The sequence below is a fragment of the Membranihabitans marinus genome, assembly GCF_021729155.1.
Taxonomy (GTDB): Bacteria; Bacteroidota; Bacteroidia; order Chitinophagales; family Saprospiraceae; genus Membranihabitans; species Membranihabitans marinus.
Map to the genome: position 1 here is coordinate 1 of NZ_JAJQYA010000017.1, position 95,224 is coordinate 95,224.

Genomic DNA, 95,224 nt, shown 5'->3' on the forward strand with positions numbered 1-95,224 from the left:
CCGTAAATCTTCAGGTATTTAGCCACTGTGCTCCGGCGTGACTGCAACATAAATCGATAGGTTTTTAGCCACTGGCTCCGGTTCACTCATCCAATTGATATTTAATCAATTGTGTTGCACTTCATGCAACTGCATTCAGTTACCCCGCCAGCGAATGATATTATTGAAAATGACATCCAAGTAGCTCTTCCTAAAAAAATAAAGATGAAATATAAGGTAGGGGCAAAAAAAAAGAGTTGTTGAAAAATCAACAACTCTTAATCAATGTGGGCGATGAGAGACTCGAACTCCCGACCCCCTGGGTGTAAACCAGGTGCTCTGAACCAACTGAGCTAATCGCCCGAACTATGCTTAATTTATGTTTTATTTCTTTCGAATATCAACCGCAAACTGTATTGCTCTTAAGCGGTTGCAAATATAGTTCTTATCTCAATAAATGCAAATTTTTTCGCCAAAAAAATCTATAAATTTTAAAAAAAATTGAGCCATTCGTATTCGCTTATTTTAAGCATTTGATTGTCAATGGACTATCACCCGGACACTATTTCAATAAAATTTCCTTTAAAAATAATTGGCATCGAATCGGTAGAGGGTAGCCGTTACTACTCTTCCCACCGCTTTTATAACATCCTTGTCAATGACATCCATATTATCATTTTCAGTATGCCAATGCGGCCCAAAAGCAGAATTACTCGGTTTGTTGATAATATCAATGGTAGGAATACCTATAATTTGATTTATAAATAAATGATCATCCACCACCCCATTGGAAAGAGTTTTATTCACAAAATATTGACCGTAGCCCATACTATTGGCCAATTGCCATACCGTATGAACCAATTCCGGCGCATAGGTCAATGAAACTCCTTCTTTTAAAAACTTGGCCCCTTTTGCTCCGACCATATCTAACAATATCCCATAGTCGGCTCGATATCCCTTTATATGTGGGTTTCTCGCCCAGTATTGAGCACCCAAACACCAACTTTTTCCATCGGCATCGTTACTCTTTCCCTGGTCTTCGAGATCGGTAAACAAAATATCCACTCCTACGTCAATCCCCGCACTTCTTATCATCCTAGCCATTTCTATTAAAACCCCTACTCCACTAGCTCCATCATCGGCCCCCATTACTCCATCATTTACTTTGGTTTTATCCTGAGCGTGATCGGCAATAAATCTTGAATCCCAATGGGCCAACAATAACAACCTCCGATCTGAATCCGGATTAATCGATCCAATGATATTAAATCCTTGTAAGGATACTCCATCGTAGCGTTTGGCAGTAAAAGATTGTTCCACTACTCGATCGCAATATTTTTCTAACTTATCCACTAAATAGTCCTTAGTTTGCACATGGGCTTCAGTATTCGGAATTCTTTTCCCAAATTTTACTTGATCTGCTATATATTGATAGGCTGAATCCGCAATAAACTGAGGTATAGTCAGCGGCTTTCGTTCCAACTTCGGTGCTTCTTTTACCGCAGTAGATTGATTGGAATTCGAGCTACAAGCAAAAAATAAAAAAACGAGTAAAATAGATGTAAATCTCATAGATAAAATTTATTGAGCACAAAATTCAAACGTCGTCGATATTGGATTGTGATCAGAATAATGAACTTTTTTTATATTGGTATTATAGATACAAAAGTTAGAATCTACAAAAATATGATCAATTTTAAGGGGAACCAACAGTCCATTATAGGTTTGGGCAAATCCCAATCCTCTTTTTACAAAAGAATCATCCACCATGGTTGACAATCTCTTATACACTACCGAATAGGGAGTATCATTGGCGTCGCCGGCTACGATAACTGGATGGGGTGAATCGACAATATAAGAATGTATATTTTCTATTTCTTTAATTCTCAGTTCGCTATTATCCCCATATGATTTAATCATAGCGATCAACTTCTTCAGCCCCTTGGCATTGGAAATGGATTCGGCTGAAAAACGTTCAGCACGCAGGGTTACCCCATTGGAGTGGAGATGAAGGTTGATTACTCTTATCGATTTATTTGGAAATTTTACATCCATTATCATGGCCATTGGATTGCCCTCTTGGTTTTGTAGCACGGCAACCTTTTCAATGGCGTATTTACTTAAAATTCCCAAGGAATATTCATTGTCTTTAAAGTCAGATGACGAATAGTTATAATTTAAAGACTTTTTTACTTCATTGAGCTTACCCTTGGATATTTCTTGAAATAAAAAAATGTCTGGTTTTTCTTTTTGATAATCATCAATGAAATCCTTGAATTGATTCTTTTTTAAATGGTAAAAATTATTTTTCACATTAAATGAAGTAATTGAGAAGAGTTCTTTGTCCTCAGGTAGATTAGGTGAAAAGTGAAATCCCATTTGACGCACCGTCGTTCCCGATGTCATGACCAATACTACAACGGCAGCCCAAGTATATTTAGACCCCAATGCAAGCAATAATATTCCAGTAATAAAAACAGCGAATACCGAATATGGATAGATCAGTGAAAAAATAGCGAAAATGGAATAATAACTAGGTGAAAAAAATTGTCCCGCAAATCCCAACAATAAAGAGGAGATGAAAACAAAATTTATCACAACCAATATCCATTTAATTATTTTTTTCACTCCTTACTTTTTACTGACTTCAAAGAGAAAGTCTTTTTCTTCCTGACTTAATTTTTCATAGCCTTCTTCTTTTATTTTCTCCAACACAGCATCTATTCTCTGTTGCTCGGTCAGGCTGCGCTCCTTGGTTTTCTTCAGATCCATCATTTTTTCTTTATTGACCATGACCTTAAAACTTGGGCGCTTTTTAACCTTGGGTTTCCATTTGATATCTCCCAAATCGATTCCATTGTACAACAACTTTATATATAGAAATCCCATAAAGGCGCCTCCTAAGTGAGCTACATGACCTCCAGAATTACTCATTGAAGGAATCATAATTAAATCGAGTAAAACCAGGGCCAATACCAAAAATTTTAATTTGACATTGCCTATAAACAACAATCTCATCTCGTGATCGGGTACCATAGTAGCAGCAGCTACCGCTATCCCCATTACCGCTGCAGAAGCACCAAAAGCAAAAACTTCTCCAGTGTAAAGCAATTTGGAAAATCCAAAAAAGAACAAGGCTCCGCACAGGCCTGCTATTATATAAATATTGATAATTTTTCTAGGTCCTAAAAGATTTTCAAGGATTCTACCAAACCACATTAGGTATAGCATATTAAACAGAATGTGGAGTAAGCCCAAATGCATAAACATATGAGTAATCCAAGTCCAAGGACGCAATATAATATACCTCCATTCATTGGAAAGTGAAAGTCCATCGACAATGGTATAGTAAAATCCTGGCAATTCACCAGCATTACCTATAAACAGAACCAATCGAAACAACATTATGGCCAAGAAAAACCCAATGTTTATCAGAATTAGTTTTATCGTCATCCCCCCGTATTGATACTGGAAGATCAAATCTTTTTTAATAGAGTCAAACATAGCGATTCGTTTTACGCCAATATAATACCAATAATATCCCAAATACCAATCCTCCGATATGTGCTAAATGGGCTACTCCGGTATTAAAATTACCAATTCCCAAGAATATTTCCAACATAGCGTAGATGGCTACAAAATATTTGGCCTTGATCGGAATGGGAGGAAACAATAACATTAACTCCGCATTGGGGTAAAGCATTCCAAATCCAGCCAAAACTCCAAAAACCGCTCCCGATGCACCAATAACTCTAAAAGGCGTATTTAAAAAATATTGTTGTTCTATTGGAGACATATTCATAAAGCCCACTTGCCAACTAATAATTTGAAAAATAGCTCCTCCTAGTCCTGCAAAAAAATAAAAGATAAGAAATCGTTTCTGTCCCCATCTACTTTCCAATGCACTACCAAACATATACAAGGCGAACATGTTAAAAAACAAATGGCTCAAATTACCGTGTAAAAACATATGGGTAATCAATTGATACCAAGAAAAATATTTGGATCCTGGATAGTACAGGGCCCCTTCATCTTGAAATCTTCTTAAGAAGTCAAAAACCGCATTATCGGCAGGTAATCCAGGCAAAATAAATGCTCCCGCAACAAATACAATAACGTTTATAATTAATAGGTGCTTTACCGTTTCAGTTAGTCTAATCATTAGGCGAATAGTTTTTCTAGGTCTTCAGATTTTAGAGTTACAAAACACTTTTTACCAGACGGACTTACCGTGGGATCCAAACTAGCAAACAATTGATTGATAATTTGCTGCATTTCTGGTTGTTTAAGTAATTGATTGCGTTTTACACAAAGATTTTTTGCCAATTTTTGAGCCATAATTTCATTTATGTCCATTTTCGAAGTGGTATAATCGGCAAATTCATCGATTAATTGTCGAATAATGGACACTTGTTCACTATTGTTAATCAATAGAATCTCAGGACTCCCTTGAATAATAAATGTTCTAACTCCAAAAGGTTCTATTACAAAACCAAAAGCCTTTAAAGTTGGCAGTAAATTTTCCAATATCTCAGTTTCCACTGCATTGAGCTTTATCACTTCTGGAAATAAAGCTGTTTGAGTATTTTTACTGATCTTATCTCTTTCGTGTAATAATTTTTCAAATAATATTCTCTCGTGGGCATTCTGTTGATCGACCAAGAGTATTCCCGATTTAATGGAACTTAAAATATATGATTTTTTTATTTGTATGGGTTCAAAATGAGTAAAAGTAGATTCCTCCTTAAACTCAATTTCACCGGTTTTGTCATCGGCTAAATTTTGCTCTACCTCTTGACTGGTTTGTTTAACATCGTTGTAAAATCCTGACCAATCTTGTTCTTTTTTGTGTGGAGAATACCTTTCCTCTGTCGGCCTACTTTGTTTGACACTTGTCTGCCCCAATCCTTTTGAAAACTTGGTGTCGATAGAGTTGGACTGGGCTTTAAATTGGAATCCAGGATTTTGATCGAAGTCTATTACGGGCACACTGTGTTGCACCAATGCGTGTTTAACGGCGGCACGAATTAAGTTAAAAATAAACTTTTCGTCTTCAAATTTAATTTCGTGTTTGGCTGGGTGAACATTCACATCGATTTTATCGGGATCTATTTGTAAAAAAACACAAAAGAACGGATAGGTCTTTTCAGCCAAAATGGAACCATATGCCTGATATACAGCGTGATTGAGATAATGACTCTTAATAAATCGATTGTTGACAAATACAAACTGCTCCCCTCTCGATTTTTTGGCGTTTTCTGGTTTCCCAATAAAACCATTGACGTGGAGATACTCGGTTTGTTCTTGAAGGTGAATCAGTTTATTTTCATAGTGATTCCCAAATATTTGTACGATTCGCTGTTTCAGTGGACCAGGATATAACTGGTGATACAGCCTATCATTGTGATGTAAGGAAAAATAGACTTCTGGATTGGCCAAAGCCATATGTTGAAATTCATCCAATATATGCTTAAATTCAACCGTATCTGATTTTAAAAATTTACGACGAGCCGGTGTATTATAAAACAATTGTTGCACGGTAATCGTCGTCCCCGGTGTAGCCTGACAATAATCTTGTTGTGTAATTTTCGATCCCTCCACTTTGACCACATATCCCAACTCTTCTTCGTGCAGTCTGGTCTCTATTTTGGTCTGGCTAATAGAGGCTATAGAAGGCAGGGCCTCACCTCTGAACCCAAGGGTATAAATATGGGAAAGGTCATCGCCAGTTTTTATTTTAGAAGTAGCGTGACGTTCAACACACATTCGAGCGTCCATTTCACTCATACCGGAACCGTTGTCCTTGATTTGAATCAAGGTTTTGCCCGCATCCTTAATCACCACTTCTATCTTTGTTGCACCGGCATCAATCGCATTTTCTAATAATTCTTTTACTACAGAGGACGGTCTTTCGACCACTTCACCTGCAGCAATCTGGTTGGCCACCTTGTCCGGCAGCATTTTTATCACTCCTTCCATACCACTTACTCCACCATTTTTATTAATCCCTCTACGTTAAAATTTAAAATTGCATAAGCCAAACCGGCCAATATTAAAACAATAACAATTACTCTGATATTGGATTGTTTATGACTTTTTCTAGAATAATTTGTCGATATACCTCTAGTCCGAAAGGCATTATTGATCCTAATTTTCGCATTTTCAATACTTTGGTCGTCTTCAGCAGAATTAATTAATCCAGCCTCGGCCTTAGCCCTGCGAATGATGGCATCACGCTCATCTTTTTTGGGATCATAATAACGTGGTACATAGTTAAATTCTCTGTACTTTGGCAATTTTGTAAATTTGAACAAACTCATATCTCCGATTGTATTATTACAAATTTAACCAATAATATCAATTCATTGTTTATTCTCTAAATTATAGATTAAATTTGCATTGATTTAAAACAGATCCATGAGTGAGTTAATTAAGCACGAATGTGGAATAGCGATGATACGATTGCTAAAACCACTAGAATTCTACCAAGAGAAATACGGCAATTCTTTATACGGATTGACCAAACTGCAGATATTATTGCAAAAAATGAGAAATCGTGGGCAAGATGGAGCAGGTCTAGCCACGATTAAACTAGATCCTAAACCAGGATCTAGGTATATCTCGAGATATAGGACCAATAGTAAGAATTATATTTCTGATCTATTCCAACACGTATATCGTCATTTCAACGACTTGCCGCCCGAAATGATGAACGATGTTGAATGGTTAAAAGAAAATAAACCATATACAGGGGAATTGCTCATGGGGCATTTACGCTATGGTACTCATGGTTCCAATAGTATAGAAACCTGCCATCCCTTTCTTCGACAAAACAATTGGATCTCGAGAAATTTAGTAGTCGCTGGAAATTTCAATCTGACCAATGTCGATGAATTATTCGACGAATTGGTTGAATTGGGACAACATCCCAAAGAAAAATCCGATACTGTTACCGTATTGGAAAAAATCGGACATTTTCTCGACGATGAAGTCCAACGATTATTTACCTGGTTTAAGCCCGATGGATTTAACAACGAAGAAATCACTAAAAAGATCATCGACCACCTCGATTTGCAACGCCTATTGCGTAGAGCGAGCAAAAAATGGGACGGTGGCTATGTTATGGGAGGTCTAATTGGTCATGGCGATGCCTTTATCATGCGTGACCCCAACGGCATTAGACCAGCCTACTACTACCACGACGACGAAATAGCTGTAGCAGCCAGCGAACGTCCTGCCATACAAACGGCATTTGACATTCGTTTTAGACATATAAAAGAATTACAACCCGGACATGCCTTAATCTTTAAAAAAGATGGTCTAGTTGAGGAATTGCCTTTTACTGAACCCATGGAAAACAAAGCCTGTAGCTTTGAACGAATTTATTTCTCTAGGGGAACTGATAGAGATATATACTTAGAGAGAAAGCAACTCGGCAAACACCTCGTCAACCAAGTGTTAGAAGAAATTGACTACGATTTCGAAAACACTGTTCTGTCTTTTGTCCCCAATACGGCTGAGACTGCATTTTTGGGTTTGGTTGAAGGAATGGAAGAAGCCGCCGATAAAGTGCGAATGGAAAAAATTCTCGAACTTGGCCGCACTCCTACCAAGGAGGATTTACTCGAACTTAAGAAAATAAGGGCTCGAGTGGAGAAAATCGTAGTAAAGGATGCCAAAATGAGAACCTTTATCGCCGATAATGAGATCAGAGGACAAATGGTTTCTCACATCTACGATGTTACCTACGGCATAGTTCAGAACCACGTAGACACATTGGTACTGGTAGACGACAGTATAGTTAGGGGAACTACCTTGCGCGATAGCATTATTAAAATGGTCGATCGCCTACACCCAAAGAAAATTATTTTTGTTTCTTCAGCTCCTCAAATTCGATTTCCGGATTGCTATGGAATTGATATGTCTGAATTAGGTAAATTTATTGCATTTCAAGCTGCCATCCAACTTATAGAAGAAAATGGAATGGAAGACTTGCTCGATAATATATACCAAAAATGTGTGGCTCAATTAAGTCTTCCCAAAGAGGAAGTGGTCAATTATGTAAAAGAAGTGTTCGAACCTTTTACCTATGAGCAGGTGTCCAACAAAATTGCTGAAATTTTAACTCCTCCTGGCATTGATGCAGAAGTTAAAATTATATACCAAACAATCGATGGTTTACATAGGGCTTGCCCGAACAATAAAGGAGATTGGTACTTTAGTGGAAATTATCCCACCCCTGGAGGAAATAAAGTAGTAAATAAATCCTTTATAAATTATATGGATCGTGTGGAAGCTCGGGCGTATTAATACTAAATTTAGTATTTAAACTTATATATGATGTTTAATCTTGGATCAATCTATTTAGGAAAATACTTCGGCATACCAGTTAAGGTTCATTGGAGTTTTGGTTTATTGTTTTTCTATGTGATATACACTGGACAGCAATTTGGAATGCCAGTAAAGGGCATATTGAATTTTGCCCTATTTACCTTACTGATATTTCTATGCGTAGTATTACATGAATTTGGACACTCGCTTTCCGCTCGAAAGTATGGCGTCAATACTCAAGATATACTCATCACCCCTATCGGCGGTCTTGCAAGATTGGAAAGATTGCCAGAAAATCCCTTCCATGAAATGGTAGTAGCCATTGCAGGTCCAGCTGTAAATCTGGTCATTGCTGGTATATTGGCCTTTTTCCTTTGGATTACAGATTATGGTTTTGGCATTATCGGAGACAATGAATCACAGGTCTTCAATTACTACAGTAATTTCCCCGTATTGTTGATGTTTTTGAATCTTGCCTTATTGGTATTTAACCTTATTCCAGCATTTCCCATGGATGGTGGACGCATATTGCGGGCTGGCATTTCCATATTTAAGGGACGTGAAAAAGGCACTTTAATAGCATCATGGGTCGGCAGAGTGCTGGCCGTTATGTTTATGATATACGGTGTGTACTTCAATCAATGGGGCCTAATATTTATTGGAGTATTTATTTTCTTTGCCGCTAGATCTGAATACCGCAGTGTAGCCATTGAAGAGCGACTTAAATCTGGTAGAGTAGCCGACATTTTATCCAATGCTGTCCACATTTTTGAAGAAAATGATTTAATGCAAGATGTTTTCAAGCAAGATGATGACAACTATTGTGATGCCTATCTAGTGAAAAATGAATCAGAAAAAATTATTGGCATTATCAATCGCGAAGTCATCAATCAAGCGCGAACCGATGGCGACATTTTCACCCCGCTATACCGCTATATGAGTGACCATTTCGAACCAGTAACCCCGGAATTGCCTATCAGACAATTATTCTACTTGTTTAGTACTAAAACTTATCAAATCCTCCCTGTATTTGGCAACGGCGGCTTTATGGGTATAGTTTCTAGGTCTGACTTACAAGATTTTCTAACTCTTAAACAGAAATAACAACTAGGCAGAGGAATTTAGCCTCCCTTGTTTTACCACTTACCTTATACCAATTACGTTATATAATTAATGGCATATATCCAATTGCGAACTATGCATTGGATATTTCGCAAAATACAACCAATCGGGTCGTTTACTTGTGAGTAATTCGTATAAGTCTCTCTCACTATTCTGTATCGCTATCCAGTCCGCGGTGACCTACAATAGCAATATCCAAGCCCAACATACACCACTAACTTTCAATTCAATCCAAGGGCATCATTAAACTATTCAATATTCATATCCCTGAACAAAAACCATACACATCCTACTGGTATATAGAAGAATATGGCTAGATTTTTACAGAAAAATATTCTAGAATAATATAATTCCTTCATCCAAATGGTAATAAGTCTACCGTATTATTTTTTTATTACATAGTCAAGACTGTTTTTCAAAATAGTTTTATAAGCATCTAGACCATGGGCTCTGTCATCGTGACCTAGGGTATTGGCAACGATACGTGCATTGGGGTGTTTGACCGTCCAAACAACGGGAAATTCTTCACCGGACTCCAGACCACGGCCAATAGCCAGTACTTCAATTTCACTGCCCTGAGGATCGGCTTTCCACCGGTACAATTCATCAATTATTCTAAACTTCGCTGGAACATTTTTCATAATAGGATGATTGGGCTGAACCACTTCCACCTCAAATTCCCCTAACTTTTCATGAGAACTAGATCCTCCCCCAACCCATTCGAGATTATAATCAGGCCAATCTTTCCAATTATACCAAGTGCTGGGATGATAGATCAATGCATTCATTTCACCGGACTTGATACGAGACATCAATAAATTTTTAGTTTCACGGTCAAAGGGTTTATTATTTGATAAAAACAATACGTCCGTCGTTCTCAACCACTCCCTTAATTGTTGTCCATCTTCAGTATAATATACATTGTTATTTCCATTGTCGCTCAATACTTTACCATCAGCTTCACCAAAGTATTTTAAAAAATTATGAGAACCTCCTCCTCCCATTATAGATATTTGGATAGCCTCTGTTCTAGATGAGATATAACTCCCTGGTGCATCTACGACTATCACACCTTGCATCATTCGCCAATGACCGGGGAATGTACACAAAAATGGATAGATACCGGGAATATCCGGCAGTTTGAATGTTATCGATTCCGACTCCCCCGGAGCCAACATTCCTGTGGCCGAAATCACGTATTTGGACCCAGGGACGTAGCCCATTTTTTCCGCCTCTGGATTTTTCATAAATTCATCGACCATCACTCCAAAAGCTTCAGTACTACCGGGCTCTATAACTACTAGATTATGAGACATTTCATCTTCGTTGTTTAATACCAACTCTACTACTTGTCCGGCCGATGCCTTTAGCACTGTTTTATCATACGCCATTTTTTGGCTAACGGTATTAAGGTGAAAAACTACATCGGCTTTTAATTTCCCTACCTTGCCAATGCCTAGATCGATATACCTATTCCCACCTTTGTCGTGACAGTATACCGCTATTGTATTTTTGCCTTTTTTAAATAGATCCATTTTATCTGAATCCAATTTGTGATATTTATAGCTAGATTGCACACTTCCACTAGACAATAACAAGGAACCATTAACATAGACTTCAAAATTGTTGTCGTGTATATACTTTAAAACCAAATCAAGGTCGACATCATCCAAATAAAAATCGGTACGCATCCATATATCTGTACCCGTCCAAGTGGTTTGTTTATCGACATCGTCACCACCACCAAATACAGCCTTCCCAGATTTCCAACTGCCATCGTTGAATCCCTCTTCCTGCCAGTTATCTGCGGGTTGGGTAAAAGTATACTTCCAGTTAAAGCTTCCCTCCTCGGCACTTGGCATCAACATGACGACGGATTGGGGATCGACATCTTCGGTATTCATCGTGCGGTGATATACTTTTCGAGCAGCCGGCATCCATTTATCTTCTTCTTCACTTGCCAAATCCATACCTTGTAAACTCTGGAACAATTCCACAGTCTCGGGCAAATCTCCGGCCTTCAACAAAGCCTTTAATCTAATCCTTAAATCCTCACTTTGCAAACACTGGGATTCTGCCAACATTTGGCTACCTTCCATTGATATGGGCAGTAAGTCAATAGCGGCTACCACCACGGCATAACTATCATTACTCAAACTCTTCTTTAGAAGATTCATAGCCTCGGCATTGGTTTCCTCGAGGGCATTTAACCCATCGAGACTATACAAGGCGTGTAGAGCCGATGGATTGAATCCAGTCTTGTCTATATCATCCTCATTCCCCGCAATAGTCATCAAATCAGGGATTAAGTCCGTAAGTTGATTTTCAACAATTAGACGTTGAGCTGTTGTTCTCCAAAACATATTGTCGCTATGCAATGCATTTAACAATTCTTCACCGTCATTGGGACTTAGTGATTTTATCTTTTGTTTCTTCCCTCGTTTTGGTTTTAAAACATAGATACGACCATGTCTTTTGTCTCTCAAGTTATTGATATGAGCATTCCCTTCTCCTTTGATATCGTTCCATATTTGATTATCCATTCCCCGTCGATCCGGATTGTGTTGAATGACGGGATTATACCAATCGGCCACCCAAATATTGCCATCGGGTCCAGTTTCTGAAAACACAGGGGCAGTCCATGCATCGGTACTGGCAAAAATATTCCCTCCATCTTCTTCGACATAACCGGCACCAGATTGAACAATCTTAGCCAAATGAACTACATGACCAGTGGGTTCATTCACCAGCATTTGATTCCAATATTCTTCAGGAAAATTCCTGGCCGTATAAAAATTGGCCCCTGCAGCTGCGGTAAATCCGCCCCGCACATCTACTTGCTGTAGCGGTATAGTATCAACGGTTGTAATTTCGTAATGACCTTGGATAAAGTCGGCATTCAATGCCCATTTAGGCAGTTTATCTAAATATTGATAATGTTTTAATGGTATTCCCACATAACAAGCGTGATTATTGTTGGCTGTAGATCCAAATATTTCAAAATTTTCACTAAAACCCAATCCCCATGTATTATTATTGAACTGTCCAACAGGCTCAAAAAACCTTCCGTCTTTAGAAAATCGATAGACGCCCATTTTAAAAGTAATATCACGATCAATAAATTTGCCTTCAAAACCAGAATAACCGACAGCACCCCACAACATATTATCCAATCCATATCTCAAACTCGAAGGCCCAGCGTGAGTATCCCAGGTTCCAAATCCATCAAATAAAACAGTAGAGTGATCCATCTTGTCATCCCCATCCCTGTCTTCTAAAAAAACCATATTCGGGGCTTGACTTACTATAATCCCACCTTTAACTACGGTAATTCCAGTTGTTAAACTCTGCTCGGTTGCAAAATCTGTAAACTTATCTGCCTTCCCATCTCCGTCTGTATCTTCGCATATTGTAATTCGATCTCCACCTACTTCATTGGCCAATTCATGGGGGTAATCTTGAGATTGCACAACGTAGAGCCGTCCTCTCTCATCCCATGTAAAGGCGATGGGATTGATAATATTGGGCTCGGCAGCGAACAACTCTACTTCAAACCCTTCGGGAACCTGAATATGTAATCGAGAATCTTCTGGACTTAAAGGATCCTGTACCCTAGGCTCTGTTCCTGAATAAGTCAATGGAGGCAAAGGCTGATCTGTTGATTGACAACCTAAAAAGACCGTGAATACAGTACTGAAGACGAATAATTGGAAGATAATAGATTTCATATGTTCAATCAATTTTTAACTAAAAAGAAAGGATCTAGGCCTTTATGACCATTAAATAGTAGACACATTATTTCTATAAGAATTATAGGGAGGATCTCGGCTAACATCGATAGTACCTGCCTCCCAACCCTGGCTTGGAGATAGAACCGCTAAAAACACCAAGTCAGTATCCCCGACATTGAAGGTGGCGTGAACCACATCGGGGTCTAAATAAATAGAATCCCCAGGCCTTAAAATCTGTTTTTCATCTTCAATCCACTGCTCGGCTTTTCCTTCTAAAAAGTAAAGGATTTCATTCATCCCAGGGTGCTTGTGAAAATCATGGCCCTTACCCACGGGAATGGTAACTTTGACCATATAGGTTTGACCCAATTCCATGATTTGAGGATGATAATGCCAATGGTGAATTCGTCCCTCAACTATTTCATGGAAAACATCATCGTTTTTAACAAATTTCCACAGTTTGTCCATTTTCCTCATTTTAAAGTCAGCGACTTAAATGATTTAGTCAGATTAGTCAACGACTCTTCTACTCCCATTCGCTCAAGTGATGAAGCGCCAACAAATCCATGGGCAGTCGTATGATCTAAGATATACCTTACATCATCAGGGGTATTAATAGGACCTCCATGAGCCAAGAAAAAAGTATCTGGATGACTTCGATGGACGGCGTCTATTATTTTCTGTGTTCGCTCGACCGCTTCATCCATTGAACAAGTAGCTCCACTTACACCGATAGACCCTCCGACCGTAGTACCCACATGGGCAATGATGGCATCGGCTCCTACATCGGCCATTTGAACGGCTTCCTCAGGGCGGCCCACATAAACGATGGTAAACAAATCCATCCTATTGGCCAAGGAGATCATATCTACCTCTTTCTTAAAACTCATCCCTGTCTCTTCAAGAACATTTCTAAAATGACCATCTATAATTGAATGAGTGGGAAAATTATTGACCCCGGAAAAACCCATATCCTTCACCTGACCTAAAAAGTGCCACATTCTTCTGCGCGGATCACTGCCATGGACACCGCAGACCACTGGAATTTCTTCTACTACGGGCAGAACTTCAAACTCTCCAATTTCCATAGCTACGGCATTGGCATCTCCGTACGCCATCATTCCAGCAGTTGAACCATGACCAGACATCCTAAATCTCCCCGAATTGTATATGATAATAAGGTCTGCTCCACCTTTTTCAATAAATTTGGCACTAATTCCCGTACCGGCACCGGCAGCGATTATGGCCTTGTTTTGATCTAGAGTTTGTTTTAATCGATCCCTTACTTCCTGCTTACTATATGGGTTTCCGACACCCGTCCATGGATTTGGCATATTTTATATTTTAAATTTCAGTCATGCGACTATAAATATTTTCAAGAACCACTTATCTCCCCATCAATAATAGAGAAAATAATAGAGGCACAATATAAAAAAAATTGGCAATCACCATTACATCAATTATTTCAAGTTATATAAACAATCAAACTTTTTATTTGGATAAAAACTGAGCTACATTATCTTCAACAATTCTTCTACAGCCAGATTAGCAAATTCTACGGTATTGACATTCATGGGAATTTCGAGTACAGACACTGTTGAATTTAAATTTTGTTTCAGGGTATCAAAGAGAACTCTATCAACCATGGGTTGATAAAATGGCTGTCCAGGCCCACTGACAATTGACAGTCCTTCGGAGGGCAAAAGAACTACCACTGGCGCCATGGACTGATTTATTTTGCGAGCCATGGATTGACCTATAATCTGATTTTCCTCCTTATTGGTTCTCATCAGGGTCACATCAGGAGCCCAAGAAAAAAGTTGGCGATTGGCATAAGGTTCGGGCACAGTTTCCATTGGTCCAAAATTGACCATATCCATACAGCCAGGAACCACTACTTGAGGTAAGCCCATTGTTGCAGCAGCGGTTAATCGATCGGGCCCGGCGCTACATATACCTCCGCAAAGTTCATCGACCAATTCCGTCGTGGTTATATCGAGTACTGCATCAAAAAAACCATCCAAAATCAATGACTCCATGGTTTTTCCTCCCACACCTACAGCGTGAAAAGTATATACGTCGTAATCCAATGCCCTCAGTAATGCAGAACAGTGATTGACACAGAGAGTAGTATTTCCAAAAACACTAATGGCTATATTGCCCTTATTGGAAGGAAGGGGTAAATCTGGCGCATTCACCATGCCCACAACTGCTCCTGCACCATGAAGCATCACTTGTTTACTTATTTGATTGAGTCCGGCCACATCGACAATGGATGGCATCAATACAATATCTTTTCCCCCTATAATATTTGACAGATCTTTGGAGGCTAATGTACTTATACACAACTTCGGAATGCCAAAGGGAATAGACAACATGGCATTTAATGCAACGTAAGTACCACCACCTCCGCCCATACCGATGACAGCCAATACTTTGCCTTCATCCGACATCTGCTTTAAAACCAACCTACTTCCTCGCCCCATGACTTCTAAACCATACTGACGATCTGCCCCATCTACCAAGTTATCCAGTTTTTCACCAGCGGCCTCAGCTACATCACGATTGGATATATGAACAGGAAAAAGATCTGTACTGCCTAAAATCCCGAGATTTACTGTGATAATAGGAAGATTATAATATTGTAAACAAGTGTAGAGATAGTGAAAGTCTTCCGCCTTTGTATCAAAACAGCCCACCATTACGATAGAAGGTTTAATATTTACAGCCCGATCAACATTATTCATTTGGAAAAACGTTTTTCTTATATAATAAAAAACTAAACTAACTCAATTTATTAACATTTTACAAATGAATTTACCCAAACAAACAACATAAATGTCAATTAATACAAAGACAGTAACACATTCTCGATGTTGACAAATAGATTAAATATAAAATCCTGAATAACTTTTAGTCATTAAAATACCCTACATTGAATACCGATAGATGAATACGACTAACGGAGGAAAAGTCTAATATGGATATGAGTTTTTGAATTTAAATAATGAAGCCATTCCTCTCTCTTCACAATTCACAAAGAACTTATTATTTTACTTAAACAACAAAAGTAAAGCGCCTAGCGCGGTGAGAATTAAGATCATTTTACGATAAAAGTCATCTTTAATCAATTCGACGATTCTCACCCCTACGAATAGGCCAATTAACATACCTGGCAATAATTTAACATTGAGCATTAGGGACTGATAGGTAATGGTATCCCAATAAAATACATGAAAGGGTACTTTAAAAGAATTCACTATTAAAAACAACCAAGCTGCCGTACCTATAAATTGATTCTTAGGCAATCTCATGGCCAAGAAATATATATTAGAAAAGGCTCCAGCCAGATTGCCAATCATTGTAGTGATACCGGCCAAACTCCCAATCATACCTGCAAAAGCCCAATGACTGGGTACTTTTTTAGACTTTTTCCGATCCCACCAATACATCATAGCTACGGTTAATAAAATAATGGCGGCCATCGTCCATCGAAAAATATTGGGAGGTAGATCTTTCCCTATAACCGTCCCAATTAAAACACCGAGAATCATCCAGGGCAATATCCTAATGATGTGGCTCCACTGAGCATGTCGATTGTAGTATATAACCGCAAAAATATCACCAACCACCAACAACGGCAACAATACCCCTGTCGAAGCTTTCGCCCCAAAGGCAAGGGCCATTAAGGTGACAATAATGATTGAGATTCCTTTTAGTCCAGATTTTGAAATACCCAAGATAAATGAAGCCAACAAAGCGAGAATCCAACCTGAGGGAGATGCCGTCAAAGCGGTAATATAAGTCATATAAGTAGAAATTATAAAATACTAGGGCAATAGAAATTAATGTAAAGCGGGTAAGGGAAATTGAATATTCACTCTTGTATTCATTCTACCTTCACAGAAGCTATAATAGACCAATGATTACCAGAAGTACTATCTTCATCGAACAATAATCATTACATACTAATAATATCTGCGCTAATTAGGCCGTCATAAATAGCACCAAAAGGTCGATAATAAGTAAGAATCAAATAATAGTTTTCTGTTTCATTAGAATTGCCTTCTAAGGTATCAAAATCCAATTGCCTGCCATCTTCATCAGCTACTACGTACAAGTAATCATATCTTCCTTGTTTCATTAACAAGGTACCTTTATACAAACCACTATCTCTGTCGTAATTCAATTGATACTTAGGATCCATTTCATAATTGGTAAATCCCCCAGCCACATAAATCTTCGATCCACTGCCCATATTCCCCGGATCAAACTTGAAATCAACTTCGGCGTATTCACTGGACGTTTCAGGATTTTGTGAAAAATTATTTTGATTCTGAATTAAGAAAGAACCATTTTGATCTTTCTCCAAAAAGTAAGTTCTACCCTTTCTTGTTTCTTCCACTTCTTTGGTAACTACAAAACCATCTTGATACTCAGTCACATCTGCTACCCCAAAAGAACGGTAATCTAAACTTCGAATATCAATATATCTAAAATCTTTACCTCCGGGAAAAATAGAATGTGCTCGCCAATCAAATTCAACGATTTCTCCAAATACATTGCGAGGCTTTATCCCCGATTTAGCTTTTGCCCAGATACCATTGGGCAATATGGTAACCGAAATATCTTGTAATGGGTTAGATAATTGAAAATCCTTAAAATTTATTGAAAAATCGATAGCTTGATGGGTTCTCAACTCACTCACCTTAGGCGAACGTTTAAAGCTTGCACTGGTAAAAACTTTTTTGTCGACAACTAAAAATTTTCTCACTAAGACCACTTCATCGGTCTCTTCATCGTAAATGGTAATTAAATAATTCCCACTTATTTTAAGTCTGGTATTCTTATTGGGAAAATCCACGTAATAATAAACATAATTGACATGAGTCTGATTGGAAAAATAAAAATCATTAATCAATTGATCGTTTAACCCCTCTATATATTCAAAATCCTCCATGGCTGTCGGATTCCAATTTTGATCACAATGCTGTAATTTATAGCGATAATATTTGGCATCATTGGACAAATCGTCGAAAGACAAACGAAGACTGGTAGACTCTCCCAGTGTAAGGATGGGTAAACTATACAATGCTCCAGAAGTACCAAAATTTACGGTATAAATGGATGGCGCTGTCATCTCCTGCCCTATAGAGGACTGAATTACATGAATAAAAATTATGAAAAAAAATAATTTTCGAATATGCATTTGATTTATCATATCGAAATATAAAACTAGATTTTTACATATTAAAACATTATATAAAAATTATACTGCTTTACCTGCGTTGATAATTAGGTGATTCTTTGGTAATTACTATATCGTGAGGATGACTTTCGGTAATACCACTGCTGGAAATAGATACAAACTGTGCATTCTGAAGTTCTTCCACTTTATTGGCACCGCAATATCCCATTCCCGCACGCAATCCACCGATGTATTGAACCATGACTTCCGCTAAATATCCCTTATATGGTGTCCTACCTTCAATGCCCTCCGGCACCAATTTTTTGACGTCGTCTTCAACATCTTGAAAATATCGATCCTTAGACCCCAACTCCATAGCACCTAGAGATCCCATTCCCCTATAGGTTTTAAATTTGCGGCCTTCATATATTATGGTTTCCCCAGGGGCTTCATCTACACCTGCAAAAAGAGAACCTGCCATTATAGTATCGGCACCTGCCACTAGTGCTTTGACAATATCGCCGGTAAATCGAATTCCTCCATCGCCAATGACGGGAACTCCGCTGGAGCGAATGGCGGATTTGGCAGAATATATTGCACTGAGTTGAGGGACCCCGACTCCAGCGATCACTCTAGTCGTACAGATACTCCCCGGTCCTACTCCCACCTTTACTCCATCAGCACCTGCTTCAACCAAACTCAAAGCAGCCTCACCTGTGGCCACATTCCCAGCTATCAATTGCAAGTCAGGAAATTTATTCTTTAGGGCTTTAATCATATCCAATACTCCTTTGGAATGTCCATGAGCTGTATCGATACCTATGACATCGACATCGACATCTAATAAGGCCTGAACTCTATCAAAAGTATCAGATGTCACTCCTACTGCAGCACCAACTCTCAATCGACCATAATCGTCCTTGCAGGCATTGGGGTAATCCTTAACCTTTAATAAATCCTTGTAGGTAATCAAACCAATCACTCGATAATCTTTATCGACTACGGGAAGTTTTTCAATTTTATTGACTTGTAAGACGGCTTGTGCCTCTACAAGATCGGTACCAGCGGTGACGGTAAACAAATTTTCTTTAGTCATAAGATCTCTTACCAATTTTCTGGTATTGGTCTCAAATCTCAAATCTCGATTGGTTAAGATCCCAACCAATTTGCCATCGGCTTCGGTGATGGGAATACCTCCAATCTTAAAATTTTTCATTATTTTTTGGGCTTCACCAATGGTGGCATCGGGAGACAGGGTAACGGGATCCTTTATCATACCACTTTCACTCCGTTTAACAGAACGCACCTGATCGGCCTGGTCTTCGATACTCATGTTTTTGTGAATAAAACCCAGTCCTCCCTGACGGGCAATAGCTATGGCCAATCGCTTTTCGGTGACAGTATCCATGGCTGCACTCACTATGGGGACATTAATCCTAATATCCCTAGTCAATTGGGCACTAATATCAACTTCTCTCGGTAAAACATCTGAAAATCGAGGAACAATTAGGACGTCATCGAAGGTGAGTCCCTGTGTAATTACTTTTTCTTTTGAAGATTGGTTAATTTCCATGTGCAAAGATATTGTTTATTCTATAAATTGCAAACCAAAAAAATCAAAATCTCGACTGTGATGACCAAATTAGACCAACATTTTATGAAGCAGGCTCTCATTCAGGCTGAGATGGCCTATGATATAAATGAAATCCCCATAGGGGCTGTAGTGACCTACCAGGATCGCATAGTGGCTAGAGCCTATAATCAAGTAGAGATGCTCAATGATGTTACAGCACACGCTGAAATCTTGGCCATCACCACTGCAGCCAATACATTGGGTAGTAAATATCTAGTGGATTGTAGTCTTTATGTGACTTTAGAACCCTGTTTTATGTGTGCAGGAGCTTTACACTGGAGTCGAGCTTCAAGAATTATCGTAGGAGCTTCCGACCCCAAAAAGGGATTTTCACTATACAATCCACCCATCCTCTACGACACGATAGAGGTAACTTATGGGATTTTGGAATCTGAATGCAGCGAATTATTGCAAAGTTTCTTTAAAAATAAGCGATAACTAGGTTCTACCCTTTTGAGAGATCTCAGCTAAATCAACTTCACTCCTAGTATTCAAAATAAAAAAAGACTATTATTTTTATCTTGTTAAAACACCGTAACATTAGTCTTATTTAAAGGAGATTTTTCGTTAATTTCTATTTAAAATACCATCTCAAAGTAACATTAGGCCTTAAAATAACCTCTATAATAGAAAAAACGCCATGATAAAATACATAGCCATTATCCTAACCGCATCAACAGTGTTGGTATCATGTAGTCCAAGATTGGAACCCATAACTGAAGATCTTATTGAAGAATACAATTTTGACGACAGGGCTCTGAAAAATATCCAATATTACCTCTCTTCTGACATTGTCCTTTATAGATCCTTGTCCGATGGGGAATCTATTATTGAAAATGGAAGAGTAACCCTGAAAAATGGAAAAAAAGTAGAAGAAATTGTATTTAGAGCAGGAACACCTGGCGTCTATGTATTCAGTCCCAAGGACAATACATTGGCTATATCATTTGAAGAAGGTAAGGGAAAATATTTAATCTTTGGCCCCATCAAAGATCGACGGGGACATTATCGATTATTGGCCAAACAATGGAATAAAAACTATGGAATCGTCAATTATGACGGTCAAGCCTACCGAACACCAGCAGCCTCAGCATATGCAGAATTGGTTATTGACCTAAAAGCACAAAATCAGGTAGTAAGAAAGAAAAAAGAAGTCTCTGGACGAACAGTTAATTAATATTAGCGCTGAACTCCTTTGAGCATAGGAACAAACTGAAAATAGTCGAGTTTTTCCATTTCAAAACTGCCATTGACCTTGGTCACTCGTACCATTTGTTGGGTCTTTCCAGTTTCGCCTATCGGAGTGACTAGGATACCATTATTGTCCAATTGATCGAGTAACGCTCCAGGAATGCCTTCTGGTGCTGCGGTTAATAAAATCTTGTCAAATGGCGCAAATCGTTGCAAACCTGCAAATCCATCACCGAGAAAAGTTCTTATTCGACCGTAGCCCAATCTCTTTAGAAGTGCCTCTGTTCGAACGAAGAGTTTTTCTTGTCGTTCTATAGTATATACTTTTGCACCCATATCAAATAATACAGCAGCTTGATATCCGCTTCCCGTACCTATCTCCAAAATGCGATCTTTGGGCTGAATCTCCAACAGTTGGGTTTGATAAGCTACGGTGTAGGGTTGTGATATGGTTTGCTCTTCTCCTATGGGAAAGGCCACATCCTTGTATGCCCAATCTTCAAACCCCCTATCCATAAAAAAATGACGTGGAATTTTTGACATTACTTCCAAAACCTTAGGATGATGAATACCTTTCCGTTCTATTTCAGCGATTAATCGCTTCCGCATACCTTGATGTCTATAATTATCTTGCATAATCTAATAATGTAATCTAATAATTTCCACACATTGCATCCAATGATAAAACCACAATATCGACATTTGCGTGGAGAATAAAGGACTGTTGTCACAGAATGCACAAATATATTAAAATAAATAATACATTATAAAATATTCATTAATATGACAAAACATCGGGTTAGAGTGAAAAATCAAAGAGAAACAACCTAAGCGAAGCAACTTAGTGTATTCAAAAATCAGGCCTCATTGTACTATTTTTAAGAAAAAATCAGCCATCATAATACTTTAATCATATTGTTAAACAAATCTGAGTAATAACTCGTTCCCCAATCCGGGCTTCTTGTCATCGATAAGGGAAATAAGTAATAAGTTTTTACATTGGCTTCAATATTTTTATTACTTTAGGCATGAGATATTTTCAATATTTAACGGTAAAAAAAAGTATACATGCAGATCAAATTTGGCACAGATGGATGGCGCGCAATTATAGCCCAAGAATATACAGTAGACAATGTAAGAAGAGTAGCGGAAGGTACGGCTATATACATGAAAAAACAAAATATGAGTTTGGCAGTCATCGGGTACGATTGTCGATTTGGTGGAGAAATGTTCAACAATGTAGTTGCTGGAGTATTGGCTTCCTTTGGGATCAAAGTCATTTTGAGTAATCAAGGTTTCTCGTCTACTCCCATGGTGTCATTGGCCGTAAAAGAATACAAAGCCGACTTGGGTATTGTCATTACCGCCTCTCATAATCCGCCGAGCTACAATGGATATAAACTAAAATCGAGTTATGGCGGCCCCAGTGTGCCTGCTGAGATTACTGCGGTGGAAGATTTAATTCCCGCACAGGCAAGTATCCCTGTAATGACGATTGACAAAATGGAAGCAGAAGGACTGGTCTCCTATCAAGGCTTGGAAGATCTCTATCTTCAAAAAATTGAGGCTGCATTTGATTTGGATTTAATCCGCAATTCGGGATTAGGTATAGCCTATGATGCCATGTACGGTGCCGGACAAAACATCATCAAAAAGCTATTTCCCAAAGCCACACTCCTACACTGTAGCTTTAATCCATCCTTTTTGGGAAGGGCCCCAGAACCCATAGATAGAAATTTGACAGAACTGAAAGATGAAATTAAAAACAACCCGGGCAAATACGATGTAGGCTTGGCCAACGACGGGGATGCAGATAGAATTGGGATGTTTGACGAGCACGGTGAATTTGTCGATTCCCACCACTTACTCCTCTTATTGCTTCAGTATATGGTTGAGTATAAAAAAGTGAAGGAAAAAGTCATCATTACCTTCTCTGTAACCGACAAAATGAAGGCTTTAGCAGAATCCTACGGCCTCGATGTCGAAATCACCAAAATAGGGTTCAAGTACATAGCCCAGCGGATGCAAGAAGTAGACATCGTTGTAGCAGGGGAAGAATCTGGAGGCATTGCCATTTCTGGACATATCCCAGAGAGGGACGGAATCTGGATCGGTTTGGTCATCTTCGAATTTATGGCCAAAACCGGTAAATCTTTGACACAACTCATTAAGGATTTATATAAAAAAGTAGGTTCTTTTAATTGTGATCGCGATGATTTACACTTAAGCGAAGAGAAAAAAACAAAAATTTTAAATTTTCTCGAAAACGATGCTCCTACCTCATTTGGTAAAAATGTGGTTGCCAAGTACGAGACTATGGATGGATTCAAATTTACATTTAACAATGGAGATTGGACGATGATTAGACCATCTGGAACCGAACCGGTATTGAGAGTCTATGCCCAATCTGAGAATAAGGATAAAGTGAGAAGTTTATTGGAATCAGTTCACCAAACCTTACAATCCGTATAAGGTATATAGTCAATGAGATTAAAAATCGCTGTAATAGGTCTGGCATCAATGGCTTTATTCTATTGTCAACCCAATGAAAAATTATCTTCAGGTAAAGAGATTTACAAAAAATATTGTGTTTCTTGCCATGGAATTGACGGTAAATTATTAACCAATGGTGCTTTAGACCTTAGTCTATCAAGAATTAGTTTGGACGAAAGGAAAAAAATCATTACTCATGGCAGAGTAAATATGGTGGGTTTTGAAAATGTACTATCCTCTGCTCAAATTGATTCCGTCGCTACATTCACTCAAACACTGATTATAGACCAAGGAGAATGATGGAAAAGAACGCAGCTATATTTGTAACGGGAGGTACTGGGTTTCTCGGCACCTATCTATTGCATTTACTTGTGCATAGAGGTTACCATAATATCACCGCATTGTGCAGAGCCAATAGTCAACGAGAGTTGATCAAAGATATCGAAGGTCAAATACAATGGGTAGAGGGAGACTTGTCCGATCATCAAACATTATACGATGTAATAGAAAATCAACAAGTCGTCATTCACGCCGCGGGATTGGTATCATTTAACCCCAGAGAAGAGCACAAGCTTTACAAGGTAAATACCGATGGTACGGCCAATGTAGTCAATGCCTGTATCAATCACCAAACGGAAAAACTAATACATATATCTTCGATTGCAGCCATTAGTAAGGATGAGAAACTATCTCTGCTCAATGAAGATGTAGAGTGGCAAGAGAGTAAATACACATCGATCTATGCCAAATCCAAATTTCATGGAGAATTGGAAATATGGCGGGGAATAGCAGAAGGGCTTAATGCCACTATCCTCAATCCCTCCATCATCCTCGGTGCAGGATATTGGGAACAAACCTCTTGTAAAATGTTTACAGAAGTTTATGGAGGGTTAAAATTTTATACTCCTGGAAAAACAGGATTTGTCGATGTGAGAGATGTAGTTAGATCCATAGTATATTTTATGGAAAATGACCATAACGGTCAACGTTATATTATCAATGAAGATAATTATTTTTTTAAAGATATTTTTGAACAAATTGCCAATCATTTAGAAGTAAAACCACCGTCTAAATGTGCTCCCAAATGGCTGGCTTCTACCATAGCCAAATTCGAGGAGACGAAAGCCTTGATTACTGGGATTCGCCCCATCGTTACGACAGAAAGCATCCGAAATGCCTATAAGGATTTTTCTTATGATGCCAGCAAAGTAAAGAATACATCAAATCTCAGCTTTATACCGATTGCCCAGACTATTGAAGAAACCGCACAGTTATTGAAGACTTCTTCCAATGGACCTGCACTTTTGGCATTTCCAGAGGATTATTACAAATACTAAGACAATGAAAATAGGTTTTGACGCTAAGCGCGCATTTCAGAACAAAACTGGACTCGGTAATTATTCGCGAAATTTACTCCATCACTTAGCCCAATACCATCCCGACTCCTCTTATACTCTTTACGCACCAAAAATCACTGAAGATTTTCAACATCTTGCACAAAAGTTTAAGGTCATCACCCCTGAATCCAAAAATCCACTCTGGAGAAGTTTTAATATTAAAAAAGATATTGCTAAAGAATCCATCGACATTTTCCACGGTTTATCCAATGAATTGCCCTTTGGAATTTCTAAATTATCCACGGCATCTATTGTCACTATTCACGATATAATTTTTGATAGAATTCCTGAAGATTTTGGATATTTTGACCGACAAGTATTTAGCCTAAAAACCAAAAGCTGCCTGCGGGAATCAGACAAAATAATAGCCATAAGTCAAGCTACCAAAAACGACATCTTGGATCGATACGAGGTGGATGAAGAAAAGATTTCTGTCATATACCAACCCCATGACCCAATATTCACCAAAGAACCACTGCCTTCAGAAATTCGAGCTGCTAAACAAAAGGAATTAGATCTTCCTTCAGAATTCATCCTCTATGTTGGCTCCATTATGAAACGCAAAAACACATTGAGATTAATCCGTGCATGGGAACAATTACCAGAAAAGCCTAATCTCATTATTTACGGAAACGGCAATTATTTTAGAAAAGATATCCAAAAATATATCAGGGATCGCCATCTCAGTCCGAGAGTTCAATTGCGCCAACCAGTAGCCTTTCATGACCTACCCGATCTCTACAAGATGGCCAGTTCTGTGATCTATCCTTCCCTGTTGGAAGGATTTGGACTACCTGTACTCGAAGCTTTGGCTTGTGGAGCAAAGGTAGTGACCTCCAATATTAGTTCAATGCCAGAAGCCGGAGGCGACCATTGCACCTATGTAGATCCCTATGATGTGGAAGCCATTGCACAAGGAATGAAAGAAAGTTTATTTCACTTTCATCACGACGAAGTCAAACTACAGCAACACCTCGATACTTTTCATCCGGAAAGACTTACAAATCAAGTATATAAAGAGTATCAAAATATTATAATAAAGTAATATCTTTGCTATTATTTTATTTGACAAACAAAAAGTTATATGTCCGTAGATACAAAACTAAAATACAAAGTTAAAGACATCCAACTATCCGATTGGGGCAGAAAAGAAATTGAATTAGCGGAAGCAGAAATGCCCGGATTGATGGCATTGCGTGAAAGATTTGGGGAATCCAAACCGCTTTCTGGAGCTCGTATAGCAGGTTGTCTTCACATGACTATCCAAACCGCTGTACTAATTGAGACTTTGGTATCGTTGGGAGCAGAAGTATCATGGTCATCTTGTAACATCTTTAGTACCCAAGACCACGCAGCAGCAGCTATTGCATCTTCTGGAGTACCAGTATATGCATGGAAAGGTGAAACGGAAGAAGAATACAACTGGTGTATAGAGCAAACACTATTTGCTTTTAAAGACAACCAACCATTAAATATGATATTAGATGATGGAGGTGATTTAACTGCCTTGATTTTTGACAAATATCCAGAATTGATCGACGGTATTCGCGGGGTAAGTGAAGAAACGACTACTGGAGTATTGCGATTGTATGAAAGAGAGAAAAAAGGAACATTGCCTATTCCTGCTATTAATGTAAATGACTCTGTTACCAAATCAAAATTTGACAATAAATACGGTTGTAGAGAATCATGTGTAGATGCCATTAGAAGAGCTACCGATATTATGTTGGCTGGTAAAGTAGCTGTAGTAGCGGGATATGGAGATGTAGGTAAAGGTTCTACAGCATCACTTCAAGGTGCTGGTTGTAGAGTTATCGTTACCGAAATCGATCCTATTTGTGCACTGCAAGCCGCTATGGAAGGTTTTGAAGTTAAAAAAATGGTAGATGCCATCAAAGAAGCCGACATCGTAGTAACTGCAACAGGAAATAAGGATGTAATTACCGCAGAACACTTCCCTCTCCTCAAAGACAAAGCCATTGTATGTAACATCGGTCACTTTGACAACGAAATAGATATGGCGTGGTTGAACAAAAACCACGGCGACTCTAAGGTAGAGATCAAACCTCAGGTGGACAAATACACCATCAATGGAAGTGATATCATTATCTTGGCAGAAGGTAGATTGGTTAACCTAGGCTGTGCCACAGGTCATCCATCCTTTGTAATGTCAAATTCGTTTACAAATCAGACTTTGGCTCAAATGGAATTGTGGTCAAACAACAGCCAATATGAAAACAAAGTATATACCCTACCCAAACACTTGGATGAGGAGGTAGCCCGCTTACACCTATCCAAAATTGGTGTAGAATTGGATACTTTGACAGAAGATCAAGCCCAATACATTGGAGTCCCCAATGAAGGGCCGTATAAACCGGAATATTACAGATATTAAAAATATCAAAAGCTGGCTCTGTTCGAGTCAGCTTTTTTTTTGATATTGCAGAAGTTAAAAAAACTATTTCACTCAAGCAGAGTTTTACCAATATGTTGTTATTGTACTATTTATTGGCAATGTGGATACATCCGATTCACATATCAAAAACGTCAATTGATTATAAGGCCGAAACTCAAACTATTGAAATCACGAGTCATATTTTCATAGACGACTTTGAATTGGCAGTTACTCAATTCAATAATCAACCTGTCTATGCCACTACCACAAAGGAAGTTGCCAATGCCGACAGTTTAATTATGAATTATATGAATACTGCCTTGCAATTGACGATCGACGGTCAAACTAAAAATCTGACATTAATTGGCAAAGAGAGAACTAGAGATTATTCTGCCATCTGGCTTTATTTTGAAATTACAGAGGTAGCTTCCATTGAAAATATCACGGTATCTAATACCATTTTAATGGATTTGTTTAAAGACCAGAAAAATATTGTAAAAATGTCCACCGGCAAATCTAGTCAACCTCAATACCTGATTTTAGATCGCAACAAAAAAGTAATAAGTGTGAAATCAGACTCATGATTAAAAAAATATTTATACTCCCCATTCGGTTTTACCAAATTTTTATATCTCCAATGCTGGGAAAAAATTGTCGATTCCAACCCACATGCTCACGTTATATGATCGAGGCCATTGAAGAATGGGGTCCATTGAAGGGAATCTACCTAGGCCTGAGACGTATTAGTAAATGTCATCCTTGGGGACCACATGGCCACGACCCTGTCCCCAAAAAACAGGATAATCCATAAGCTTCAAATAACATCTTTAAAGTAAATTCTAGATTTTTCTATAAACCTCCTGACCATATTCAAGGTATACTTTTATTATCCGAAAATATATCGACAATTAAGTTGTTAAAAAGCAAGCCATACTAATTGAATATAATTATTTTTGCTTTAAATAACTTTAAATGGAAATACGACCTAGGAGAAATCGAAGCAGCGAAACCATACGATCATTGATTAGAGAAAATCAAGTGACTTTATCCGACCTTGTCTATCCCATGTTTGTCAAGGACGGAAAAAATATAAAAGAAGAAATCCCCACATTAAAAGGAAATTATAGATTTTCCATCGATGAATTACTTCAAGAAATAGAATCTTGTGTAGACCTAGGTTTAAGAACTTTCATGCTATTCCCTGCTGTAGAAGAGTCTTTAAAAGATAGTTTTGCCAGCTATAGTTATCACAGTGACAATTTTTATTTAAAAGCGGCCACAGCTATTAAAAAAGCTTTTCCAGAGGTCTGTCTTATCAGTGATGTGGCCATGGATCCCTACAGTACTGATGGTCACGATGGATTGGTAAAGGATGGTCGCATACTCAATGATGAGACCCTACCCATCCTCGCTCAAATGTCTGTGGCCCAAGCCAGAGCCGGCTTTGATATTATCGGCCCATCGGACATGATGGATGGTAGAATCCTATATATTCGAAAAGCTCTAGATGAGGCTGGTTTCACCGACACTGGAATCATGTCCTATACGGTAAAATATGCCAGTGCTTTCTACGGTCCATTTAGAGATGCGCTCAATTCCGCTCCTAAATTTGGAGATAAAAAGACTTATCAAATGGATCCTGCCAACAGTCGAGAAGCTTTCCGAGAAGCACAGTTGGATGCCGACGAAGGAGCTGATTTTCTAATGGTCAAACCGGCTGTCCATTATCTAGATGTCATACAAACTTTAAAACAAAACTTCGATCTTCCAATAGCAGCATACCACGTATCTGGTGAATATGCTCTCCTTAAGTCGGGAGCTGAACAAGGTTTATTGGATTTGGAAACAGCGGTTAAAGAAACTCTTATCTGTTTAAAAAGAGCGGGATGTGATATCATCATCACTTATTTTGCCAAACAATATGCACAATGGGGAAAAAATAATTTAGGATGAATAAGCAATACATAATATTTTTTTTCATCTTATTTATGGCATCGCTGTCTTCGTCGGTATATGGACAGAATCCATTTGAGATTAAGTCACGCAAAAATATAAATTCGACTAAAGACTCAGTTTCACCAGTGGATCGCCCTTCTGCAGACACAATTATTCTAAAAAATTCCACCGACAATGAAACTCCAGAATTGGAAGTTATACCAGAGTCGGAAGTTAATCAGATACCAAGACCATCTATAAATGAGAAGGATAAAAATGCATTTAATATTAATCCGCCTTCAGACAGTGGTACAGCATTGCCTGAAATAGAAGAAAATATCCCTCCACTTGACCATGATTCAGTTACGGAATCCATCATAGCGTCCCCGGCAAAGGATACGGAGGATGAGGAATCTCTTCTAAATAAAATACTCCCTCAAGATACGAGTGAAAACCAAGAAGAATCTATCACCCATGTCGAATATTGGGCCTTTATCCTTGACCTACTTCTCCTTTTACTTACTACGGGCTTGTTTTTGTATGATAGAGAAATTTTTAACAACATAAGAAAGGCCAGTGTACAAGAAAATTTGTTGCGCTATATATATAGAGACATGTATATTCGCAAACCGTATCCATTTTATTACTTAAATATTATTTACCTCCTTGGCTTTAGTTATTTCATATACAAAGTTGGAGTGGCCTATAAATTCGATCCATCATTCATTAATTATCTAATAATTCTAGCCTGTCTCACCCTTTTATTTTTTATAAAACACATACTTCTTCATATACTTTCTAATATTTCGGATAATTCCTTTGAAATTAAATTTTATCAATATTGGTTAATTTTATTTTCAGGACTTATGGGAATAATTATCATTCCCGTAATACTAATGTTATCTGTATTTAATACCGCACTAATCAAAAATACCATAATAATATTAGGAATTTTAGTCATTTTGCTATATTTATACAGACTAGCTAAAAGTGTAATCCATGGAAGATTCTATATAACAAAACATGTTTTTCATTTTTTTCTGTATTTTTGTGCCGTCGAAATAATACCACTCTGTTTGGTATATCGATTTCTGACACCTTTTTAAAAGCTAAAAAAAATAGTATTTTAGCATGGCGACAAAAACACAGATAGAAACAAATTCAAGTTCTTTGGCCGTAAAATCTATTCTGGTCTCGCAACCAAAACCAGAGAGATCTCCCTATTACAAATTGGAAGAAAAATACGGTATTAAGATTGACTGGAGGCCCTTTATTCACGTGGAACCAGTATCTGAGAAAGAATTTAGAAAGACCAGGATCAAGCCTGATGAATTCACAGCAATCATTTTCACTAGTCGGAATTCCATAGATCACTTCTTTGGGCTTTGCGAGGAAATGAGGATTAAGATGTCAGCAGATACCAAGTATTTTTGTATTTCTGCTACATTGGCTAATTACTTGCAAAAATTCATTGTCTATCGAAAGAGAAAAGTCTTTGTAGGCAAGCGATTAATCAGTGATTTAGAGCCTTATTTCAAAAAGCATAAATCTGAGAAATATCTTCTACCCACTTCCAATTTGGGAAGTCAACCCGTGCAGGATTTCCTCAGTTCTATGTCTATCAACTATAAGGAGGCCATGATGTACCGAACGGTGAGCAGTGATCTTTCTGATTTGGCTGATATCACCTATGACATATTGGTGTTTTTCAGTCCTTTGGGAATTCAATCTCTCTATGACAATTTCCCTGATTTCAAGCAAAACAATACCAGATTGGCTGTATTTGGAAACAGTACGAGCCAAGCCGTATTGGAAAAGGGATTAGAGATAAACATTAAAGCTCCTTCCACTGAAGCTCCTTCAATGTCAATGGCGCTTGAAAATTACATAAAAGAAATAAACGGAGAAGAGTAATTATAAATTATTACGATATACAGTCTTTATTTAAAGATGACGGAAAAATTCGCCTAGTAGGTCATAGTGACCTAGGCGAATTTTCTCGTTATTATAATCAACATTCCACAGCAGTTGATATATCCGCCCAACCCGCTAGTGTGGTTTTACTTATTCACCAAGCGAAAAATATCCCTCAGATCAGTTTTATAGTGAGAGCAAGTCATCCCAATGACGAATTTCATGGTGGACAGATGGCCTTTCCAGGTGGGAAACAAGAAATAGGGGAATCTTTAGAAGACTGTGCAAAAAGGGAAATGGCTGAAGAAATAGGGATACAACTCAGTGAACATCACCCACTCTACCCTCTGACCCCACTTTATATTGCTGTGAGTAATTTTATAGTTCACCCCTATGTAGCTTTTTTAGATATTGAACCAAAATTCAATATGGACAGTAGTGAAATAGCAGAAATAATAACTATACCCCTAACCAAACTTTCTTCGAATTTTAAAATAGAACACAAGGATTGGGTAGCTAGAAAACGTCACTTTAAAAACATTCCTTATTACGATATCCAAGGTCATACCTTGTGGGGAGCTACCGCAATTATCTTTACCGAATTTTTGTCCATATTGCGAAAGGGTTTACCATTGAGCTCTCGTAATTCATAATTATTCAATCCTATCTTATATTCTTAGTCATTTCGTATATTTAGCTATAATACGATTTACATTTTATGATGACGGAAAAGATTTTGAAAATATTTGGAGTTAGACGAGGCTACGACTGAATGAAGCTCACGACCGAATGTAGTTCGAAGAACCGTAGACCTTAAATAGGTCTACGATGAGGGAGCCACGACCGCTGTGTCGTGGGTGGGTAGGGAAAGACCGTAAATCGGTCAATGATGAAGGAGCCAAAACCTCCGTGTTTTGGGAGGGATTGCCAGCATAGCCGTAGCTACGGCGTGATTGAGTAAAGTTGCCACAATGGCAACCAAAGGTCGTAAATCGACCTTTGACGAAGATGACCGAATGTAGTTGCTCTTTAGAGCAACTCGATGGACTAAATGTCCATCGGATGAGGGAACCGGAGCCACTGCGCTCCGGGTGGGTTCGCCACTGTGCCGAGGCGTGATTGCCCTGGAATTCCTTGTTAAGATACTACTACCAGTATAGCATTACGTCTTAATCCACAATATTTAAGCCTCAATGCATTGCGGCTCTACAATAAATCGAAAGATTTCCGTTAATTATAAATGTAATTCGTTTAAATACCAAGTGAAATTCACTATTTGTGATGTAAAGGAAAAAATAAAAACTTTATCACTATGACAACTCAATCATTGATGACATCGCTTTCTACCTTAAGTCCTCATCGCGAAAATCGACTTCAATTGACGCAACAAGTTATTGAAAACGGTGATATTGAGAACTTATTCGCGATTTGTTTAAAAGTAGAATCCCCATATCATACAAAAGCTTGGTGGATTTTGGAATGGGTATTGGCATCGGATCGCGAATATCTATTAACATACGGACCTCTTATTGTTCGGAAAATGACTTTAATAAAAGAAGAATCAGCTTTGCGTCCAATGGTAAAAATCCTGTGTTCATGGACAAAGTCTCAAATAAAAAACGATGCCATAGCTATCCCACAACAAGATATGGATACTATGATCGAATCTGGTTTTGACTGGCTAATAACCGATGTTCAAGTAGCCATTAAGGTCCATGCCATGGAAATGTTAAGCCTCATAATGAAATGGAATGACTGGATCATTCATCCTCTAGCTGATGTATTGAGTAAGGGCATTCAAGAACACAGTCCCGCCTATAAAGCTAGAGCATCTAAAATTTTAAAAAAAATAAAAAAACAGATTTAAAGCTGATGCTTTACCACTCGGACTACTTCTATTTTTTTCTCGTCCACTTTCTCGAGGGTAAAAGTAAAACCTGCTAATTCAACCACTTCTTTTTCTTCGGGAATATCCCCTAAAGTCATGACCAAATATCCTGACAAGGTAGAATACTCTCCTTCTGGTATTTGCAGTATAGGATATTTTTCATTGATATCATCCACCTTCATTCGACCGGAAAAAATATATTCGTATTCAGATATCTTTTGATCCATAACCAAATCATCTTCATCGTGCTCATCTTCGATATCCCCAAATATTTCTTCGACGATGTCCTCTAGAGAAATCAAACCAGATACAGATCCAAATTCATCGACAACGCAAGCAATATTTTGATTATTCAGGATAAAATTATTTAAAGCTGTGGTCACCATCATGGTCTCTGGAATAAAGGGAACATCGAGAATTAAAGGCTTAATTTTATCGGGATGATGTAATAATTGCAAATGGTGGACATAGCCCAGAATGTTTTCTATATCTTGATCGTATATCAATATTCTCGACAACTTGGATTCATTGAACATTTGTCTCAATTCGTCGACGCTAGCCTCTACATCGAGGGCTATAATTTCCGTCCTGGGAATCATGCATGATTTAATCTTGATATTACTTAGATTCAATGCATTTTTGAATAAATCAGTATCTATTTCATATTCTATATCAGATTGGACATTGCTATTGACTAGATTTTCCAAATCGACCTTGGAGAAAGTGCGATCATCGGTCTCAATAGAATCCTTTACAAACAATCGAATCAACAAGGTAGAACCTCCCATCATGATTTTCGAAGGTATTGAAAATAAATACTGAAAGAACAACAGTGGATAGACAAACAATTCTACAAATTCATTGGCATATAGCCTTCCCATAGTTTTGGGTAAAAATTCTCCAAATAACAATACCACGATGGTGGTCAAAACAGTGACTACTAGCAATAGTGTAAGTCCACTGCCCAAAAATGGTGAAAGCACGGGATCAAAAAGCTTAGATACCGCGTAGGTAAATATAACTAGAGCAATATTGTTTCCCACCAATAAAGTAGACAATACCGTCTGCGGTTTATCGTAAAACCGAGCCAATATTTTCGCACGACGGCTATCTTCCTTTCTCTGGATTTCTACCTTCAGTTTATTGGCCGAGATAAATGCCATCTCCATTCCACTAAAGAAGGCTGAAAGCAATAAAAAGATTATAATAATTACATAGCTCATCATCTCTATTTTAACACACCTTCCAATTGAGGAATTGGTGTTTTGCCTGTTGTCTTCTCAAAACTTATTTCCGTAAAATCTTGGTTGGCCTTAAATCCATATCCGTATATAATCTCGTTGGGCCTTGTTAGCTTAGCAAAACGATCGGTATATATTATACTCTTGCGTTCGTTCCAATTTAGCTCACTAGTCTCTAGTTTTTCCCCCAAGGTATTTTGAAAGACTACATTGTCGGTTGCCGTAACTATATATTGGTCGGGTACGCGCTCGGCATAATCTGCTGTCAACTTGGCATATTTCTCCTCTCCTTCCTGATAAAAGTCGACTATGATTCCTTTGGGGAAGACATCCTTACTAGGATTTCCTTGATACCTTTTAAGTTCCGGTGCCGATAAGGTCATTAGTTTTTGACCACCATCAGTATAATTCATTTCTATTTCGTAGCCTATCTCAGCACCATCATCCAGATCATCATACTGATTGGAATCTATATTTGTTGGATCGCATCCACAAATTAAACTTATAATTACCCAAGCAAAAATACTTCTTTTCATAATCTAGTTCAAAAGTACAATTTCTCCGGAAATTAATTTAGTAACTCCATCCAAATACATTATTTCTGCGGTATAGACATAAACACCAGGCATAAGGTGTTCCCCGTTTGCCAAACCATTCCACCCCAAAGTATAGTCATTGGGCAGAAAGGAGGCTTTGGTGAACAATAGATTCCCCCACCGATCAAACACATTAAACTCCAACACTTGCGACACGTGAGGGCCAGCATAAACGGTTACACTGCCATTGGGACCATCTCTAGAAGGAATTAATACATTGGGAATACCGACATCTCTTATAGGATATACCTTGAACCCAAGTTCATCTCTAGCCTCACAACCATTTTCATCTGTTCCTATCAATACAAATGATGAGTTGGAGTAGGGTTGAGCAATTACTTCCTGACAATCTTCACAATCCACTTGATCGGCAGGCTGCCATTGCCAAGTTAGCATTCTATCATCGGGAATGGATTCTGCTTGAAGGAAGACCGTCTGACCCAAATTGAGGACAGAATCACCCACTATATTTACAAATAATTCATCGGGTTGACTTAATCCCACATTAATGGAATCTTGACAATTATTTTCATCGGATAAATAGATCACGTATTCACCCGCCGATAATCCTTGAAAATCGGGTCCACCTGAACCATTTCCAGAAATGGAATAAGTATAATCTCCACTGCCGCCCATTCCATCAACGATTATAAATCCATCGCGATCGCCATAACATAGTAAATCCATCTTATCGATAAGATCAAGGGTTAATAATGGAGGTTCTTCAATACTATAATTTCTAATAATACTACAGCCGCTTATATCAGATACTTCAACCCAAAAGTTCCCTGGTCTCAATCCCTCTACATCTAAAGACATACTTCCAGTATTCCACATAGCAGAATAGCCTGGCCTTCCACCAGCAACCTCGATATCAATACTTCCATCGGTTAATCCATAACAAGATATGTTGGTCACTTCTGCCTCTAAGGACAAGGAATCGGGTTGGGTCAGAGTAGTATCGACAAAACCGTGACAATCGTCCTGATCTCGTATTCGAATCACATAATCTCCTGCTGGCAGATTGGACAAAATATTATTACTGGTATACACACCATTCAATTGGTAATCAAATTCGTAAGCCGGCCTCCCTCCTTCTACTAGAATCTCAATCATCCCATTGGATTGTCCGTAACAAATAGGTTCAGTCAGGACAGAATTTCCTATGGTAAAATTAATTTCATTGAGATAGTAAGAAGTATCTAAGCTACACCCCATATCATCCATGATGGTGACTTCATAGATGCCAGAAACTAAACCATTTCTCTCATCCATATTTGTAAATCCCATACCATCGTTGAAATCGTATTGAAAGGGCGGAAAATTCCCATTGGCTACAATGCGAATCCCACCATCCATTCCCCCTCCACAGGAAGCATTACTTATAATGCTATTAATCTCCAGTGGATCCGGCTCTACAATGGTATAACTTTGAGAAATCACACATCCCGTCTGATTTCTAATGGTAACTTCGTAATCTCCAGGAGACAAACTGTCCCGTAAAAACTCACTAGCTCCATCGTCCCAAGCTACTAGTTCTATCGGACTAGGAGAATCTATACTAATATCAATCATCCCGTCATCGTATCCGTTACAACTTATTTGATCCACTACATCAGTTATTTCCATGATATCTTCTACGATAATAAAAGTATCGATGGGTGATATACAACCAATATCGCTTTCCAGTGACAGAACGAAAGGTTTATTTCCACCACTGTTGAAACTGATTTCATGGGGTCCTGGACCTTGAAGATCCTCAGAGGAAGCACCTGGTCCAAAACTCCAGTTGTATTCGATGATGGCCCCACTTGCACTGCGGTCAACAGCGTAGAATTCAATGGGCTCATTGGGACAGTAAATGGGTTTAGTGTCCAAAAAAACTATTTCTGCATCTGGTGTAGAAAACTCACCACTGCCCCCCCATTCCAATCTAAAACCCGCTCCTGATGCACTAAAATTATTGACGACTAAGGCGTATGATTTCCCTGTTTCCATTTGCAATGGAGCCAAAAAATTGTCATCCCCATTGTCACATCCTCGCCATTCCAAATCATCTGTACTACCTGTTCTCAATCCTGTAGGTCCGGTACAGGGTTCCCAAACGGAAAAATCAGCACCGACCACTTCACCAGATGCCATACATCGAAGAATATTCTTATCACTACAATTGTCTATACCATTGGGCAATTCGTAAACCGCAAAATCGAGATCATCAGTAGGATTGATGGGATCTAGGATAAAAGTTAAATCACCATCATTTCTAGCCACCCATTTAAACCAAACACTGGACACTTCAGAATTTCCATCATCACTATTGGTGGTCGGATCTATATCCAAACAACTGTTATCCGCCTCGTCTCTGATATCGCCAGAACCAGCTAATTGGTTGACGATTAGCGTTGATTTATCACACAGAACGGTTGCAGTCGGACAATCGGAATCGTATTCGGGAGTAAATTGAAAATTACTTACGCAAAGTTGGAAGGTACCTATGTCGTTGGATCGAGATCCAACTCTTAGATAATATTCCCCACCCAACTCAAGGTCCCCAATGGTCAATTCTACTAAATTCTGTCCTCTGGCATCGGAATTACAGCCCTTCAATTCAAATCCGTCGCAGGAACCTTGATAAATTGCTATCTGAGGATCGTTTAGACTTCCTCCTTTCCCCAATCCCACATTACCGCGCACGATAATATTTATATTTTCAAAATTATTTACAAATTTAAACCACACATCTCTATCGTTGGTATCCATAGGGTAACAACTCGGATTCTCCACCGTAGAATTAGAATAATTAGCCAAATCATAAAAGCCTTCTGGAGAACAATAATTGATAATGGTATCCAATACTATAGGATTTGAACATAGATCTCCGTCTACTTGGGCATTCACCTTTGAATAAATAAAAACCTGCAACACCAATAGGATAATCCATTGACTACGATAAGAATAAATTTTTTTATCTAAATTCAAATGTCATATATTTTTAATTGCTGCAACTAAATCAGCGTCCTTATTCTATATTGAACGATTTACAATGGACTATTTCAAGCCTGTCTGCCTATTTTTTCATTTTTATAACACAAAAAAATAATGCATTTACTTTGTATTCTACAAACATTCTAAAAGAATAAAAATCCATTGCCTAATCAAAAGACGTAGATTAATTTCAAAAATGAAGATAATAAAGTAATTATTTTCAAAGCTTTATTTAAAAAATATTTAAACTCATCTTATCATCCTTAAGATCCTTGACTTACTTTTACTATCCATGTTCTAGTGTTATTGATGAATTAAAACCAAGTATCCACTTATATTTACTGGGTATTGAAAAAAATCCTTTTCTTTGCTTGGTCACAAAAGACAGATTTTTATTAAAATCTCAACAAAATATGGTCAACATACCTAATATTTTAACTTTACTTAACTTAATAGCTGGATCCATTGCCATTTATTGCACCTTAATCAATAACTATACTGCAGTTATAGTTTTATTTCTTGCTGCACTTCTCTTTGATTTCTTAGATGGATTTATGGCCAGATTATTAAATCAGACAAGTGAAATAGGTAAACAACTCGATTCTTTGGCCGATTTAATATCCTTTGGCCTACTGCCTACCTTTTTGTTATTAGACCTAATAGAAAGAACCGTATACATCCCCGAGCAACCCTATTTCCTTGCAATTTTCATTTTGCCAGCAGCTGCTGCCTTTCGATTGGGAAAATTCAATATTACCCCTTCAGACGTACAGGGATTTAGTGGAATGCCAACACCGGCTATGGCATGGATAGTCATGGGCCTATGGTTGTTCGCCACTCCGCAAAATGCATATATTTTCCCCTTTCTAACTCAGCCATATTTGATTTTAATTATCTCCTGTATATTGGCCATACTAATGAATGTCAACCTTGCATTTTTAAAATTTACCATTAGTCCACTCAAAAGTCCCAGCACTATTAAAAGTCTTATACTAATTTTACTCAGTGTAATTATAGCGTTTGTTGACTGGCGAATGATCGGAATCGTTTCTGGATTAGCCTATATTTTACTGTCTTTCTTAGGATTAAAAACAATTAAAAAATAGAAAAATTTAAGCGGTGATACATAGTCACTCGCCTCCGGTCATTGATTTTAATAACCTATAAATTATTCGCCTAAACATTTTCTGTAAAAACGGAAATGGTCTTATTATCTCAACCATGATTGGACTCAATATATAATAGAGTGATACCAACTGCCTACCCCAAAAATAGGTTAACAATTGTTGATCGCGAAATCGAATAGCTGTATAATATTCAGAAGAAAAACGATTAAATGCAAAGGATACTACAAAACACCGCTGATCGTCTGGACTAAGTGGAGCAGACAATGTGTTCATAAATGAGAGCGAAGGGACACTGGTAGGCAATAAAATCTTATCCTCCTTGTGAACTTGAGAAAGGTGATCCTCTAAAAAATAACAGGCTATCTCCACCGAAGCACCGTTAAAAATAACCCCTGAGCTAAAATAGTTTTTTACCCACTGAACGGCATTGTACTGTTTGTTGTTCTGGGTCAACAATATGGGTAAATCTATAAACACATGGGCATTTTTGCCACTGATGTTTTCCAACTCCAGAACGACTTTGGTCAATGGTTCTGCAATGGACTCAATATGTTCATCTACCTCAACTTCAATAACCGATAGTCTAAAAACATCATCATTCTTATTTTCTGTGCTCCCATCAATATCGTACAGCCATTCATCGTCGATTTGATAAGTATTGTATACTGCATCTTTTAAAACCTGCCAATCCCAGTAAAATACCTGAGTTTTCTTACACAATTCTATAGCGGGTTGAGTAAAAGAAGAAGTTGTAACGATCATTATTTGATGACCTCCATAATATTTGGCAGCTCCAAGAACTTGATTGATATCTTGAACTCCTACTTTGTGATCCTCGTGATAGCGTTTAATTTGGACTACTGTTTTAACACCGTCTTTATCGAGGATAAGATCAGCCCCAAAATCACCAGAATAGTTGGTATTCTCAACTTTGTAGCCATTGTCTAAGAACAACTTTCCTATAAAATCCTCAAAATCATAGGGACTGATTCCTTGAAATCTAACTTTTATGGCGGCCTTTAAAAACTTTTTAAGATCAACTTGACTAAAATCCATACATTAAGTGGGTAAAGGCTGCTATATCTGACAACGGGAATCGTTATCAGGAAAAAAACATGTTATTTTACTTTTGACCAGATTTCATAGATTGGACTACCTTTAGAGCTTTTGCCACTGTGATGCCAGTTACCATCGATGACTTCTCCATTAAATTCGAGTTTCATACCGACTCTTGAATTGTCACGAGAAAAGAACTCGATGTGTTCGGTATACTTTCCATTCTTATAAGTATATCTTCCTCCACCGGTTCCAAAAAATTCTCCAGTTTCAGTATTCATAGCGATCCATTGAAATCTCTCATCGGACAAAACCTTCAGAGTTTGTCTCGCTCTTTTGGGTATAGATTGAATCTCATCGTTTACTTTTCTACCTGATATTCGCCAAATTCCGGCCAATCCTTGAGAAGATTCATCCTGTTTTATCCACTTTTGTTCAAACCCATCAGGCCGATCTACTGTCAAGGTTTTCCCATCGTATACCATGGGTATAGCAAAATATTCACCAACTAAACTAGCATCAGCGGAATGAAAATCTATTTCGACATTGAGTTCGGATCCCTGTGTCTCGTAATGACCGCCAAGGGTATAGATAAAATTGGAAGGTTCGGATGAAAACGAAGTCACGGAAAAATAGCCATCCTGCATGACCAATATATTATCGGCGTTGGATGCATCCTTATAGACACCTTGTAAATCCGTAGCTGAATTTTGAGCAACCGACAATGTAGCCCATCCTATTTGGGTCAATAACAACAAAACAACGAAATGTAATCGAGCCATAATTTTTGCTATTAAATTACAATAATTATTAGAAAACCAAAACAGAGTAAAGAATTATTTTCCAGCTTGTTCCATTAACCAAGCTTTCAAGAAGCCATCTATATTCCCGTCCAAAACATTATCCGGATTTCTAGTCTCAAATCCCGTTCTGTGATCTTTAACTCTTCGATCATCAAGCACATAACTGCGAATCTGTGATCCCCACTCGTTTTTCTGTTTACCAGACTCTATTTCATCCTTTTGAGCGCGCTGCTTTTCCAATTCCAATTCATACAATCTAGATTTTAATACCTGCAAGGCTTTCTCTCGATTCATATGTTGGGATCGTTCTTGCTGACATTCTGCCACCAAACCTGAAGGTAAATGGCGAACTCTTACGGCTGATTCTGTTTTGTTTACGTGTTGTCCACCAGCACCAGATGCTCTAAAGGTGTCCCATTCTAGATCAGCGGGATTGATTTCGATTTCTATATCATTGTCTACCATAGGATGAACAAAAACAGAGGCAAATGAAGTCATTCTTTTACCCTGAGAATTAAAAGGACTGACACGCACCAATCTATGCACACCGTTTTCCCCCTTTAACATCCCAAAGGCATAGTCTCCACTGATTTCTAGACTAACGGATTTAACACCAGCAATATCGCCGTCTTGTCGAGATAATTCCACTACTTTAAAACCACTTTTCTCCCCCCACATAATGTACATCCGCATCAACATATCGGCCCAATCACAGGCTTCTGTTCCACCAGCACCGGCGTTGATATCTAAAATACTATTTAGGGCATCCTCGGGTTGATTCAAGGTGGTTCGAAACTCTACATCTTCAAAAACAGCTAAAGCTTTAGAATAGGAAGTATCTAATTCTTCTTCAGATACTTCCTCTTCTTTATAAAATTCATAGAGCACTTCTACATCTTCAAATGCAGTCTGAGCACTCTGATACATTTCAACCCAAAATTTTAATCCCTTAATTTCTTTCAAAATGGATTCGGCCTTATCTGGCTGATCCCAAAATGAAGGATCTAAGGTCGCTTGTTGTTTTTCTTCTATTTGAATACTGCGATTAGCAACGTCAAAGATATTGTTTTAGCAGTGACAAACGATTTTTCAAATCCTGTAGTTGATCACTAGTCATATTAACTTATTTTAAAACTTCTATATAAAATACTAAGTTTGAATTAGGCGGTATTGCTTGACCAGAACCAGTCTCGCCATATCCCAATTCAGAAGGGATAAACAACAATGATTTACTACCTTCTTTCAATTTGGCCACGCCTTCGTCCCATCCTGGGATAACCATACCAGCACCTACATTAAAGGAAAAAGGAGTACCTCTTTTAAATGAATTATCGAATTCGCTACCATCGGATTCCAATACTCCGTAATAATGAACCTTAGCATTTCCATTTCCCAAGGCCTCACCGATACCTTCTTCAATGTTATAGATTTGAAGGCCGGATTCCAATTTCTCTAAAGAACCATCCAATTCACCTTTTTTGTATTTGCCCAATAAATCTTCGATAGTTGTTGCTACCTCACCTTCTTTGGCTTGAGATTCTTTCATCATTTTCATCGCTTCTTCCTTCTCCTTAGCAATATCGTCTAAATATTGATCTTCATCTACGATATCTTCAACGATGAAATAGTTGTTAACAAATTTGTTGTTGGGGAATTGCATTTTTGCTTGAGGAATAGAATCCAATTCAATATATACATTGGCCGAATCACCTGGTACCATTCTAGATAATACGTCAATAACAGGATTGGGAGTAACCATTAAAGCCGAATCCGTAGGGACCAACATTCTGATCACTTCACTCTTTGGCTGCAAATTCATAGTATCATCTAACAATACAGCAGAGGTAAAATAAATATATTTTCCCGGCTCAGTTATTTGATCACTTTTGGTCGAGGAATAGATATTAAATTTGAAACCGTCGGCGGTTACACCTTCGTAGCTCGGTTTGTCGCCCATTTGCTCACTCGAACAAGACCACAGACCTAAGACTAATAATAGAAGAGATAAAATTCTCATTAATTAATTGTTTTATATTTATTAAAAAATTCTGGCAAATGCTCTTTAAACAACGTAATAGCTGATTTCAGTCCTTTAAAATGACTGCCCCCAGATGCATTTTTATGACCACCGCCATTAAAATAATTTTTAGCGATTTCTTCTACATTGTAGTCGCCCAAAGAACGAAATGATATCTTGGTAATTGTGGGTTGCTGGGTAAACAAAACCGCAATATCAATATTATTGATCTTTAAAATGTAATTGACAATACCCTCTGCATCTCCGCGTTGAATATTAAATTTTTCAAAATCTGACTTGGTTAAAAATATAATACCCGCTCTGTATTCAGGAATTATTTCCAATCTATGATAGAGACAATATCCCAATAACCGAAGATTTTTTTCCGGTAATGCGTTATTGATTTTGTTTTGTATCTCTATATGATTAAATGGCGCCAACATTAACCTAGACAACTTTTCAAAAAGTTTTGGAGAGGTATTATAAGAGAAAGTCCCTGTATCTGTCAAAATTCCGGTGTATAGACAAGTAGCAATGTCAATATTTTCAATATACTTCTTTTGCTCCCACTCTGTCAATACATCGAAGACCAAATCACATGCCGAACTCTCACCTGGAAAAGCATAATAATATAGACTTGTCAAATCAGGATCTAAATGATGATCGACTAAAAACAAAGGTGTTTCGTATTTTTGCATCTCCAAGCCCATTTTATCTATTCGCGACAAATTATTGGCGTCTACAAAGATAAACAATTCGGCATTAGCAATACATTTATTTATTTCTTCGGATTGTCGATCGTATATTAAGATTTTATCTGAACCAGGCATCCAACTGTATATCGGAGGAAACTCAGATGGAAATGCCATAGATACCTCATGTCCATTTTGAGACAGATAGTGATAAAAAGCCAAGGTAGACCCCAATGCATCCCCATCGGGATTCCGATGAGAAGCTAAAAAGATCTTTCTTGGCTTTTCCAAAAATATTTTTAATTCCAGTATCCCTTTTTCTGGCATGCTTATTAATGCATTTCCGTTTGTGCAAAATGGAATGCCGCTTCTATGGCCGCATTTTCATCTGAATCTGATCCGTGAACCGCATTTTCACCAATACTAGTAGCATATTTAGCTCGAATAGTACCCTCAGCTGCTTCTGCGGGATTGGTGGCTCCAATTAGCGTTCTAAAATCTGCAACTGCATTGTCTTTCTCCAATACAGCGGCCACTATAGGTCCTGAAGACATAAATTCTACCAATTCACCATAAAACGGTCGCTCTTTGTGTACTGCATAAAACTCCCCAGCCTTCTCAGCTGATAGTTTTGTGTATTTCATCGCAACAATTCTAAATCCGCCCGCATTGATCTGAGCCAAAATGGCACCAATGTGTCCGTTCTTTACTGCATCTGGTTTAATCATTGTAAAAGTGATATTCCCTGCCATAATTTAACTTTTGATTTATTGGTCTTTTGTTTACAAAAAACCAGTTAGATTTAATTTTTGGTTTTAAAATTGCAAGATTACTGCCATTATTTGGAATATCAAAATACATAATCATTAAGCTTTCAACAAAACAGCTGTTTTTCCTTCTCTAAGCTAATATAAATTTAATAATTGTCGAATTATAGTCTTGAATTTCGTCCGACAATCCATTATATTGCCTTAATGTTTCTTTAGATACTAAAATTCAATTACATATTTCTACACTTAATATTTATAACTATTATGGTTATTTCCCGATGTTCCTGCATATAAATCGAACCACTTGTATCGAATTTATTCTACAAGACTGAAGAATTACTACAAAGTTAAGTCGTAACAAATATTTACATTTACTATTGAAATCTATACAAGAGACGCATACCTCGTTCGTTTCGGTATTAATATTATTAATCGCCGCTCGTATAATAGTATGTAGTTACTTAACCCAGATTAACCCATCATTGGTGAGTAAAAAATTTTAAAGAGACAATCTAACACCCCACGGTTGTCTCTTTATTATTGAATTTTTTTACATTCCCCATTGTTTTCCCCAAAAGAAATGTTTAGGTCGGCCAGTGATAAGGTCTATCGCGACCTTATCACATTGGCTGCCAAATCACACAATTGAAGTCTTCATATAACACCCCACCTACGACATAGGAATTTTTTATCGAATTCGATTTCCCCTCTAGCCTCCGAAGGAATAACAAGACAATCATGTCATAAAATATATAAATGGGAATAGAATTTACAACTCTTTATATTCGATATTTACAGGAAAATACAAACCTCCTTCTTTGTAATAAGACAACTTTTTCATCAAAAATGAAAATCCTTTTTGAAATTATAAATTTCAATATCAAAATCAAACACAAACATTTGTCTTACAATATATTGACAAATTCTAAAATTTAACAATGGTAACCCCATCCCCCCCCTTATTGGGTTCGGGATGACTAATTTCCTTAATGGCCTTAAATTCTTGCAAAATATCTCTGACCAATCGCTTTAATACACCGCTACCCTTACCGTGAAGTATACGCAATTCGTGTGCATTTGAAACAAGAGCATCATCCATAAATTGAAACAATTCCTTCTGTGCTTCGGCCACAGAATATCCTCTGATATCAATCTTGGTTTCCATAGACTCTTTTGATTGGTTCAACTTCAATGCAACTGAAGTCGTTCTTTTTATATTGAGGGGTTCACGCCCCGGACGCAAATCAGCCTTGGCTACCGTCAATCTTATTATACCAGACTGTAATACAACCTTATTTTTTTGAATGGACATGACTTCCCCTGATGTTTCGCCATCTTTGAGTTTGACAAAGTCGCCCACCTTAATATTCTTAAAGAAGTCTTTGGGTATTTTCTCATGTTTTACCACTGATGCCGACAAATCTTTTATCTCTTCCTTTAATTGTCCTTGTTCTTCTTTGATATCGGCTTCCATTGCTTTTGCTATCTCAATATTATCTTTGGATTGCAACTCCTTTAACTTTTGCTTTAAAGCCTTTCTCGCCAATTCGGTTTCATTGTAAACCTCCTTCTTGCGATCTATCTTCCATTTTTTCTTTTGATAGGTCAATTCATTAGCTAGAGATTGATTGCTCTTAAGTAGTTTGTCAATCTTTTTCTTTTCTTCCGCTAACTCCTTTTCTTTTTTGGCAAGAACCGTCTTTTCATTTTCCAAATTAACCAACATCTCCTCAATAGCCCATTTGTTTTTACCAGACTTTTTCTTGGCGTACTCTATTATTCCATTATCTAAGCCCGTCTTTTTGGCAATTTCAAAGGCAAAAGAACTCCCCGGCTGTCCCAAAACAAAACGATAGGTAGGCTCCAAATGCTTTTTATCAAAACTCATCGCAGCATTGATAATGCCTTTTTGTTGATCGGCATACATTTTCAAATTAAAATAATGGGTGGTAACTATACCCCATACCCGCTTTTTGTTCAATTTATTTAAGACTGCTTCCGATATAGCTCCTCCATACTGGGGATCTGTACCACTTCCCATCTCATCGATAAACACGAGAGACTTCGAGTCTGATAAATCAACAAAATTTTTCATATTCTTTAAATGCGAACTATAGGTACTCAAATCCTCTTCCAAAGACTGTTGATCTCCTATGTCAGCAAACATTCGACTAAAAATCCCACAGGTAGAACGCGGATCGACAGGAATCAAAAAACCACATTGAATCATCATTTGATTCAGGGCTACCGCTTTCAACAATATCGACTTCCCTCCAGCATTGGGACCAGATAACAATACCATTTTATTGGGGGGTTGCATATTGAGCTCAAATGGTATGGTTTTTTTATTTACCGCATTATTTTTAAGTAACAACAGTGGATGATAAGCTTGAAACCATTGTATAAATGGACTAGATTTTAACTGAGGTAAGGAAGCTTGCATTTTTAAAGCCAGTTCGGCTTTTCCACACCAAATATCCACAAAGGTGAGGATATTATAGCCTTCCTTTAAATAAAATAATAGCGATCGAATACTGGCACATATTTGACGGATGATCTTATTGACTTCCTGTCTAATATCACTTCGCAAATTAAATGAATCTTGATACAGAGATATCATTTCTTCTGGTTCTATATAGACGGTCTTCCCAGAAGCCGACTCATCTTGAATTATCCCTCTAACCCTTCTCTTATTTTCGATGGCTACGCAGAGAACTCTTCTTCCATTCTTATAACTTTCAAAAGGCTCACTCAACAAATCGCCCCCTTTGTATTTGCCCAATACCTGCTGAAACACACTGTGTATGGTCTTTTCCATTTTGTCCAATTGCTGGTATAATTTCTCAAGAGTTGGACTGGCTTTCCGGTGTATAGACCCATCGGGCTCAAAAATCTTGTTCAATTGGTCGAGCAGTGGAAATAGAGGAGGTGGAATATGAGCCACATTATCTTTAAACACTGAAGTTGATTTAACCGTTGAATTTTTGCCCCAATCCCTAAGCGAACTGATGACCATTAGAAACTGACGAATTTCAAGAACTTCTTCCACAGACAAGGAATAATTCTCAATCTCAAGTCGGCTGAAATAATCCTCCAATTCGGCGTATTCACCGATATTCAATTGGAACCCATTCAGCATAATCGACTTCATTTCTTCAACATAGTTCAATTCTTGAACCCAGAGATCATAATTTTGATAGGGTTGAGTCGCTTTTATATGTTCTTTAGCCCTGCCCCCCTGTACCAAATTGGCCGTCAATGTCAAAATTTGATCGAACTCGATGTCTTCGGAAAATGTTTCTGGATATATAATCATAGTGGCAATTATAGGACAAAATTAAAAAACCAATGAATTAAATTTAAACAACGGCAAATATAAAACTTCCCAACAAATCAATTTTAAACCCAAATCAAGCTTTTAATACAACCACTTTTATAATTCAACCTGGACTATTCTATACGATACCATTGCCATATTGGTCTTAAATAAATAAAATTTACCTAATTTTGGTTTTCAAATTTTCGATACCTATTAATAATATCTATGAGTGGAAATAGTTTTGGAAAAATTTTTAGAATTTCAACATTCGGAGAATCGCATGGCAAAGGGCTTGGCGTTATTATAGATGGCTGTCCTTCAGGCATTAAAATCAATATAGAAGATATCCAACGCGATTTGGATCGCCGCAGACCTGGACAATCTAAGATTGTAACTCAACGAAAAGAGAAAGATCAAATCGATATTTTGTCTGGAATCTTTGAAGGAGTAACTACAGGAACACCCATTGGCATGGTTATTCTCAACCAAGATCAAAAATCCAAAGATTACAACCACATCAAAGATACTTTCCGACCTTCTCATGCAGATTATACCTATAATGAAAAGTACGGATTTAGAGATTACCGAGGTGGGGGTCGATCATCGGCCAGAGAAACAGCCATGCGTGTAGCAGCTGGAAGTGTGGCCAAAGCCATATTGGCACAAATGAATGTGACCATCCACAGTTACGTATCTCAAGTGGGAAATATCAAACTCGACACTCCTATTGATCAGATTGATACCAGTCTTATAGAATCCAATATCGTCCGCTGTCCAGATGCGGATACTGCCCTAAAAATGGAAGAATTGATTCTGGAAACCCGTAAAAATGGTGACACCATAGGAGGTGTAGTTACTTGTATCATCAATAACTATCCCGCTGGAATGGGCGAACCTGTGTTTGACAAACTCCATGCTGAGTTGGGTAAGGCCATGTTGAGCATAAATGCCTGTAAAGGATTTGAAATTGGAAGTGGATTTTCATCAGTATCTATGAATGGATCTCAACACAACGATTTATTCTACGTTGACAGTGATGGAAACATGAGAACGAAAACCAACTACTCCGGGGGCATCCAAGGAGGCATTTCTAATGGTATGCCTATATATTTTAATGCAGCTTTCAAACCGGTGGCTACTATTATTCAACGACAAAAGTCGATCAATACCCAGGGAGAAGAAGTGGATTTGGATGGCAAGGGAAGACACGACCCTTGTGTAGTTCCTAGAGCGGTCCCCATTGTAGACGCCATGGCTGCTATAACCTTGGTAGATGCATTTCTTCTACAACAACGCATGGCTTTTAATACAATCTAAGTATAAACGAATAACTAAAGTGATTCCTCTTTCGCAATATATACCATGATGGTTGGGTGAACCGTCAATGGAAAAAGAATGTATGAGTTAAGATAGAAGGCATCCATCTTCTCAAGAAGATAGATAGTATACAGAAAATGTTTTACAATTCGGATTTCGATCTCGAACCAAAAATAAAATTATAGAAACTGTCAAATTCCTTCCTATAGCTAAGACCGACACCGAATTTGGCATTTTTCTCAGTTCGATATGGTTCTGTTCTTTGATATAGATTGGCCTTTAGGCGATGATCCTCAGTGATGGCGTATTCTATTACAAAATCATGAGTAATCAAAGTATTGGCATTAAAAGCCGATCCCGTTAAAAGATTGGCTTCTGTTCGGATTCGCAGTCGATTGTCCAAAAATCCAAACTCTGGTTGTAAAATAATTTCATTACCCGTTTTCACCCCGGTGTTGACGTCACGTTCATAGGAATTTCGATATACATTATAACCTACATTGAGTTCTATATCGGAAATAAAGGCTACATCATCCAGTGACGACTGCAGATATTCCGTAATAAAGAAAGACAATTGATTGGTCAGCACTTCAGACACCGTATTCACAACCGTCCCATCAATATTTACCACCGATGATACACTGGGGATAAAAGATCGCGCTATCAACAAACCGAATACTTGTTTATTGATTTCATTCTGATCATCTTTTAATACCCTCATTCGATCTTCCACGTAATTTTTGATTTGACCTGACAATTCAGGGAATTCAATGTTGAAATTGATCTCGGGTGAAAACAAGTCACCACTGAGATGAAGAAACAAATCGACTGGCGTTGCATTCTGCGCCAACTCTTGCAATCGATCATCACTTACGTTTAGGTATTCGATAATAAAATTGTAAGGTGGAGTACGCACTGAATACGAAGCATCAAGGTCAATTTTGGCATCGAGAGGATCCCCATTCCAAGTAATGGTCCCTCCCCTATTTATTTTAAACGATTTTCGCGTAAAGTTCAATTGTGCAAATAAATATTGCCCAGAAATCACTTCATAGGTTCCCTGCATGGTAAAATTGCCGGAACGACTCATCTCCATATGCAGTTCACTAAAACCTCGAGATCTTAGAATATCTCCGGAAGATTCGTCGAGAATAATGGAAACTTCACAATCTTCCGTAAGGGTTAAATCTAGATTTAGTTTTAGTCCTTCTATCTTAAATCGTCCGTTGTCTACTTTGATATTGTCGTATTCTTCAAAAGTATTATTGCTAATAAAATTAATAAAGAAATCTTCATTTCGATCCACCGATATCGTCGATGATATAGGGATAGAGATATGTGATGTAGGTCCTGTTCGAGCTTGAACATCCATATTCAGTTGAGTAAACGGGCCAGAAATGTGAAGTGATGCCTTGCCCAGGCCTCGTCCATAAAATAAAGCTCCTTCGGTGTTCTGAGTATTTAACAGCAAAAATTTATCGGAAGACACCCTAGTATCCATCCTAAAATTGGTCAAATGATCATGTCTTATCCCTCCGGAAACATCAGCTAAGTTCCCCTCTGAATCCACCATATTGATATCGTCAAAATCAATTAAATCATTGGACAAATCCACTCCTGAATTAATAAACTTGTATTCTGTACCCAACAATGGTATCGTGGTTTTACCGTTGATCAAGGCACGTCCCCCAATATCCGCCTGTTGACCATCACTTTCCAAAGTGACAGAAGCATTGACATATCCAGAGGTTTGATTAATGATATCGGACATCAAAAACTCTAATACCAATATTGGAAATTGATTGGCTTGAATGTCAAAATCAAATATGGGTATCTTATTCTCGTCTTTATTGAATATATCATAAGCTCCCTTAGCGATCATGGTTTTCTTCCCCTTGTTCTCAAAATTCATAGAGACATTGGCCATTTGTTGAAGTCCCAATGTATAGAACAAGGTCGTAAATGTACCAAAATTTTCATTGTTGATTACCATATCTTGAACAATGGTTTCAACCTCTAAACCAGTGAGATTAAAAATATTTTCAACCCCAATCACGACATCACCACTGCCGCTAAATTTAAATTTCCCATTGGGAAAAAATCGATCTAAAAACTGAATATCTACATTTCGCACTCCTGCCACCATGGATTCATCAGTAGCACTCTGGACATATAGATTTCTATCACCAGAAGTAAAGACAAGATTATCCACAAACAACCTTCCTTTTCCCACACTGATGGAGTTTTCTTGATTGAGCATCCATTCGCGCTTCAACAACTCAAAAGAAGAACTATCTATGCCCAGCTCAAAATTTTTGTCGGCCTGAAACTCATTACTACCCGCTATATAAAAACGATCTACGATATTGTTAATCGATTTGGTTTCCAATTTAAAGCCCAATTGATCGCCAATTAATTTGGCGTTTAGCTGCAAACTGTCGACAAATAAATTACCCGAGTGAAAATTATCTGCATACACTATCCATTCGTTATCCGTCTTACTGCCACTGGCATTAATATTGAGAGCCTCTATAATATTTTTATCAAATTGAATCTTTGGTGCCGATGCTTGAAAGTAGTACTCAAAATTTTCTCTCCCCCTGTTTCTATAGGTTAACGAAAGATTTAGATCGTGGATCGTATCCAATTTTGCATTGATTAAGTGACTAAACTCCTGGGTATCATTGACATCAATTACCATAGTAAAGTCATTGGAATAAATGGTATCCGAAGACAGATTGACATCGGGAAAATAACTGATAATCTGAGGATGGCGACTTTTCAGAATCTCATAAGTAGTACTTAGAATATTTTCCATATTAAACTGACCGTCTATATTGATAGACAAGATATCCGACCTCAACTTCCAATCTTTGAAATTATTCCCCCAGGATTTGGCATCGAAGGTAATCTCATTCATATGAAAGTCTATACTGTCCTCTCGGGTGAGAATAAAGTTATTGAGACGAGCATATCCACTGAGACTATCGATGGGCATAACTATGAGGTCGACATCCACATTTCCTGAAAGTGCCACTCTGACATCGGATAAATTTAATTCATCTAATTGGGCATTGTTTATCCTTCCCAGCACATTGATCCGTGGAATAGCAGAAAAATCGATAATCCCGTTGAGTACAAAATCCAACTCCTCTTTATCCATGCCCAAACTCCCGTTGAATCGATTGTTTTCTACCCGGCCATTTAACACAAAATCCTTGTAGGTATATCCTTTAAAATATATAGAGTCTACCCTTCCTTGAATAAAGGCCGTCATTTGATTTAGATTAAAACTTTCCCCCTCATTGAGGTTTGCAGTCAAACTAACCCTACCCAAATCGGGATTGGCAAAGAAGGTACCTATATCAAAATTTTTCAGTCCAAATTCGGTGTTGTATTTAATACTTTTTAGATTTAACTCTGTTCGATTATGAACGATACCCAATGCGGTCTTAGCTGTCAAATCACTGACCAGGCGATTTCCATTGACATCAACGGATCCGTAAATGCCAATATTGACTAAGGAATCCAATCCCAGAGGAAAGTCTATAAAAGAGAGATTCTTTTTAAGATACCAACTAGGTATTGACGTCTTCTTAAAATTAAAAGTATATCTATTGGGAAGTTCACTTAATACGTTTTTAATATGAAATCCACCACCGAGCAATAATCCATCATCAGACAATTTCCATTCTTCTGCCGTAAAATCGTTTAATGTGCCCCGCAATTTAAATTCAGCTTGATAAACTTTCTCGAGATTACCCTGCATCGCTTCATTGTCGGCCAAACTAGGAAATAAGGTAGCTATATCAACCATGTGAATTTGGCCTTCGGGTAAATCGGCTTGCCAATTGACTAGATTCTGAAAATCTAAGAAATTTTGAATTTTTGTAAAGTCAAACACAAGATCTCCACTGACATAGGACTGCAATACATTAAAGTGAACATCATTCACTGTTAGTTTTGTCTCTTCCAATTCCAAATTACCAAACGAAGCCTGCTTAATGGTCACAGAATCCGCAATATTAAACCCTACGCTGAAATCCTTGGCCAATACGTGATTTTCATCGGAATCTCCCTTTCCCAAACTTCCATTTATTTCTTTAAAATGAACGGTGTGGTTATAATCAGCTATATCTGTGTTCCAATTAAACACATTAAGACGTCCATCGATAATTTCAAGATCATCGACATCTAAATCAAAAAACCAAAAAATATGTTTTTTTTCCTCAGTGTCAACAATATTGTTTGCAATGGCTATTGAATCTTTTTCAGCTTGAATTTCAGCCAACAACAAACTGATAATTGGATGATCTCCTGCCGTTTGTTTGGCTCCATAAATAGTCACATCGGGACGGGTAATGACCATATTCTTTAAGGCGTATTGATCGGAGAAGTTAGCAGAAGTTACTTCACCAGAGATTTGATCGGTAATGACATCTATATCAAATTTGGTTACCGTATCTTTAAAATTAAGATTAAAATAACTAACATCAATTTCACAGGGAGAAAACAAAAACCGCATAGGATCTTTATTCTCCTCGGTAAGTCCCATATTCCCACTCAATTTTTCTTTGGAATAGTTAAATATCCCTCGAAAAACAACGGAATCGGCTTTTACACTCGAAAAGGTAATTTCTTTTCGAATCAATTTAATCGGATTGACATTTATAGCGACAGTGGCATCGGACAAGTACAACATCGTATCTAAGCCTTCCTTGGCCAGTAACAACCTCTGTATATGAATTTTATTAAAGGGTTGAAAATCAATATTTCCAACAGACACAGTTAAACCCAACTTATCTTTTAAGAATTGGGATGATCCATTGATTACTTTGGTTTGAACGGTAGACGAATTGAGGAATAAAACCAGACCGGAAAACAATAACACCACAAATAGAACCAATCCAAGTCCTATTCGCTTAAGTATTCTCCATTTATCTTTTTGTTCTGTTTCCACCAATTTAATTTAGGGTCAAACCTTGTTTTAAAATTCCATATTTACAATATTATCAGAATTGAATTCCTCCCATATTTTAATACACTGAACGGCTTCTTTGACATCGTGCACTCGAAGTATCTTGGCACCTTTGGCCAAAGCCAACATATGAACAGCAGTCGTTCCATTGAGTGCTTCTTCTACATTGACATCGAGTACATTTCTTATAAAGGATTTCCGCGATACACCGACCAATATCGGAAACCTCAGTACATCATATGCATCCAAATAATGTAATAACGAAAAATTATGTACTATAGTCTTACCAAAACCTATGCCAGGGTCTAAAATTAGGTCTACAATATTGGCTTTTTTAGCTGATTCGATTCTTTCTGTAAAATAATCGAATACACTGAGCACTACATTTTCGTAATGAGGATCATTCTGCATGGTTTCAGGCAGACCTTCCATATGCATAATTACAAATGGAACAGGATATTTCCCTACCACGTGTAACATGTCTTTGTCGTACATGCCACCAGAGATATCGTTGATCATGGCAGCCCCATGGGATAACACCCATTCTGCGACCTTACTGTGCAGCGTATCTACCGATATCAAAGCCTTGGGAAAGGTGGACTTCAATTCACTGAAGTAAATCTTAATCCTTTTTAGTTCTTCATCTTCTGACAAAATCTTGGAACCTGGTCTAGAACTCATCGCTCCAATATCGATAAACCATGCCCCTTCTTTAATCATTTTGTCGGCACTGTAAATCATATCGTCAATGGCCTTAATTCTCGAAGCAGGATAAAACGAATCTTCATTAAAATTGAGTACTCCCATCACCTTAGGCGATTGAAGATCAACGAGATGTCCATGACAATTTAAAGTATCATATGTAATCAAATTGATGTATCGTTTAACATGATTTATGGTTTGCATAAAGCACAAACCGAAATTTAAACGAATTTAGGGATTTGAGTTGATAAAATGAAAGAGTCTATTATGCTAATTCAGAATAGTAATCGAATTTCTCCCCTAGCTAGCAATAAAAAACTAATTGGATGATTTAGAACTTTTAATAAAAGGGGCCAACCATTGTTTTTTTACCCCTTGGGGATATTCTTCATCTCCGGGAAATCCCAGCTCAATATTTTTACCATCCTTTGGGATATAAGCTGTTTTAAAAATATAATCCCAAATACTAAGACTCTGACCAAAATTGGCTCCATAACGATGCTCATATGGCAATATCTTGGCGTGATGCCAGATGTGCATTTTGGGATTGTTCAACAAATATTTAAACGGTCCATAATCCCATCCAATGTTACTGTGATTGAGATGCCCCACTAGAATAGTAAAAACGTGAATTATAAAAAAATCCTGAATACCAAAACCTATCATAGCCAATGGTATATATTGCAGTGTCTTATAGACTACTATCTCCATCCAGTGAAAGCGAAAATGAGCCGCAAACCCCATTTCTTTTACCGAATGGTGTAATTTGTGAAATTCCCATAGGAAAGGAATTCGATGCAACAATATATGGATAAACCACTGCACAAAATCTACTACAACAAACATGGTCAACCACTGTAAAACTACAGGCCAACTTCCTATTTCGACGGCTACAAGATTCTCCATCCCCCCCCAAGCCAAAACATCATTAAACATTTCAACAGCCACATCGGAAATTGCATTATATCCCACTAAAGAAAAAATAAAAAAATTGAATATCATATAGAATCCATCCAACCAAAAATCTTTCCGAAAGGCAGTTCCTCGATCTACCCATGGTATAATGATTTCTATTACCCAGACCATTAATGACAATCCAATTAGCCAGTAAAAATAGTTATGCCAAGAGGGTTGAGTAATCTCTTGAAAGAGGTAATGACCATAGCCTGTAAATGAAGAAGTTAAAATTTCAATATACTTATCCAATTCTTCTACATTATTTATTGTTCTAAAAAATAGGGAGTAAACCATTTAAAAATTCCAAAATTAAACTAATAAAAACAAAGTATTTGTTACAAAAGTCACAGAGTAAAAATACTGTCAGGGAGGACTCCTGGTTTATTCAAATAAATTGAAAACAAGGTCCTGAATCAAAATAAACAAATCTACTCATTATCAATAAATTACTATGACTTACTTCATTTAATCATAATAGGAATTTGATATTATAATTTGTTAGTATTTTTTTTGGAAAGAATTAAAATTCTAGGTATTTTTCTTAATTTATAAATTAGTTTTGTAGCAATATTCAGGCCAATCGCTATCCACCAAAATCAAAAAACATAGACCATGAAACGATCCTCGATGAATGAAAATATGACGAGTTTAATATTACGACTGATCTTTGGATTGTTTATACTATTCGGGCATGGCTGGAATAAATTAGTTAAAATTATTGAGGGTAATTTTGACTTTCAGTCGGTTTTTGGAATACCTTCTTCACTAACCTTAATTCTAGCCATCTTTGCCGAAGTATTATGTGCAGGTCTGTTGATTCTGGGTTTTAAGACACGTTGGGTCGCAACCATATTATTCTTTACCATGATATCAATTGCCTTTACAGCACACAGCGGTGATCCACTCTTTATGTCCAATGCCAACACTGGAAACAGCAAAGAATTCGCCCTATTATACGCTGGAGGATTTTTGGCCATTATGTTTATTGGAGGTAGAAAATACTCTATCGACGGCATACTAAATTCTTAACCAATCCAATTTAAACCATTGAAATTGTTATATTTATACATCCCTGCCATTTTCTAATCGAATAAGAATTTTTGAACAGATACCATTGTTTAATGAGTCATGGATAATAAGTAAGAAATATACAGATGACCTTCTCTCCTAGGTCATTCATTATCACACATATATACATTTATCAACATTTGTTGGTAAGAATATCTAAAAAATAAAATAACTACCACCATCTTTGTATCAGCTTAGGTTTCGAAAAGACCCTCCGGTTTTGACGAATTAATAGGGAATCCAGTGCTTTTTTAGTTAAACTAAAAAATATTCTGGAGCTGTCCCCGCAGCTGTAAGCCTCATTGTAGGAAGTAAAACCTACTAAAAGGCTCTTGAGTAATCTATATACCACTGTTTTAAAGACGAAGAAGTCACAAAATGGGAAGGTGATTCAAGAGTGAGGTAAGCCAGAAGACCTGCCTATGTCTGTAATATCCATTGCTTTCGGTGTGAAAAGTAAGGTGGTTATAGATATATCATCATGTCATTAACCCCTGCTCATTAACTTAATCACCGTTTGCAGACATTTTTTAATTATTAAAGTAAAAGTCATGCAAACCGAACCACTATTATGTGAAAACAAAGATCGCTTCGTCCTCTTCCCCATCCAGCACAGCGATATCTGGGAAATGTACAAACAACACGAAGCTTCTTTTTGGACAGCAGAAGAAATCGACCTTCAACAAGATCTTATAGATTGGAATAGTAGACTGTCCGAACAAGAGCAATATTTCATTAAGCACATTTTGGCCTTTTTTGCCGCCAGTGATGGCATTGTAAATGAAAATTTAGCCGTTAATTTCCTCCAAGAAGTCCAATATCCTGAAGCGAGATGTTTTTATGGATTTCAAATAATGATGGAAAACATTCATGCGGAAACCTATTCCCTACTCATCGATACTTATATCCAAGAAAGTAAAGAAAAAGATTATCTATTCAATGCAGTAGAAAACATTCCCTGTATACAAAAGAAAGCGGAGTGGGCATTAACATGGATAGAAAATGGAAATTTTGCCGAACGTCTTATCGCTTTTGCTGCTGTTGAAGGCATTTTCTTTAGCGGTAGCTTTTGTTCAATATTTTGGCTAAAAAAGAGAGGTCTGATGCCTGGCTTGGCCTTTGCCAATGAACTTATATCCAGAGACGAAGGATTGCATTGTGATTTTGCCTGCTTGTTGTATAACCAGCATTTGGAAAACATCCTTCCTCGAGAACAAGTCCGGAAGATCATCATTGATGCTGTAACCATTGAAAAAGAATTTATTTGCGAGGCATTGCCTGTCCGACTCATTGGCATGAACGCCGATCTCATGAGCCAATATATAGAGTTTGTAGCAGATAGGTTGTTGGTAGAATTGAACTGTGAACCAGAATACAAAAGCGCAAACCCCTTCGATTTTATGGATATGATATCCATTCAAGGCAAAACCAACTTCTTCGAAAAAAGAGTAGCCGAATATCAGAAGGCTGGTGTAATGACGAACAATGACAAAGATCCTTTTTCATTGGAAGAAGATTTTTAATGCCAAGTTTCATTTTTATCTAACATCTATTAGCACGGATATTTCTTATGCTAAATCAATAATTTAAAACAACATGGAAGTAAAAAAAAGAAATGGAGAACTCCAAGCAGTCTCTTTCGACAAAATAAAAAACAGAATTTTCAGTCTTAATTCCGGATTAAACATCGATTCGAGTCTAGTCATTGAATTGTGCAAAAAAGTTATTGACGGTTTATACGACGGCATTCATACGGCCGAGCTCGATCAATTGGCTGCTGAAACCGCAGCAACTATGACGGTAAAACATCCAGATTTTGCCATGCTTGCCGCCAAAATTGAAATCAGTAACCTCCACAAAAACACATCAGATCAATGGATTGACGTTCTCGAACAACTCTTGCGATTTAATTCAGAGGACGGCAATTATGAAAAGGCCTTAATCGATCCCCAATTATATAAAATTGCTGTAAAACACCGAGAACAGATAGAAGCTGCTATAGACTATAATAGAGATTTTGATTTCGATTATTTCGGAATAAAAACTTTAGAAAGATCCTACCTTATTCGAATTAACAACCAAATAGTAGAAAGACCTCAGCATATGTATATGAGGGTTGCTTTGGGCATCCATAAAACCGATATCGAAGCTGCTCTCAATACCTACCATAAATTAAGTGAAAAGTTTTTTATACACGCAACACCTACCCTCTTCAATGCAGGAACATTAAAACCACAGATGTCATCCTGCTTTTTATTGAGTATGAAGGAGGACAGTATTGCTGGCATATACGACACTCTTAAACAATGCGCTATTATTTCACAAGCGGCAGGTGGGATAGGACTACACATACACAATATTAGAGCCAGTGGCAGCTTTATCAAAGGCACCAATGGCACTTCAAATGGACTTATTCCCATGTTGAAGGTATTTAACGACACGGCTCGATATGTAGACCAAGGTGGAGGAAAAAGAAAAGGAGCCTTTGCCATCTATATCGAACCTTGGCATGCCGATATTTTTGAATTCCTAGATTTGAGAAAAAACCATGGCAAGGAAGAACTTCGTGCTCGGGATCTATTTCAGGGATTATGGATACCAGATTTGTTTATGCAGCGTGTAAAAGACAATAAGGATTGGTCGCTATTCTCCCCTGATTCTGCTCCGAGGTTAGACGACGTCTACGGTCGTGAATTCGAGGAATTATATCGTAAATACGAAGCGGAAGGACGACAGAAAAAGGTAGTCAAGGCCAGACAACTTTGGCAAGCTATTCTCGAAGCTCAGATAGAAACGGGGAATCCTTATATGTTGTACAAAGATGCCGCCAATGAGAAATCCAATCAAAAAAACTTGGGAACGATAAAATCCTCAAATTTATGTACTGAGATTATTGAGTACAGCTCTCCAGACGAAATCGCAGTATGTAATCTGGCTTCGATCGCCCTCCCTAAATTTGTAACCGACAATGGATTTGATTTCAAAGCACTAGAGGAAATTACTGGTATTATCGTCAACAATTTAAATAAAATCATAGATCACAACTACTATCCGCTACCTGAAACGCGTAAAAGTAATCTATCTCACCGACCGATGGCTATTGGAGTTCAAGGACTAGCTGATGTATTTGCCTTATTAAAATGGCCATTCGAAAGCGATGAAGCCAAACAGCTCAATAAAGATATTTTTGAAACCATCTACTATGCCGCAGTTTGCAAATCAATAGAACTGTCGAAAAAAGATGGTCCGTACAGTAGTTTCCAAGGGAGTCCAGCCTCCAAAGGTCTCTTTCAATTTGACCTGTGGAATGTTACCCCATCGGATCGCTACGACTGGCATCGATTGAGAGGTGAGGTCAAAAAATACGGAATGCGAAACTCCCTATTACTCGGTCCAATGCCAACTGCTTCAACCTCTCAAATATTGGGGAATAATGAATGTATGGAACCTTTCACTAGCAATTTATACACCAGAAGGGTATTGAGTGGAGAATTTGTAGTAGTCAATAAGCACTTATTGAAAGAATTACTCGACCTCAATCTATGGGATGAAACCATGCGTCATCGATTAATGGCAGCCAATGGCAGTATCCAAGATATGGAAGACCTGCCCGCCGATCTTAGAGAGCGATACAAGACCGTTTGGGAGATGAAACAAAAAAACATAATCGATATGTCTATCGACCGCGCTCCTTTTATCTGTCAAAGCCAATCCCTCAATATTTTCCTTGAAAATGCAAGTTTTAACAAATTGACTTCAATGCACTTTTACGCTTGGGAAAAAGGACTGAAAACGGGAATGTATTACTTGAGAACAAAAGCAGCCGCAGATGCCATTAAATTTACGGTAAATAAATCCTTGACTTCATCCGCCTCATCGGAAAATGAAGTCGCCTGCAATCTTGAAGATGGTGAATGCCTGAGTTGCGGTAGTTAATCCAAAGTATAATCCATCCGGCTAGAACTTATAATTTTTCTAGCCGGATTTGATTTCACCCCTATAAAATCCTAAAATTTAGCCATTAACTCTAAAACATTTTTTCATTAGATTTGCTTTCAATATATCGCTTAAACTTTTAAATGATATTCTAAATCCATAGTTATAAAAGCAAACAGAACTTACCTAGGCAGTCAAAAAGCGACCCAATACATCAACATATTGGGAAAACAGCATTGCCCATTCTTTTTTATGATCAGTTATGATCAGAGTCAATCCCTAATTGTTCCGGCTTCGGAAATGACAGAAATTAAGGATGAATTGCTGTTTGAAATTGGTGACCATCACCTCGATAATTGTGAAACTAATATCCAAGAGAAAGACTTTACTTTTAACCCCAACCCGCTCAGCTTTGAAGAATATTTAAAAAAATTTGAAGCGGTGCAAGCAGAAATATCAGCTGGAAATACTTATTTATTAAATTTAACAGCGCAGACTCCTCTAAATACCAATATGTCATTGTTGGATATATATCATCATTCAAAGGCGAAATACAAGGTCTATCTCAAAGACAAATTTGTAGTTTTTTCACCGGAAACCTTTGTTCAAATCCAAGGAAAGTCGATCAAAACCTTCCCTATGAAAGGCACTATCGATGCCGACATTCCGAACGCTGTAGATATACTGACTCATGACAAAAAAGAAATGGCCGAACACGCCTCTATTGTGGATTTATTGAGAAATGATTTAGGCAAAGTGTCCAAAAATGTAGTTGTCAATCGATTCAGGTATTTTGATTATGTAGAAACATCTCATAAAAATCTGTGGCAGGTTAGTTCAGAAATAGAAGGCCAATTGCCTGAGGACTTTTATGGAAATCTAGGCACCATCCTTTTCAACCTCTTACCTGCGGGTTCCATAACAGGGGTACCCAAGGCCAATACCGTAAATATAATCTCAGAAGTAGAAGAATATGATCGCGGATTCTATACCGGAGTCTTAGGATTCTTTGATGGTTATAACCTGGACAGTGCGGTGATGATAAGATTTATAGAACAATTCCCCAATCAACTGGTGTACAAGTCTGGTGGTGGCATCCACAGCCTAAGTCAGGCATTCAATGAATACGAAGAATTAATTCAAAAAATATATGTCCCAATTCCTAGAAACCATCTGTCTCAGCAATAGACGCCTCTTACATCTGTCATACCATCAGAATAGAATGGACAATACCTTGCAACATTTCTATGGATCAATGTCGCCAATGATGAATTTATTTAACGAAATTAAAATTCCGAGTAATCTACCACCTTCCCTATTTAAATGTAGGGTTGTCTATTCCAATAAAATAGAAACCATAGAATTCATACCCTATGAAATACGGACTATTCATAGTTTTGAATGTGTAGAAGATAAAGGGATAGACTATAGATTCAAACGATGTGACCGAAGCGCTCTCAATACTTTAAAAGCCTCATCCCATTGTGATGAAATCATTATCATCCGAGAGGGTTTAGTGACAGATAGCAGTTACGCCAATCTTGCATTTTATGATGGAGACCATTGGTACACCCCTGACAGTCCCCTTCTTCCAGGAACTTGCCGTGCTAGGCTATTAAATGAAAAAACAATAAAGTCCACTAGGATTAGAGTCGAGGATTTAAAAAAATATAAGGAATTTAAGCTCATCAATGCCATGATGGATTGGGAAGAATCACCAGTATATAATATAGATAAAATTGAAATTTCGAGATTTACACAATAATACAAACCAATCTTTAATACCATGAAAAAAGCGGAATACTATAAAAAAAATAGATATCCCGCTTCCCTACTTCAAACAAATCGCCGAAAAAATGTTTATGCATATTTAATACATAGATAACATTGATATTCAGTGATAAGTTGTCCAAAAAATCAAAATGTTTTCTTAAAATACTGAATAGTCAAAAAATATAAAATCACTTATTCTCTAAAACTTCTATATTCCAAACCGACTTTAATTTTGAACAATAGACTTAGATTTTATACCGTAATTCCCTACCTTTATAACAATGGATATTTCAGCAAAGAAAATTTTGAGATTAGATAAAAATTTCAATACCATTATCGATGAACTTGAATATGGAGGGGATCATTATTTCATCACGGGAAGGGCTGGGACTGGTAAATCTACCCTATTGCGACTTTTTCGTCGAGCCAGTAAAAAGAAAATTGTCGTTCTCGCACCTACAGGGATAGCAGCACTCCACGTAGGTGGACAAACCATCCATTCTTTTTGTCGATTTCCACCTAAAATCATGAATAAGGGAGATTTTCGAAAATCAACCAACAAAAAATTACTCCAAAGTTTAGACACCATCATCATTGATGAAATATCCATGGTCAGAGCAGACATGATGGATAATATCGATTATTTTCTAAGGTACAACCTGGGAAACAATCAACCTTTTGGCGGAAAACAAATGATATTTTTTGGTGATATGTTTCAATTGCCCCCAGTTATTGCCACAGCTGAAGAAAGGTCCATGATTACATCAAGATATTCCAGTCCGTATTTTTTTTCTTCCAATGTCATCAGCAATGATGTTGAGCTCAAGGGGATTGAATTGACCAAGGTATACCGTCAAAAAGAAAAACAGTTTTTACAATTATTAGAAGAGATACGATACAATACCGCAGATTGGGAAACCCTAGAAGTCATCAACTCAAGACACATTAGTCCTGACCATTGGCCGGAAGACAGCATAGTGATTTGCAGTAGAAAATACTTGGCTCTAGCCATCAATCAAAAAAAATTGGCCGCTCTTACTGGTCAAACAAAGATTTATCAAGCCAAGGTAACCGGTAATTTTTCAAAAAATACCAGTCCAGCCCCTACTGAGCTAATTATAAAAGAAGGAGCCAAAGTAATGCTATTGAAGAACGACCCGGCCAAAGAATATGTAAATGGGACCATAGGTCAGGTCATTTCTTGTCACGACAATTTTATTATTATAAAAATAAAAGAAGACAATCGGGAAAAACAAGTCATTCTTCACAAGGCGATATGGGAAAATATAAAATATCGTCTAAGTGAAGATGGACAGATAACTGCAGAAGTCACTGGGACGTTTGAACAATTTCCCATCACCTTGGCATGGGCGATTACCATCCACAAAAGCCAAGGAATTACATTTGAATCAGTGGTTATTGATCTCGGGCGAGGAGCATTTGATTTTGGACAAAGTTATGTAGCCTTAAGCCGTTGCACACATTTAGAGGGCATTTTCCTCAAACAACCACTTAAAATAGCTGACATATTAACAGATGAAGAAATTATTGATTATTATAGAAATAATTTTTAACTTTAAGTTTAGATTAAATCGCGAATCAATATGAGAGGAGTTAACACAAAAAGAAGTAAAAAGTCTGTTCAAGCTAAAAAGACGGAAGGATTTCAACGCAAATTTTTAATTATCGTCGTATTAATCACCATCATTTTAGTGTCGCTTGTATATTTTGTGTACAGTAGTTTCTAAACCAACTATCTACCTTCCTCTTTAATAGCACACCTTAACCATTCCATAAAAATGGGTGACATTTAATAGTTATACAACTTTTATTTTATGATGAGGGAACAGACTACTTCATTCGGTCGCGTGTCTACACAAATAAATCGAAAGATTACTATTAATCAAAAATGTAAGTTGTACTATACCCATAGAATTTTTAACTATCGGATATATTTCGATCTAATGGAAAAATAATGATTGAATCAAGTAGATAACTGACCATTTCAAGATAATCTAGACCGGACACTGAGGTGAACGAATGAAGTAGATTACCGAAACAAGTTGCTCAATAGCGCACATTCCTTTAGTCATAGATTTCGTTCAGTTCCATTAATATACACTTAGTATAATACCCTATCGATATTATATAAAAATATAATAAAATTGCTGACTAGCGTTTCCTTATTTTATTGAGTTTGGCATTTGAACCCAATTTTTCGAATGCAATTTCATTATAGGCTCTAGCTGCCTCTTCCGCTGTTTTAAACATTCCAATATGAACAGCTTTGCCCTGTAGATAAATAATTGCTCGGAACTTTTCTCGTTCTTTGTATACTCCTTTATATCCACTTTCGTTATTGACTTTTCGAAAACGACTGGCTCTCGAACGATTTCTCCATTCTAAATTTGCCAGTCTACAATCGAGCTTATTCCCATTTTTGGCACCTACTAAAGTGTTGGATACGTTGTTGTTTTTGAGAAAGCGTTCTGCGATCAATCTGTGTGGATAAATGGTTTCTACTTTGTAACTGCCCGTTGATGTTCGCCAAGACTTTTGAAAAACTGAGCATCCCGAAGAATGTAATCGAAGATTATCGAAAAAATGAATTTTTACTAAATATTCATCATCTAGCAATTTTTCATAAATTTCTCCGTCCAACAATACAAACTTGTCTGAATTAATTAGGTTAATTTTGTAAATCACTTAAATACATTTATTGGCCTACGATAAATTCAAAATCAACGTATGCTTCCAATAAATTTCTTCGGGGAATGAATATGTACCAAAGATACACTAATTTTGTTAAAAGCAAAAAAAATGACTTCGATTCAAATAATTAAACGCTGTAACGAACTTGCCATACGTGGTTTAGGATATACCGCGACCAATCCAAATGTGGGTGCTGTTGTATACAATCACCATGAAAACAACATTTTAGGAGAAGGATATCATCAAAAATATGGCAGTGCCCATGCGGAAGTAAACGCAATAAATGCTTGTCACACTGAATCCTTCGATAAAAATACTGAAATCGCAGTCAGTTTAGAACCTTGTAATCATTTTGGTAAAACTCCTCCCTGTACATTAAAAATCCGAAATGCCAGTATCAACCGTGTTATGGTTGACCAGCTAGATATAAATCCCCTCATGCAGGGCAAATCTTTGGAAGCGTTGCGAAAACACAATATTGAAGTACAAGGTCCAATAAATTCAAACCTAGGTAAACAAGTATTAAGACCTTTCTATGTTCAGCAAACACAAACACGTCCTTATATAGTTATTAAAATGGCTATATCGCAAGATGGCTATATTGGAAAAGAAGGACAACAAACAAAAATTTCAAATAAATTATCCGATCGATGGGTACATCGATGGAGAAGTGAAGTAGATGCTATTCTTGTGGGTGGCAATACCTTGAAAAACGATAATCCGTCGCTCAATAGCAGATATCACAACATTAAAAACCCTATTCGGGTTATAGTCGATAAAAAAAATGACCTAAGTCCTGACTTAAATATTTTTAAAATATCGGGAAAAAACATTATATTTAATAAGGAAAGAAGATCAAACAACACTAACTCTAAATTTATTACATCGTCGGATTTGAGCATGAACAATGTTATGCAACTTTTGTACAGGGAAAATATTGGTAGTTTAATGGTGGAGGGTGGTTCTAAAACAGTTAATGAATTTTTAAGTCAACAACTGTGGGATGAAATTAGAATTATACAAAATAATAAATTGCTAATATCTAATGGAGTGAAAGCTCCGGACTTGTTTGCCATGGGGAGAATAACATTTACCAAACAATTAGGAAATGATACCGTTTATATCATCGAGAAGTGATATTCCGTTAAAATTCCTTTAAGTAGCCGCTATGCTTTGGAAACTAAGTATATAATTGGCTAAATTTGATCTTAGTAGTCATTGATTAAAGAATAAATCTTATGATCAGAAACGTTTTTAATTTTACTGTAATTTTTGTGGCACTGACTGGGTCAGTTTTTGCACAGCAGGATCTATCCAAAATAGAATGGATAAGTATCGAGGAAGCTCTGGAAAGACAGCAGTTAGATCCCAAAAAATTATTGGTAGAAGTATATACCGACTGGTGTAAAGTTTGTCATAAATTAGATCAAATATCTTTGAGTCAACCTCAAGTTGCGGTATATATCAATGAAAATTATTACCCCGTAAAGTTTAATGCGGAATCTAAGAAGGCTATTAATTTCATGGGTAAACAATATAATTTTGTAGAAAAATCCAACACAGGTTACCATGAATTTGCATATAAAATTACTCATGGAAAACTCAACTACCCATCCTTGGTATTTCTCGACAAAGATTTAAGTATCATTCAGTCCATATACGGATTTCACGGCCCCGATAAATTACTCAAGGTCTTAACTTACTTTGCTGAAGATTACAATAAGAAACTCCCATGGAAAGATTTCAATGCTCAGTATAACAACATGATATACAACTCTTCTTCTAGTATTCAACGTAATAACTAAAGATCTCTACCACTTAGAACAACCTGTAGAAGATTATTTTAAACCCTTCCTTTGTTAGTCTTTTATTATAGTAGAAAACTAAACTACTGCTCAATAATTATTGATTATCACCGATGGTCTCGAATTAAATTATACCTACTTTACTTCTATTGACATTGTCACACCTTATCTTCATAGTTTTATTCTAAAGATAGATTTTATACCAAATGAATTTATAATTGTCGGTAATATTTCGATTAATTTGAAGTTATACATCGTTAAAAATACTCGACGTAGCTATGGCTATGCAGGCTTACCCACCCTCGGCTGGCAGGCCTCGGTTTTACCCAGAGCGCGGTGGCTCCGGTTCCTTCAATGCTATTATATTATATTGTAAAATGAAATTTAATACTTATCAATATAAATGAACTCTCGTCGCAGCACAGTGGCTGCGACTTCTCTCGCCCAATGTCCATTTAGGACATTGGATACTTCGTATTTTGCTCGTTCACACCCACGACACAGAGGTCGTGGTTCCCTCATCAAATGCCTATTTAAGGCATTTGGTTACTCTAAAGAGCAACTACATTCGGTCATATTTAGGACATTCGGTTGCTCTTCGAGCAACTACGCTCAGTCATACCAAAGGTCGATTTACGACCTTTGATTGCTCAAAGGACAAATTTGTTCAGTCATTGCTTCGTCTAACGGCTGTCCCACCCGAGAGACGGAACTCTCGGTTTCTTCATCCAATGTCCATTTAGGACATCGGGTTGCTCATTCCTCTCCCACCCAATGCGCAGAGGCAAACCCACCCGAGGCGCAGTGGCCTCGGTTCCTTTGCCACATTTTAATTATTTCTGTAAAACTAGTTGATTTTTGTCAATATTAAAGTAATGTTGTCACGACACGGAGGTCGTGACTTCTCTCGCCAGAGCCCGATTTACGGGCTCCGGTGCAAGCACTTTGCTCGTTCACACCCAAGGGATGAGCCCCTTGGCTCCTTCATCCAATCCACATTTACTGGATTGGGTTGTCCTCCGGACAACTTCATTCAGTCATAGTCGTTCACATTGAGGGTATTTGGTCACTACGTGACTTCATTCAGTTATATTCAGTCATTCAAAATCTTATCCGACATCATAAGATGCATTTGGTATTACACATAACTACAATACCAGTTGAATCGATTGATCAACGAGGTCAGAGAAGCCATTTAAAAAGTCAAAGGAAGATGACTTAAAACAACCATCCTTTACTACTGCTGGACCTTTTATTGCCCACACCTAAAACACCCAACAAACCTCGAACAATACCTCGAGATACTTCCCTGGTAATTTGTCTACCTGCACTTTCCATGGTCTTTTCAAAATAGGATTTAGTAGGACGGGCTGAAGTTTTGCGAGCCTTAGGCTTATTATTACTTTGTTTTTTGGCCTCCGCTATCTTATCACTTAAAATTTCGTAGGCACTTTCACGATTGATCTCTTGATCGTATTTACTGTAGAGAGAGGAAGCAGAAACAACATCGTCAATTTCTTTCTTCGTCAAAACATCCATCCGGCTTTCGGGAGCACGCATCAAGGTGCGCACTAAACTCGTAGGTCTACCTTTTTCATCTAATACCGTGACCAAAGCCTCTCCTATTCCAAGTCCGGTCAACAACTCAGCAACATCGTAATCTTCGGTTTCCGGAAAGTTTTGAGCGGCCATTTTAATGGCTTTCCTATCCTTGGCTGTAAATGCTCTTAATCCGTGTTGGATTTTCATACCCAATTGACTCAATACGGATTCAGGCACATCGGTAGGATTTTGAGTTATAAAGAACAATCCCACACCTTTGGATCGAATCAGCTTAACCGTGGTTTCTATTTGACTTAACAATTCTTTTGAAGCATCTTGAAAGACGAGATGAGCCTCATCGATAAAGATCATTAACTTTGGTTTTTCAATGTCCCCTTCTTCGGGAAAAGAACTATAAATCTCTGCGAGCATTTGCAACATAAAGGTTGAAAATAATTGTGGTTTATCCATAAGATCCATCAACCTAAGAATCGAAATATACCCTCTATTATCGGCATCCAATCGCAATAAATCATCTACTTCGAAGGACGGTTCCCCAAAAAACACATCCCCACCTTGTTGCTCCAAAGCTATCATTTTTCGGATTATTGCTCCTACACTAGCTCCGCTGATTCTGCCGTATTCCGCTTCTACCATAGATTTACCATCAGTAGTCATCCACTGCAAGGTCTGTTTAAAATCATCGAGGTCAATTAAGGGCAAATCGTTGTCATCACAATATTTGAAAATAATAGCCACTATACTGGATTGGGTATCATTTAGCCCCAAAATTTTAGAAAAAAGAATGGGACCAAACTCTGTCAAGGTAGCTCTTAGTTTTATCCCTGTCTCTCCGGACAAGGTCAACAATTCTACTGGGAAGCCCTTCGGATAATAGGGTAAGCCAATAGCGGCTTGTCGTTCATCTATCTTTACGTGTCCAGCGTTGGCGACAGCTAACCCACTCAAATCCCCTTTTATATCCATGATGATGGATGGGACTCCTCGATTGGAAAGATGCTCTGTAAGGACTTGTAACGACTTGGTTTTACCGGTTCCGGTGGCTCCAGATATCATACCATGGCGATTAAAGGTAGACAATGGAGCTTTAACCAATAAATCAGTAATACACTCTTCATCCAACATCGCTCCTCCTAAAATCAAAGATTCTCCCTCAAAAGTATAACTGTCCTGTATTCTCTGTTTAAAATCTTCTTTCATACCTTAATTTTTATTCCAAATATTTATCCGATCTTGATATCTGTTTTCATCTATAGGCCAAAGCTCCAATTGCAAATTGTCTTCTACTTTTTCCTCATAATCACTTTCCCAAAAGTTTGCCTTGATATTCATATCCAATTTTTCCTCTAATTCATCGACGGTCATAGCATAATCAGATAAGGGATTAGTGGATATATTATTGGGTATTAGAAAAGCAATAGCTTTAATCCCTGGTTCGCTGGCATCGAGTATAACTTTGAAAAATGATTCCGGCACTGCGACCTTATTATTTCCTATAGTTTTTGGATTTCTACCAAAAACAGGCCCGGTAACCACAAATAACTCTTTATTTTCCCTGGCCCAATCTCGGACGTTTTCTTCAAGTTCACGCCAAATACCACCGTTAAAAGAATACTTTTGAGGGCTAATATTACTCATTAAAAAAGTTTCTTTATTGACCTCACGATTCCATGTTCTATCTGCCGATGGTATTAAATGGCCTTTGGAATATCCACTATTTTTGTAATCTTTAAAATGAGCACTTCCCGACGAAATAGATTTATCTTCTTCAAACCAATCGGTTCGCCCTACTGATGGCATTGCCAGTTCTCCAGCGTTAAGAGAATAGGCCACCCAATCCGCTTGTTCAAATTTTTTATTATAGGACAACTGAAAGGTAGAATGACGAATTATTTCATTGGACGAAATAGGCACATAACTATAATCAGCTGAGGTAAGGGTATACACTGTACCGTCGGGGGTCTGACTAAAGTATTGTTTAACCAGTATGATTAATGTAAACAGGATGGCCACTAAGGAAGCTATTCTGAGTAATAGATTGCTTCCTGTCCGTCTATTTCCAATATGTCTACTTTCAAAAGTCATATTGCGAAGATATCTTTTTGTCGGTAAAAATGAAAGTCATTTTAAGAATTGGCATATTTTTATTAACTTAGGAAATGGCATTAATATGTTCAATATTCGCGCTAATACTTGTTGGCAATCTTGTCCAAGCACAATACATCTCTCCTATCTTTGTATCGGCCAGACAACACGGCTTACTCAACATGGACATTTCTTCACCACAGTATGATGGTTATATAGAAAATCCTAGTCTTATCGTATTTTCGGATGGCCATCGTTTAAATATTGGTGGTAGTACTGGCTATCTTCACTTTGGCATCAATCATTATTCCCTATACACCAGTATGACAACAAAATCATCTGACGGTATAACAGCTGGCATTCAAGGTTTTGGCACAACATTCTACAAAGAATACAGTATATCGTTGAGTTATAATAAAAAACTGGGACCTGTATTAGCCATAGGCATAGAGCAAAAATATCAAGGCAATAGTATACCAGGCCATGAGAATCGATCGGCCACAGTTACACACATCCTAGGTAGTATTATCCTGAATAATTATAGTTTCTCCCTAGGTATAGAACGCAGTTTTGGGCTAAAATCCTATCGTGCTAGCCAAGATATGCAATACACCATAGGCAGTCATTTAAAGATAAATAAAGAAATAGCTATTTATTTGAAAGGGCAATATACCAGTCCTGAGCTTTGGCATTCTGGTCTAGGGATACAAAACCAACTTTATAAAAATATAGATCTGTATTTAAGTATACAAATACACCCCATAATCTATGGTCTAGGCCTGAGACTACCTGTAAATTCACAGTTTTATATAGATATCAGTAACCAATTTCAGTCGTTTTTAGGTCATCATTTCGCCTTGGGTATTCAGTGGATTTGGAATAAAACGGATAAGGAGAAAAGTCAACTATCTATTCTACCACTTTAAAGGCTGTCCTACGATTGGCCTGATGTTCATCTTCAGTACAATCCTCACATATACACCTTATCACCGGTTGGGATTCTCCATAACCTTGAGCGGATAGACGCTGGTCATTTACCCCTTTGGAAACCAAATAATTTACCGCCGATTCTGCCCTTTTCTGAGACAATTCATTATTGTAATCATCTTCACCCCTACAGTCAGTATGAGACGTTAGGGCTATGTTTATCGATGGGTTATTGAACAACAGCGTGGCTAAACTATCCAAAACCGGGCGGGCATCAGGCCGTATATTCCATCTATCATAATCGTAATAAATATTCTTAAGCACAATTTCTTTTTCTAAAACTATGGCATCCATGACTTTGCGATAATTATAAGTAATTACATTACCTATAGTATCGGGTTTGGGCAAATCGTTGATATTGACCGTTTCTTTATAGGTAAAATACCCCGGTTTTGAAAACCGAAACCTCATTTGAGATTCGGGTTGATCTAAAGCAACCTCTCCATTAAAAGCTGTCTTTATGCTTTCATTTCGAGTTTCATTGAGAATGGAAACATCGGCCAATGGATACATCAATCCATCATCATCGTTGGGCGTAACCACTCTTACCATCAACTGTTTCGTAAAAACATTATTAGATACTACTACTTCTTCTTCTCTTTCAGGCACGGTTACGTAATACATATATATATCGTCTCTCCCACTGCCATTGCTGCGATTACTGTTGAAGTATGCCGTTGAACTTCTATCTGTATAATTGGATTCAAATGGCAAATACTTAAAGTCATCAAATGATGAATTGATAGGTGGCAAAAGATTCTGGGGATTGACATATTTATTATTAACCTTATAAGTTTTATAAATATCCATACCGCCTAGGCCAGGTCGATCAGAACTAAAATACAATGTATCCTTATATACCGTTGGATAAATTTCATTGGACTCACTATTGATATTGCTTTCGTTTACCGGTATTGGATCTGTCCATTCGCTATCAATATACTCTGAATAATATATATCATATCCTCTAGCAGCTTTGTCGATATCGGATGAAAAATACAAACGCAGGGTTTGTGGATCAATATAAGGATGCATAAAATTCACCCCTATTTTATCAAAGGGAAATGTCATTGGCTCAGACCATACATCGTCTTCTTTGACCATAAACAACAATTTACAAAATACATCGTACTCCTCCTCACTATCCTGACATCGGGTAAATACGGTTATAGGTCCTACTGTCGTAAAATCAGATTCATGCAAATCTGTATTCATGTTTGGTTCCAAAGAATTCTCGATATTATTGTTGACGATTTCAAACAAATCAAAAAATTTATTTCCCGTCCAAGCATAAAATTGCCTTCCTTGGCTTTGACCTCGATCCGAGGAAATAAATAAATGATTTTCATTGACAACTGTATTTAAGATATCGGAATTGGGAGAATTAAAAGCAGCTACCTCTTCCACTATGAGTTCTGGGCGGTCTGCCGCTGAAACTACCCAATCTTGAGCTACCTTACAAGCATTTACTTCTTTTTGAAAACGGTCATAGTCTTTGGTTTGGTCCAACAAAATCTGATAGGCGGCCAATGCTTCTGTATAATTGCCCACTTTCTTTATAGATTCTGCATATTTCAATAGAGAAATAAGACCATATTCTTTTTCGTAAGCATCAAAAAACCACTTGCTAGCATCCCCATAGAAACCAATGTGATTATAGGATTCACCTAAGTGAAAAGCAATATCTGCTTTGGCTGGAATCTGATTAACCGACTCGTACTCACTTAGAAAAAACTGGATAGCTTGTGCATAGCGTTTCCGTTCAAAAGCGGATGCACCATCCAAAATCTTCTCTGTGGTTACACAACCAGAGAAAAAACCTAATACACCGAATACAATAATAAGACGAATGCTATTCATAGTACACTAAATTTAATAAAAAAAGGGTAAAGCTATATGGCTTTACCCTTCTAATATATTTAATTAACTAGATATTAATCTAACTTACTGTAGCGGTTTCAGATTTTTTTGATTTTGAAGCCGATTCTTTGTCTTTTGCTGCACCTAATAGATCGTAAAGTATAGGTGAGGCGATAAATACAGAAGAATATGTACCGAAGATAATACCAAAGGAAATAGCAAATGCAAATCCTTTAATCGTACTTCCTCCAAATATCAACAACAACAAGATAACCAATAAGGTAGTCATTGAGGTAATCAATGTTCTAGACATGGTACTGTTGATGGCGTCATTGATCAATTGATATCTTGATTTTTTAGAGTAACTATTAAAGTTTTCTCTAATTCTATCGTAAACAATAACTGTATCATTCATTGAATATCCAATAACTGTCAACAAAGCTGCAATAAAGGCTTGGTCGATTTCTAAAGAGAAAGGTAGAATACCTCTAAACAATGAGAACACACCTAGAATAACCAATGTATCGTGGAAAATTGCGAATACCGCACCCAAACTATATTGCCATTTGCTAAATCGAATAAAGATATAAAGGAATATAGCTATTAGGGCAAATATGATAGCCTTCCATGAACTACTGGCTATATCATCGGCAATGGTAGGTCCTACCTGAGATGAACTAATGATATGAGTACCTTCCCCATCAGTAGCTTTGAAAGCTTCAAAGTCTATTTGACCTCCAGCTACACTGTTGACTCCTTCGTATAATTTAGCCATTACTTTATCGGCTGCATCTTCAGACACATCATCTACCAAATAAGAAGTAGTAATATTGAAATGATTAGAAGCATCAATAGATTTAACTACTGGTTCCCCTTCAAAAGCAGTACTTAATGCCCCCTTTAAAGTGGCCAAATCCACATCCATATCTTTGTCAAAGGCAACGTTATATGAATAACCTCCTTTGAAATCAACACCTAATTCCCATCCTCTGGTGACAATAGATATCAAACCCAATCCTACAAAAACTGCAGAGAAGATATAAGCTTTCTTTCTTTTGCCCAACCAATCGATATTGATTCCTTCTAATAAACCTTTGGTATTCGGTCTCCAGAAAGTAATCAATTTACCCCCTCTATCATTGTAGTAATCGATGATCAATCGAGTTAACCAAACGGCAGTGATAAAGGAAAAGATTACACCCCAAATCAAAACTACGGCAAAACCTTTAATCGGACCAACACCGAAATAGGCCAAAATAATGGCGGTAATCAATGTGGTTACGTTGGCATCAATAATGGCGGAATAAGAATATTGGAAACCATTTTTGATGGCATTGAGAACGGTTTTACCATCTCGAAGTTCTTCTCGAATCCTTTCGTATATAATTACGTTCGCATCCACAGCCATACCTATAGTCAATACAATACCGGCGATACCAGGCAAAGTCAAAACAGTACCATAAGAGGCCAATGCTCCAAATATAAAGAAGAGGTTGGCAAACAAAGCTAGGATAGAAACGAATCCAGCTCCATTGTAATAAAATATCATAAAGATCATTACCAAGAAAAATCCCGATAATAGAGAGATTATACTTTTTCGAATATTTTCTTTACCTAAAGAAGGTCCAACTAAGGCTTCAGATATAATCTTAGTTTTAGCAGGCAATTTACCCACTTCCAATACATTGGCTAAGTCATTCCCCTCTTGAACAGTGAAATTTCCAGAAATTGAACTATTTCCATCTGTAATCGGAGTATTTACCTGAGGTGCAGAAACCACTTCGTTATCTAGTACGATGGCTACCTCTCTGTTGTTATCTTGAGCAGCTTTGGTCGTTAAATCTCCCCATACTCGGGCCCCTTGATTATTCATCTTAAGAGAGACCGCTACTTTATTGGTAATCGGATCTGGTGCAGCTACTGCACTAATCACTTGTTCTCCCGACAATGGGGCACTTGCTCCAGCTCTACCAGCCTTTAAGGCATATAGAGAGTACAAATTGGTTTTTTGCCCTGTAGTAAAATCTCTATTGGGTTCTGATGCCCAAACAAACTTGAGATCAGAAGGAAACATTGATTTGATCTCAGGCTTAGATAAATACTCAGTAACTATGTTTCTTTTGTTTTTCTCTGCCTGTCCCATCACTGCCAATCCCAATGCACCGGTATAATTCGGTGTAAAAGCTTCGAACAATGGACCACCTTCGAACGGATTTTTTTGAACAGGAACATCTACAATTTCTACCGTAGTATCCCCTGTCGCATTCCCCAAACTATCCAATACAGGAGTTCTAATGGTATCTTTTCTCATTTCAACTTCTTCCTCAGCAGCCAAACTTGTTGTATCGCCACTTTGTAGTCTTTTCAACTTTTCGTTGGCTTGAGTAAAGATAGATACGATATTGTTGTCTGAGATTCGGTAAACATTCCAGAATTCCAAATTGGCTTGAGCTTGAAGATAGTTACGAGCTCTCTCATAGTTTTCTATACCAGGCAATTCAACCAATATAATGTGACGACTTTCGTCCAAAGAAACATTGGGTTGAGCTACACCAAATTTATCGATCCGATCAGACAACCTTTTATAAGTCAATTCTACCGTTTCATTCGCTTTTTGACGCAACACTGCAATCACAGTATTGTCATCTGAACTAAAGGTAATATCTTCCTTTAGAATTTCATTTTTAGCAAAAATGTTGGCCAATGTTTTACCTTCGGCTACTTTTCTCCATTCAGAAGCAAAAGCGGTGATGTAGTCTGTTCCGGAAGACAACATAGATTTCTCCGCACTGTCCAAGGCTTTTCTAAAAGTAGGATCGGTGCTATTTTTCGCTAAATTCAAGAATAAATCCTTGATATCTACCTGTAAAAGTGCACTTAATCCACCCTTCAAATCCAGACCTAGAGCTAATTGCTGGCCTTTCAACTCCTCATATGTATATTCTTTGAATAGTGGTATGCTAAACACATTTTCACTAGACATAGAATCCAAATAAGCAATCCTCGCCTGCTTCTTAACTCCTAATTTCTCTCCTTGATCCATCACGGAAGCTGCCATTTTCTCAGCATAATTTTCAGCATTCTTTTCAACCTTCCACGTGGGGAAGATTAAAATATACTGAAACACGCATACGATGGCAAATAAAACCAAGAAAAATTTAATAACTCCTTTAGCTTGCATGTTAATATATTAACTTTTATTATAATAACGCTTAAAACTGCGCAAATATAAGGTTTAACCTGAAAAATCCATAAGTTATTTAACACAGGAATACAAATACCTAAAAATAAAGCCCTATAAAATTGGTGTACAACACATTAAAATTCAATTAAAGTATGTGCAGAGCTTTTAAATTATGGTTAAACTGTGAATATTCACTAGGTTTATTCTTAATCCCATAGTTTTTATTTCATCATCTCATACCCTAATAACACCTTCAAATCTCTGCTTTACCCAGTGAAATATATCGACAAAACATTGAATAAATTTCTTCGGTCAACTCAAAGATTTAATCTATAGTCTTATTCAGCGTCCACGATATACATAAAATTAATACAAAAAAAGACTTATCCCACACAAATTTTATTATATTAACGTTGAGATTTACACAAGGTAAATTTCAAAATTAAATTATTCACTAAAACATTAAAAAACATGGGACTATTCTCTTTTTTAAAAAAGGCAGGCGCCAATTTATTTGGAAAAGAATCGGCTGCTGATGCTGCTGAAAAATTAGAGCAACGAAAAGCTATCCTTTTGCAAACAGTTTCACAACTGGGCTACGAAATTGATGATTTATCTATTGAATTAGTAGATGATCAAGTGACTGTTTATGGTAAAATTGACTCTCAAGAGGAAAAAGAAAAAATTATTTTGGCATTGGGTAATGTAGAAGGCATTGCCACTGTAGACGACAGAATAAATGTCATAGAACCTAAGCCAGAATCTACATTTTACGAAGTTAAAAGTGGAGATTCACTATCCAAGATTGCAAAAGTTCATTACGGCGATGCAATGAAATATCCAATGATATTTGAAGCCAATAAACCATTGTTGAGCCACCCGGATAAGATCTATCCAGGTCAGGTATTGCGAATACCACCTTTGGAAGCATAAGGATCTAATTCTTATAAAACTATAATTTAACACCAAGAATGATTTAGCATCAATCTTGGTGTTTTTTTATATCTGTTTCTACGTGATTGATGATAGGCATTTCCCTTATTTTGGTCGCATGCATATCCATGTATTTATCGTAGATGGGACGAGCCTGTGGCAATACTTCCTCCGATTGAGTATACATCCCCTTTTCACTGCGTTGTCTCAATCCTTCGAAGAGGGTTACTGCACATGCTACCGACACATTGAGACTCTCCACCATCCCCATCTGAGGAATAGAAAAGTTGCCATCTGCCTTGGACAGGGCTTCCACACTCACCCCTGATCCTTCATTGCCAAATAACAAAGCACAGGATTGAGTCAAATCCATATCGTAGAGGGATTGACCATCATCGCTTAAATGTGTAGTATAGATTTTTTTGTATATAGATCTAACATAGGTAAAGCACTGATCGAGATCTTCAAAATAATGAACCTGAACCCATTTTCTTGTGCCAGCAGTCGTCCTTTTCCCCATCACAAAATCCCTGCCTTGTAGTTGCGGATCTGTGTACAAAATGAAGACATCTGAAATCCCTATAGCATCACATGACCTAAGGATAGCTCCAATATTATGGGTATCAAATATATTTTCGAGAATAACGGTAATATTTTGTTGTCTAAAATTCGCTAAATCAATGTATTTTCTATGTCTCTCCGCCGATATTTTCATTATATATATTTCATAAACATTGTCGACCGATGAATTATGACCAATCAATCTGTAAACCTCAGTGAATAAAAATATTAATTTACCCGATTGTATTGAAAATTCTTCAATGATATTATGTCCACATGTCGATTCTCGAAATAACTTGTTCCCTCAGCATTGATATTTTCCTGTATCCGATATCTAAAAAAGCAGTCACTACAACTAAATTCATTTAACCTCGATAGCCAATTATAGCCGTATTGACTAAAGAGTTGAGCAATAATTGAAAACACATCGTAACCGTAAAACACGGATTCGTTGGCAAAGTACTTATACTGATTGTAGTAATTTTCTTCGAATCGACTGACAATAGGTATTGTATTGTCTAAGAATCGAGAACTTGTAAAGTGTAAATTTAATTCCGAAAATTGATCAAAATTAATTTTTTGACTATTCATCCAACTCGACAGTGCAAAGACGCTGATAACCTTTCCCTGACGCGCAGCATTCAATGCTGAGAGCAGAGAGATAAAAAAGGCTTCATCGGATGATCTCCAACTGGGGATAATAACAGAACTTATGTCATGGGCCTCAATCGAACTCTGAATTCTGGCAATATCATCTTTGGGATTAGAACTAGTGTACAAATGCTGAATATCGGAATTGGCTTTCAGCATCTGATCCACCATATTGGCGTCCTTCTTCTCTGTCAGAATTAGAGTATTGTTGGCAGTTGATAAACGTACCGCATATTCGGCCATTGCTATTAAGTGGGTATTTAAGTCAGGATTTAATTTAATATATCCTTTATAAAAGTCAATCTCATTACTTGTATTCCAAGGTGATATAACAGGGATATTAGAGCGTTTAGCATATTTCAATATCTCATTGATATTCGAACTACTGTAGGGCAACACAATCACATCGGCATTTTCCCTATCGACCAATTTGGGAAGTACTGATGGGGTATTGATAATCTCAGCTATATCCATAGCAGTCACATCAAAAGAATAATTGCCAGAAAACTTCAAACCAGCCTGTTTAAAGCCGGAATAAAAGGCCGACATCCTATTTTCCATATTTCCTTCAAAAGGGAAAATACACAATATGCGTATTGGGCGACTCTCATCTACCACTTTTTCTGCAGGATATTCCTCCAAAACTTTGTCTTCTATTGTGGCATCTCTCCATTTTACTTCTTCAACCTCAACCGACTCTTCAACTACAACGCGTTCGCGCTCTTTGACTTCTTTTTTGGGCTTAAACAAGTCATTCATAAAACCACAACTTTGCATCGAAATAGCGCAAAGTATTAGAAATAATAAATTTATTGACCTATTCCCACTCAATCGTGGCCGGGGGTTTGGTACTAATGTCATATACAACTCGGTTAATTCCTTTTACTTTATTAATGATCTCGCTCGATATTTTTCCTAATAGTTCGTAGGGTATCGGTGTCCATTCTGCCGTCATCCCATCCAAGCTATTGACCGCTCTCAATGCTACTGCCTTTTCATAGGTTCTCTCATCTCCCATAACACCAACTGATTCCACAGGCAATAATATTGTACCCGCTTGCCAAATCTTATCGTACCATCCAGTACTCTTTAAGTTTTCGATATAAATACTATCTGCTTCTTGAAGAGTTCTGACCTTATCTGCCGTAATATCGCCCAAGATCCGAATAGCCAATCCAGGTCCTGGGAAGGGATGTCTATTCAAGATATTGGCTGGAACTTCCATTTCTTTTCCGACTCTTCTCACCTCATCTTTAAATAACGCACGCAGTGGTTCAATAATTTTCAAATCCAATTTTTCTGGTAAACCTCCTACATTGTGATGTGATTTTATCGTTGCCGACGGTCCGTGTACCGAAAGTGATTCTATGACATCGGGATAGATGGTTCCCTGGCCCAACCATTTGGCATTGGGAAATTGTTTCGCTTCGCGTTCAAACACATCGATAAAAGCTTTCCCAATGGCTTTTCGTTTGTCTTCAGGATCTTTTAATCCTTTTAATGCTTCATAAAATTCATCGGCTGCCCTCACTCCTATTATATGCAAACCCATGTCTTTGTAACTGTGCATTACTTCCTCAAATTCATCTTTGCGCAACAAACCGTTATCGACAAAAATGCAAATCAACTTATCTTTAATAGCTGCATGTAACAATGCTGCCGCTACGGTGGAATCCACTCCCCCACTCAATCCTAATATCACTTCATCCTCACCTACTTGTTGACGAATATCAGCGATGGTTTCTTGTACAAATTTCGATGGAGTCCAATCCTGTTTTAACTGGGCTATATCGACCAAGAAATTTTTCAACAATTGACTGCCCTGGAGTGAATGGGTGACCTCGGGATGAAATTGAACACCGTAAACTGGTTTTTCAAACTTATCCGATTGAGATCTAAAGATGGCCACATCAATATCTTCTGTACCTCCTATCAATTCAAATCCGTCGGGTAAAGACTTAATAGTATCTCCGTGAGACATCCACACTTGGCTACCAAGGTCAATATCTTTAACTATTGCATCGGCACCGTGAATTTTCGTAAGTTTAGCCTTACCATACTCCCTATAGTCAGAAGCTTGAACTTGTCCTCCGTAGTAATGGGCTATCCACTGAGCTCCATAACAAATACCCAGAATAGGCAATCGCCCTACAATGTCAGACAATTCTAAATAAAGTCTCTTCTCGTCTAAAACAGAGAAAGGACTACCAGAAAGAATGATGGCCTCCACATCTTCTCCCACCACAAAATCATTATATGGTTTGATCTCACAATAAATATTCAATTCACGCACTCTTCTAGCTATGAGTTGAGTTACTTGTGAGCCAAAGTCTAAAATTAATACCACTGAAAAAAATTTAAATTATTGTAAAAGTCCGCGTCCTTGCTTTTTTATCTCTTCGCCATCCAGTAAATCTTTTAATACTGCATCCAATATACCATTGATAAAGTCTTTACTTTTATCAGTACTATACATTTTGGCTATTTCTACATATTCATTTAAAGTCACCTTTGTAGGAATGGATGCAAAGGCTATAAATTCAGACAAAGCCATTTTGATTAGGATCTGATCGATAATGGCAATTCTATCCACGTCCCAGTTCTTAAGATAAGGCACTAACCTCTTTTCATATTCTGCGAAGTGATCGATTACATCGTTGAGTAAAGTCTCTCCGTATATCTTTATGGTATCTTCATCGGGTTTAAACTCCTCAATGATCATTTGATTTGTTGAAATCCCCTTCACTATTCGCTTAATGAAGCCTTTGACCAAGGTATCATCATCTATCCATATGGGGAATCCATCATAAACCAATTCCAGATACAACTGATCTTGAATCAAATACTTCCACAACTCTAGCAATATTTCTATATGTTGTTCCTCACTGGGCTCATTGATCTTTAGATAATTGGCATAAGATTCTGTATTGCAAAAGTTTCGATACAACTTACGCGCTTGAGCTACGTCTAGGTAATCATTATAGTGTTTGCCCTTAGTGTTTTTAAATATCTTATTCTCCTCAATACTAGAAATCACAACATTTCGATACAGAATGGGTTCAAATTGACGATCGTCTTCTGTGGGCAGATATTTTTGATTTCTCTTCTCTTTATCTTCCACAGACATCCGGGCGATCAAGACAACATTTCTCAAGTTAAACAGTAGTAAATCGTATGATTGTTTTACACTTTCCTTATACCTATTGACCACTTCTGGTCGACTTAATTGGGGATCTTGATACCAATTATAAATTGTTTGCATCACCTTTACGCGCACACTTCTCCTACTGAGCATGTTAATCTGTTTTTTTAATTATTTGACGTAATTCATTAGTATCAAAGCTATTAAAATGCCATTTACGAATGATTACACCATTTTTCACAAGTAAAAATCCGGGGTTTGAACGAATGATAGTTTTTAGTAAAATTGCATCTGCTGTACCCAGATGAATCCAAGTGGGCCAGTCTTTTCCAAAATCGTTAGCCGCTGTGCTTGAAGCTCCACCAATGGCAACATATGTATTCAGTCCCAATTCATGCATCACAGATGCAGCAGGTAGAACTTTTTCCTTGTACTTGGCCAATATATCAGCTGGCCATTGATATACTTCAACCTCTAGTTTTCGTTCTTGTATATCCTCTATAGTATCTTTAACCCAGATATTTCTAACTAGGGATGAATCAATTCTATAGCTAGTATCTACTTCGATTACTTCTTCTACTGAACTATTTGTCGGTTCTATTATAGGAGATATCACCCATAGATTATATGATTCGTCATCCAACATTGCCTGAGACATATCCTCATTGTCAATTCCATTGATGACAAATTCAGATATTTTGGTGGTCTTCATGGTTGGCTCAGTCTTGATTTGTTCAAATGTCCAATCGGCCTTTGGATAGGATTTATAATCTTTTAAATACTCTTCCATGGTCAACTCTACTTCCTCTCCACTCAGTGAATTGGTCAAGTGATAGCCAAGAACTTCGATATTACTCATCGCTTCTTCTTCAATGGCCTTAGTAGTTTTGACATCTACCCCTTCCTTAAATGGTCTAAAATCAAAAATCGGGATATTGACCCAAGTATTGTAAAAAGCAAATGCAGCCATCAATAGGATAAAAGCTGAGGAAACTATTGTGCGTATGGTAGGAGTCCACCATTGATATTCTTTCTTATGAAAAAATAAAAATACCAGTGCGGGAATAAATAAAAATACATCCTTAACAAAGGAGGTAAAAGGTTCCAATTTCAAAAAATCACCAAAACAGCCACAATCGGAGACTTCCATCTGCCCTTCGACCCAATTCCCCCATTTGCCAAATTCAAAAAAGGTCGCTTCTGCAGGAACATATCCTGTCAGATAAGTAAATCCTGTAAGAATGGCAAAAAAGAAAACTAAAATAAAAAATACCCATGCAGTTAATCGTCGCTGAGAACCGATGAGGAGAAAAAAACCAACCACCAATTCCAGCAATATCATAAACAAAGCGAAATACACGGCTTCGTCAGCAAGAAAGTACCAAAGACTATCCAAAAATTTGAATGGGGTATTTAGTAAGTGCTTTGAGAAAGCGTGAAAATAATCCTCCATCTTATAGGTTGTACCCAGAGGATCAACAGCCTTTACAAAACCAGAAATAATAAAGAAAACTCCAGAAAACGCTTGAAGAAAGGAGATGATCCAATTGCGATTTTTATTTATTACAAACCCATTCAACATTGTGATAAACAATGCAATAGCGGTAATGATAATGATTAGTACTGATAATGTCATATACTTACTCGTTCGTAATTCTGTTTTACCCTTCTACCCAAAATAGAAAATTATAACTATATATAGCCATACTTTTCTTTAATTGTTTAATAGGTTGCTTGAAATCCATTTACTACAATTTCGATCCCTAGCCAATCATGGCTAAAGATATATCAATGCAAATATAATCTTTGTAGACTAATGATGGTATTTACTAAGGGTTATTTTTATATTTTTATAACGCCGAGAACCAATCATTCCCCTTCCGCTTTCCTGACCACAATCCTAGATATATCTTTAAATAATACAAAAATAGTCTTTTAAAGTAAAAATCTTTGAACCAGATTCGCCCCTATTAAAATTTTCTATATTTGTCACTATGTAATAAACTGAGATATCCTCGCATTGGAATATCCCAATATTATAAAATATAAAATCATTTACTTTTGTCTAGTTACAATACCATATCAGATAATGCTGAAGGATTTTTAAAAATAAAGGGATCGAAATTTTATGCCTACGCCAAAAATGTAAGCAGTGAATCAGAAGCCCTATCCTATTTAGATGAAATAAAATCTCTTCACCCCAAAGCCAGACATCACTGTTATGGTTGGAGAATAAAACTAGATCATGAAATCTTAGAGCGACACAACGACGATGGAGAACCTTCTGGCACAGCAGGTAAACCCATTTTGGGCCAAATCGTAAAACACGACTTGGTAAATGTAGCTGTCATCGTTGTACGATATTTCGGAGGCACTTTACTGGGGACATCGGGTTTGATTCAAGCCTACAAAAACAGTTGCGCGGAAGCTATAGATGCCGCCGATATTGTCATAATAACCGTCCAAAGTTATTTCCAAATCAAAATTGACTTTTCTCTAGTCCACATTCTGGAAGAATGGGCCCCAAAATTAAATCTCACCATCGACGACAGAAAAGCCAACAAGACCAGTGCCGAATATAAATTACATTGCGACGCATCTGGATTAGAAGAAAATTTAATTCAGCTCAAATCCAAACTACTCAACCTCTATTTAGAAGAAACTCCTGTCGACAAACTCGAATTCTCCAATTTCACCATCAGTATTCAAAATTAAGGTTTATCCGGCTCAAATGCTAGGGAAAGGGAATTGATACAATATCTCAATCCGGTAGGTCTAGGGCCGTCATTGAATACATGACCGAGGTGACCATCACATCTGGCACACAGTACCTCTACCCTATTCATGCCATAAGAATGATCAGCTTCCTCAGCTACATAACCTTCTTTAATGGCTTCATAAAAACTGGGCCATCCAGTACCAGACTTAAATTTGGTTTTGGAATCAAACAATGGAAGAGCACAAGCGGCGCATACATAGGTACCGCTTTCTTCATTTTTCAATAATTCACCAGTAAATGCTCGTTCAGTCCCCTTTTTTCTCATGATTTGAAAAACATCGGGAGACAACTCACTCCTCCATTCATCCTCGCTTTTTGCTATCTTTTCAAAGTCGGTGGATATTACAGATTTTTTCTGTGATTGAGCTGTTGAATGGCTACAACTAGTCAAGATCAATCCAGCCAATACACATATCCCCAGTACACCATTTTTAAAATTCATATTTAACTTTTTTTAAAATTATCTTGATTTCTAGACCAAGATTCAACCTTCTTAATTAATCCAGCAATAGTGATAAAGACCAAAACAGCTATGGTAATCAATATCAAAATCTGCCGATACATATCTAATTCCATGATGGATTTACCCGATATAAAATAAGATAATACCACATGCACTATCAGAAGTAAGATGTAGGCCAACACAGATTGATTCCAGAGTTTTTGTCGATTTTGAGCGAACAATAACAACAGTGCTGAGAATAATCCAAATACAAAGCAAGCAACGGCACCATACAACCATACTTCAACTGCAAATTGGGATCTATTTATTGCATTTAACCAATTAAAAGTAAAAATCAACATACATATTAAATATATGCCAAAAGCCATTTCGAAAGGTCTCTTAAATTTTTCGACAGTCCAATTCATAACTTAAATTGTTTTAAACAAAACAAATTTTAGAATGATGTAAAATCTTCGGAAAATAGCTTTGCCTAGCGAGTTATGTTAATAAACAAATCCTAGGTTATAAACGAATAGACATAAATAAACGCTGCAAAAATAAATCCAGAGACATCCTCATAATAATATTTGATTTGAATGAGTAAATAATTACAACTCAATATTAGCTTTTGGGACTACAGGCTCTGCCAACAAGTCATAATCTAAGGCATCGAATATTTCTACTTCTACGAAATCTCCTACCCTCACATAATGATCAGATGAGATCAACACCTCATTGTCTACTTCAGGAGAGTCAAACTCCGTCCTACCATAATAGTATTCTCCTTCTTTTCTGTCTATCAACACTTTCAACTTACGCCCTACTTTGTCTTGGTTCTTGGCCAATGAGATTTCTCTCTGCACGTCCATTAGGTAGTTCATCCTTTCCAACTTGACTTCGTGAGGAACATCATCTTCCAATTCATAAGCAGAAGTATCTTCCTCATGACTATACATAAAAACACCTAATCGATCAAATTGTTGTTGTCGTACAAAATCCACCAACTCTTCGAAGTCGTCATCCGTCTCACCAGGGAATCCAACCAAAATAGTGGTTCGAATGGTGATGTCAGGCACTCGATTTCTTATTTCTCGCAACAATTCTTCGGTTTCTTCTTTGGTTATTTGCCTTTTCATGGCTTTCAGTACAGAATTGGTAGCGTGTTGCAATGGGATATCTAAGTATTTACAAACTTTGGGGTTGTTCTGTATGGCATCTAATATTTCGAGCGGAAACTTTGATGGGTAAGCATAGTGCAACCTTATCCATTCAACACCTTCGACCTCAGCTAGGGCATCTAATAATTGAGGCAGGGCTCTTTTTTTATAAATATCCAATCCATAATAAGTGAGTTCTTGTGCGATTAACACCAATTCCTTCACACCCATTTTGGCCAAATTTTCAGCTTCCCGAATCAAATCCTCGATGGTTTTGGACTGGTGCTTACCTCTCATCAAGGGAATAGCACAGAAAGAGCAGGTACGATTACACCCTTCTGATATTTTCAGATAGGCAAAGTGTGGTTCGGTGGTGATTACCCGCTCACCAATTAATTCATGTCGATAATCGACTTCAAATTTATGCAGTAACCCAGGCAATTCCATCGTTCCAAAATAAGCATCCACTTCTGGAATATCTCTCTCCAAATCTTCTTTATATCGATGGCTTAAGCAGCCCGTCACATAGACTTTGTCTACTAAACCTTCTTTTTTTAATTCTACGTATTCCAATATGGTATTGACGGATTCTTCTTTTGCCAGATCAATAAAGCCACAAGTATTGATAATAGCCACATCACAATCGGACTCCCCTTCGTGTACTGTGTCTATATCATTGGCGCGTAATTGCGAAATAATATTTTCGGAATCCACTAAATTTTTTGAGCATCCCAGCGTTATTACTTTCACTTTTTGATCTCTAATCCCCTTTGTTCTCACTAAATAAATTTTAATTATCTAAACTTTAAACTGCAAATTTGCCGTTTTATTTACTAAATATACTCATTGTGCTACGAATATTAATTTGCTTCTCCATAATCTTACTGTTTTCACCTACTATCGGCTATAGTCAATTTAGCCTAGAGAGTAGATTCAATCTCGCCACCACGACATCAGATTCAGAGGTATCTGGCTTTAACGAACATATAGACTTGTCTCTTCACTATTGGACAAGACTTAAAAAAGTAAGGATAGAATTTTATCCCGGACTCATCTATCAAAACTACATCAACAACGATGAAGGCATACATGGGTTTGGCCTCACCATTCCCACGGCGTTCTATATTTTAGATATGATTAATGATTGCGACTGTCCCACATTTTCCAAAAACGACTATTTTATTGAAAAAGGATTGTTTCTTCGACTTGCTCCCAGCTACCTCAAAACCACTTCGTCTGAGGAGTCATTGAATTCCATTGATATAGCAGCTGGAGAAATCAATGTAGGATTGGACATTGGGGTGTCCGACTTAATAACCTTGACCCCATTGCTCGGTTATAAACAGCAGTTTTACCCCAATTCTGATTTTGAAACCAATGGTTTTATCCAGGTGGGATTGTCTATGCTGTGGCGACCGGATTACAAACGAAGATATCGATAATTGCTTTTATTTAATTGCCAAACAAATAGAACTTTGGATTCTGTTTTCATCTAAATAAAAGATTAAAATATTATCATCAGTCACCATTAATATTGAATACCCAAAGGTTAATCTTCCATATTACCGTATGAGTCACCATAAAATCAGATAAATCGTAAGCTGGAGAATGGATTTCAACAGAATTTCAAATTTAGAATAATAAGTAGTAGTTAATGTCCGTCCATCCAAGCCAATAATCACAGTAATCATTGGATAAAAAATGGGTTAAAACCATCTTACTTAGCGTAAGAAGCAAAAGCGTAATCAATTGTATTCCAATATTTTAAAATATTAATTTTTCATTAAGACATTGTAACGTATTATTGAAATTCAAAGTAGTCCATACACAAATACCGTATCTTAGTCTTATAATTTATAGAAAATGAGCAAACAACTGAACAAATACAGCAAAATTCTAACCAAAGATCCTACTCAACCAGCGGCACAGGCGATGTTGCATGCGGTAGGACTATCGCGAGAAGATTTTGACAAAGCCCAAGTGGGAATTGTCAGTACTGGATGGGAAGGAAATCCCTGCAATATGCACTTAAATGATTTGGCCAAAGACATCAAGAAAAGTGTAGTGGCACAGGATCTCATTGGTCTAATATTTCACACCATAGGTGTAAGTGATGGTATATCAATGGGAACAGACGGCATGCGTTTTTCACTACCGAGTAGGGACATTATTGCCGATTCCATAGAAACAGTTTGTTCAGCTCAATATTACGATGGATTAATTACCGTAGTAGGTTGTGACAAAAACATGCCAGGCGCTATGATAGCCATGAATAGACTGGACAGACCATCTATTTTGGTATACGGAGGAACTATTGCGGCAGGTATATTGGGAGGCAAAAAATTGGACATAGTTTCCTCATTTGAAGCTTTAGGTCAATTTGCAGCTGGCAACATCAGTGAAGAAGAATATCTAGATGTTATAGCCCATGCCATACCAGGCCAAGGTGCTTGTGGAGGTATGTACACGGCCAACACCATGTCGTCGGCTATCGAAGCATTGGGAATGACATTGACTTATAATTCATCAATTCCCGCAGCCAGTCCAGACAAAAAGAAAGAATCGGACCGATTGGGCAAAGCCATCCGCTACGCTTTAGAGAACGATATCAAACCATCTGACATCATTACCAAAGAATCATTTGAAAACGCCATTTCCTTGGTCACTGTTCTAGGAGGTTCAACCAATGCTGTACTTCATTTGTTGGCCATCGCCAAATCAGCAAATATCGACTTAACGATAGATGATTTTCAAGCCATCAGTGATCGCACCCCATTATTGGCCGACCTAAAACCTAGTGGAGCCTATGTAATGGAAGACTTGTACGCTATAGGTGGTGTACCAGGTGTGATGAAAATGATGCTCAAAGAAGGCTATATCAATGGCAACTGTAAAACCGTTTCTGGTAAAACCGTTGGAGAGGTTTTGGAGGCAGTTCCCGATTTGGACAAAAACCAAGCCATCATTCGCAAAACAGATAATCCTATCAAAACTTCTGGTCACTTACAGATTCTCTATGGCAACCTAGCCACAGAAGGTGCTGTATCTAAGATTACTGGAAAAGAAGGTGAAGTATTTAAAGGGACAGCAAGAGTATTTAATTCAGAGAAAGAATTGAACAAAGCACTAATAGACAAAGAAATACAGGCGGGAGACGTTATCGTCATCAGATATTGTGGACCTAAAGGAGGTCCTGGAATGCCTGAAATGTTGAAACCGACCTCAGCCATTATGGGACTTGGTTTAGGAAAATCCGTAGCCTTGATCACCGACGGAAGATTTTCTGGAGGGACCCATGGATTTGTGGTAGGACACATTTCTCCTGAAGCCCAAGTGGGTGGATTAATTGGATTGGTTGAAAACGGAGATGTAATTGAGATCAACTCCATCACCAACAGCATCAACGTAGAATTAAGTGATGAAGAAATAGAGAAAAGAAGAAAAAATTGGGTCGCCCCTCCATTAAGAGCCAAATCTGGTTATTTGAAAAAATATGCAGCCTTGGTTTCTTCAGCTAGTGAGGGATGTGTTACCGACAACATCTAAATATTGGAAATATGATAAATATTAAAGATTCCATTGAACTAAGTGCAAAACAGAACATAGAAACTGTACATATTTCTGGTGCAGAGGCGGTTTTAAAATGCCTTATAGAAGAGGGTGTAGATACCATCTTTGGCTATCCAGGAGGTGCCATCATGCCTGTTTACGATGCACTGTATCATTACATGGATCGATTGAAACACATCCTTCCACGACACGAACAAGGGGGTATTCACGCCGCCGAAGGTTATGCCAGAGTATTGCGCAAACCAGGTGTGGTCATGGTAACTTCTGGTCCAGGTGCAACCAATTTGGTCACTGGATTGGCCGATGCTATGCTGGATTCTACTCCGTTGGTCTGTATTTCAGGACAGGTTTCCAGCCAATTACTCGGTTCCGATGCCTTCCAAGAAGTAGATGTCATCAGTAGTACGATGTCGGTAACCAAATGGAATCATCAAATAACCAAAGCTTCAGAAATACCAGAAGTATTTGCCAAAGCTTTTTATATAGCATCTTCAGGACGACCGGGACCTGTGCTTATCGATATTACTAAGGATGTACAGCTTGAGATGTTTGATTTTGTGTATACACAGATCAAGAGAATCAGATCGTACAAACCTTTGAGAAAGCCCATTCAAGCTGATCTTGAAGCTGCAGCAAAATTGATAAATTCTGCTAAGAAGCCATTAATCTTGGCCGGACACGGAATACATTTGGCTCATGCTCAAGACATTTTCAAGGAATTTGTTGAAAAAACTAATATTCCTATAGCTTGGACCATACATGGCATGGGTGTCCTCGATGACAACCACCCTCTCAATATGGGAATGTTGGGGATGCACGGAAAATATGCAACCAATATCAATACAGCAGAATGTGATGTAATGATTGCCATCGGTATGCGTTTTGACGATCGAGTTACTGGCGACGTCAGTAGATTTGCTACACAAGCCAAGGTCATTCATATAGAAATAGACCCAGCAGAGATAGACAAAAATGTAAAAACAGAAGTGAGTATTTGTTCTGATGCCAAATTGGTACTCGAATCTTTAATAGATTTGGTAGACAACAATAATCACGGAGAATGGATTCAAACATTCTTGGACCTCGATAAAATAGAGATAGAAAAAGTTGTAAATCAAGATACTTTAATCACTCCAGACGATGTACAAATCAAGATGGGGCAAGTCATAAACTTGCTTTCTGAAATGACTAAGGGAGAAGCTATTGTAGCTACCGATGTTGGACAACATCAAATGGCCACTACTCGTTACTACAAGGCTATGGACAAAAATCTTATGGTGACCTCCGGTGGGGCTGGAACTATGGGATTTGGACTTCCGGCGGCATTTGGAGCTAAAGTCGGACGACCAGACAAAGAAGTGATTTGTATAGCTGGTGATGGTGGTTTCCAGATGACACTGCAAGAGTTAGGCATGTTAAGTCAATACAATGTCGGAGTTAAGGTAATCATTCTAGACAACGAGTATTTGGGGATGGTGAGACAGTGGCAACAATTGTTTTTTGACAAGCGATATTCTTCTGTAGCCCTTCAAAATCCTAATTTTGTAATGATTAGTGAGGGATTTGGTGTTAAAGCTAAAAAAATAAGTGAACCCAAAGACTTATTTCCTGCACTGGAAGAAATGTTGAGTTATGATGGTCCTTATTTATTGCATATCATGGTAGAAAAAGAGGAAAATATTTTCCCAATGGTACCATCAGGATGTAGTCCGTCTGAGATCGTTCTTGAAAAATAAGTTATTATGGAAAAGAAAGAATTTACAATATCTATATTTACCGAAAATTTACCTGGCTTATTGCAGCGGGTAGTCGGTAATTTTACGAAGCGACACATCAATATCAAGAGTTTAACCACTTCTCAATCTTCGGTTCCCGATATTCATCGGTTTACCATAGTGGTCAACCAAGATGAAGATACGGTTAAGAAATTGGTATCTGCAATGGAGCGATCAGTTGACGTACTGAAAGCCTTTTATTACCATCCAGAAGAAATTGTATTTCAGGAAATAGCTCTTTTTAAGATTCCTGCATACAAGTTCAACGAGAGTAATAAAGTAGAAAAATTAATTCGAAGACATCATGCACATATTCTGACGATTGATCCTGAATTTATCATAATTGAAAAAACAGGACATGAGCACGAAACCGATGCATTGTTGGAAGATCTTAAAGAAATAGGCATATATGAGTTTGTACGTTCGGGTCGAGTAGCCGTCACCAAACACATGGAACCTTTGAATAATTATTTGGAATCTATTCAAAAATTAGTAATAGAAAATCATTAAAAATTGTAAACAAAATGGCAAAAATGAATTTTGGAGGCGTTGAAGAAAACGTTGTAACCCGTGAAGAATTTCCTTTAGCACAAGCACAAGAAGTCCTTAAAGAAGAAGTGATCGCCGTAATCGGTTATGGTGTACAAGGACCTGGACAGGCATTGAACCTTAGAGACAATGGAATTAATGTCATTGTAGGTCAAAGAAAGCCTTCCAAATCTTATGACAAAGCAATAGAAGATGGCTTTGTTCCTGGAGAGACCTTGTTTAGTATTGAAGAAGCGATCGAAAAAGGAACCATTATTATGTATTTGCTTTCCGATGCTGCTCAAATCTCACTTTGGCCTACAGTTAAAGAAAAATTGGCTCCGGGAAAAGCTCTTTACTTTTCACATGGTTTTGGAATCACTTACAAAGAGCAAACTGAAATCATTCCTCCAGCCGATGTAGATGTTATCTTGGTAGCACCTAAAGGTTCTGGTACTTCTTTGAGAAGATTGTTCTTGGAAGGAAGAGGTTTGAACTCATCTTATGCTATTTACCAAGACGCAACTGGTAAGGCAAAAGAAAGAGTAGTCGCTTTGGGTATCGCAGTGGGATCAGGATATTTGTTTGAAACTACATTCAAAAGAGAAGTATACAGTGACCTTACAGGAGAGAGAGGTAGCTTAATGGGTGCCATTCAAGGTTTGTTCGAGGCGCAGTACAACGTATTGAGAAAAAATGGTCACACACCATCAGAAGCTTTCAACGAAACTGTTGAAGAATTGACTCAATCTCTTATGCCTTTGGTAGCAGAAAACGGAATGGATTGGATGTATGCCAACTGTAGTACTACTGCTCAAAGAGGTGCATTGGATTGGAAAGATAAATTTAGAGACGCGGTAACTCCTGTATTTGAAGATCTATACGAAAGTGTAGCTACAGGTAAAGAAGCTGCTAGATCTATAGCAACCAATAGCCAACCTGATTACAGAGTTAAATTGGAAGCTGAATTGAAAACTTTACATGACTCAGAATTGTGGAGAGCAGGAAAACAAGTTCGCTCTTTACGTCCTGAAAATGACTAAAATGACATCAAAGACCAACAACAATTTGGTTTTGTTAGATATAGAAGATGTTCGGAAGGCGGCAGAAAATTTATCTGCCGTCGTCCAACATACTCCACTTTTTAAAAGTGAAATTTTATCTGAACAATATCAATGCAATATCTATCTCAAAAGAGAGGACATGCAAAAGGTTCGCTCCTATAAGATTCGCGGTGCCTACAACAAGATATCATCGCTTTCCCAGGAAGAATTGGACAAAGGAATTGTCTGTGCCAGTGCAGGAAACCACGCACAGGGTGTAGCTCTATCCTGTCGCATCAAGCAGTGCAAGGGAACCATTTATATGCCCAGCACTACTCCCAAACAGAAGATAGATAAAGTGAGGTTCTTCGGCAAGGAATACGTACACTTACACTTGGTAGGTGACACCTTTGACGACGCCTATGCATTGGCTATTGAAGATGCCAATAAAAATGGAAAAACCTTTATCCATCCTTTTAACGATGAAAAAATAATCGCGGGACAGGGAACGGTTGGACTAGAAATATTGGAAGACATGGGCGATCAATTCATCGATTATATTTTCCTTCCCGTTGGAGGAGGTGGATTGGCTAGTGGCGTTGGTTCTGTAATGAAACAACTCAGCCCACAAACAAGGATTATAGGTTTAGAGCCAGAAGGCGCTCCAGCCATGTACGAATCCTTTAAGACCGGTCAATTGGTCAAACTAGAAAACATCGATCCATTTGTAGATGGAGCTGCGGTAAGACAAGTAGGTGATTTAACTTTTTCCATATCCAAGGAGTGTTTGGACGACATTACATTGATCCCAGAAGGTAAAGTTTGCTCTACTATTCTCAAACTCTACAACGAAGAAGCCATTGTAGTGGAACCTGCAGGTGCTCTGAGTATATCGGCCTTGGATTTCTATAAATATCAGATTAAAGGTAAAAATATTGTCTGTGTCATCAGTGGTGGCAACAACGATATTACTAGAACTGAAGAAATCAAAGAAAAGTCACTGATATACGAAGGTCTTAAGCACTATTTTATCATCAACTTCCCTCAACGAGCTGGGGCACTTAGAGACTTCTTAAACTACGTTTTGGGCCCAGATGACGATATAGCATTTTTTGAATATGTGAAAAAGACCAGTAGGGAATCGGGACCGGCCATCGTAGGTATTGAGTTGACTCAAGCCAATGATTACGAAGCATTAATCGCTCGCATGGATGAACATAAAATTGATTATCAATGCCTTAACCAAAATAGTACATTGTTTGAGTTACTCATTGGTTAACCTCGAGATGATATAGTCTACATTCATTATGTATACAGTAATTGTTTACATTATTCTATTTCTAATCAAAGTATATAATACGAATTACATTTATAATTACTTATGATTGGAGTTTCAATATCTTTCTACTTATCACCGAATACGAGTTTCGTTGCCCTCTGGCCAAATAGCTAGAAGCATTCCTGATGGGACGAATAATAAATTAAGGTGAAATCCTGACGATTTATGGGCCACCCCATCCACGACACGGTGGTGAAATACCTAACAATTTATAGGGCAGTCACGCCTTAACGTAGAGACACGACCGAATGAAGTAGTCTGAAAGACTACCAAATGCCCTTAATGGGCATTTGAAAAGGAAGCCGAAACCTCAGTGTTTCGGGTGGGGTGGCCTTGCGTCTCCAAAATATCTAACAAATAGAATGTTCTCTCTTCATTTTGGTCTTTGGCTATCGATATAGGGTGTAATAATGTCGGAGGGCAGAATTCCTGAAGATTTACGGGGCAATCAAGCCGGAGCACAGTGACTAAATTCCTATCGAAATACGGGGCAGTCACGCCTCGGCACAGTGGCCTACCCACCCGAAACACGGAGGTTTCGGTTCCCTCACCATTGATCCATTTAGGATCA

Annotated in this window: 75 protein-coding genes, 1 tRNA gene and 1 riboswitch; of the genes, 35 read left to right on the top strand and 41 right to left on the bottom strand. The window is 37.6% G+C overall.

What is annotated here, in order from left to right:
- Positions 1-267: 267 nt before the first annotated feature.
- From LVD51_RS11705 to LVD51_RS11735, 7 genes are all read right to left on the bottom strand, one after another.
- A tRNA-Val gene (locus LVD51_RS11705) sits at positions 268-342 on the bottom strand.
- A gap of 219 nt (positions 343-561) precedes the next feature.
- On the bottom strand, positions 562-1,551 hold the full coding sequence (locus LVD51_RS11710) for a M28 family peptidase (protein ID WP_236971564.1): 990 nt from the start codon (positions 1,549-1,551) through the stop codon (positions 562-564).
- A 9-nt stretch (positions 1,552-1,560) separates the two neighbouring features.
- The gene (locus tag LVD51_RS11715; protein WP_236971565.1) at positions 1,561-2,607 is read right to left on the bottom strand and encodes an endonuclease/exonuclease/phosphatase family protein; all 1,047 of its coding nucleotides are present in this window, start codon (positions 2,605-2,607) and stop codon (positions 1,561-1,563) included.
- A 3-nt stretch (positions 2,608-2,610) separates the two neighbouring features.
- Entirely contained in the window at positions 2,611-3,483 is an 873-nt protein-coding gene (locus LVD51_RS11720) for a rhomboid family protein (RefSeq protein WP_236971566.1), read from the bottom strand.
- Entirely contained in the window at positions 3,476-4,141 is a 666-nt protein-coding gene (locus LVD51_RS11725) for a rhomboid family intramembrane serine protease (protein ID WP_236971567.1), read from the bottom strand. Before LVD51_RS11725 ends, LVD51_RS11720 begins: the two co-directional genes overlap by 8 nt.
- Positions 4,141-5,958: a DNA mismatch repair endonuclease MutL gene (gene mutL, locus LVD51_RS11730; RefSeq protein WP_236971568.1), complete on the bottom strand. Its 1,818-nt coding sequence runs from the start codon at positions 5,956-5,958 to the stop codon at positions 4,141-4,143. Before mutL ends, LVD51_RS11725 begins: the two co-directional genes overlap by 1 nt.
- A gap of 5 nt (positions 5,959-5,963) precedes the next feature.
- Positions 5,964-6,299 carry a hypothetical protein gene (locus LVD51_RS11735; protein ID WP_236971569.1) on the bottom strand — a complete coding sequence of 112 codons (336 nt, stop codon included), beginning with the start codon at positions 6,297-6,299 and terminating at the stop codon, positions 5,964-5,966.
- A 97-nt stretch (positions 6,300-6,396) separates the two neighbouring features.
- On the opposite strand from LVD51_RS11735, the gene LVD51_RS11740 reads away from it, so the two are divergent.
- Both LVD51_RS11740 and LVD51_RS11745 read left to right on the top strand, forming a co-directional pair.
- On the top strand, positions 6,397-8,289 hold the full coding sequence (locus tag LVD51_RS11740; RefSeq protein ID WP_236971570.1) for an amidophosphoribosyltransferase: 1,893 nt from the start codon (positions 6,397-6,399) through the stop codon (positions 8,287-8,289).
- A 27-nt stretch (positions 8,290-8,316) separates the two neighbouring features.
- A complete protein-coding gene (locus LVD51_RS11745) occupies positions 8,317-9,414 on the top strand; it encodes a site-2 protease family protein (protein ID WP_236971571.1) in 1,098 nt (365 codons plus the stop codon).
- 401 nt (positions 9,415-9,815) lie between these two features.
- Here LVD51_RS11745 and LVD51_RS11750 read toward each other — a convergent pair whose 3' ends face one another.
- The 7 genes from LVD51_RS11750 to guaB form a co-directional block, all read right to left on the bottom strand.
- Positions 9,816-13,160: a PVC-type heme-binding CxxCH protein gene (locus LVD51_RS11750; RefSeq protein ID WP_236971572.1), complete on the bottom strand. Its 3,345-nt coding sequence runs from the start codon at positions 13,158-13,160 to the stop codon at positions 9,816-9,818.
- Between the two features lie 51 nt (positions 13,161-13,211).
- The gene (locus LVD51_RS11755; RefSeq protein WP_236971573.1) at positions 13,212-13,631 is read right to left on the bottom strand and encodes a cupin domain-containing protein; all 420 of its coding nucleotides are present in this window, start codon (positions 13,629-13,631) and stop codon (positions 13,212-13,214) included.
- A 5-nt stretch (positions 13,632-13,636) separates the two neighbouring features.
- The gene (locus LVD51_RS11760) at positions 13,637-14,497 is read right to left on the bottom strand and encodes a phosphoenolpyruvate hydrolase family protein (RefSeq protein ID WP_236971574.1); all 861 of its coding nucleotides are present in this window, start codon (positions 14,495-14,497) and stop codon (positions 13,637-13,639) included.
- A 177-nt stretch (positions 14,498-14,674) separates the two neighbouring features.
- The gene (locus LVD51_RS11765) at positions 14,675-15,910 is read right to left on the bottom strand and encodes a Tm-1-like ATP-binding domain-containing protein (protein ID WP_236971575.1); all 1,236 of its coding nucleotides are present in this window, start codon (positions 15,908-15,910) and stop codon (positions 14,675-14,677) included.
- A gap of 306 nt (positions 15,911-16,216) precedes the next feature.
- Positions 16,217-16,972: a sulfite exporter TauE/SafE family protein gene (locus LVD51_RS11770; RefSeq protein ID WP_236971576.1), complete on the bottom strand. Its 756-nt coding sequence runs from the start codon at positions 16,970-16,972 to the stop codon at positions 16,217-16,219.
- A gap of 152 nt (positions 16,973-17,124) precedes the next feature.
- Positions 17,125-18,303, bottom strand: a complete 1,179-nt coding sequence (locus LVD51_RS11775; protein ID WP_236971577.1) for a type IX secretion system plug protein — start codon at positions 18,301-18,303, stop codon at positions 17,125-17,127.
- Positions 18,304-18,442: 139 nt separating this feature from the next.
- The gene (guaB, locus tag LVD51_RS11780; RefSeq protein ID WP_236971578.1) at positions 18,443-19,924 is read right to left on the bottom strand and encodes an IMP dehydrogenase; all 1,482 of its coding nucleotides are present in this window, start codon (positions 19,922-19,924) and stop codon (positions 18,443-18,445) included.
- Positions 19,925-19,984: 60 nt separating this feature from the next.
- Here guaB and LVD51_RS11785 point away from each other — a divergent pair, with 60 nt between their 5' ends.
- Entirely contained in the window at positions 19,985-20,422 is a 438-nt protein-coding gene (locus LVD51_RS11785) for a nucleoside deaminase (protein ID WP_236971637.1), read from the top strand.
- A 202-nt stretch (positions 20,423-20,624) separates the two neighbouring features.
- Positions 20,625-21,161, top strand: coding sequence for a hypothetical protein (locus LVD51_RS11790; protein WP_236971579.1), 537 nt, complete (start codon positions 20,625-20,627; stop codon positions 21,159-21,161).
- 2 nt (positions 21,162-21,163) lie between these two features.
- Here the strand turns inward: LVD51_RS11790 and LVD51_RS11795 are convergent, their stop codons facing one another.
- Positions 21,164-21,811 carry a protein-L-isoaspartate(D-aspartate) O-methyltransferase gene (locus tag LVD51_RS11795; protein ID WP_236971580.1) on the bottom strand — a complete coding sequence of 216 codons (648 nt, stop codon included), beginning with the start codon at positions 21,809-21,811 and terminating at the stop codon, positions 21,164-21,166.
- 432 nt (positions 21,812-22,243) lie between these two features.
- Here LVD51_RS11795 and LVD51_RS11800 point away from each other — a divergent pair, with 432 nt between their 5' ends.
- From LVD51_RS11800 to LVD51_RS11855, 12 genes are all read left to right on the top strand, one after another.
- Positions 22,244-23,647 carry a phosphohexomutase domain-containing protein gene (locus LVD51_RS11800; RefSeq protein WP_236971581.1) on the top strand — a complete coding sequence of 468 codons (1,404 nt, stop codon included), beginning with the start codon at positions 22,244-22,246 and terminating at the stop codon, positions 23,645-23,647.
- Positions 23,648-23,659: 12 nt separating this feature from the next.
- Positions 23,660-23,968, top strand: a complete 309-nt coding sequence (locus LVD51_RS11805) for a c-type cytochrome (RefSeq protein WP_236971582.1) — start codon at positions 23,660-23,662, stop codon at positions 23,966-23,968.
- Positions 23,965-25,005: an NAD-dependent epimerase/dehydratase family protein gene (locus tag LVD51_RS11810; RefSeq protein ID WP_236971583.1), complete on the top strand. Its 1,041-nt coding sequence runs from the start codon at positions 23,965-23,967 to the stop codon at positions 25,003-25,005. Before LVD51_RS11805 ends, LVD51_RS11810 begins: the two co-directional genes overlap by 4 nt.
- 4 nt (positions 25,006-25,009) lie before the next feature.
- A complete protein-coding gene (locus tag LVD51_RS11815; protein ID WP_236971584.1) occupies positions 25,010-26,110 on the top strand; it encodes a glycosyltransferase family 4 protein in 1,101 nt (366 codons plus the stop codon).
- Between the two features lie 39 nt (positions 26,111-26,149).
- Positions 26,150-27,460: an adenosylhomocysteinase gene (gene ahcY / locus LVD51_RS11820; RefSeq protein ID WP_236971585.1), complete on the top strand. Its 1,311-nt coding sequence runs from the start codon at positions 26,150-26,152 to the stop codon at positions 27,458-27,460.
- Between the two features lie 92 nt (positions 27,461-27,552).
- Positions 27,553-28,044 (top strand): DUF6702 family protein, encoded by a 492-nt coding sequence (locus tag LVD51_RS11825; RefSeq protein WP_236971586.1) that lies wholly within the window; start codon positions 27,553-27,555, stop codon positions 28,042-28,044.
- Positions 28,041-28,271, top strand: a complete 231-nt coding sequence (gene yidD / locus LVD51_RS11830; RefSeq protein WP_262912769.1) for a membrane protein insertion efficiency factor YidD — start codon at positions 28,041-28,043, stop codon at positions 28,269-28,271. The genes LVD51_RS11825 and yidD overlap by 4 nt, the downstream gene beginning before the upstream one ends.
- Positions 28,272-28,432: 161 nt before the next feature.
- Entirely contained in the window at positions 28,433-29,413 is a 981-nt protein-coding gene (hemB, locus tag LVD51_RS11835; RefSeq protein ID WP_236971587.1) for a porphobilinogen synthase, read from the top strand.
- 128 nt (positions 29,414-29,541) lie between these two features.
- Positions 29,542-30,501 carry a DUF4271 domain-containing protein gene (locus tag LVD51_RS11840; RefSeq protein WP_236971588.1) on the top strand — a complete coding sequence of 320 codons (960 nt, stop codon included), beginning with the start codon at positions 29,542-29,544 and terminating at the stop codon, positions 30,499-30,501.
- A 25-nt stretch (positions 30,502-30,526) separates the two neighbouring features.
- The gene (locus LVD51_RS11845) at positions 30,527-31,309 is read left to right on the top strand and encodes a uroporphyrinogen-III synthase (protein ID WP_236971589.1); all 783 of its coding nucleotides are present in this window, start codon (positions 30,527-30,529) and stop codon (positions 31,307-31,309) included.
- Between the two features lie 140 nt (positions 31,310-31,449).
- Positions 31,450-31,962 carry an NUDIX hydrolase gene (locus LVD51_RS11850; protein WP_236971590.1) on the top strand — a complete coding sequence of 171 codons (513 nt, stop codon included), beginning with the start codon at positions 31,450-31,452 and terminating at the stop codon, positions 31,960-31,962.
- Between the two features lie 659 nt (positions 31,963-32,621).
- Positions 32,622-33,176 (top strand): hypothetical protein, encoded by a 555-nt coding sequence (locus LVD51_RS11855; protein ID WP_236971591.1) that lies wholly within the window; start codon positions 32,622-32,624, stop codon positions 33,174-33,176.
- On the opposite strand, the gene LVD51_RS11860 is transcribed toward LVD51_RS11855, so the two are convergent.
- Genes LVD51_RS11860 through LVD51_RS11870 form a run of 3 tightly spaced genes read right to left on the bottom strand, consistent with a single transcriptional unit; the run spans position 33,173 to position 38,013 of the window.
- Positions 33,173-34,420, bottom strand: a complete 1,248-nt coding sequence (locus tag LVD51_RS11860; protein WP_236971592.1) for a hemolysin family protein — start codon at positions 34,418-34,420, stop codon at positions 33,173-33,175. The genes LVD51_RS11855 and LVD51_RS11860 overlap by 4 nt on opposite strands.
- A 5-nt stretch (positions 34,421-34,425) precedes the next feature.
- A complete protein-coding gene (gene lptC / locus LVD51_RS11865; RefSeq protein ID WP_236971593.1) occupies positions 34,426-34,974 on the bottom strand; it encodes an LPS export ABC transporter periplasmic protein LptC in 549 nt (182 codons plus the stop codon).
- Positions 34,975-34,977: 3 nt separating this feature from the next.
- Positions 34,978-38,013, bottom strand: a complete 3,036-nt coding sequence (locus LVD51_RS11870) for a T9SS type B sorting domain-containing protein (protein WP_236971594.1) — start codon at positions 38,011-38,013, stop codon at positions 34,978-34,980.
- Between the two features lie 419 nt (positions 38,014-38,432).
- Here LVD51_RS11870 and LVD51_RS11875 point away from each other — a divergent pair, with 419 nt between their 5' ends.
- Positions 38,433-39,125: a CDP-alcohol phosphatidyltransferase family protein gene (locus tag LVD51_RS11875; protein ID WP_236971595.1), complete on the top strand. Its 693-nt coding sequence runs from the start codon at positions 38,433-38,435 to the stop codon at positions 39,123-39,125.
- A gap of 24 nt (positions 39,126-39,149) precedes the next feature.
- On the opposite strand, the gene LVD51_RS11880 is transcribed toward LVD51_RS11875, so the two are convergent.
- From LVD51_RS11880 to LVD51_RS11910, 7 genes are all read right to left on the bottom strand, one after another.
- Complete coding sequence (locus LVD51_RS11880; RefSeq protein ID WP_236971596.1) at positions 39,150-40,202, bottom strand: restriction endonuclease; 1,053 nt, start codon at positions 40,200-40,202, stop codon at positions 39,150-39,152.
- Between the two features lie 62 nt (positions 40,203-40,264).
- A complete protein-coding gene (locus LVD51_RS11885) occupies positions 40,265-40,984 on the bottom strand; it encodes a hypothetical protein (RefSeq protein ID WP_236971597.1) in 720 nt (239 codons plus the stop codon).
- A 54-nt stretch (positions 40,985-41,038) separates the two neighbouring features.
- Positions 41,039-42,122 (bottom strand): peptide chain release factor 2 gene (prfB, locus tag LVD51_RS11890; RefSeq protein ID WP_236971598.1). Its coding sequence is split into 2 segments (ribosomal slippage): positions 41,039-42,061 and positions 42,063-42,122, totalling 1,083 coding nucleotides; the frame shifts between segments, so codons are not numbered across the junction.
- Between the two features lie 6 nt (positions 42,123-42,128).
- Positions 42,129-43,022: an FKBP-type peptidyl-prolyl cis-trans isomerase gene (locus LVD51_RS11895; RefSeq protein ID WP_236971599.1), complete on the bottom strand. Its 894-nt coding sequence runs from the start codon at positions 43,020-43,022 to the stop codon at positions 42,129-42,131.
- On the bottom strand, positions 43,022-44,005 hold the full coding sequence (locus tag LVD51_RS11900; RefSeq protein WP_236971600.1) for a DHH family phosphoesterase: 984 nt from the start codon (positions 44,003-44,005) through the stop codon (positions 43,022-43,024). Before LVD51_RS11900 ends, LVD51_RS11895 begins: the two co-directional genes overlap by 1 nt.
- A 41-nt stretch (positions 44,006-44,046) precedes the next feature.
- Positions 44,047-44,466, bottom strand: coding sequence for a nucleoside-diphosphate kinase (locus tag LVD51_RS11905; RefSeq protein ID WP_236971601.1), 420 nt, complete (start codon positions 44,464-44,466; stop codon positions 44,047-44,049).
- Between the two features lie 943 nt (positions 44,467-45,409).
- Positions 45,410-47,800 (bottom strand): endonuclease MutS2, encoded by a 2,391-nt coding sequence (locus tag LVD51_RS11910; protein WP_236971602.1) that lies wholly within the window; start codon positions 47,798-47,800, stop codon positions 45,410-45,412.
- Positions 47,801-48,028: 228 nt separating this feature from the next.
- On the opposite strand from LVD51_RS11910, the gene aroC reads away from it, so the two are divergent.
- Complete coding sequence (gene aroC / locus LVD51_RS11915) at positions 48,029-49,120, top strand: chorismate synthase (RefSeq protein WP_236971603.1); 1,092 nt, start codon at positions 48,029-48,031, stop codon at positions 49,118-49,120.
- A gap of 142 nt (positions 49,121-49,262) precedes the next feature.
- On the opposite strand, the gene LVD51_RS20135 is transcribed toward aroC, so the two are convergent.
- The 3 genes from LVD51_RS20135 to LVD51_RS11930 all read right to left on the bottom strand — a co-directional run bounded on the left by LVD51_RS20135 (position 49,263) and on the right by LVD51_RS11930 (position 56,006).
- Complete coding sequence (locus LVD51_RS20135; protein WP_236971604.1) at positions 49,263-54,080, bottom strand: translocation/assembly module TamB domain-containing protein; 4,818 nt, start codon at positions 54,078-54,080, stop codon at positions 49,263-49,265.
- 27 nt (positions 54,081-54,107) lie between these two features.
- Positions 54,108-55,004, bottom strand: coding sequence for a dihydropteroate synthase (gene folP / locus LVD51_RS11925; protein WP_236971605.1), 897 nt, complete (start codon positions 55,002-55,004; stop codon positions 54,108-54,110).
- 114 nt (positions 55,005-55,118) lie between these two features.
- Positions 55,119-56,006, bottom strand: a complete 888-nt coding sequence (locus LVD51_RS11930; protein WP_394803171.1) for a sterol desaturase family protein — start codon at positions 56,004-56,006, stop codon at positions 55,119-55,121.
- Between the two features lie 363 nt (positions 56,007-56,369).
- Between LVD51_RS11930 and LVD51_RS11935 the strand changes: the two genes are divergently transcribed.
- The 6 genes from LVD51_RS11935 to LVD51_RS11960 all read left to right on the top strand — a co-directional run bounded on the left by LVD51_RS11935 (position 56,370) and on the right by LVD51_RS11960 (position 64,108).
- On the top strand, positions 56,370-56,786 hold the full coding sequence (locus tag LVD51_RS11935; protein WP_236971607.1) for a DoxX family protein: 417 nt from the start codon (positions 56,370-56,372) through the stop codon (positions 56,784-56,786).
- Between the two features lie 218 nt (positions 56,787-57,004).
- A riboswitch (cobalamin riboswitch) is annotated at positions 57,005-57,263 on the top strand.
- 113 nt (positions 57,264-57,376) lie between these two features.
- On the top strand, positions 57,377-58,348 hold the full coding sequence (locus LVD51_RS11940; protein WP_236971608.1) for a ribonucleotide-diphosphate reductase subunit beta: 972 nt from the start codon (positions 57,377-57,379) through the stop codon (positions 58,346-58,348).
- A 73-nt stretch (positions 58,349-58,421) separates the two neighbouring features.
- A complete protein-coding gene (locus LVD51_RS11945) occupies positions 58,422-60,761 on the top strand; it encodes a ribonucleoside-diphosphate reductase subunit alpha (RefSeq protein ID WP_236971609.1) in 2,340 nt (779 codons plus the stop codon).
- A 252-nt stretch (positions 60,762-61,013) separates the two neighbouring features.
- On the top strand, positions 61,014-61,949 hold the full coding sequence (locus tag LVD51_RS11950) for an aminodeoxychorismate synthase component I (RefSeq protein ID WP_236971610.1): 936 nt from the start codon (positions 61,014-61,016) through the stop codon (positions 61,947-61,949).
- Complete coding sequence (locus LVD51_RS11955) at positions 61,912-62,526, top strand: aminotransferase class IV family protein (protein WP_236971611.1); 615 nt, start codon at positions 61,912-61,914, stop codon at positions 62,524-62,526. The genes LVD51_RS11950 and LVD51_RS11955 overlap by 38 nt, the downstream gene beginning before the upstream one ends.
- Positions 62,527-62,839: 313 nt before the next feature.
- Complete coding sequence (locus tag LVD51_RS11960; protein ID WP_236971612.1) at positions 62,840-64,108, top strand: ATP-dependent DNA helicase; 1,269 nt, start codon at positions 62,840-62,842, stop codon at positions 64,106-64,108.
- Between the two features lie 598 nt (positions 64,109-64,706).
- On the opposite strand, the gene LVD51_RS20140 is transcribed toward LVD51_RS11960, so the two are convergent.
- Positions 64,707-65,240, bottom strand: coding sequence for an AP2/ERF family transcription factor (locus LVD51_RS20140; RefSeq protein ID WP_236971613.1), 534 nt, complete (start codon positions 65,238-65,240; stop codon positions 64,707-64,709).
- Between the two features lie 96 nt (positions 65,241-65,336).
- Between LVD51_RS20140 and ribD the strand changes: the two genes are divergently transcribed.
- Positions 65,337-66,383, top strand: a complete 1,047-nt coding sequence (ribD, locus tag LVD51_RS11970; RefSeq protein ID WP_236971614.1) for a bifunctional diaminohydroxyphosphoribosylaminopyrimidine deaminase/5-amino-6-(5-phosphoribosylamino)uracil reductase RibD — start codon at positions 65,337-65,339, stop codon at positions 66,381-66,383.
- A 101-nt stretch (positions 66,384-66,484) separates the two neighbouring features.
- On the top strand, positions 66,485-67,051 hold the full coding sequence (locus tag LVD51_RS11975; protein ID WP_236971615.1) for a thioredoxin family protein: 567 nt from the start codon (positions 66,485-66,487) through the stop codon (positions 67,049-67,051).
- Positions 67,052-68,269: 1,218 nt separating this feature from the next.
- Here LVD51_RS11975 and LVD51_RS11980 read toward each other — a convergent pair.
- Together LVD51_RS11980 and LVD51_RS11985 are read right to left on the bottom strand one after the other, a co-directional pair.
- Entirely contained in the window at positions 68,270-69,814 is a 1,545-nt protein-coding gene (locus tag LVD51_RS11980; protein ID WP_236971616.1) for a helicase HerA-like domain-containing protein, read from the bottom strand.
- 3 nt (positions 69,815-69,817) lie between these two features.
- Positions 69,818-70,699 (bottom strand): DNA/RNA non-specific endonuclease, encoded by an 882-nt coding sequence (locus tag LVD51_RS11985; RefSeq protein WP_236971617.1) that lies wholly within the window; start codon positions 70,697-70,699, stop codon positions 69,818-69,820.
- 74 nt (positions 70,700-70,773) lie between these two features.
- Here LVD51_RS11985 and LVD51_RS11990 point away from each other — a divergent pair, with 74 nt between their 5' ends.
- Positions 70,774-71,625: a hypothetical protein gene (locus LVD51_RS11990; RefSeq protein ID WP_236971618.1), complete on the top strand. Its 852-nt coding sequence runs from the start codon at positions 70,774-70,776 to the stop codon at positions 71,623-71,625.
- On the opposite strand, the gene LVD51_RS11995 is transcribed toward LVD51_RS11990, so the two are convergent.
- Complete coding sequence (locus tag LVD51_RS11995; protein WP_236971619.1) at positions 71,609-73,546, bottom strand: OmpA family protein; 1,938 nt, start codon at positions 73,544-73,546, stop codon at positions 71,609-71,611. The two genes, LVD51_RS11990 and LVD51_RS11995, sit on opposite strands and share 17 nt — an antisense overlap.
- A 79-nt stretch (positions 73,547-73,625) precedes the next feature.
- Entirely contained in the window at positions 73,626-76,727 is a 3,102-nt protein-coding gene (gene secDF, locus LVD51_RS12000) for a protein translocase subunit SecDF (protein WP_236971620.1), read from the bottom strand.
- Between the two features lie 474 nt (positions 76,728-77,201).
- Here secDF and lysM point away from each other — a divergent pair, with 474 nt between their 5' ends.
- Complete coding sequence (lysM, locus tag LVD51_RS12005; RefSeq protein ID WP_236971621.1) at positions 77,202-77,663, top strand: peptidoglycan-binding protein LysM; 462 nt, start codon at positions 77,202-77,204, stop codon at positions 77,661-77,663.
- Between the two features lie 49 nt (positions 77,664-77,712).
- On the opposite strand, the gene LVD51_RS12010 is transcribed toward lysM, so the two are convergent.
- The 5 genes from LVD51_RS12010 to LVD51_RS12030 form a co-directional block, all read right to left on the bottom strand.
- A complete protein-coding gene (locus tag LVD51_RS12010; RefSeq protein WP_236971622.1) occupies positions 77,713-78,378 on the bottom strand; it encodes a TrmH family RNA methyltransferase in 666 nt (221 codons plus the stop codon).
- A gap of 74 nt (positions 78,379-78,452) precedes the next feature.
- Positions 78,453-79,634, bottom strand: a complete 1,182-nt coding sequence (locus tag LVD51_RS12015; protein ID WP_236971623.1) for an ABC transporter substrate-binding protein — start codon at positions 79,632-79,634, stop codon at positions 78,453-78,455.
- A gap of 58 nt (positions 79,635-79,692) precedes the next feature.
- The gene (gene guaA, locus LVD51_RS12020) at positions 79,693-81,222 is read right to left on the bottom strand and encodes a glutamine-hydrolyzing GMP synthase (protein ID WP_236971624.1); all 1,530 of its coding nucleotides are present in this window, start codon (positions 81,220-81,222) and stop codon (positions 79,693-79,695) included.
- 15 nt (positions 81,223-81,237) lie between these two features.
- Positions 81,238-82,170: a transcription antitermination factor NusB gene (gene nusB / locus LVD51_RS12025; protein ID WP_236971625.1), complete on the bottom strand. Its 933-nt coding sequence runs from the start codon at positions 82,168-82,170 to the stop codon at positions 81,238-81,240.
- A gap of 1 nt (position 82,171) precedes the next feature.
- On the bottom strand, positions 82,172-83,653 hold the full coding sequence (locus tag LVD51_RS12030; protein ID WP_236971626.1) for a DoxX family protein: 1,482 nt from the start codon (positions 83,651-83,653) through the stop codon (positions 82,172-82,174).
- Between the two features lie 425 nt (positions 83,654-84,078).
- Here LVD51_RS12030 and LVD51_RS12035 point away from each other — a divergent pair, with 425 nt between their 5' ends.
- Positions 84,079-84,732, top strand: coding sequence for an IMPACT family protein (locus LVD51_RS12035; RefSeq protein WP_236971627.1), 654 nt, complete (start codon positions 84,079-84,081; stop codon positions 84,730-84,732).
- Here LVD51_RS12035 and msrB read toward each other — a convergent pair.
- From msrB to rimO, 3 genes are all read right to left on the bottom strand, one after another.
- Positions 84,729-85,238, bottom strand: coding sequence for a peptide-methionine (R)-S-oxide reductase MsrB (msrB, locus tag LVD51_RS12040; RefSeq protein WP_236971628.1), 510 nt, complete (start codon positions 85,236-85,238; stop codon positions 84,729-84,731). The genes LVD51_RS12035 and msrB overlap by 4 nt on opposite strands.
- 2 nt (positions 85,239-85,240) lie before the next feature.
- On the bottom strand, positions 85,241-85,666 hold the full coding sequence (locus LVD51_RS12045; RefSeq protein WP_236971629.1) for a hypothetical protein: 426 nt from the start codon (positions 85,664-85,666) through the stop codon (positions 85,241-85,243).
- 183 nt (positions 85,667-85,849) lie between these two features.
- Entirely contained in the window at positions 85,850-87,178 is a 1,329-nt protein-coding gene (gene rimO, locus LVD51_RS12050) for a 30S ribosomal protein S12 methylthiotransferase RimO (RefSeq protein ID WP_236971630.1), read from the bottom strand.
- Positions 87,179-87,246: 68 nt separating this feature from the next.
- Here rimO and LVD51_RS12055 point away from each other — a divergent pair, with 68 nt between their 5' ends.
- The 6 genes from LVD51_RS12055 to ilvA all read left to right on the top strand — a co-directional run bounded on the left by LVD51_RS12055 (position 87,247) and on the right by ilvA (position 94,593).
- A complete protein-coding gene (locus LVD51_RS12055) occupies positions 87,247-87,840 on the top strand; it encodes a hypothetical protein (protein WP_236971631.1) in 594 nt (197 codons plus the stop codon).
- A gap of 421 nt (positions 87,841-88,261) precedes the next feature.
- Complete coding sequence (gene ilvD, locus LVD51_RS12060; RefSeq protein ID WP_236971632.1) at positions 88,262-89,944, top strand: dihydroxy-acid dehydratase; 1,683 nt, start codon at positions 88,262-88,264, stop codon at positions 89,942-89,944.
- Positions 89,945-89,955: 11 nt separating this feature from the next.
- On the top strand, positions 89,956-91,704 hold the full coding sequence (gene ilvB / locus LVD51_RS12065) for a biosynthetic-type acetolactate synthase large subunit (RefSeq protein WP_236971633.1): 1,749 nt from the start codon (positions 89,956-89,958) through the stop codon (positions 91,702-91,704).
- Between the two features lie 6 nt (positions 91,705-91,710).
- Positions 91,711-92,253, top strand: coding sequence for an acetolactate synthase small subunit (gene ilvN, locus LVD51_RS12070; protein WP_236971634.1), 543 nt, complete (start codon positions 91,711-91,713; stop codon positions 92,251-92,253).
- Between the two features lie 14 nt (positions 92,254-92,267).
- Positions 92,268-93,314 carry a ketol-acid reductoisomerase gene (gene ilvC, locus LVD51_RS12075; RefSeq protein ID WP_236971635.1) on the top strand — a complete coding sequence of 349 codons (1,047 nt, stop codon included), beginning with the start codon at positions 92,268-92,270 and terminating at the stop codon, positions 93,312-93,314.
- A gap of 1 nt (position 93,315) precedes the next feature.
- Entirely contained in the window at positions 93,316-94,593 is a 1,278-nt protein-coding gene (ilvA, locus tag LVD51_RS12080) for a threonine ammonia-lyase (RefSeq protein ID WP_236971636.1), read from the top strand.
- The last annotated feature ends 631 nt before the right edge of the window (positions 94,594-95,224 follow it).

Excerpts from the sequence above, each read along its gene's own strand:
- LVD51_RS11710 (WP_236971564.1), bottom strand. The coding sequence starts at position 1,551 with ATGAGATTTACATCTATTTTACTCGTTTTTTTATTTTTTGCTTGTAGC.
- LVD51_RS11720 (WP_236971566.1), bottom strand. The coding sequence starts at position 3,483 with ATGTTTGACTCTATTAAAAAAGATTTGATCTTCCAGTATCAATACGGG.
- LVD51_RS11725 (WP_236971567.1), bottom strand. The coding sequence starts at position 4,141 with ATGATTAGACTAACTGAAACGGTAAAGCACCTATTAATTATAAACGTT.
- mutL (WP_236971568.1), bottom strand. The coding sequence starts at position 5,958 with ATGGAAGGAGTGATAAAAATGCTGCCGGACAAGGTGGCCAACCAGATT.
- LVD51_RS11735 (WP_236971569.1), bottom strand. The coding sequence starts at position 6,299 with ATGAGTTTGTTCAAATTTACAAAATTGCCAAAGTACAGAGAATTTAAC.
- LVD51_RS11740 (WP_236971570.1), top strand. The coding sequence starts at position 6,397 with ATGAGTGAGTTAATTAAGCACGAATGTGGAATAGCGATGATACGATTG.
- LVD51_RS11745 (WP_236971571.1), top strand. The coding sequence starts at position 8,317 with ATGATGTTTAATCTTGGATCAATCTATTTAGGAAAATACTTCGGCATA.
- LVD51_RS11750 (WP_236971572.1), bottom strand. The coding sequence starts at position 13,160 with ATGAAATCTATTATCTTCCAATTATTCGTCTTCAGTACTGTATTCACG.
- LVD51_RS11755 (WP_236971573.1), bottom strand. The coding sequence starts at position 13,631 with ATGGACAAACTGTGGAAATTTGTTAAAAACGATGATGTTTTCCATGAA.
- LVD51_RS11760 (WP_236971574.1), bottom strand. The coding sequence starts at position 14,497 with ATGCCAAATCCATGGACGGGTGTCGGAAACCCATATAGTAAGCAGGAA.
- LVD51_RS11765 (WP_236971575.1), bottom strand. The coding sequence starts at position 15,910 with ATGAATAATGTTGATCGGGCTGTAAATATTAAACCTTCTATCGTAATG.
- LVD51_RS11770 (WP_236971576.1), bottom strand. The coding sequence starts at position 16,972 with ATGACTTATATTACCGCTTTGACGGCATCTCCCTCAGGTTGGATTCTC.
- LVD51_RS11775 (WP_236971577.1), bottom strand. The coding sequence starts at position 18,303 with ATGACAGCGCCATCCATTTATACCGTAAATTTTGGTACTTCTGGAGCA.
- guaB (WP_236971578.1), bottom strand. The coding sequence starts at position 19,924 with ATGGAAATTAACCAATCTTCAAAAGAAAAAGTAATTACACAGGGACTC.
- LVD51_RS11785 (WP_236971637.1), top strand. The coding sequence starts at position 19,985 with ATGACCAAATTAGACCAACATTTTATGAAGCAGGCTCTCATTCAGGCT.
- LVD51_RS11790 (WP_236971579.1), top strand. The coding sequence starts at position 20,625 with ATGATAAAATACATAGCCATTATCCTAACCGCATCAACAGTGTTGGTA.
- LVD51_RS11795 (WP_236971580.1), bottom strand. The coding sequence starts at position 21,811 with ATGCAAGATAATTATAGACATCAAGGTATGCGGAAGCGATTAATCGCT.
- LVD51_RS11800 (WP_236971581.1), top strand. The coding sequence starts at position 22,244 with ATGCAGATCAAATTTGGCACAGATGGATGGCGCGCAATTATAGCCCAA.
- LVD51_RS11805 (WP_236971582.1), top strand. The coding sequence starts at position 23,660 with ATGAGATTAAAAATCGCTGTAATAGGTCTGGCATCAATGGCTTTATTC.
- LVD51_RS11810 (WP_236971583.1), top strand. The coding sequence starts at position 23,965 with ATGATGGAAAAGAACGCAGCTATATTTGTAACGGGAGGTACTGGGTTT.
- LVD51_RS11815 (WP_236971584.1), top strand. The coding sequence starts at position 25,010 with ATGAAAATAGGTTTTGACGCTAAGCGCGCATTTCAGAACAAAACTGGA.
- ahcY (WP_236971585.1), top strand. The coding sequence starts at position 26,150 with ATGTCCGTAGATACAAAACTAAAATACAAAGTTAAAGACATCCAACTA.
- LVD51_RS11825 (WP_236971586.1), top strand. The coding sequence starts at position 27,553 with ATGTTGTTATTGTACTATTTATTGGCAATGTGGATACATCCGATTCAC.
- yidD (WP_262912769.1), top strand. The coding sequence starts at position 28,041 with ATGATTAAAAAAATATTTATACTCCCCATTCGGTTTTACCAAATTTTT.
- hemB (WP_236971587.1), top strand. The coding sequence starts at position 28,433 with ATGGAAATACGACCTAGGAGAAATCGAAGCAGCGAAACCATACGATCA.
- LVD51_RS11845 (WP_236971589.1), top strand. The coding sequence starts at position 30,527 with ATGGCGACAAAAACACAGATAGAAACAAATTCAAGTTCTTTGGCCGTA.
- LVD51_RS11855 (WP_236971591.1), top strand. The coding sequence starts at position 32,622 with ATGACAACTCAATCATTGATGACATCGCTTTCTACCTTAAGTCCTCAT.
- LVD51_RS11860 (WP_236971592.1), bottom strand. The coding sequence starts at position 34,420 with ATGAGCTATGTAATTATTATAATCTTTTTATTGCTTTCAGCCTTCTTT.
- lptC (WP_236971593.1), bottom strand. The coding sequence starts at position 34,974 with ATGAAAAGAAGTATTTTTGCTTGGGTAATTATAAGTTTAATTTGTGGA.
- LVD51_RS11875 (WP_236971595.1), top strand. The coding sequence starts at position 38,433 with ATGGTCAACATACCTAATATTTTAACTTTACTTAACTTAATAGCTGGA.
- LVD51_RS11880 (WP_236971596.1), bottom strand. The coding sequence starts at position 40,202 with ATGGATTTTAGTCAAGTTGATCTTAAAAAGTTTTTAAAGGCCGCCATA.
- LVD51_RS11885 (WP_236971597.1), bottom strand. The coding sequence starts at position 40,984 with ATGGCTCGATTACATTTCGTTGTTTTGTTGTTATTGACCCAAATAGGA.
- LVD51_RS11895 (WP_236971599.1), bottom strand. The coding sequence starts at position 43,022 with ATGAGAATTTTATCTCTTCTATTATTAGTCTTAGGTCTGTGGTCTTGT.
- LVD51_RS11905 (WP_236971601.1), bottom strand. The coding sequence starts at position 44,466 with ATGGCAGGGAATATCACTTTTACAATGATTAAACCAGATGCAGTAAAG.
- LVD51_RS11910 (WP_236971602.1), bottom strand. The coding sequence starts at position 47,800 with ATGATTATATATCCAGAAACATTTTCCGAAGACATCGAGTTCGATCAA.
- aroC (WP_236971603.1), top strand. The coding sequence starts at position 48,029 with ATGAGTGGAAATAGTTTTGGAAAAATTTTTAGAATTTCAACATTCGGA.
- folP (WP_236971605.1), bottom strand. The coding sequence starts at position 55,004 with ATGCAAACCATAAATCATGTTAAACGATACATCAATTTGATTACATAT.
- LVD51_RS11935 (WP_236971607.1), top strand. The coding sequence starts at position 56,370 with ATGAAACGATCCTCGATGAATGAAAATATGACGAGTTTAATATTACGA.
- LVD51_RS11940 (WP_236971608.1), top strand. The coding sequence starts at position 57,377 with ATGCAAACCGAACCACTATTATGTGAAAACAAAGATCGCTTCGTCCTC.
- LVD51_RS11945 (WP_236971609.1), top strand. The coding sequence starts at position 58,422 with ATGGAAGTAAAAAAAAGAAATGGAGAACTCCAAGCAGTCTCTTTCGAC.
- LVD51_RS11950 (WP_236971610.1), top strand. The coding sequence starts at position 61,014 with ATGATCAGTTATGATCAGAGTCAATCCCTAATTGTTCCGGCTTCGGAA.
- LVD51_RS11955 (WP_236971611.1), top strand. The coding sequence starts at position 61,912 with ATGTCCCAATTCCTAGAAACCATCTGTCTCAGCAATAGACGCCTCTTA.
- LVD51_RS11975 (WP_236971615.1), top strand. The coding sequence starts at position 66,485 with ATGATCAGAAACGTTTTTAATTTTACTGTAATTTTTGTGGCACTGACT.
- LVD51_RS11980 (WP_236971616.1), bottom strand. The coding sequence starts at position 69,814 with ATGAAAGAAGATTTTAAACAGAGAATACAGGACAGTTATACTTTTGAG.
- LVD51_RS11985 (WP_236971617.1), bottom strand. The coding sequence starts at position 70,699 with ATGACTTTTGAAAGTAGACATATTGGAAATAGACGGACAGGAAGCAAT.
- LVD51_RS11990 (WP_236971618.1), top strand. The coding sequence starts at position 70,774 with ATGGCATTAATATGTTCAATATTCGCGCTAATACTTGTTGGCAATCTT.
- LVD51_RS11995 (WP_236971619.1), bottom strand. The coding sequence starts at position 73,546 with ATGAATAGCATTCGTCTTATTATTGTATTCGGTGTATTAGGTTTTTTC.
- secDF (WP_236971620.1), bottom strand. The coding sequence starts at position 76,727 with ATGCAAGCTAAAGGAGTTATTAAATTTTTCTTGGTTTTATTTGCCATC.
- lysM (WP_236971621.1), top strand. The coding sequence starts at position 77,202 with ATGGGACTATTCTCTTTTTTAAAAAAGGCAGGCGCCAATTTATTTGGA.
- LVD51_RS12010 (WP_236971622.1), bottom strand. The coding sequence starts at position 78,378 with ATGAAAATATCGGCGGAGAGACATAGAAAATACATTGATTTAGCGAAT.
- LVD51_RS12015 (WP_236971623.1), bottom strand. The coding sequence starts at position 79,634 with ATGAATGACTTGTTTAAGCCCAAAAAAGAAGTCAAAGAGCGCGAACGC.
- nusB (WP_236971625.1), bottom strand. The coding sequence starts at position 82,170 with ATGCTCAGTAGGAGAAGTGTGCGCGTAAAGGTGATGCAAACAATTTAT.
- LVD51_RS12030 (WP_236971626.1), bottom strand. The coding sequence starts at position 83,653 with ATGACATTATCAGTACTAATCATTATCATTACCGCTATTGCATTGTTT.
- msrB (WP_236971628.1), bottom strand. The coding sequence starts at position 85,238 with ATGAATTTTAAAAATGGTGTACTGGGGATATGTGTATTGGCTGGATTG.
- LVD51_RS12045 (WP_236971629.1), bottom strand. The coding sequence starts at position 85,666 with ATGAATTGGACTGTCGAAAAATTTAAGAGACCTTTCGAAATGGCTTTT.
- ilvD (WP_236971632.1), top strand. The coding sequence starts at position 88,262 with ATGAGCAAACAACTGAACAAATACAGCAAAATTCTAACCAAAGATCCT.
- ilvB (WP_236971633.1), top strand. The coding sequence starts at position 89,956 with ATGATAAATATTAAAGATTCCATTGAACTAAGTGCAAAACAGAACATA.
- ilvN (WP_236971634.1), top strand. The coding sequence starts at position 91,711 with ATGGAAAAGAAAGAATTTACAATATCTATATTTACCGAAAATTTACCT.
- ilvC (WP_236971635.1), top strand. The coding sequence starts at position 92,268 with ATGGCAAAAATGAATTTTGGAGGCGTTGAAGAAAACGTTGTAACCCGT.
- ilvA (WP_236971636.1), top strand. The coding sequence starts at position 93,316 with ATGACATCAAAGACCAACAACAATTTGGTTTTGTTAGATATAGAAGAT.